Genomic DNA, 114,727 nt, shown 5'->3' with positions numbered 1-114,727 from the left:
AGCGGACCTCACCTCTTTTACTGAGAAGTATTCTCTGCGCCTCAAGGAGATTTTCCCTCACACCGCAGTCAACCCAGTAACCATCGAACGAATAACCGTAGAGACCGCGATCGAGAATTTTCGGAAAAACCTCACGCTCCAGTGACACAAAACCATCCCCGATGCAATCGAGAATCTCTGGTTCAAAAACGTAAATCCCTGCGTTGATGAGATTCGAACATGCCTCACCCGGTTTGGGCTTTTCCTGGAAAAGTTCAATCCTTTTGTCCTTCGATAAGCTAACAACGCCAAAGGCACTTGGATCGTCTACATGCCAGAGGGCGATCGTGCCGATTCCACCTTTCAGGCGGTGTTCCTCGACCATCGATGCGATATCGATCGATGAGATGATGTCGCCATTGCACGCGACAAATGTATCGTCGAGATAGCGACCAACGTTCTTCAAAGCACCACCAGTTCCCAGCGGCTCTCGCTCCTCGACAAGGATAACTTTTTTCCCTGAATTTTTTTTGAAGTAATCTTCCAAAACATCCCTCATATAATTGACAGCAAGAAAAACTGTATCGATCGATTCGGGAAGAGAGTCGATGATATGCGAGATCAACGGCTTATCGAGAAGCGGAATGAGCGGTTTCGGCATCAGATTGGTCAATGGTCTGAGACGTGTACCCATCCCTCCGGCCAGGATTACTGCCTTCATAGTCTGCAAGTAGTTATCATCGGGAGTTGCTGTCTTAACGCTACCATCAAATTTCACAGCGGAGCGATGCTGACGACGTTATTTCCTCTCAATATAACAGTGCCCAAGCGCCGCGTCTGATCGGCCGTGCGCTCTTCGGTGTCTTCGAGAACCATATTCATGTAATCGTCGTATCCCGCGAGTCTCCCTTCCAATATCCTGTTGTCTTTTAACAAGAGCGATATTTTCTTGTTCATCGACTTCTCTAACAGCGCAAGTGGCATTACCATAATATCCCTATATCCAGTCATCGTAGGTAAAGAATTTAAACCTTTCTTTTTGAAAGCTTTGAAATATTCTCTGGACGTACATTTGCGTGCATTCAGAGATTGGCTGAGCTTTTCATGCGTTGATCAAGTCTCATTTGCCTATGAGGAAAATCATTGGTAAACAGGAAAATATCTTGCTTTAATTCATTAAGATATGATTCAGGATGATATCACGATATCAAAAACCCCAACACATGAGAATCAATGGAGATGTTTAAGCAAATTCTACTGGCCAGGCACTGCAGTTTAATATCTTCAACCCAGATGATTATTTCTGTTCAGATTTATTTACCTGGCTCTCCATCCATTTCTTAATATCCTCTTGCGTCGAGCCTGCGATGCCAAAGTATTCGAGGAAACGTCTCGTTGTTCTCAATTCAAGCGTCTGACCTTTCTTTCTCGCCGCAATCAGACCCATAGACCTGAGCGTCCTAACGCTCTCATACACATCTGTACCTAGCATCTTCGCAAGGTCACTCTGTAATAACGGTTGATGATACGCGATCATGGCGGCGACCCTGAGCACGCTATCCGGCAATTCTCGCTCAGCGAACGGTGTCGCATAATCGTGATATTCCTTCCTGAGCTGCATCGAATAACGACTGCGTATCTTGACGATTTCGATCGCCGATTCCCGTTCATCATACTCGGCAATGAGCGTTTTCAGCGCCTTTCGAACTTGTGAAGGATCCAGCTGTGTCGCTGCGACAATTTCGGAGATGCTGATTGGCTTCGAAGAGGAGTAGAGGACTGCTTCAACAACCCTCACAGGATCCACATCACATCACCGCTTCACCATTCGAATACGTGGTTTCTGGCGTTGCTGCATCCTCAATCGCACCGATATCCCACGGCACCCTGGCCTCGACGAAGATTTGGCCATACGGCAGATCATCCTGTGTGAGAGAGATCTTTCCCATTTTTGCAAGGAAGAGAAGTGAAACGAAGACCATGACTCGGTCTTCTTTCGATTCTTCCCAGAGGTCCTCGATGCTGATCACACCAGGACCGCAACGCTGAATCCTTTGCCAGACGATCTCGACGTCCTTTTCGACGTCCTCAGGATGCGTTTTCTCATCGAACTTGATCCCAGCTTTTTTCATCTCCTCCCTAATTGCTGCCCTCCTAAGATTCGCTTCAGCTTCCTTACGCGCCTCATCGAAAGCGTCGAGGAGCTCGACCAATGAGACCGGGCGCGAGCTACCCCGTCTGATAGCTTCTGCAAGTTCGACATGATCCAAGATATCACATTCGAACGGCACCGAATCGGTGGAGTTCGTCAGCATGTCAAGATGATCGAAATCCCAATCGCTGCAGAACAAGTCATAAGCCTCTGCCCTGCGGTGCATCTCGAGGACTTTTTCGCTCTGCAGCCGGAGGATCATCCATGCCATGAACATGAGTTTGCCTGCGACAATGAAATTGATTTCCTCGTCCTGCATCTTTTCAGTGTAAAGCTTCGTGAACTGCACGAGATCAATATCCCAAGGATCGAGATTATTCGAGATAACGAGTTCGAAGACCAATTGTATCGCTCTGTCAAGAGGATTCATCGTGATCGGCTGGGTTTGAGACTCGGCTTGATGCAAAAGCTCAAGGTAATGATCAATTCTTCTTGCGCGATCGCCGTCATCGATAATCGCCTTATGAAAGAGAAGATGATCGAGAATCGATGCTGCGTTTTCACATGTGGTCATGCTACCCCCTCCGCGGTGTTGCCATTCGATTTAGCAGCATCCTCATGGAAGTCCGCTATATCGCCGATGTTTGGTCTCATGATGACCGTACTGATACCTCCCTCTTGCTTTGTGACGCCGATGATGTGATCAGCCTTATTTAACGTGACCTTCCTCAGCGATATTTGTATGAACTGGGCGGTCTTCGACGCACGCTGTATCCTGTGAGCTACTGTGTCTGCATTGACCGCATCGAGAAACATGTCCACCTCATCGAGCAGATAAAATGGCGACGGCTGATATTCCTGAATGGCGAAGATGAATGCGAGTGCGGTTAGACTCTTCTCACCTCCGCTGAGAGCCTCCAGCCTCAGCGTCTTTCCATTCTTTGGCTTCGCCCTGATGATCAGGCCTCCCTGAAAAGGCTCCTCCGGATTTTCAAGAACAAGTTCCGCCTCTCCGCCACCAGACAATTCTGCGTACGTCCTCTTGAAATTCTCATTGACAGCTTCGTAGACCTTGAGAAGACCCATCTTCTTTTTTTCGTTTAGATCTGCCATGAGTTTCAGCAGATCCTTTCTTTGGTCCGCGAGCCTTTGCATTTCCGATTTCAGTTCATCGTACCTTGCCTTCTTCGCATCGTAGTCTTCAATTGCCTTGAGATTGACAGCACCCATCGAGGCAAGTTGCCTCTCGCATGAACTGATCTTTTCCTTTAACGATTCTGATGAAGGTAAGGGATAGACGATTTGGACATTGTATTGTTTGATTTCCTCGTCGATCTCCTTGAGTTTATCCTCCGCGACAGCCAGTTTTGTCGTCAATCCGACGGAGAAATCTTTGATCGTTTCGATCTTCGATTGCAATTTATCTTTCTCTGCCTCGAGATTCGTTTTCTCCTTGAACAGCGCATCTCTCTTCTCTCTCAGCTCGTTGATCTCCTTGCCCATCGACTCTTCGATCTTGAGTAACGCCGTGAGCTCGACCCTGAACCGCTGTTCTTTCTCCGTTGCTTCCTTCGCTTCGCTCGTCAATTTTTCGATTTTTTCTTTCGCCTCTGCCTCCATGGCGTCAAGATCTTCGAGTCTTCTCCTGACCAGATGTAACTTCCCTGAGATCGCTTCTCTCTGGGATTTTAGCTCAGAGACTTCGTTGATAAGTTCGACGACTTCCCCCTGAAGAATCTTAAGCTTTTTCGAAAGATCCATCGGTGCGAGATCGCACATCCTTTTCTTTTCCTGTTCTTTGAGTTCAACAGCCTCGACGATTTCCTTCGTCAGCAGATCTATTTTCTCTGCAATAGATGTAAGGGATTTCTCAACTTCTTCCTTCTCCTTCCTTCTCGTCTCGAGATCGCTCTTGACTTTGAGCAACCTTGCCTTGACCTCTTCTTTTCTTGACTCGAGGGCTTTCAGCCGCACATCGTTTGCGCCACCCGCACTATTCAATTCGCGGATCCTATTTTCGATTTCAATGAGTTCAGCCCTGACCTTTCTTAACTCCTCCCCGACTTTCTCAGCCTCGTCGGTTGCCTTTCTCAACTCTTCACCGATTTCGTCAAGCTTGCTCTTTGAGGCAGACCCGAATTTGAGCTGAGTTCCCTCGATCGTTCCCCCGATCATCGCACCGGAGGCCTCCAGCAGCTCACCCTCGAGCGTCACGAGGCGTACTCCTCCCATGAACTTTCTTGCCTTTTCGAGCGTTTCCATAACAACCGTGTCGCCGAAGACGTACCAGAATGCGGGCCTGTACTTTTCGTCGAATTTCACAAGATCAATCGCGTAACCGAGGGATTCCTTTTCTGCAAGAATCGCCTTACCCCTTGGCTTTCCATCGAGCATCTTGTTGAGCGGTAAAAAGATCGCCCTGCCAAGATTATTCTTTTTCAAATATTCGATCGCCTGTGCGGCCACCTCATCATCGTCAACAACAATTGACTGCATTCTCGCGCCTGCGGCGACATTCAGCGCCGTTTGGTATTTTTCGTCGACCTCAGCGAGCTCTGCAATCGTCCCGTGAATTCCCTTGAGCTCCCTTCGATCACGCGCTTCAAGGATGCTGCGAACCGCGCGTGTGTAGCCCTTCGCGACATTCTCGACAGCTTCCTGCTCAGCTTTCAAATGATTGTATTCTCGAGTAAGACGCTGAATTGCCTGCTCAAGCTCATCCGCCTGACGGCTCAATTTCGACTCGAGATTCTTCTTCGAAAGATACTGCTCCTGGAGCGCTTTGACTTCTTTCATTGAATCTTTATCAGCGCTCCTGAGAGCCCTGATATTCCATTCAGCGTCGTTGATTTCAAACTCGAGGCTCTTTCTCGATTCCTCGAGGAGGGAAATCTCTGATTCAATCCTGCCCTTTTTCTCCTCCAGCCTTTCCCGTTCCATCGAAAGCGCGTGGAGATTCTCCTCTTTTACTTTGATCTCCTCTTCGAGAGAGGAGATCCTCTGCTGCAACGATTGAAGTTCTTCGTCGAACGCGCCAACTCTGTTTTGAATCTCTTCAAGAGCTTGTTTCTTTGACGAGAGTAATTCAGACTTGCTCTGCAACTGCAAATCCAGATTCTTCAACTCGCTTTCCAGTCGTTCGACTTCGGGAGAAAGCTGTTCTCTTTCCTCTTTCTTACTTTGCAGAGATTCTTCAATTTCTTTTGCACTTTCCAGAGCTCTTTCGGCTTGATCGCGCAACCTGGCGATTTGGATCTTCGCAAAGTCGATCTTTTCCTTGAGTTCTTTGAAGCTTTCTCCGCCTTTTTTCGACGCTTCGTCTTCGATTTCTTTTATTCTAAGTTCCATTTCACTGATCTTTTTTGATATTTCGTCCTTTCTCAACTGATGATCGTTGAGTTCCCGATTATATTGTTCGATCTGGTTTTTTATCGAATCGATCTCAGTGAGAACACTTTCTCTCCTCTTGTGCGCGAGCTGCGCTTTTGAAAGACTGAGTGTGTTTTTGATTTCGAGATATTTGAGCGCCGATTCCCTTTCCCCCTTAAGTTGCTCGATCTGCTTTTCAAGCTCATTCATGATGATGGTGATTCTCTCAATATTCTGCTCCGCTTCCTTTCTTTCATTTTCTGCCTTTGCTATTTCTTCATCATACCTGCTGATACCAGAAATATCATCGAGGATCCTTCTTCTCTCAACATTTGACATTTCAACGATCTTCGTCACATCGCCTTGCTGAACAAAGTTGTATCCATCAGCGCTAATTCTTGCGTGCGATAACAGCGATTCAAACTCTGTCAGTGTTGACTTTCGATCATTGACATAGAAATACGAATTGTAACCATCTCCAGCATCTGAGAGTTTGACGAGTCTTGTCAGCTTGACAGTATCAGAATCGATTGGGATGAGCCTGTCTTTGTTGTCAAAAATGAGCGAGACTTTTGTATATGTTGCTGGCTGTTTTGAATTGCCGCCGTTGAAAATGAGATCTGTGAGTTTACCAGCCCGAATCGCCCTTGAACTTTTCGGACCTAGCACAAAAAGAATCGCATCCGAGATATTCGACTTTCCAGATCCATTTGGTCCCGTCACGGCAGTGTACCCTTCAAGGAGGGGGATCGTCATCTTCTTACCGAAAGACTTGAAATTTTCCAGTTCAATTTGCTTCAAGAACATATGATTCCCCCGCTAAGAGGCGACAAAAAGACTCTGCTCGATGAATTAACAAGCACTTTCACATCCCATCCCATTAGTCCGACGGTTGTCGGACAATTTTGTTATTTATTCTTTGATATTTAAATGTTAGGTAAATCTTCTCATATTATGAAAAGGTATTGGCTATTTTTAAGAAAACCACTATGATGCAATAGCAAGCGACAAATTGGTAGGTTTTCTATCACAGACAATGAATATAAAGAGTATCAAACGAAGGATTGATTCTTTGTTTCAAAACGCGATATTCGATATCGCGCAAGGCCCGATTGCAGAAGGCAATTTTAAGGGCTTATTTTTCAGCTTTAATGAAGTCTTCGCATGAAAGCAAATCACCCAGCAGATTCATGATTCCTCATGGCATCATATTTTTTCAAGAGATACGAGTCTGAGATACAGAAGGTCAGATGTCTGGATAATTTATTTTCTGGAACTCGATGAAGCCAACGGCACCTTAGGAAAGATTATTGAAGGGATCTCATTATACTCGGCTTCAATCTCTTAGGAAAAATGCAGGATGGGGTGCGATGAAGAAGAACGAAGAGAGCTGGTACTACACATTCTTGCCATACAACATTGCAGGTGGAAGCACCTCTCCACTTATTCCCCTCTTTGTTACTGAGGGGCTCAAGGGTAGTCTAACTCAGGTGGGCATTGTCAGTGCTATTTCATCGATCGCCTCTGTTCCGGCCAATATTCTCTGGGGAAATTTGTCCGATACAACGAAAAAACGTCGCCCCTTCGTCCTCATCGGATTCGGAGGTATGGCGTTTGCATTGTTCATGATGGCGATTTCCACGACCATTCCGTCATATTATCTCGCCAACTTCTTCTTCGGTCTCCTTGCAAGTGCCGCAGCACCTGTTGGCACTGTCCTCGTTCTTGAATCGTTTGGAAAGCATGAATGGGCAAGAAGACTAGGAGATTTCAGCAAGGTTGGCGGTATCGGATGGGTCGCCGGTCTCATACTAGGTTCTTTATGGCTGGAATTCATGCCAGGGGCAAAAGAATCAGTTTTTTCCTTACGAGCGCTCTTCCTCGTCGCGAGCTTGCTCGCCCTCGCATCGTTATTCCTCGCGTTGAAATGGGTTCCTGAGCCTGAAGAGAAACTCAGAAGAGAACACATCGATAGAAGTATTTCGGAACAGCCAATCATCGTCTTCGAGAAAGTCAGATATTTTCCTCACAGGCTTCTTCATGTTCTGAGAATCAGTACAAAAAATCTCAACATACGAAATTTCCCTTCAAATCTGAGAAAGTATTACATCATGACATTTCTTGCATTCACGGGTTTTCTCACGTTCTATGTGGGTCTTCCAATTTATCTGAGAAACTATGTTGGTATTTCTAACTCAGAGGTTTTCGTCGTTTTTCTCGCAAGTTCGGCGGTCTCAGCAATCACCTACTCGATTGCCGGGAAATGGGTTGCACGTTATGGCGGGAAGAAGATGCAAGCGGCCGCCTTTGCCGGAAGGATCGTGCTTTTTCCGTCTTTCTTCGCTGTCACCTTCCTTCCTCTCACCAAAGAATGGCTAATCATCGCTCTTTGCATCCTTCACGGACTCATCGGTTTTTGCTGGGCAAACCTCAGCGTCGCGGGAAACGCGCTCGTCTCAAACATGTCGTACTCGGAATTTCGAACAGAATCTCTCGGTATCTACAATGCAATCCAAGGTCTTGGATCGATCACGGGATCGTTCATCGGGGGTATCGTAGCTGAGTATTTCGGTTTCTTTGCGACATTCGTCATCGCATCACTTTTCGTGCTGTGTGCTGTCATCATTCTGCTGATCCTCGATGTGGAAAAGGGACCGTCAGAACAAGAAGGTCCCCATGCTACTTATCTATGAATGAGAATGACGAATCATTTCTGTCTGATCGCACCTGCGATTTTTCGTCCGAAAGTAACCGCTTTGGCCTCTTCTCCAGGTGCAAGAGGTCCTTTCATGTTCTCGACGATGAACCATTCCCCTGGAACGGCAATTTTCATTCCAGCACGTTCCATCATTTTCTGAATCTTCTGAGTGCCGCCTTTCGTGGCCTTGTCGAATCTCGTATCAAATGCCACTCCGATCTTTCCGGACGCGCCAGTCTTAATCGCAGATTTCAAAACTTTCTTGATCGTTCCAGTCGCACTTCCAACATGAGTGGGGCTTCCTAAAACCCAAACATCTGCAGATTTGAAGTCATCGATGACGACTGAGTCCGCTTTCTTGCAAGTTACATCGTTAAGGCCCACTTCCTTCATGCCAGCGCATATGGACAAAGCAATCTTTTCTGTATTCCCATACGACGTATCATAAACGACCAGGACTTTCATGATATCACCAATAATCGATCATTGATACCTCCCCTTATACAATTTGCGTATTTTTGGGGTGGAACATCGAAAGGAATCTGAAATCACCATTGGACTTTAAAAGGCGTTCACGGCCGATTCTATAACCAGATGCGTGGCCTACCACCTGAGTTCCTTTAGTGCCAAAAAACACCAAAATCGCGCGATCAAAGAATCATTCTAGCAGATTAAATGAGAATAAAGACAGTGCAGGGAGGAGGATTTGAACCCCCGAACGCCTACGCGACGAGACCCTGAATCTCGCACCGTTGGCCAGGCTTGGTTATCCCTGCAGCCAAATTAAGAAAGAGAGATATCGTCGCGATACTAAAACCTTACCGAATACTCAACCCATGAGTACCTAGGGCTCAAGTTCACGCCGCTTCATTTTGTAATCCGGACATTTCATTTAAACGACCTTATTGAGCATTTGGGATCGATCTTAAATCACCAACGATTCTCTGGCGACAGGCGCTAATTCTATATGAGAATCATGAATAGCCAGATGGGTATCAAAATTGGTAATGAGAAGTGAACGAATAAATATCAACGCTCGATTTTTGTGATTGCGAGAGACATGCTGGAGCGCTGAGGAAATGGAGTTCCCAGAAATGAGGGGATCCAGATGAAATTGGGAAAGATCAGAAAAAGAACGCTGATTTTGACAATCGCGGTCATTTCGGGCTTCTTTCTCGTCCTTTATGCAGTGTCCTCAGCAATTTTAACCCAGAGCTTCGCGCACCTTGAAAGAAGGGAAGTGACCGAGAGTCTTGAGCGACTAGAAAATGTCATTTCTAGAGAGCAATCAAACCTTGAATCGATAGCGATCGACTGGTCGATGTGGAATGACACGTACCGATTCATTCAGGATCGGAACGAGGAATATGTCGCCTCAAACTTGTTGGCTGAGACCTTTGTGTCACTTGACATTAACATTATAGTTTTTCTCAATCTCTCGGGGAGCGCTGTCTACACCAATGTTTATTCCACCGATACTTACGATGATATTCAATTTCCCGAGGACATTATGGCACATCTGGCTCCAGAGGGGTTGATCTTCAGATCAAATCAAGAGGAGAATAGGGTTACTGGCTTTCTCAACTTAGAATCTGGAACGCTTTTGATTGCCGCGTGCCCGATCCTCAAAAGCAATGGGGAAGGACCTCCAATGGGAACTTTATTGATGGGGCGCTGGCTTGACGATGCGATGTTACGCTTCATGGAAAATGCCACATCCCTCACGCTTTCATATCGCACTTCAGAAGAATTGCAAGGGTATCTAGAACTCGGCGAAACGGAGTTTTCTGAATTGAACAGTACAGGTATGACGATTTTGCCGCTGAGCGGAGAAATCGTCGCGGGCTATCTTTCCGTAAAGGACATTTACGGGAACAACGCACTCATATTCAGAGCGGAACTTCCTCGACACATATTCCAACAGGGACAAATCACCCTATTATATATACTCAGCTCCTTTGCCGTTGTCAGCCTAATGCTTGGGATCTTGACGATCGATCTGCTCGAAAGCCGTATTATTTCGAGATTGAATAATTTAGAAAAGGAAGTTGTTGGCATCGCATCATCAAAGAATCCGTCTGGGCGCGTCTCCGTGAATGGTGACGACGAGATTTCCTCGCTTGCGACGAACATCAATCGAATGATCGAATCTCTTGAACACGCACGCGCTTATCTCGAAGAAAGTGAGCAACGATACAGGGCGATTGTTGAACAACAGACTGAAAACATCTGCCGGTTCACACCAGACTTTGTAATCACTTTCGCAAACGACGCATTTTGCAGATATTTGAATAGGAACCGGGAGGCTATTATAGGGGAATCATTTCTTTCGCTCATACCTGATGATTACAAGCAGACCCTGATCACATCTTCCAGATCTCTTTCACCTGATCATCCAACCGTTGCTTATGATCATCCTGTCACTACCCCAAACGGTATAAGATGGATGCGATCGGCACAGACGGGCATTTTTGACCAAAATGGCGTGGTGGTCGAATATCAGCTCGTTGGCAGAGACGTTACGGAGGAGAAGAGAATCGAATCAGAATTGCAGAAATATCGCGAACATCTCGAAGATTTAGTGAGAGAAAGAACAAAAGAACTCGAAATAATCAACAAGGAGCTACAGTCGGAAATTGCTGAAAGGAAAAGAATTGAGAAAGACCTGGTCGAAAGCGAAAAACGTTATCGAAGCGTTGTGGAAGACCAGACTGAGCTCATTGTTCGACATCGACCCGATGGCACGATCGCTTTTGTGAATCCAGCTTTCTGCAAGTTTTTCGGAAAAGAGGAAAGAGAGCTCATCGGAACTCCATTTCTTCAAAGAATCGCTAATAAGGACAGAGAATTGCTTGGAAATTCAATCGGCAAGCTCTCGCCGAGCCTTCCCGTGACTTCGAGTGAAGTCGAAGTTCTCGATCACAGAGGTGAAAGAGCTTGGATACTGTGGACACACAGAGGGATATTCGATGATGATGGCCGTTTGATAGAGATCCAGAGTGTGGGTCTCAATATTACGGATCGGATCAAGTTAATGAACGAGGTCATCAAAATCCAGAAACTGGAGTCGATCGGCATGCTTGCGGGCGGTATCGCCCACGAATTTAACAATCTCTTCACAGCGATCTTGAGCAATATTGCACTGGCAAAATTGAATATGCCAGAGAATACAGTCGCATACCAGAGACTTACAGCGACTGAAAGAAGTATCTGGACAGCCAGAAATCTCACGCAGCAACTACTCACTTTCTCGAAGGGCGGCGAGCCGATCAAGGAGGTCACCGAGGTTAAGGAAATTATCGAAGGCGCACTGAAACTCGTCCCTGTGAACCCAAGTGTCGAATATGATCTCGCCATCGATGATAATGTCAGTCCCGTCGATGTCGATAAAGGCCAGATGATGCAGGTTCTCGCGAACATTATCATGAATGCACATGAAGCGATGCCTGGTGGAGGGAAGATCACGATCACCGCGAGGAACAGCGATTATAATCTAGACAATTCAACATTCGCGATTCAATCTCAATACGTTATCGTATCAGTCGTGGACAGTGGAATCGGCATACCACCAGAGAACTTGTCGCGGATCTTCGATCCCTTCTTCACGACAAAGACACATGGTAAGGGGCTCGGCCTTTCAGTTGCCCACTCCGTTGTCAAAAAGCACGGTGGACACATCGAAGTTGAATCGGAAATCGGCAAAGGCACTGTTTTTCGTATTTATCTCCCAGCAGCAAACAATAAGAAGATTGAAACGAAGACCATGGAGCAAGTTGAAACTCCAGCTTCAACGAAAGCCCTCAGGATTCTATTGATGGATGATGAAGAGGATATTTTAGAAGTCATAAGCGAAATGCTCAAGCAGGCGGGGTACGAGGTCGATTGTAGCAAAGAGGGCAGAGAGACGATTGAAAAGTATAAACGGGCGATAAAAGAGGGGAAACCCTTCGATATCGTCATCATGGATCTTATCGTCAGGGAGGGGATGAGTGGGAAGGAGGCGATGAAGGAGCTCCTCGAGATTGATCCAAATGTGAAGGCGATCGTGTCGAGTGGGTATTCCAACGACCCGGTAATGGCTGAATATGGGCGCTTCGGGTTTTCGGGTGTACTGCCGAAACCCTATTCGATGAAGGAATTGATCGACGCGGTTAACAAGATCACCGCCGAGAAGATGAACAAAGGCAAAGCAACAAACGAGGACGCTTGATTTATAGGAGTTCGTCAAATTCAACATATTGAGATAGATGGCGCTCGACGAATACAAGAAAAAGAGAGATTTCATCATAACCCCAGAGCCAGAGGGAAGCGTTCAAGGGATTGAGGGTGAGTTTGTCGTTCAAGAACATCATGCCTCTCATCTGCATTTCGATTTTCGTCTTTCCCTTGACGGCGTCCTGAAGAGTTGGGCCGTTCCAAAAGGTGTACCTTTGGAAAAAGGCGTCAGGCGTCTCGCCGTCGAGACAGAAGATCATCCGATTGAATATCTTGATTTCGAAGGTGTGATTCCCGAGGGTCAGTATGGTTCTGGGGAAGTGAAGATCTGGGATAGAGGAGAATTTGATCTTATCGAGAGAACCCCTGACAGAATCGTTATTAATATTGAGGGGGCGAAACTGAAAGGGCAATACGCGCTGATCAGATTTAAGGGAAAAGAAAAAGAAGGGAAGAACTGGCTCCTCATCAAGATGGCATAATAACCAAAAACGATCTGATTCGAGATGAAATGTGAACTCATTTTTCGGAAAAATAACTCAAAACAAAATTATCAAGAAAGACCAAGATAAGAGAAAAACAAAGAAAAGAAAAATTACTTGGATTTCTTCATGATTTTCATCCAGCCGCCGCTCTCGTATACGGCAAGTCCTCTCTTCGCGAGCGTCTTTTCAAATTCTTCCCATGAGATGATCTCGAGGCGGGGATTGCTTCCTTTTGTGAATTGGACACCATTTGTTCCCTTGACACGTCCGGGCTTCAATCCTTTCTTCTTTGCAATTTCTTTTGCCTTATCCAGGCTTATTTGTTCCATTACCAATTCTTTTCCCTCCTATGTTTCGTGAGTCAGTTTCGGCCAGTAAATGGCCACATGACTGGTATGTAATGCTTTATGCTCATATATAAAATTTTTCCTATAATGCTCTTTATCCAGTACCTATTCCTTTTAAAAATCTATCTCTCGCCGAATCAAAAATCCAGATATATGGATAATACTGGCAAACAACCTCATTCGTTTTCACGACACTCCTAATAACAAGAATTGCGATTGAAAAGTTTTATTTCCGGCGATTTTCCTTTTCATGGCGATCTGACGTGACATCACTTTTCGGCTCTTCAGGTATCCGCGGGATTGTCAATCATGAAATGACAATCGATTTGGCACGGGCGGTGGGAGCTGCCATCGGCGGTCAGTATCGCAGAGTCGTCATCGGGAAGGATGTTCGAACAAGCGGGGACATGATCGCTTGTGCTCTCTCATCTGGAATCATGTCATGTGGCGGCGATGTTTACGATGTCGGTATGATACCAACGCCTACACTTGCACATGCGACAAAGAATTACGATTGCGGTTTAATGATCACCGCATCTCACAACCCACCAGAATACAACGGAATCAAGATGTGGAATCCAGATGGATCTTCATTCGATGATGATCAGATGGAGGACATCGAAAACGCGGTTAGAGAGCTGAAGTTCAAAAGAGCCGACTGGAGAAGTGTTGGAACGAAGTACACACATGAGGGCGCGGTCGAATCTCACATTGAAATCATTTCAAAACTTGTCGGTCCGATTACGGCAAAAGTTGTCGTTGATTGCGGATGCGGCGCCACCTCTACCATCACACCCCGCCTTCTGAGGGAACTCGGTTGCAGTGTCGTTTCAATCAATTCACACCCGGATGGTTTTTTCCCCGGAAGATCACCCGAACCGACCGAAGATCAATTGGTACGATTGAAAGATATCGTGCTCAGCGAGAATGCCGATATCGGCATCGCTCACGACGGTGATGGCGATCGGGTTGTGATGATCGACGAGAAAGGACGATTCATCGGGGGCGACAAATTGCTTGCTCTCCTGACCGCGATGTTCGGAGAAAAGGAAGTGGTGACGACGATCGATTCCTCGATGGTCATCGACGAATTGGTTGAAGGTAAAGTCGTGAGGACAAGGGTTGGCGATGCGTATGTCTCGAACATGATGAAGCGAACGGGGATCGAGTTTGGCGGAGAACCCTCGGGAACATTCATTTTCGCGAAGAATTCGCTCTGTCCCGACGGGATCTATGCCGCTGCTCTACTGGTTAAAATCGCCTCTGAAAACAGGATTTCTGAGATCGTTGACTCGTTGCCAAACTACCCCTCATTTAGAGGTTCTTTCAATTTCGATCGTACGAGAAGAAAGGAAATCGAAAGAACGCTCGCGCAAGAAATTGAAAAGGTGAAGTGCGATAATCTGTTAACGGTGGATGGATTCAGAGCCGAATTCTCAGATGGTTGGTTCCTCATTCGATTATCTGGAACGGAGCCAAAAATAAGGATTACAGTCGAAGCGCGTACGGAAGAGGCGCTTACAAGGCTCAAGACCATTTCGATGGAAATCGCAAGAAGGTGTATTTCATGAAAGCGCTCATTTTAGCCGCAGGCGAGGGAACAAGACTCAGACCTTTGACATCAAACATTCCGAAACCGCTTCTCCTCGTTGCTGGAAAACCATTTCTCAGTCATTTGATCACCGCTTTGAAAGACGCTGGTATCAAAGAAATCAGTCTTCTGGTCGGCTGGAAGAGCAACAGAATCAAGGAATTTTATCGTGATGGTTCAGAGGAAGGCGTCATTATCGAATATCTTGAACAGAAAGAGAGAATGGGCACAGCGCACGCAATCGGCATCGCTGAGAACATCATGAAAGATTCATTTCTCTGCGTCAACGGCGATATCGTCGTCTCCGCATCGGACCTCAAAGAGATGATCGATATCCATCGCAAATACGGATCGATTGTCATGGGAGCTGTGACGGTCGAGGATCCGTCGAGGTTTGGTGTCATCGAGACATCGGGAGAAAAACTTCTGAGAATTGTTGAAAAGCCAAAGGTTCCAGCGTCGAAGCTTGTCAACGCTGGTGTGTTTATCTTCACGCCGGAAATTTTCGAATGGATCAGGAAGACAAACCGATCGCCGAGGGGGGAGTATGAAATCACCGACAGCCTCAATATGATTGCCGCATCGCATGACGTGATCGTTTACCCTTTGAAAGAAGGTTGGATCGATGTTGGAAGACCATGGGATCTTCTTCGAGCAAACGAGATTCTGATGAGTAAGATCAAAAGACAAATCGAAGGTGTTGTGGAGAATGGTGCGACATTGATCGGCGATGTGGTCGTTGAAAAAGGTGCGAGGGTGAGAAGCGGCTGTTATATCGAGGGGCCTGTGTTCATCTCGAAGGAATGTGACATCGGACCGAACTGTTACATCAGGCCCGCGACTTGTCTCGGCAGGGGCGTTAGGGTCGGGAGCGCTGTGGAAATAAAGAACTCGATTATTATGGCAGAAACACACATCGCACATCACAATTATGTCGGTGACAGCATCATCGGGGAGCGGTGCAATCTCGGTGCGGGGACGAAAGTGGCCAATCTTCGTTTTGACGGAAAGTCGATCAAACTCGCGATGAACGGTGTTTTGATCGATTCGGGTCGAAGAAAACTCGGTGTGATTATGGGAGATGACGTGAAAACTGGCATCAACAGCATGATTGACGCGGGTACGGTGATCTGGGAGTCTTCAGTCATTGGTCCTGGTGCTCTCGCGAAAGGGAGTATCGGTCCACGGAGCAAGGTGTTCTAAATGACTTCGAGTTCTACCTCATTTCCTCTATAATCGTACGCCTTCCAGCTTTTCTCATCAAAGGGCACGCAAGTGATGATATGAATATACCCGAATCGACCAAACAGTGCAAGATCCGCATCGGACGGTTCATTGCTGAATGAAGGATGCGAGTGAACCGTTCCAACAACCGAAAAATCGATTGGAAGCATATGTAATTGGAGAAGACCAGATCGTTCTCCTGAAATCGTTCCGGGCAAAAGCAGAATCTCAGTGATCACACCCTTCTCGGCACGCAGAGCTGCGACGAATTCATTCGGAAAGCTGCTTTTCGCTGCTTCGTTGATCGTTTCGATAACTGCTTCCTCAATCCCCCACACGCGCCTTCGCCGTTCCCCAGTCATAACGAGCCCAGAAGCTTCTCCCGTATCTTCGAATAGAAACCTCGACCAAAGCCAACAAATCTTGCCTTTTTTTCTGAAACAGACAACTCGACGATCTCGTCGCCGCTCATCTCATGCGACTCCTGCCCATCAACGACGCACACACAGGGCTTCGGCCTGACAAGCTTGAGCTTGATGCAACTGGTCGAGGGTACGACAAGCGGTTTCGCTGCAAACTTGAAAGGCGCCATTGGCGCGATGACAAAAGCGTCGACGCGAGGATCGATGATCGGCGCTCCAACGCTCATCGCGTAACAGGTTGAACCTGTCGGCGTTGCGACGATGATGCCATCGGCCCTCACGTCGATGACCAGTTGGTTGTCCACGTAAACTTCAAACTGCCTGATCTTCGCGATGTTCGCCGTGTGCACGACCGTTTCATTCATCGAGTCGTAAAGTCTCTTACCGCCGACGACGGTCTTGAGTTTCAGCCTTTCTTCGATCACGTACTCCCCGTTGAGAATCCTTTTGATGCCATCTTCGACAGCATCAGCGCTGATCTCTGTCAGAAATCCGAGAACACCAGCATTGATCCCAAAAATCGGGGAGTTGTTGCGCTGCAGGGAGCGCAATATCGTCCCGTCGCCACCGACGGTGATGAGTATGTCGACCTTCATATCTTCAATACGATATCCCTCATATCCCAGCTTCTGCGCAATTTCTTTTTCCAAAATAATCTCGTGTCCAGATAATAAATCAATGACTTTTCTGCAAATGCTTACCGCGTCAGGAACGTCAACATTTGCAGTAATTCCAAATTTCACAAAATCACCTCTTTGACCGAGTGATCACCGTAGGCGAGGAAATTACTTCTCGCCGCCAAATCGAATGGCATATCGAGGGGTTCGCCGCTGAGCGTCACGATTTCCCCTCCTGCTTCCCTCAGTATTAATGCACTCGCCGCGATATCGATAACCCGAATCGATTTTTCGTGCACCTCGCAATTCATGTAATAAGCATCGACCTTTCCCTCAGCGACCATGCACATTTCGAGCGAAGCGCAACCAAGGGAACGCGTTTTCGTTGATTTGCGTGCGACATGAAACGTATCGGGATGCGAATACATGCCCACATAAACGAGGAATGTTGACTGCCTTCGATTGAATTTTCTAACCACGATCCTATTCCCATTCAAAAACGCGCCCTTTCCCTTCTCCGCATAATATGTATCACCAGTCACGATATTCTTGACGAGTCCAAATTCAACATCATTGAGAGAAGACTTACCAATCGCGAGTGACACGCTGTAGAGTGGAATTCCCAGAATCGCGTTGTGCGTGCCATCGATAGGATCGATCACGAGGGTCCGCTCGTACCCTCTTTCAATATATCCGATTTCCTCGCTCAACACATTGAATGGAAGTTTCATTTCATCGACACATCTCAGGATTCTTTCTTCAGCAACCCTGTCGACACCGCAAGTCGGGGTACCATCCGCCCCGATTCCCAATTCCTTTCCCTTTTCGAATGTCGACGGAAGCGATGAGATATCAAAGCGGACCTCTCGCGCAATGCTCTCAAGGATTTCGCGCATCGTCCGCAGAGAACGTCATCAAATCCTTATAGCTTTATTGAATCGATCCAAATGATCCAAATATAATTCCAGCTGGAAAATAATATTGTAATCACCGCCGATCAATCAATCGGATGATCGTTTTCGAAAACCATTGATAGGAATTCGCTGGAAAAAGTGAACAATAGAGTGTCAGGTACGTCGCATCATCGATAAAATGCGCTTCAATCCGACCATCTCAACATATTCAAGCATCAGCAACCTCGCTTCTCTTTCTGAAATGCCAACCTCCTTGAGTGTATTGTAAAAAACCCTTCCTGCCTTTTTCCGCATCTTTAAAAATGAAAAATACGAAAGAAAGAGTTTGACGATAAATCGCGGTGAGGATACGACACCCACGATGAAAACTGATTCTCTGCGATCCGCCGCTCGCGTGATTTCTTCAATCTTCATCTCGCAGCTCCTTCTCGATCTGTTCCTTGATCGCCTTTCCGAGATTTTCCTCGCCGCCCGCGCCACGCCCCGTGCGCTTTCCCGCTGCACTTCCGATCAGACTGCTCAGACTGAGATTAGACATATATTCCCTCGTCAATTCGAACGCTTGCTGATCGGTCATCCCCGCGTCTTTGAGCGCTTTGTAGAATGTCGCAACCGCTTTTGCATATTCCCGGCTCTCCTCAGCTCCATAAAGAACCTTCGTCAACTTTTCCAAAAGCTGCGGTACGCTTTCTGAAAGGACTCTGAAGATCTCACGGACCTTTTCTGCATCAAATTCCTCATGTTTTCTTTCATCCATACAACTCAATCTCCTGTTTACCTCGTTATCTAATCATCCCGAAGACAAAGATATTCGCGTTTGCTGTCCCCTTCACATTCAAAACCCTGTCGATTTTTTCGCTGAAACAAGGATTCGAATACTGTATCGATTTGCATTGATCGACGACCTCCTCATCTTTGCTTCTCCTTGTGTATTATCTTGATCACATTATTTTGATAAACCGAGCACGTGTGACCACTTTTTGATCACTTCATCCGAAATTTCATAGCGTTTCTGCCGTCTCTGAGATTTTTCAGTGACATAACCTCTTGAAACCAGAGTTTGAAGTCGACCGCTGACAATCCTTCTCGAAGCCGTTCCCCTTCTCATGCGAAGTTCAGCTGTGATCTGGGAGACATTGAGACCCTGTTTTTCCGCAAGAATCCTCAAAATCTCTTTCGAAATCTCATCTTTGATTTCTGGCAAAATCACGTCAATCGAAATCATTCCGAATTTTCGATAAATGTTGAGCAATTGAAAATACTGAACCACAAGATTTTGAAAATGGGAAAGTCTGTCAACAAGTTCCCGATAAGGCTGAATGATTTCGCTGAGCGTTTCCTCGAGTTGCTTGATCCGCTGCGTAAGCTCTTCGATTTTATCTGATTCGTGATCCTTTGACACCGATGAAATAACCTCATAGCAGAATTTAAGTGCGCCGATATCGTGACGAAAATCATGGAATCCGGCATCGCGATCCGTGAAACAAAATTTGCCGGTGTTTTCAGCGATTCTCAAAGAATTTATACAAGGAATTTGACGCCGGGAATCAGGGTTTACGGCGAACGATTGATCCGCATTAATAACGAGGAATACAGGGAGTGGGTGGCCAGTAGAAGCAAATTGGCTGCCTACCTCAAGCTTGGCGGAACCTTTTTTCCTTTTGAAAGGACAACGAGAGTGCTCTATTTGGGGGCGGCGAGCGGGACGACTGCTTCACACGTGTCAGATATTGTTACTGAGGGAAAAGTGTACTGTGTGGAAATATCTCCCCGCTCCTTCCGCGATTTGCTCTTCGTCTGCTCAAGTCGGAAGAATATGATTCCCCTGCTCGCAGATGCAAGTAAACCAGAAAACTACGTGACTATGATCGATAGGGTAGATATTGTCTATCAAGACATCGCGCAGCGGAAGCAGACCTTAATTTTTGTGAAAAATATGCGAGCATTCAATGCAAAAGCGGGGATGATCGCGATCAAAGCGAGGTCTGAAGATGTCACAAGGAATCCAAAAGAGATCTACAGCGAGTCCATCAGGAAGCTTGAAAGCGAGGGATACGAGGTTGCTGATGTAATCGCCCTCGATCCAATCGAAAAGGATCACGCAATGATCGCGGTGAAGGGAAAATGAGTGTCGTTGTTGCTGTCGCTGTCGAGAATTCAAAATTCCTCATGGTTTATAATCCAAAAAGGAAAGGATGGGAATTTCCAGGCGGAAGAGTGGAAGAGGATGAGGAAGAGGAGGAAGCGTGCGTTCGTGAATTTGTCGAAGAAGTAGGATTCGAGTTCATTCCACGATGCAAAATTCGCACAGAACTGTATTCCATTTTTGTTGGAAAAATCGGCAAGCGCGTTGCCGATGCGGAGATGAGCTGGCGCTTTTTTGACTCTTTGCCAGATGAGCTCTCATTCCCTGCGGAAGAATATGCGGAGGTCTTGAAAAAAGTCAGAAGCCTCAGCGAATCCTGTTCAATGTAGGATGACGGGGCATTGCATGCCGACCGAATCCAAAAATGTATTTGATGATTCTCCGTTGCAGCCCGATAAGACGCAACTGGATAAAAATGATTTCAGTGAATTACAATGCATCATAACCGATCACGAACCAATCAATTCTCACTAAACGCAAAAATCATCAAATTCAGCCTTTTAACAAAGACACACTGTATTTGATTCGGGATTACTTTGAAAAAGAGCAACGGTCAACCTTATATACTATTATACAAATTGGCGACCGCTTCACGTTCGACATGATGGATCGTGCGGAGGATAGAAATGGCTCGAATTCATGCCAGGAGAAGAGGCAGGTCAGGCTCAAAGAGACCGCTCATCACTAAGAATCCCGAGTGGGTTCCGTTGAATAAAGAGGAAATTGAAAAGCTCGTCGTAAAGCTTGGAAGGGATGGGTTGACGAGTGCGAGAATCGGTCTCGTTCTTCGAGACAATTACGCAGTACCGAGCGTCAAACTCGCCACAGGAAAGAGCATCACGCAGATATTGAGAGAGAACGGGCTGAAACCTGAAATTCCAGAAGATCTTGCCGCTTTAATGAGAAAGGCGATCAATGTCGATATGCACCTTCTCGAAAACAAGAAAGATGTTGCGGCGAAAAGAGGCCTCCAACTGATTGAATCGAAAATCAGGAGACTCGTGAAATACTACAAAAGACAGGGCGTCATTCCCGCCGATTGGACGTATTCCCTGAAGACGGCGGAACTCCAGATTGAGTGAGGCGAATGAATGATGCTGAGCCTCTGCCTGCAAGTCTTCTCGATCGCATCAAGGATGCGATTGCAGCGCTAGAAAAGCATCAGGAAATCAGGATTGTTTCGCATTACGATGCCGACGGGATCGCGTCGGCGGGCATCCTCTGCAATGCTGTTTTAAGGAGAGGAAAGAGCTTTCAGGCGAGCATGATCAAGAATCTCGATGCGAAAGCGATCGCACAATTCGCATCGGAAATCGATTCTGGGTGTTTGATTTTGTCCGATATGGGCAGCACCTTTTTGGACGAACTGGAAAGAATTGAAGCAACGGTCATTGTTCTCGATCACCATGCACCTTCTAGAGATTCAAACAAGGTCTTTCACATCAACCCACACCTTTTTGGCCTCGACGGTATGACAGCGGCCTCTGCGAGCGCGGTTTGCCAGCTCTTTGCAACACAAATGGACGCTTCCAACTGGGATCTACTGCCGATCGCGTTTGCCGGCATCGTCGGGGACAGACAACATATCAGGGGGTTGAAAGGGATTAACGAGTACCTTCTTTCCGAAGGTCTCTCAAAGGGCATCGTGGAAGTACATGAAGGCTCGATCATCCCGAACGGTAAAATCAGGGATGCGCTTTTTTACTCGGTCGATCCCTATTTTGCTGGCCTGAGCGCTGATGAAAAGGGTGTGGCTGATTTTCTTGCATCGATCAATATTAATCCCGAGGTACCAGTTGACCAGCTCAGCGAAAGCGAGCGACGAAAAATCGCGTCGCTTCTCGCGCTGAAATTAATGAAACAGGGGTGCACTCTGAGCACGCTTGAAGAAATTTCGCATGAACGATTTTATTTCAAAAAATTGCAGCTCTACGCGTCAGATCTCGCGTCAATGCTCAACGCCTGCGGGCGAACGGATAACGAAGGCATCGGTCTTGGTGTCACTTTAAATGATGAGCAATCGATCAAAGAAGCGACGGCACTCAGAAAAAAATACAAAGAAACTGTTCTCAATTCCCTCAAAAACCTTGAAAAGAAAGGGTTGACAAAACTTTCGAACATCCAGTTTTTCTTCAGCGACAATCCCAATATTTCCGGAACGGTCTGCGGTCTCGCGATGCAGTACCTTGCAGATCGTGACAAGCCGACGATCGCGATTTCGATCGGCGATGGGGAGTCAAGAGTCTCCTCGAGAGCGACTTTCGAGATCCTTGAAAAAGGTGTAGATCTATCGGTTGCGGTGGGGGAAAGTGCCCGTGTTGTCGGGGGCAGCGGCGGGGGACACGCGATCGCGAGCGGGGCGACGATCCCGAAGGGAAGGGAAAATGAGTTTCTCGAGTGTCTCGATAAAATGATCGGGGAACAGAAGAGAAAGAAACTTGGTGCCTAAGATCGCCAGGTCACCTCGACTTCATCCGTTCTAAATCTCTGCCTCACCTGCGTGTCCTTAATATCCATTCGAATGCCTGATTTGTACATGAGAAGGCCGGTCCAGGCGATCATCGCGCCGTTGTCAACACACAACCTGCCCTCTGGCACGAACATCGAAGCGCCTCTTTCCTCTGCCATCTTCGCGACCATCGCCTGCAATCGCTTGTTCTGCACAACTCCCCCACCAAGAAGAACCTCGTTTTTCTCGACATGAGCCATCGCCCTTTCCGTCACCTCGGTCAGCATCGCGAAGCAGGTTTCCTGCACGGAGAAACAGATGTCCTCAACGCTCGCGCCATTCGCGTGAAGATTCAAAGCAGCGGTCAAGATGCCAGAAAAAGCCATGTCCATTCCTTTCACCGAGTAAGGAAGTTCGAGGAGTTTCTTGCCTTCCTTCGCGAGTGCTTCAATTTTCGGCCCAGCGTAATACCCAAGTCCAATCTCGCGCCCGAGCTTATCGAGCATGTTACCTATCCCGATGTCGAGCGTCTCCCCGAAAACCCGATAACGGCCGTTTGCAAAGGCAATGACCTGCGTATTGCCGCCAGAAGCGTAAAGTAAGACTGGATCTTTTGCTTGAGTTTTGATGATGCCGATTTCGAGGTGTGCGATGCAGTGATTGACGCCGATAATTGGGACACTCAGCGAAAGCGATAGAGATCTAGCAGCGGTCGCGACCGTCCGAAGACAAGGCCCAAGACCAGGGCCTTGAGAGAAGCAAACGAGGTCGATGTCTTTTGGGGAGACTCCAGCAACTTCCAGACTTTTTCTTATAACGGCGGCGGCATTTTCTGCGTGATGATTCGCTGCCTCACGAGGATGAATACCGCCTTTTTCGGGTTTGTACATCTTGATTTCATTCGCTAAAATGTTGCCTTTATCATCAACAATCCCGACGCCAAGCGTGTGCGCTGTCCCTTCAAGACCGATCGCTATCATTTGATCACAAGGACTGAGATCATCACGTTCTTAAGATTTCTTCAATTCTTGCTTTAAAGCATTGAGTTTGTTGAGAATCGGGATCGCGCCTTCGATGATCTCATCGTCAACAACAAGAATCGGGACATTCTTGTTCAAAATTTCGAAGTAAGCGGCTTCTGCGAGACCTTCGGCCGATGACGTATCAATGATATTCACGTTCAAATCGCTCGGAATCCTTTCCTTCACGAATTCACATTTCTGGCAACCCGGTTTAGTGAAGAGTAAAATCTCTGGCATTTTGATCGGGCAACCGAAATGTGTTAGCGAATTAATAGCTTACGGATAAAGCGAAAATTCCGTTTCTCATACCGAGCGATCTCGCTCGAGTTTCGCTCGAGGCTTTCATTCTCTGGTGAACTGAAAGAATCATGCTAATTTCAAGTTGCAATTTGAGAGTCGATTTATATCGATCTGATTTAGAAAACTCAGCGTTGCCACAGCGAAAGGAATATAGACAGGAAAGCGTATTTTCGAAGGCCAAAAGGGCTCATGGTCTAGTGGTTATGACGTCGCCTTGACATCCTCATTTGGAGGTCAGAACGGCGAAGTTCCCCGGTTCGAATCCGGGTGAGCCCACTTTCATGTCTGGAATATCATTTTTCTAACTGGATTAATTTATCTTTTCGAGCCCGTTTCGCTCTTTTCATGTCCATCTACTGGAACAGCAGTGCACGAGGTTCATCTTAACAAAATATGGAACACAGAACTTAAGATTAAAAATAAAATTAAGAAAAGAAAAAACTACATAATCTCAAGTCCTTGTAGGGAAATAATGATGAATCACTGGTTTGTAGTTCATGATTTGAAAGCGTATGCACAACATAGCGATTTGATAGGTTGCAGAGTTAAAAGTCATGGTCTGCGAGAACCTCGGTTTAAGCAATTCGCCGAAATTAGGAAGGGGGATAAAATCATTTATTATGCCAGTAAAAACAATGTTGTAGTGGGAATTTTTGAGATCACTTCAGATATAACTCATCTTGAAAGGGATCCCTTTTGGAACGAAATCATGGTTTACTCTATAAAGCCATCAGAAATGCCTCCATCAGGTTACTATCTCAACTTTAAGAAGCTGGTCCTTTCGAAAACCGTGAAATTTGACCTTTTTCCAGACAGCGAGAAATGGTATAATTACCTACAAGGAAAAACTTGCAGAAAGCTCACAGAACACGATTACCAAATAATCAAGGACAACCTTACCAATCCAGAATACCTTATTGGAATAGACAAAGTGAAAGTCGTAGAGACAGAATGGCACAAGAAAAACTAAACCTGAAAGGGAAACGTCAATAGAAGAAGCATCACCACACAACGCAATTGTCGAATCTTTACATATCATCGGTCAAATCTTTGGGTACGAATCACTAAAAAAGCCAACGGTAAATGACCTTAGGCCAACAGATAAACCCTTCAAAGCAAAAGGCAAATCACTCGATCTCGCATGAAAATCTTCGGACTAACATATGTGCCATTCGAAGTCCAAGTGCATGGAAGCATTCCCGACCCAATATACAGGCTTAACTTGGTGCATCAATGGTCCCTCAAAATGGTTGTAGTCGCAGAACAAGAATACCATGACGAAATAATAGAAGCTGCGCAAACATACCCCTTCGCAGGAAAACTCGTCCTCCTAACACCAAAAGAAATTGAAAATGCTTAAGAAGGACTACAAAGGACTACTAAACCTAAGACAAATAATCTTCGCCTAAAACAATTCGCTGCGTTAGATGCCAAAAACCAATAAAAGGAATTGAAAGTCATAACAAAAGTTCTGTTCACACACAACTAGAGAACTTTTCTCCCCCCCCCCCCATCTCTGAGAAGATTACGGAAATAGAGGAGATACCAAAGGAGTGGTGACGGAGCGGGTTTTCTCTTGTCTGCACTTCAAAAGCTTAACCATATATATCGGAATAATCTCATATTCTCTGTGCAGAGGATGCAAAGATAGTTATATAGTTGGATTATGCAAGCAGGGGGAAAAAGGCGATGGACGGGATAAAGTCTCTCGGCGATTTCAAGAGGTGCGTGCAGTTCCTGTTCAATAAGAACGAGGAGGCCCTCGAGGAACACGGCAAGTACCACTGGGCACAGCTTAAAGCCTACCTCATCGAGGTCAACCCGAAGCTCGTTCCGCATATACCCTGTCCGTCCGGTTCTTGGCGGCCGCTGGATGTTTCTGGATGGTACATCAACTCGGCGGCGGACGACCGTAGGACCGACGAGAGCTTCGTCCTAAACAGAACAGGAGAGCGCGTCTGCACGATATTCAGTCTCGCGGAGGCCAGGATCTCTGACTATTCGATCGAAAAGATGGTCGGAGAAACGCACGGCATCGACTACTGCTGGCTGACCCGGAGTCTCATGAAGTACTGGTCCGATAAGGAAAACTGGATGGAAAGAGGAGTCGGCATCAAGTTCGAGGACGGCCTGAGACCAGAGGAGCACAGGAGCTATCTCAGCATGAAAGCGTGGTACGGGGCCCAGGGAATAGACCCCGAGATAGAGGGGGTCCTCCGAACACTCAGGGAAAAGTATGCCATCAACAGCATGAGGTGGCAGAAGATCAGCGGCAACGACGTAGTGATATCGTCGGAGTGGTATTCAAACGGAAAGGTCACCATCAACAGGGCGACGGAAGTAGAGGAGGCCCTGCAGTGCGTCATATACATGGCCCTCGTCTACGAGGACGAACTCCGGGAAGCCACAAAGATAAGGGACAGCGTCTACGCCCCGTTCGAGATCGAATTTACCAGAAGCATCGACGTAGACGGGTTCTCCAATGTAACATCGAAGGGGGTCGGCGAGCTGAAGCTGTGGCTGGTCGAACTCGAGCGCGAAGACGACTACAGGAGGTACTCGGGCGTCGACCTCCACACGTGGGACCGCGTCCTGATGGGTGTTGCCCCCAGTTACGCGCACTTGGTGATCCCGATGGACGGATGCGTGAACGCGGCGCCGAGGATCGCGACTGTCCACGGCGAGGAGAGCGCGGGAAAGACATCGATCTCGATCGACGGGGTAGAAGTATTTGCGTGAAGTCGACGACAGAATCCGTCTTTGGAGGAACACCGTCGCCCTTTTCTACGAGCTCAAGACCATCGGACTCAAGGGACCCTTTAAGAGCGCTGGATACAAGATAGGCGTCATTGAGCCTGTGGCGGATCCAACCGGCGCGGGCGGCGTGCCGGATATCGTCTGCTCGAGCGATTCAAAATGGGCGATAATAGAGGTCACCCTCAACGACAAGCCCAAGAAATGCCAGCTGGATTCCTATCGGGATATGAACCCGAGGCTGTTCCAGCAGTGGCTCGGCGACACCATCGCGGGGAAGCCAAACGTGATATGCAGTCGGCTCGAAAATGACGTCGACGACGGCGGTTACTGCCAGATATTCGTGAGAGACCGCTTCGACTCGAAGAACACGGAGAAGCTCAGCGACACAGAACTGGCGGAGTACCTTAGGAAATTCAATGGAACGGATATAAGCCGATCGCCCGATATTCAAATCCAGTTGATTCCGGAAATGGCATCGAAATCGTACGAATTGAGGAGGGGGCTCGTGAACTTGGTCCTAAAGCTGGCCGAACCGGGATGCAGAGGCAGGACCGCCGATCAGATAGTCACCTCAGGCCTGGAGAGGATTGCTGAAAATGTTTCTGAGACCAGCAAAGGCAAACTTGTTAAGTCCGTAGAACAGCAATTGGTCCAGTTGGTAGAGGGAAAAATGAAGGATTATATGGAGTATGATGACAGCTCGCCTAATATTGTCTTCAGGTTCAAGGAAGGCGTTAACATAGAAAACAAAAATACAAGATCAAAAATAGTAAGACTACTAAAGGAATGGGTAGGCGAGCGTAAGGGTCAAACAGAGCTATCCGACTACGATTCAAATGATGGGGACATGACGGCAACCACTTGAAAGGGTTGCTGGATCACAGCACGTAGGCGACGGGTATTCTGCGTTGACAAAAGAATCCGTTAGAGAAGGATGTGACAACGGAGAAGTCGATTCTTTCTCTTTACTCGATTCTCTTTACTCGATTAAGTACTCGCCTTGAAGCTCGATAGGGTCCGTTGTTGGCTCATGCGAGCCAAAAGAGAATCGTACGAAAATAAGCACCCCAGCAACTTCAACAATAGAAATGAAATCCCTGAGACAAAATCAACATATTTTCTCTATAACCCCCGACTTAATACTCACGGCAATCTGAAACGTTTTACATACTTCTTTAGACCAAACCTTCGAACGGGCAGATCGATTCACGATTCTCGTAATGGACGTCCGATTCGACGCACGAGACGCCTTTTTCTCTAAACCACTCAAGAATCGCGTTGCATAACCATACATTATACCCGTGTGTCAGTAATCTCCCAGCACGAAGCAATCGCAATCATATCCCCTTTTCCCCTACAATTGCAAGGTCTGTCGTTCCATCCTAGAACGTATCTGACGAGAGAGCTTCCTCGCTCAGCTACGAAAACGATTGAATTTTCACTGAGAATGTCTCTCATCAGTCAATCGCGGTTCTGGAATCTACTCGCAGGCATGACCATAGAATCCGCTGCGCTTTCCTTTGCTGACAGTTTTTTTCGGGAACTCGATGATGATCTAAAGATCTTGCTGTGTCGCCTTTCTTCTGGTCATTCCATCGAAACTTGCAGTTTCGATGGTCACTTCCCATTTTCATCCCTATTCTCAATACATTGATTGACGCTGATGTGAGTGATGTCCTCCGCTCGGTCAATGAATTCGAGCTTAAGCTTTCTTTTCGGATCGATGATGTGCTTTGGTTCTCCTAAAATTTCAAATCGGATGAGAGCTGACTTATACCAGTGGATTCCTGGGTTTTCCTTCGCGGGGAATTTTAGGTTTGCGATAAATGTTTCATAGTTCACATCATCGTATCTCATCGGATATCTCGAAAAACCCCTTATTAGATCGGTAATCACACAATTTCCATTCGCAAGCATTTTTTCAATTTTAAGCCATTTTTCATGGGATGCCTCGGCGACCGTCAGACCGAAATAACCGACACCACCGGCTCCAAGACAACTTACTCCCCTCCCAATGAATGCCTTCAATCCGCTGATCGTTTCGAGAGGCTCAGAAGAGAAGACGTCGAATTTGCGAATGAGATCATCCGGTAAAGGCTCCGCGACATTATACCTACGGAACTCGATGTCAAATCCGCGCTCCTTGTTCAATTGAGTAAGATAACTACCGATCCGTTCGTCGATATCCAAAACACAGATTCTCGAAGGCAGATTCGTCAGAGAGAGGGCAATGCTTAGAAGGTCATCATCACCGATAAGAACGAAATCCTTATTGTGGAGATCGTTGTAGTAGTGCATGAGAGCTACCCTTGATATAACATCGATCTCATCCATGTATCCCTGGAAATAGTCAAAAGTTGGCTGAGGTCTGGTTTTCGTGATCTCCTTGAATTCCTCGAGAATTTCTTTTAATCTATCAGTCAATAGAAATTTCTTGCCGAGACATTCCCTGCATTTCACGAGTTTGAATGCTGTAATATGAGGATCGAGAACATTCTTCCCTCTTTCAGTGAGAGCGAATCCTTCCTCATCCGCAGAAATTAACCCAGCATCGTGAAGTCGCCTCAGTCCGCAAATAAATTCCCTTAAATTGAAATCGAAGGCATCAAGCAGCTCCCAAATGGACTTCTTCGATTCCGAAAGAATCTTCAAGATCTGTGCATCCACCTTTTGCATAGGGAACCCTCCTGATGATCTTTTTCTTGACGATCTTGGGTCTGAATTCTTCAATGAGCAAACGAAAAGCTTTCAGGGCTGACTCATCAGGACCGCAGGTAAAAATGTCGAGAGCGATGTAACCATATTCGGGCCATGTATGTACGCTCAGGTGGGACTCACTCAATAGATATACAGCAGAGACGCCATATTCTTCGAATTGATGATAATGAGAGGAAATGCAGTTCAATCCAGATTTAGAAATAACTCTATTCAAGATCGGGCGGATAATCTCGACGCGAGAGATCTTTCGAGGGTCAACGCCGAGCAATTCGGCGATAACGTGAATGCCCATATCGAACACCCCCGTCATCGTCGAATTCTTTCGGAAATGCCCTATTCTAGAAGTGATTAATTGTATAACGGATAGGGCAGTTTTTCGTAAAAACGGAATCCTATATAAGATTTTTGTCGAGTCGGAACTCTACTACTCGTGCCTCGGCTAGAAAGCTTGTCAGTTAACGGCAGAGAGCTCGATATGAATTTTCATTATAGAAGATCAATCAACCAATACCCCTCTTTGAAAACTTTCTCTCCCAATTTATAACGGATAGGAAATCGGAAAAGAGGACCGTCAAAAACGAATGTATGATACTCTCCCATCTCACCACAGGGCGTTATCTTTGTCGTTAATCTGTAAACATTGAGCGTTTCGATTTGATTTAACAAATCCGGGCCAATTACTTTTCCAAGCCATTCCTCATCGAGGAATTTCGAATTCAGGGCAACGACAATCGCTTTGAAACCCTCAGCTAGAAAATCATTAAGAATACGCGCCTGATCGAGATTCCAAAGAGGGAAATATGATCGGACACCAGCTTTCTTGCATACGTTTTCACACCACTGTCTGTTCTGTTCTACATCGATATCGCCGAAAACAATCCCATCAACGCCGAAAGATTTGAGTTCAAAAAGAGCTTCTAGGAATTGCTTCTCGTAGTCATTGCCGACCACTTCTTTCTGGAGAAGCTCGACCCCGATCGACCTTGCCTGCTCTTCAATCAATGACGCCCTCACGCCGTGAAAAGCGACTCTTCCACTTTCTTTCCGACAAGTGTTCAATAAATATTTGATCTCGTATCCAGCGCAAGCCATTTTCCAAAAAGCGAAACAACTATCCTTTCCACCGCTCCACGAACAGGCGAGCATATACGGTGTTAGAAATTGGACAAATAAAGCTCTTTTTCTCACGCCTCCTCAAATGCCACGTTGGGAAATGAAAAAACGAGGGAAGATAAATACAGATTCAAACGCGTTTCAATCTATTCTTCCGTTCACTCTTTGTTCTTTACAAAGTGCGTTCAAACATGCCATTGAAAAGATTCTTGTCCACGCGATAAATCATTATCATAGAGTGTTCTCCCTTAGACTTCCAACGACTAGAAAGTTGACAATACCATGGCACTCACAGGATGTGGCCACGCAGAGAGAATCGCTAGATTTGAGAGATGAAAGACATTTTATTAAACGCTGGATATCAGAAATCCGTAGCGCACCTATTCCGCCGAAATTCTGTGTCACCAGAACCGCAAAACTGCGAGTCACCTCTAAGAGAGACCTGGTAATGATCTCGTGCATCGGGATTTCCCTCTTCAGTCCCGTTATCGGACATATTAAAGGGCGTTCGCACATCTCATCGCATTGTTCTTGAAAAGGCATGTAACTCACTGAGAGAACCGCACTGTTCTCATCCGTTTGCGAGCTGAGAATGTCAGGCAATTTTGGGATCATTTTAGCCATTAGATCTGGATTCGGCATCACCTGATACCCATTCCTGACGAGAAATTCAAAAGCCAATCTTGCAGCAAAATGTCCTTTTACCACGGGAATGACAAAATCTGGAAGCTGGTTGAGATCGATCAAGTCTAAAAGAACACCCGCGGCATCCGCGACAAGGAATTGAATTTTGCCAAGAGAATAAAGATCAAGATCGTGAATTTGATCGAGGACGATGTCCGCTTTTCTCGCAGCAGGGCATTTGAGATCCCGATCGACCACCAATACCGCACCATAAGATTTAGCGATCTCTGCGGCTTTCAATCCAAACGGCCCGCCCCCTGCGCACAGGATGAAGGGCGGATCTGATCTTTTACCGTTCAGTTCGTTGTTGAGAGTCTCTTCAAAATCTCTCATGAATAAACCATTTAATTCTCAGCAGAAATATAGATTTGGTACAGAGGAGATTGCGCTCCTGAAGACAATATTACCTTTTCTCATAATGAAGTTTCCATTGAAAGTTTATCGATCAATTCATTCTGACCCAGTTAGGTATAGATAAAGATTCAAGGCTTCATTCAAGATATTCCACGCAGATTTTTCCTTTTGAAAGCGCAAGATTCTTCGACAACATTCCGGCCTCAAGCCAAGCGGCATTGACGACCGCAGCTGGTGTCAAGCAAGTCGAGCTCATCTTTGCCTTCTTGAAGCACTCCCAGATCCGACTATTTGGCTTATCTGAAATATCTGTCAGTGTCAATTTTCCGAGCAGACCGATGAATTCCTTAACATTGTCGCAATCTGTCTCCGCCTCGATTTCGAAGTCTCCTTCATCATTTTGTGTGACTTTGATAATCGTCGTCTTTCCACACACACTCATGTTGACCTTCACTCTTGACGTCATCAATTTCACCAATCCAAAACTAAGCTAGTCACCTCTCAATATTATGCACATACAGGAATTTTCAAAAAAGTTGAAATAGCCTAGAAGTATTTAATACTGATGACAAATCGAATCCCACAAGAAGAATGGAATCTCTGCGAATATCGAATATGGATGGTTAGATCTGATGGGTAGTTTCAAATGGGTGCTTGTCGAAACGCTGCCATGTATTGCAGACAGCAGGAAAATCAGAGCGATATACAGACTCGAAGGCGATGTCCAATCTCTTTTACCATATCTAGCAAGCGATCGCCCCAGTTCTAATTACAACGAAGGAGCACGTGTTTTGTCCTACAAGTCGGAACAAAGAATCATTTCAATCGATGGGGACGGCAATGTGGGGATTACTCAGCTGACCGATCTGGATGAGGCAGAACGAGTTATCAAAGAAGTTGTCGATTGGATAGAGGATGTGGAAAAGAGGAAAAACGAAATCGACCCAGAAGAATACAAAAAACGAAGGAGGGTCGGGATAGTCGATCTTCTCAGACTTCTGCCGCGGAGCAACTGCGGCAAATGCGGTTTCCCAACTTGTATGGCATTTGCGGTGGAGATTCTCGAGGGTCGAGCACAGATAGAGAGCTGTCAACCGCTATCCCACGAAAGCAACAAATCAGCAAGAGAAAAGATCGATTCTCTGCTAATCCAGGCAGGATTGAAAAGGGATAAGCGATGACGACAGTTGAATTTGTTATGAGAAAACTTTGTTCAGGAATTGAGGAATTTGAGGCGACGCCGAAAGAGAAACTGGAAGTTGATCTCGAAGTCCTCGAATCAAGGCTCAAGAATATAGGGGTTAAGGAAATTACGAACCTGGGATGCTTATTGCTAGTCCTTTTTGAAGATACTGGAACTGTTTGCCACGTTTATTCAAATGGCAAGATCTTAATCAAAGCAAACATGAGGAATGATGCTGAAAAAGCTTGCAAATTGATCTATGAGCTGATCGACAGTCAACGAGCATCATCGTTCCTCGATTAACATTATCATCAATTGAAACCATTGGAGTGTGCGTTGCTGAAAGGATGCGTGTTTTTCTCTGCTGTAGGGTCTCCGTAATTTCTAGGATCAAAAATTGTCGAAAGCTAAAAGAAGTTCAGGAAAAGTGGCAGATCACGATTAGCTCTGGGCGCGCGCTTCGAGCTTTCCCATCGCCTTCCTTAGACCAATGAGTCCCCCAACAACTGAGTGAATCATTGACCAGGGGATGCCCACATACATCTCTTCGTCTCGGAGTTTACCAGCCGACCGGCAGCCATAACATCCGAGTGAGAAATTGACCTTACCTGTTTTCAACGGTAGTGTAGTCGAATCCCCGCAAGAAGCTTGCATGCCTGCGAAGTTCGCGGTGATCCGTGGACCACCCGTCGCGTATAGAAGCGAGTTAGCAATCCACATCGCCTGCTTTGGAAGGCAGGTAATAATAACGACATCAGGGGCCTCGGCGAAAGTTTTAAGGGGTGCGACTAAAGTCCCAGCCGTGCTGCCAGGTTCAAGTTTTGGAACTTCCTCCATGATCCGTGCAGCGATCTTTTCCGATGCGGCAAGACCATGCATATAGGGAACCTTGCCAGATTTCACTTTTTCAGGCAAATCCGCAATTCCGAGCGCAGCCTTCGCCGCAGAGCAAGCGTGCATTTCGCCAGGGAGATAAAGGCTCGCCCCAAGTGACGCCATATGAACGGAAACGCAGTGCCGGAGTGGAATATCGACTTTTCTGAATCCGGGAGGCGGCGATTCCCGTTGTTTCAGTAATTTCACTCCAACAGGCATTTTCTTGAGATCAAGTGCGCTCGCGATCTTTTCCGATATCTCAACGATACCAGGATCGCCTGCGATGATTGTCGCTTGATAGACCACGGCAGGCTTTGATGGAATGGTAATTGCGCCAGCAGGACACTGATCTTCACATACCCCGCAGAGGGAGCAGAGTTCGCTGTTGATTAGGCGGGGTGTCTCGTCGCCCATCTGAAGGGCATTCCCTGGGCATATGTCGATACATTTCCCGCACATTGTACATTTCTTTGAGTCAAAAATGATCTTTTCAGTCATACAAATCACCAATTTTCCGTTGCCTTTTTTACTAATTCTTTAACTTTTTTGACATCTTCCCTCTCACAAGACGGAATCATGTTCTTTTTTATTCCACAATCTTTTGCCAGTTCAATTGAAACGTCTGGTAACCGTCCTTTTTCCTGTAGAATTTGGGTCGCACACTTCATTGCGCAGCCATCGAGGACAACGATATGGCTGGCGTCTTTCAAGCTTTCCATCGCATTCCTGCGGCCGATGGCGAGTGCTGGCAAGCAGAGAAGTTTGTATCTGTTTGGATTTTCATTTACAAGTTCTCTTACAACACAATCAGACAGCGTGCCCGTGTTTGAAGCGCCACTGCAGCTTACCAGAAGAATTTCCTTTTCATTTTTCATGTTGATCACTTATTTCAAATTAATTTGAAATACTTCTTACATTATATATAGATTTGTCGAAACAACTTCGGGCAATGATGAAATAAAACCAACAAAACAAACAATCGATAAAAGAAATACGAGATACTTCCAGTTACTCAAAACAAGATGTTCGCGACAGGATTTATCAGCAAATCATTCTCGTCACAGACTTATGACAATGAATCTGTGCACAGCGCTTTACAGAAAAGGAATGAATTTTAATGCTTTTCAAAAACGGGCCAGCAATCACTCATAATAGGAGAGATCATAGCGCCTGGAGGAATTCAAAATACTAATGAATTTCAAAACCTCCCTGCGCAGATCCCTCCTAGATCGCTCGATCCTCGCTTATCCGTTTGCGATCTGCACCGATCTGCCGCTCTTTCCGACAGCGCGCATGATCGATTATGCCTGTAATAATATTGTCACCTAGATCTGCGTGAGAAAGCATCCGATACACATTTCCGAATTTGAATCGCCTCATTCCGAAATGCGTAACTTGTTGCCTACGCGGCAAGCTGGTACGCGATGATGATTATGATGCAGATCGCCTGAACGATAATCGCCGCGATGGCCCCAGCGCCTTCCATTTCACGACACCTCCCGACGGTGCATCCTGCGCCGTCAACCAATACTATTTCAATTCTATTTGAAATACTTTTCCATTGTTAATTATATCTTCTCATTGTATGAATAAAATCAATTTACAAAAATGTGGCGTACTCTAATCTGGACTATCGAGGAATAATCAATCAGTATTTGAACGAAAAGGGGATCGAATGGATCTTCATTTATTTATCTTCGGTCGATCATCTTCCTTCGCCGAACGAAATCAGTATAAAAGAGATATACTGTAACAATAGTTAATCAAAAAGGTGATCTCGGATGCCGAAGGTCTATTTCGATAACAGTGCGACGACGCGCGTTGACCCGAAAGTCGTCGAGGCGATGCTGCCATTCTTCGATGAAAAATTTGGAAACGCCTCCAGCCTCCATTCTTTCGGACGTGAGGCAGGGGAGGCGATGGAGGAGGCGAGAAGGATCGTCGCCAAGGCGCTCAATGCAACATCAAGGGAGATTATTTTTACTTCGGGGGGCACGGAATCGGATAATCTCGCTATCCAGGGCGTTGCATTCGCAAACAAAGATCGAAGAAATCACATTATAACGAGCGCTATCGAACATCATGCCGTACTTCACACCTGTCAATTCTTGGAAAGTCAGGGATTCAGAGTTACATATTTACCAGTGAGCAGCGAAGGAATCGTTTCCGAAGAAGCAATCAAAGAAGCGATAACCCGCCAAACGATACTCGTATCAATCATGGCGGCCAATAACGAAATCGGCACAATTCAGCCGATTCGAGCAATTGGCGAAATTGCTCATGATTACAAGGCGCTGTTTCACACGGACGCAGTCCAGGCATTTATGAAAATGCCGATCGATGTCGTAAAGGATTCGATCGATCTCCTTTCAATCTCAGCACATAAGATTCACGGTCCAAAAGGCGTCGGGGCTCTTTATGTTCGCAACGGAACAAAGATCAGACCGATCATGTATGGCGGCGGTCATGAAAGGGGTTTGCGTTCATCGACCGAAAACGTTAGTGGAATCGTCGGTTTGGGAAAGGCGGTCGAGATAGGGATGGGAAGCATGATAGAAGATGTCGAAAAGATGAAGGCGATGAGAGAGCGCATCATTGATGGCGTTCTCCTTCGAATTCCAGATTCCTACCTTAACGGTCATCGATACAAACGCCTTTGCAACAACGCTAATTTCAGATTCGACTTTGTTGAGGGAGAGGCCCTCGTTCTCCAACTCGATATGAAAGGGATCGCGACATCGACTGGCTCAGCGTGTTCTACGAAGAACCTTGAGCCGTCGCATGTTCTACTCGCCTGCGGAATCAGACCTGAACAGGCGAGAGGATCGCTTAGAGTCAGTCTCAGCAGGATGAACACATTTGAAGAAGTTGACTACTTCCTCGATGTTATCCCGGAGGTCGTCAGAACGCTGAGAGAGATCTCTCCGATTAAATCATGGTAGGAAAAAGAGTAATTGACAATTGATCAGGAATCCAGTTCAAATCCCCTCAATTCCGCAGCCTTGCATAATCTGATGTCAAAAGAATTGTGGGAAAGTTCATGATTGCCTTGAGGAAAGCCCTCTGAAGAACACTGGCCAGAAGGGGTCCTGTTCTGGGATTCTCAATGGAACTATTTCGCCAGATTTACGCTTCAAAATCCTTCTTTCGGTCGAGTCAACGACTTTCCCGATCACAGATGCATCAATACCAGAACGTTTGAGATTGTCGACGATTTGAGAGGACTTCTCCACCTCCGCAGTGATGATGAGAGATCCCTCGGAAATTGCCTCAACAGGATCAATATCAAAGGCTTCGCAGATCAGTTCCACCTCATTAGGAATTGTAAATAGCGACTCGTCGACCTCCATTCCAACATTGCTCGCCTGCGCAATCTCAAAAAGGCCGCCGATCACGCCGCCCTCTGTCGCGTCGTGCATTGCCGTTACGCCGCCCGTATTCATGGCAATCATCGCATCCCTCACAACGGAGATCTGTCGCATCAATGACTTGGCTTTTTCAATTGTTCTGGCATCGCACCGTCCGGCGAGTTCTTTTTCATAAATAGAAGCAAGAATCCCGACGGCCTCGATCGCCGGTCCCTTGGTCAAAATAATGTCGTTTCCAGGCTTCGCTCCAGCGGCAGTCACGTACCTTCCCCTTTCAGCAATCCCGAAGACCGTAACGCCACCAATGAGAGGTGTGGCGATTCCAGGATAATAACCCGTGTGTCCTCCGACAATAGCAATATCAAGTTCCAGAGCAGCCCGATGTATTGAATCAACGATGATTTCCATATCCGCCTTTTCAGTTCCAGGCGGCACAAGCAGTGTATAACACATGTACCGTGGTTTGACTCCCATCACTGCCACATCACTCGCGCCGATATGGACCGTATACCATCCAAACATCTCAAGCGGTTGAGCAGGAATGGAAAAAATCGGGTCTTCCGCAACTACGAGCACCGTGTTGTTACCCAGGTCGATCACACCCGCGTCAACACCCGCTTTCGGAGGCACGATAATAGTGTCATCAGCCGCACCAAATCTGCCGATGATGATCGATTCGAATTCCTCGGGAGCTATTTTCCCGACTTTTGTTTCTTTTTGGATCATTTCCCTGGTTTCCCTCGAAAATGCAATTGCGATCTCACATGCTTCCCTCGCCACTTCAACTGGATCCCTTCCTATCAGAACAGAAACGGGCTCCTTTCCAACGGCGCCAGTCTCATAAAAGACCTTTGGGATTTTCCCATCCGATGATCGCACCAGTTCTTCAATTTTCCAGGGCATTGATTCACCGTCTTTCAATGATACCTCAACAGGTTCTTTTGACCGATCGATTACTCCAAAGGTCCAACCTTTTCTCTCACAAAAACCTTTGAGCCACTTTGTCAATTCTGGCGTGCTCGCGAAATTGATGCCCGCACGGATGCTGGATTCCCTTTTATTGATTTCCAATATTAATCTTGACATATGATTCGATGCTCCGAACCGTATCGGACCAGCAGCGTGCGGGAAACCATTAACGACCGTAATTCTTCCTTCGACGGCAAGGACATCCCTCGGTGATACTGCATCAGGTGAGGCGAAGATGAGATTCGTTCGAACCTCTGGGATTAAGGATGCAAAGTCTCTGCAATTCTCGATGATTTCAAGAGCAAGCGCCATCTTTCCGTACATCTCGACCTTATCTTCTAGCTTTGTCATCGTATCCCTCTTTTCGTACAGACATAAACAAATTAGGTGTATTAAACTATCGTTAATTTCCTCATTTGTAAACCACTTTCAGCTCTTAAGAGTTGACCGCACAAAAACCTATTTTTCAAGGAGAAAGAGATTCGATTCATGCGATCATCTCTTGACAAAATAGGGAGCATAGGAAGACATGTTCTTTTCTATAGGGCCAGACTTGCCCCTCACCAGATCCGTGCCTCATTAGTCTCAGACAAAAAAACTCCACAGGAGAACTAATAAGGACGAAGTAAGAACTAGTATAGGAGTAAATAGATTCGCGATTGCCGTTATCAGGGAGATTAGGATCGACATCTTGAATCACCGTTCGAAAAGCCTGAGAAAATTCGAAGAGCAGGAGTTTGACTATGTCGTAACGGTATGCAACGATGAAGAAGACATATGTCCGTTTTTCAGCAAAGGAAAAAGATAGATGGCAAAGTTTTGTCGCCACTTCAAAAACGATCGAATGAAATGAAGAGACCATGCGTGCCTTCAGAAACACAAGAGACGAAATTCACGAATGGATTAGAAAGGTATTCGTCTTCCCAACAACAGAAGTCGTCAAGAAATGAAAGAGTTTGATTTTCACAGTTAAATTTGAACTTTCGTCGGCGTCGGAAGTCGATTCGCGACGTGATTCAAAACCAAATCGACTTCTTCCTTTCGCACTGAATTCAGATTGTAAGATTTCTTGATGCCTAGATCTGTGATAACGACGTGCATCCCTGGTTTCAACCCCAGATGTTCGAATGATTTCTTAGCGCAAGCGAGAGGACACCCATCAATGACCACTGACATTTCTGCCGCTCTGGCAGACTCGACAATCCCTCCGACGTGTCCTCCTATCCCAGCGGCGCATGACATCCTCGCTCTTCCTGAGACGGCAAGCAACTTCGCGACCTCATTCGAAATCTGCCCCACATTGGACCCGCCTGAACAAGCATAGACGAGAATCGGACCGCCACCACAAAGACATTCTTCTTGCTTGCCAGCTTCCATTAATTCCCTCCTTTGAGCATCGATTTTATTTCATCGAGGCTAGGGACCCTTCCAACAGCTCTCGCCTCGCCATCAATATAAAGAGCTGGGGTTATCATAATTCCTCGATTCATGATTTCCTCGATGTCCTCCACCTTGACGATCTCTGCCGTTATGCCGAGCTCCTCCACTGCCTGATGCACAAGCTTTTCCAGCCTTTTGCATTTAACACATCCTGTTCCGAGCACTTCAATCTTCAAATTCTTCACCTCCTCTTCGCATACTCTTTCAACAACGCATCGATATATTCTCCCTCCGTGCCTGGTGGAACATAATTATAGATCTTAACACGCCTGAGCAATTGCTTTCCGATTTCCTCGCTGTCCTTCAATCCCAGATTTTCGACTTCCTCGATAATTTCATCGAGCTGGGCGATTCCGACTAGAAAGCCGCCAACATTCAGCTTCCTAACCTTTCTCGCAGCGGATTCCGGACAACACGGTTTCTCCCGGCTCATACTATCCCACCATTGTACCATATATCAAACCAGCAATTGCTGATGTGAAAACGACGGAGATCCAGTAGACAAACGTTTTCTTCGCACCCATGATCCTATAGAGCACAATCAATGACGGCAGGCTTGTCGTCGGACCACTCAACAGAAGGCTTAATGCCGGTCCAGAAGCCATGACTCCTGTCGAATAACCAAAAGTCGTCCCAATAATGGGAACCTCGAGCAACGTTGGCATGTAAAGAATCGCACCGATGATCGATGCGAGCAGGTTTGACCCGATCGAATTATCCCCGAGATACGGTCGGAAGGTTTCCGGTGGAATAAAATAGGCGATGACGCCGACGATGAAAGTACCGGCGATCAATATCGGGAAGATCTTCTTTGTCAAATCCCATGTTTCCATTGCCCAATTTGTCACTTCGTCTCTTTCAAAGTAATAGATGAGAATAACAGCGACGACAACGGTGAGTAGGTAAACGACAGTGAGCTTTGGAATCCATTCAAGTTTCGATGCCCCGATGAGAAGAATCGCGATGAGCAGTATGAAAAAGATTGGGATTACCCATCTTGGTCTTGGATTGGAAGATGCTGCAGCAACGAAAGTTTTTTCTTCTCTGACCAGTGCCTTGTCATGTTCGCTGAAAACCAAAGCCATCATGAGTCCAACGACGATCGACAAACCGATGGCGGATATCGCTCTTGCAGCCCCGAGATCGTAACCCAGGACCTGAGCCGTATAAACGATGGCTAGAATGTTAATTGCTGGGCCTGCAAAAAGGAAAGTCGTTGCCGGACCAATACCGCTTCCCTTCTTGTAAATTCCCGCGAACAGCGGCAATATCGTACAACTACAGACTGCGAGTATTGTGCCTGAGACTGAGGCAACGGTGTACGATTTGATCTTCCTGACACTTGGCCCGAAGTATTTGAGAACTGCTTCTTTCTTAACAAATGCGGCGATAGCTCCGGCAATGAAAAAAGCGGGGATGAGACATGTGAGCGTATGTTGGCTCAGATAGTCCATAATGCTGTCGAAGCCGCTGATGAGTGGATCGATTAAAGGATCTCCCATTGATGTCGCCTATTTCAATATTTTTTGAAGCATTATCAGAACGCGATAAATAAATCTTTTGCCAAAATTAATCACAAAATCCGATACAATGATGAATGTGACCATAACAAACTGAGTAAAGCAAGCGCTTCACCTAACGATAAAAAGGGATTAAATTCGATTGAATCCTGAGAATAAATTGACACGCTCAAAACATGTACCCAAGAAAAACCTTCGAAAATTTCGACCCTTTACATAGGAATGTCAATAGAATAGCAATGATGATTGCAAATGGATACGATTTATCTTGATCTTTGAAGCTTTCATACTCGATATGAGGGGTAGCCTATAGTTTTTATATAACAAAATCCATTTCTAAATTTATTGAAATACCATTTCATTCATGAACAATTGATGCAGACATTCCGAAATAGCAGGCGGTGAGCATAGCATGGCAGAGCAAATATCAAAAAAACTCTCATTCCTCAATCGATATCTGACACTTTGGATTTTCCTCGCGATGTTCATTGGCGTCGGGCTCGGAGCTGTTTTTCCCGCAGTAGCTGACATACTGAATTCGATGAGCATTGGCACCACCTCGATACCCATAGCCATCGGCCTGATTCTGATGATGTACCCACCATTGGCCAAGGTCAAGTATGAAGAGCTTTCGAAGCTCACACGAATGCCTGAATCTAAGATGATGTTCGGCACATCCCTCACATTAAACTACATCGTCGGACCGTTTTTGATGTTCACGCTCGCATGGATCTTTTTGCCCGATCTGCCCGAGTACAGGATTGGCCTCATTCTGACGGGTCTCGCAAGATGCATCGCGATGGTTCTCGTATGGAATCAATTGGCAGAGGGCGATTCCGAATATGCCGCTATATTGGTCGCGCTAAACTCAATCTTCCAGATTCTTACATACTCATTCTACGCCTACTTCATGATTTTCGTGCTTTCTGAGTTTATTGCACCTGGATCTGGTGTCGCCGTCAGCATATCAATATGGGAGGTTGCCCAATCCGTCCTGGTTTATCTGGGAATTCCATTCGTTGCTGGTATTATCACGAGATACGCGCTCCTGCCACGAAAAGGAGCTGATTGGTATGACAATAGATTCATCCCGAGACTCAGTAAGGTTTCATTGCTTGCATTGTTGTTCACGATCGTCGTCATGTTCTCGTTGAAGGGAGAATATATATTGCAACTGCCGATTGATGTGGTGAGAATCGCGATTCCACTGCTGCTTTATTTCACCATTATGTTCCTGCTTTCCTTCCGCCTCTCAATCCGCTTGAAATTCGACTATCCGCATGCCACCGCTCAGAGTTTCACGGCTGCGAGCAACAACTTCGAACTTGCTATCGCTGTCGCAATTGCGATATTTGGCATTGGATCTGGAGTTGCATTTGCCGCTGTCATCGGTCCTCTCGTCGAAGTCCCTGTTCTGATCAGTCTGGTCAATGTTGCATTTTGGTTCAGAAGAAAATACTACGATTCGAATGGAAAGGTAAAAAGCGCTGTGCCTGCCTGAGGTTTTGCTTAATCGGAGATCATCAAGGAAGCACCTTCGTGAATAGCTGCAATGCGGGTACGGTTAACTGACATGATTGTGCATGTCATATTGCTAAGTCGTGAAGACCTTGATGGTAGGGCAACAGTTCGCTAACCTCCGATCAGAGGAAATTCGTCAGATAACCAAAATAGGACGATCAAAAAGGGATTGATTGGACAGATAAGCTTCTAAGACAATGAAATTGCAAAATAACTCTGAAAAAGAGCAGAAAGAATTACGCTCAAACGGCGAATATGTGGCCCTTTTTCCGTCATAAACGCGAAAATTCGAAAAAGAATATATGCTAGCAATCCGTAATAACTTAACGGCATTAGGAGGAGCCGGACGTGGTGGTTATCGACGAAATGAATCGAAAGATCATTAAACTTCTTGCCACCGAGGGCAAAATGACATATAATGAGATCGCGTCGAAACTGCGCCGGTCTCCGTCAACGATTCGAGACAGGATAAGGAGATTAGAAGATGATGGCGCCATTCTGGGTTACGTGGCGATCGTCAACACTGAGCAAACAGGCATGAAAGCCGATGCAATCATTTTCGCAAATCTCGCAAAGAATGTTGTTGCTGACGATTTGAAGAAATTGAGGGAAATTCCAGGTGTGATGGAGGTCCTCAATGTTTCCGGCGAAAGAAGCATCATGATCAGACTCCACGCACCGGATAATAGGACCCTCGAAGATATCATAACAAAGAAAATTGTACCGATTGGCCTGGTCGATCTGAAAGTTCAGATCGTCCTCGAATCTGTGATGAGATTTCCCGGTCTCTAAACTGAAGATTTTTCAGATGAGCGTCGGGTCGTAATGACCGTGGAACGGTCGATGCGTATGTGGTACAATCTTTGTGTAACTTTCCCAATCCCTTGGCACTTCCGCGCCGAACGCAGCCTCATATTCCGTTGCAAGCGTTTCCAATTGCATCATATCATTTTCTGTTATTCCTTTAAAAGTCGCTCCTGATCCCAATTGATGAGGATTCACCCTACCTCTAATGAAAATAGTTCCACCATGCATCCCCGCACCTATATTAGTTCCAGAGACTACTCGCTCATCCATACCAATACCAAAAACCAAAATCGTACCGCCAGCCATGTATTCTCCAAGATAATCTTTAACGCTTCCCCCGACAACAATTGCAGGTTTCATACCAGCAAACTCCTTCATGTGAATTCCCGTTCGATAACCAGAATTCCCCTTGATCAGGATAATACCGCTCCTTGCAGCAAGTCCAGTCACATCACCTGCATTACCGTGCACGATGATTTTACCCGAGTTCATCGTATTTCCCGTCAAATCCTGGGCATTGCCAAAAACTTCAATTGTTGCCCCGTCGAGAAACGCCCCGAGATTATTGCCAGGGGTCCCGTGTACCTCGATCTTGACATCGGGATCTGATAGAGCAGCGCCGATATATCTCTGCCCGAGAGCGCCTTCAATCACGATATGCTTATAGCCAGCGTTAATGCATTTCTTTATCGCGAGATTGAGAATCTTGTAATCAAGCGGATGACCAAGGCGATCGCGCTTGTCCGCCCGAATCGTAGCTGTCTTGACGACACCATGAGTTTCGAAACTGAAATCGATATGATGGTCAACAAATCCATTGATGCTGAATTTTCCGTCTGAATTCATTTCAACCCCACCCTTCGCCGACGTGTTTGACTCCCATGATTTCGGCAATCTTTGGATTTGGCCCGATGTACCTCAATCTGTCCCTATTACCAACCAAGCTTTCAACAGCATCAATACCCATCGCTCCCAGCACCTCCTTAAGTTCCTCATTCCATGCGGTGAAAAGCCTCGAAATTCTCGCAGATGCGATTTCTGGATCGAGCCTCGCAGTGAGCTCTGGTTTTTGCGTTGCGATTCCCCAAGCACACAAGCCTCGATGACATTGCTGGCAAACCCTGCACCCCATTGCGACCAGCGCAGCGGTGCATACCATAGCCACGTCTGCTCCCAGTGCCAGAATCTTGATCATATCGGCAGAGGACCTTATGCTCCCACCAGCGCAGAGTGTGATCTTATTCCTTAACCCCTCCTCTGTGAGACGCTTGTCGACGACAGCAACAGCTACTTCGATCGGAAGACCAGCATGATCTCTTATGACACGCGGGGCCGAACCAGTCCCTCCTCGAAATCCATCGATCGTGATGAAATCGGCTCCTGCTCTCACAATGCCTGACGCGATTGCAGCAACATTATGCACTGCTGCAATCTTGACGCCAACGGGAATTCTGTAGTCCGTGGCCTCCTTCAAAGCGCAGATCAGCTGCTGCAGATCTTCGATGCTATAGATGTCGTGATGTGGATATGGCGAAAGTGCATCCGTACCCGTCGGTATCATTCTCGTCCGCGAGATAAGATCAGTGACCTTCTCACCAGGGAGATGACCGCCATGCCCCGGTTTTGCACCTTGCCCTATTTTGATTTCAACGGCGGCAACCTTTTTCAAATAATCAGGCGTGACGCCGAATCTCCCGCTTGCCACTTCGCTATTGATGTGATCCGCATAAGCATAGAAATCTGAATGAAGGCCGCCCTCGCCAGAACCAGCAATGATATTGAGGTCGCATGCCGCTTTGAAAAGGGCCTTTTGCGCTGGATAACTAACCGCACCTAGGCTGATGTGGCCAATCATGATTGGCATGTCCATCATGATGACGGGGCCAATATCCTCGTTCTTCAGTAAACCTTTCTTTTCTGAATTTGTTAGCCTCCCTCCCCTCCTGCCGAGAAATGTCACGGTTTCGATCGGTTCTCTCAGCGGATCGATCGATGGGTTTGTCACCTGTGCCGCATCAAGCAACAGTTCATCAAAGATCGTTGGGTATTCGAGATCCGTGCCGCATGATGACAACAGAACTCCTCCAGTATTTGCTTGGGAGATGATACTTCGCCTTATTCTCTCTGTAAAGTTCGAATGGGGCGGGAAATGATATGGAAGAAGACGAATTTCTATAGCGCCAGCTGGACAGGTCGCAGTGCAGCGACCGCATGCGACACACCCTCGAACTGGTCGCACTTTGCCGTCACGAAACTCCAGGGCTTGGTAACTGCACTCCCGAACGCATCTTTTGCAGCCCTTGCAGAGTTCGTAATCGATGACAGGCCTGTATCTGTCCGGCAATTCTTGAACGATTCTTTCCTGCGAAAAATTGATCAAATCACTCATTCCACTCCCCCCAGAAAGGTGATTCCAGTCCATCTCTGATGATTCCATTGCGGACCTGAGCAATAGCTGGACTTCCAGCATTTGGCGTCCACGTCTCCGCATTTGGCTCGATAGCCCTGATTGCACATTCCTCGCTTGCTGCGAAAAACATCCCCTCATCCGATGATCGGCCGACAATCAAGGGCCTGAGCTTCTTTCTATCCGCAAGGGCGATCATGGTGATCTCTGGCTCTCTCCTTCCTACCAGGATGCTGAATGGGCCGTTAAGAAATGCTTCCTTGTAAGTGATCCTTATCAGTGTTGCTAGTTTTCGGTTTTGCGGATCGAGTTGTTCAATCTCGTGATAGTACCAGGGCGCCATCGCGAATGCGGCAAGATTGATTGGCAGACCATGTTTTCTCACAAGAATATCCCAAAGATACGCAACCACCTCCGTATCAGTCAACAATGTGCAACTGTAACCTTCCATTTCTACGAACTTCCTGTTGACGCCATAAGAGGTGATTTCGCCATTGTGGCAGACGGCCCAATCGAGGATACTTATTGGATGAGCACCACCCCACCAGCCAGGAGAATTTGTTGGAAATCTTGAGTGTGAGATCCACATCTTCCCCCTGTATCTCTGGATATCGTAGAAATCAGCGATTTCAAAGGAATATCCATTCCCCTTAAAGACGGCCATGTCCTTTCCGCTTGAAATGCAAAAGGCCCCTTCTACATGTTGGTTAACATGCATGACAAGTCGAACGACATAGTCTTCTTCTGAAAGCCTCTGATTCCCTCTCCATTCTCTCCGTTCAATAGGTCTAAAGAAAAACCTCCACACGAGAGGAAAAGGCGGTTTCAGTGTCGTCGATTTCTTTGTAAAGACCTTTTCATCCTTTGTAACGTTTCCGTGATCCTTGAGAAACTCCTCAACAGAATTCTTGACGTCCTCATCGTCAAAGAAAAATTGAAGGCAAAATTCATCACGACGCTCTGGGAACAACCCATAACAGGCATAGCCCGCGCCGAGACCGTTCTCACGCTCACTCATCGTTGTCAGCATGGTAGCAATCTTCTCTCCTGATATGAGATCTCCATCGAGTGATAGGCAACCGGCTATACCACAACCTCCCAATTGATAGCCCGTTCCCTTGCGTATTGATGCTGGCTCGATCGGCATTTCCCTGTTCTTATTATGACTCGAAACGCCTCTTGAAAGAGGAAGAGATGATTTCAGAAATAGCTTCTCTTCATCCAAATCAAATCACCTTGCTAATAATTCTCACCAACTATTTACGAGCTGCGATGTGTTCAATCGTCTGTGAGGAGCTGGGAACATTATCGTAGAGAAAACAGAGTGTAAACATTGAGAGGGAATTCGTCAATTCGTGGAATGTATCAACACTCAATGGGAACATCATTTGGATCTCACTAAACTGACGTGAGACCAATTAGTTATTGATTGTTATTCATCCGAATCGTACAAGAATTGATTTATACGAATTTCGAACCTCATCGAATAGTTAGAGTCGGAATTCGCTATAATTGTTCACGATCAAAATTTCCATTTTCAATTGAGATGCGAATTTTTATAATGAGATGAAAAGCTATACTCCGATCAAACTGAAAATGCCTCAGAGGGAAATTGAAAAAGACAGAAAATCATGAAAACCTGTAGATGAGATTGCAACAGATGATCGATATGAGTCCGAAAATATATCCAATTGACCTTGCAATCATGCCACAGCTTCCAGATCTTGAAAAAATCAAGCAAATCAGAGAAAAACTAGGACTTTCCCAAAGAGAGCTCGCTTCGCGCGCCGGGGTCAGCCAATCCCTTATCGCTAAAATCGAGAAAGGGGCCATCGATCCGTCGTACGGAAACGTGAAAAAGATATTCCAGGCATTTGAAGAAGTATTAAAGAAGGGAATCGTCGATGCGGAAAAGACAGGGATTCACCTGACCGTGGGAGATCTCGCAACTCGTGGCGTCGTTTCAATATCGCCTGATGACACGATTGCTGAAGCCATCGAGAGAATGGTGAAGGGCAGATTCACGCAACTTCCGGTTGTCGTTGGAGATCGCGTCGTTGGAAGCATCACAGACGACATCATCAGAAATTATACGATTGAACAAACGAGGAATAAAGAAAAGAGTTATGAAGAGGTGATGAAGACACCTGTCTCTGAAATCATGGAAGCGCCTTTTCCAATCCTCAGCGAGGATACGCCGATAGAGCTGGCATCTCTTCATCTGCAAAGGCAGGAGGCGATCCTCGTCTCGAGGAAAGGTGTCGTTATTGGAATCTTAACGAGCGCGGACTTTCTGAATATCGGACTTAAAAGGTGATTTTTTCGAATCGTTCAATGACGATTGATGGCAAACTTTGATATTGTTGACTCCGTTGTTTGAATTCAAAATGAAAAAAAGAACGCTGGAGATGGTGTTGCAGCAAATACGCCCCCTCACTCAGCCGAAGCCTTTTCTAGAACAGTATTCGACTCCGGCCACGATAGCCGCTGATGTTCTCTTCACGGCTTATGCAAATAACGACATCAAGGATAAAATCGTGGTGGATTTGGGATGCGGAAATGGGATCTTTGCTATTGGCGCGTCGCTTCTGGGCTCTGCAATGTCTATCGGCGTTGATGCGGATCCTCTCGCGATAAAAGAGGCGATGGTCAATGCTGCTACCCTAGGGACAAATGTGGAATTTGTCCTCGCGAAAATACCTCAATTCTCCGCAAGGGCGGACGTTGTCATTCAGAATCCGCCATTTGGTTCTCAGAGACGCGGAGCGGATCGACCGTTTCTCGAAACAGCGATGTCAATCGCCAGTGTTGTCTACACGATGCATCATGCTGAGACTATCGATTTTGTGATGAACTTTGTAAAGAGCAGTGGATGGGAGATTACCCTTCAAAAAAGATATAAATTCGTAATTCCGCATATGTTTGAATTTCACAAAAAGATGAAAAAGGACTTCGATATTTTGCTCCTTTGTATTCGAAGATCGGGTGAAGGGAAATGAAGAGACGAAGATGTGTTCTGCCAGGAGATGAAGTGGCAGTCGTTGAGGAATTTATCCCTGGCGAGGGGACTTATGAGATAGATGGTAAGATCTATTCCGCATACTGCGGTGATCTCGAGCTTGATTATGAAGAAAAAATCGCCAAGGTTTCGGCGAGGAATCCGCCAGTCACACTCAAAGTTGGCGATGTTGTTTACGCCGAAGTGACGGATGTAAGGAACAGCATGGCGATCTGTGAAGTGATCGCCGTTGAGGGAAAAGAGCGTGACATCAGTGGTGACACAAGCGCGACAATTCATATCTCGAAGGTTTCGTCAGGATATACGCAGGACGTCGGAAAGGAATTGAGGCCAAGCGATATAGTCAGGGCAAAGGTCATTCAGGTGAAACCATCCCTTCAGCTTTCAACGGTCGGTCATCATTTTGGCGTTATTCTTGCGCTCTGCAAAAAATGCCGTGCCCCTCTCAAGAAAAGAAATAGAACATTGTACTGCGAACGCTGCGAGAGAACTGACGTAAGAAAGCTTGCGGATGATTACGGGGAAGTCAAATTCTGATTTTTTTGATGTCTTTGCATCGTCGGAAATTTTGAATTGAAAAATTCGATCAACGAAAAGAATTTGAAGGGATAGGCAAAAGGATATATCCCCCATCGATGTTAAACAAAAGCAGGGAGAACGAATGACGAAGACCACAGAAGACCTGGTCCGTGAAATAAACGAGCTCAGAAATGAACTGAGGCAAATGAGAGAGATCGTTAATATGCTCTTTAGCATAGTCGTTGAATCAGAAGACGACGATGTTGAGGAGTATCTAGATTACCCCATGTTCGGGGGGATTGACCAGAATAGATTGAATAACTAAACCTTTTTGAAAACCTTTTTTGATCGAACAACGCATTTCATGTAGTCGCGAGATTTCACTAGTTTGAACCGTTTAGCGAAGTCGATTTAGGCAGACTGGTCAAAAGAGAGAATGATGAGGAAAGTGGTTATGAAAGCAATTTGCTTGATCTCAGGTGGAATCGATTCGCCCGTTGCATCGTTTCTCATCGGAAAGAGGGGATTTGATGTCACCCTTTTACACATGGATCATCAGCCATTCAGTGATCGAAGAGCGATCGAAAAAATCCGCGATATCGCCCGCATATTAACCCATTTGTTAGAAAAGAATGTGAAAGTTTTCATCGCACCACACGGAAAGAATCAGGCGATTATTGCGGATCGCTGCGACGCCGGGTATCGATGCGTGTTGTGCAAGATGCTCATGCTGCGAGTTGCTAATGGCTTAGGACAACGATTGAACGCTGATGCAATTGTGACCGGCGAATCCCTTGGGCAGGTCGCATCGCAGACCTTGCACAATATCAGGGTGGAGCAACACGGCATTTCTCTGCCTGTTCTCAGACCTCTCATCGGGCTCGATAAGCTCGAGATTGAAAATATCGCGAAGAGTATTGGAACCTACGAAATTTCAACAAGGCTGGCCCCATCATGCTCTTTCGTGCCGAAGGGACCGGTCACACGAGCAAGCCTCAAAAGAGCGCTACAGGAGGCACAGAAAGCTGATCTTGAGGAAATTGCACGTCAAGCGATCTCTGAAATCAGGGAACTTGAATTTTAGAACATGATGACTATTCATTGAAATCTTCTGAGATTGAAAAAGACTTTAGAGGATCGAACACTTCTTGCGCGCTACCTCATCGACACCGCAGAGCATCGACTTGGTCACCTTCGTGATATACCTTGCCTGGACGATCGAGACGAAAAGGGTGTTGTCTCCGATTTTGATTCTAAGGTCAGTGTCTTTTGGAGGCTTCACATCAACTGGAAGGATCACTGGCCCATAGCATGTTGTTGAAACTCTGTAATCCCTTTTGTGCTTCTTGATGAAGTCGATGACTTCCTGTTCAACTTCGATTTCATTCATTCCCGCGGTGAAATTGCAATAATCCTATTTAACAGTGCCTTGCTCTTTCACAATGAACAAGATCTGGATGATTTTCAAAGGGCGGAGATATGACCAAAGAAAAGAAGTTATTAGGAAATGTGCAATTGATTCTCTGTGAAATACGTCGTTGATACCTCTGCGTTCTTCGCAATGCAGGATCTTCCGCATGATGCCGAAATCCTTGTTCCTCCAGGAGTGTTATCCGAACTGAAAAAGTACCAGGACAAGCGCACAGATTATTGGGAATTCAAAATCAAGTTAACTCATCCATCCGCCGAATCCTTGGAGGCAGTCAAGATTGCCGCTCAAAAAACTGGGGATACGCACAGGTTATCCGAGACTGACCTTGAGGTTCTGGCGCTTGCATATGACCTCAATGCGACAATCTTGACAGAGGATTATTCGATTCAAAATGTGGCGAGGTCGATGGGCATCGATTACATCAACATCGTTACGAGGGGGATCAAAGAAATTTTTTCATGGGAGATGAAATGCATCGGTTGCGGAAGAGTCTTTGATAAGAAGATTAAGGAATGCCCTGTATGTGGAAGCCCCCTCAAATGCAGGCGCTCCAGAAAGAAAAAGTAGTCTCGAGTGCTGTCTTATCCTTGTGGCGCTCTCGGAGTCTTTGCTACCTAAGATCAGTCCGATAATTTGCTTTCAGCCATTTAGAATGTCTTCGCTCCCCCAGACGAACAAAAAAGAGGTCTCCCTTGGCGGTTGATTGAGCATACTGTACGGCCCAATAATATGGAACATTCTCATTAGTTGGCGACTTATGAAACGCACGCAAGATGATGACCACAAAAAGAATGGTGTCGTCAATCTCAAGAACTATGGGAACAGGCGCCTGCATCTGATGATATTGGCCATTCGCCTTTTGCCAAGTATCCTCATCGCAAGTTCAAGCCTTCTCTGACTTCCCCAGCAGAGATCCGCAAGGATCTTTGTCCGGAGCGCGGTCCTAAGCGGTCTTTCGACTTGTTTGCGACATGCTTCGCCATATCGAGCCATGGATTCGCCCGATCTGACGCAGGAGGCTGCCACTTCGCCAGCGATTTTCCCACAGATCAACGCAATCGGAATCCCGCCACCGTTGACAGCCATCACATGACCAGCTGCATCACCGACGATAAGACCTTTATCGTTGTAATTTGGATTCAGCGGACCGCCCATTGGCACGTACTTTCCAGTCGGTTTTCCAGCATTAATTTGTTTCCACTTGACAAATTCTTCGAAGTACTCTCCAACAGTTTTCCACGCAAATCTAGGCGATATGCCGACGCCGATATTGGCCCCACCGCGCTTCGGTAGAATCCAGGCATATCCTCCTGGTGCGATATTGCCAAAATACATCTCCGCAACGGGCTCGAAGTCACCGATCGCTTGAGCTGTCACTGCGGGATATAATTCCTTATTCCTCGGAAGACCAAGGCTTGTGGCGACACGAGACCGCGGTCCGTCAGCTCCGATCACGAGTTTCGCTTGTACCTCACATTGATTCGTCATTACCCTGTCCCCGTTAATCGAAATAAAGGCACACCCTGTCAAGACTTTCGCTCCAGCTTTAAGTGCCTTTGAGGCTAAATATCGATCAAATCGATCGCGATATGTTGTGAATCCATCGAAGTCGAATTCGTAGATACGCAATTTTGGCGAATAGATTCTCAATCGGTGAGTTTCCAAAGAAATTAACTCTCTCGGAATATCGAAGAGTGTGTCGATGTCCAGGGCATCCGGAAATATCCTTTTCACCTCATCAATAGATGGGAGAAATTCACCACATGCGAAAGGGATACCTATTTCCTTCTTGCGTTCAATGAGCAGAACGTCGGCACCGCGAAGAGCCGCATATTCAGCCGCTGTTGAGCCTGCCGGTCCTGCACCCACAACCAGGATATCAGTCGATATCTTCTCCGTCATCGGCGATCCCCGACTTTAATACGATCGCAGAATCGGGTTTGTCGTTCTCCAATGTATCGATCAAAGACATTACCCGCCTCTCCCCAAATTCTTTCACGATTCTCTCTCAACAACGGTTCTGGCGAGGGACTTGAGTGCTTCTTCATAGACCGACGGCTTGAGAATCGATAGTGAATCGATCGCTTTGTTTGAGAACTCAAGCGCCTTCTCTTTCGAAAGTTGAATAGCATCCGATTCCATCAGAATTTTTAAAGCTTCTTCGATCTCCCAGCGGCGCTTCTTCTTCTTTTCAAAAAGCTCGGATAACCTCTTTCCCTTGTGACCATCTTCCATTGCCAAAATAATCGGCAACGTCGGCGTCCCGTCCGAAAAATCCATTCCCTTCGGTTTGCCCAGGATATCTTCTTTGCCGATGATATCGAGGACATCATCCATAATTTGAAAAGCCATCCCGAGGTTGAGCCCGTAAGATCCGAGGGCCTCGATCATCTTTGGCGATCCGCCTCCGAGGAACGCGCCTACCTTTGCACTTGCCTCGATCGGCTTTGCCGTTTTTCCTTCAATGATTTTGAGGTAAGTATCGATCGATGTCGATGAGTCATTGATGTGCCCGACTTGGAGGATCTCTCCTTCCGCCATGCACGCACAGGAGTCCGCGATAATCTCGACCACTTCCTTGCTGAAAGAACCACCCGCACGAAAGCCTTTAACAAAGAGGAAGTCGCCGGCCACCAGCGCGAGCTGCACGCCATATTTCTTAAAGGCCGAGACTTTGCCTCGCCTTATCGTCCCTCCATCATTAATGTCGTCGTGAATCAGGGTCGCGCTGTGAATGAGTTCAAACGCCGCAGCGATTCCAATTACATTGGAGACTTCTGTTCCTCCCACCGCCTTATAACAGAGGATTGAAACACCCGGGCGTATTCTTTTCCCGCCTGCGCCGATCACGTGCATTGAAATTTCTGTCAATAGCTGCTGCTGGGAGTGCACACTTCTCCTGATCTCCTCTTCCACCATGTTTAATTCTTTTCTGATTGGAAGATCCCAGCTCATCAATATCGAGATGCCTAATGACGATAATGTACTTATTAATTGTCTCGATTCTTTGCGCTTCCTCAACTCGCCATGCCAGACGATTTTTTACAATGATTGACAAATGAGTGCGATAAAAAATCTAATAAAAAATTTAGAATGGAGACAAAAAGCCGCACAGAAAAAGTTTAAGTGGGGCAATCTCCAATCATTTCGATCACATGCAAGTCAAGGCAAAAGTCAAGGATTATGTCGACCGCAATCCTCCTGTCGTCGACTACGGCGCAACGCTAGAAGATGTTGTAAAATTGATGGTGCAGCGGCATCAAACAGGTGTCGTTGTGAAAGAAGAAGATGTCGTCCTCGGCGTTATTACCTCGACTGATGTCACTAGGGTCATCGTGCAAGGTCGTGACCCTTCGACCGTCAAGGTGAGGGAATTTATGACCGCCTGCACCCTCGTCGGACAAAATCCTTGCATCCAGATTCATGAAGATGGATATGTAATCGACGCGTTGCGACTCATGTTGATCGGCGGGGTGAGCAGAGTACTCGTGATCGATTCAAGCGGTGAGTTTGTCGGCACAATCTCATTTCTAGACGCGCTCAAAGCATACGAAGATGAAATGTCAAAAAGAAAAAAGTAAGGGTCGATATTTCACATCCCTGAAAAGAACGCCCGTGCCGCTTCTCTGCAGAGATCGAGGACCGGTGATGGGAAGATGCCGATGACGATCGTCGCGACAACCGTGATGGCAATCGCGAGGAGCATCGAATTTGGAACTCTGATTGGATCTTCTGGACCCGATTCGACGTACATGTACTTGATCACTCGAACATAATAGTAAAGCGAGATCGCGCTGTTGATCACACCAAACACCGCGAGCCACAGAACCCAGCTCTGCTCGGGAACGATTGCTGCATCGACTGCGCTCGAGAATAGCCAGAATTTACTCGCGAATCCAGCAAGCGGTGGAATGCCTGCTAGCGAAAGAAGCAAAACACTCATCGAGAAAGCAAGGAACGGCGAGCGTTTGCCGAGCCCCTTATAGTCCGCCAGACTTTCTCCGAGCGTGACAGTTGACAACGCAGCCACGATGATGAAGGCGCCTCCCTTCATGAAAGCGTGCGTGATGATATGAAAGATGCCGCCTGCTAGCGCGTACTCAGTGCCGATCGGAAGGACGATGAGAATGTAGCCTGCTTGAGCAATACTTGAGTATGCGAGCATTCGCTTGATACTCGTCTGCGAGATAGCAACGAGATTGCCAATCGTCATCGTGAGGACGGCGATGACTGCAACGACGACATCCCAATCAGCTTTGACAGCGATAAGGCCTATAAGGAATATTTTGAAGAGTGCAACGAAACCCATTTTCTTTGAACTTGAGGCGAGGAGCGAAGTGATCGTCGTGGGTGCGCCTTCGTAAACATCAGGTGCCCACATGTGAAATGGAATGATGGCAACCTTGAATCCGAATCCGGCTATGAGAAGACCAATGGCCAGCAGAATCATCGGATCCATACCGCTGAGTGTGGCGAGTGCTGTGCCGATGTCTGCGAACATCGTGCTACCAGTGATTCCATAGATGAGAGAGATGCCATATAGGGAGATCGCCGAAGAAAGTGCGCCGATGATGAAATACTTCGTTGCTGCTTCAATTCCTCTCTTATCAGCCTTTCTAAATCCAACAAGTGCATATGATGAAAGGCTTGCAAGCTCCAGTCCGACAAACAGGGTGATGAGATCGAGAGATGAAGCGACAATCATCATGCCGAGGGTTGCGAGTAAGATGAGCGAATAATACTCGGCCAAGTGCCTTTCGCCCTGAACGTATCGAATGGAGGCGATAGTCACATACAATGCAACCGTAAGAAAAACCAGTTTGAACGCAACGGCGAAAGCATCGAGTCTCAGCAATCCTCCCGCAAAAACCATCGACTGAGAACCTTCAATGTAAAAAATGAGAAGAGGAATCATCGCTGCGATGATGCCGATGAGCGAAGCGATGCTGAGCGCTTTCTCCGACCTCGTGAGATAATAGATTGCTGGTAACCCGACTGCAAATAGCAATATAATGATTTCTGAATAAACTGGTGAGAGATTGATCAATCAACCCACCCCCAGAATCGCAGAAATAATGTTTGCCGATGGCGTGATGTAATCCATGACAACACCTGGAAACATACCGAAGAAGATGATCAAAATCGCCAGAATCGCAAGCGGCGCTGCCTCGTACCAGTTGACATCGTGCACGTGTGATGTGTCGATTTTGTCGGTTAGCGGGCCGAACATTGTGCGTTGCAATGCCCATAGGTAATATCCAGCCGTGATCGCAACGCTCGCGATCGGCAAGAACAGTATCCACGCGTACGCGTCGAATGTCGCGACGAACACGGAGAATTCGGCAACAAATCCAATCATTCCGGGCAAACCAAGCGACGCGAGGAAACCGATCGTCATGAAGGTTGCTGCGACAGGCATTTTCGGCGCTAAGCCACCGAGGAGCGGTATTTCCCTCGTTCCGACCTTATGCTGAATGACGCCGCACATCATGAAGAGAACAGCCGTGATGAGACCGTGCGCGAACATCTGCAGCACCGCTGCCGCGATGCCCAATTGAGATCCGGTCGAAATGCCGAGGAGCACAATGCCCATGTGACTGATCGACGAGAAAGCGACCATTTTCTTTAGGTCCTTCTGCGCTAGGCAGACCAAGGATCCGTAGAGGATTGAAAGGATTGCGATTGCGAGCATCAAGGGCATTAGTGCGTTAGCGCCGTCGGGAACCGTCGGCAATGCGATTCTGATGAGACCGTAAGACCCCATTTTAAGCAGGAGCCCGGCAAGCAGAACGCTTCCCGCTGTTGGCGCTTCGACATGGGCGTCCGGAAGCCACGTGTGAAATGGTACAACTGGCATCTTGACGCCGAATGCGAAGAAGAGCGCCGCAAACGCACCAACCTGGAAGAGGTAATTGAAATTGCCACTGACGCTTGCGATATCTACGATGCTGAACGTCGCATACCCGAGGATCGGTTTCGCTTCGAAGTACAGAGCCATGATGGTGATCAACATCGCAAGGCTCGCAACGTGCGTGTAGATGAAGAATTTGATCGAAGCGTAAGCGCGCCGAGGTCCTCCCCAAATCGCTATAAGGAAATACATCGGGATCAGGACGACTTCCCAGAAGACATAAAAGAGGAAATAGTCAAGGGCCGTAAATACCCCGAGGACACCGACCTCGAGGACGAGCATCAACCCCATGTACTCCTTTGTTCGGTGTTCGACATCCCAGGAAAACAGGATCGCAAGGAAACAGAGGAGCGCTGTCAGGAAAACCATTGGAACACTGATGCCATCGACACCCAAGTGATAAGCGATTCCGTAGCTTTCAATCCAGGTGTACTTTTCAATGAATTGATAGCCAGTAGCCCCTATATGAAAATCAAGCAGGAGGAATATCGATAGGGCGAGTGGGATCGCGGAAAAGACCAAAGCGATACTCGCAGCAGCCTTCCTCGTATTGCCAAGTGCAAATACCAGAATCGAACCAATCAGAGGAATAAGGATGAGGAGCGAAAGTATCGGCACATTCTCTAGCATCATCTCAGACCTCCAATGAGATAAAGAAGAACAATAATGACCGAAATCGCCGCGATAATGATCGTCGCGTAGAGTTGCACGTATCCTGTCTGGATCTTCCTGATATAGTGGCCTGCCCTCGTTAGAAGGAAGGCAACGCCGTTAACAATGCCATCGATGACGTATCTGTCAAACGCGTCGACAACAATCGCAAACCCATACACGACTTTCTCAGCGAATGCGTTATAGCCGACAGCAAATCCGTAACGATTGAGGAGGATGTTGTATAAAGTTCTTCGAGCTTTTGTGGAAACAAAAATCTCTGGAGAGATTGTCCTTTTGTAGTAAGTTGCGTAAGCCATTCCGACCCCGCAAAGTGCGACTGCAATCGACAGGTAGGTGAGAGGATCGGTGAATGTCACCGCTAGAATTTCACTGGCTGTAAGGGCATGAGGTTCCTCAAAGAAGATTTGGGACCCAAATCCTCCGCCAACGAACAGAACAAGGAATGAGCCGGCAGCAAGAAGCGCCAGGAGGATTAATGGGATGGTCATAATCTTCGGCGATTCATGTGCATGACTACTCGCTTCGCCTTCTTCCCCTGCGAACGTCATGAACCAGAGGCGGAACATATAAAAGGCGGTCATGAAGGCTGTCGCGATACCGAGGATGTAAAGTAAAGCGAAGACCCAATTTAGCTCACATGCTTCGAAAACCGTTGCAAGCACCTCATCCTTGCTCCAAAAGCCGCTGAACGGAGGTATGCCCGAGATGGAGAGAGCTCCAATGAGCATCGTGAATGATGTGATCTTCATTTTCTTGCCAAGACCTCCCATCAGCCGCATGTCCTCTGTATTGACAGCGTGAATAACGCTACCGGCGCACAGGAAGAGAAGCGCCTTAAAGAATGCGTGGTTCATCAAGTGGAACATAGAAGCGGTGTAGCCCTCTGCACCATGCATATAATAGAAAAGGTACCCGCCGGCGCCGAGCGCGAGCATCATGTAACCGAGCTGGCTGATTGTTGAATAGGCAAGAACACGTTTGATATTGGGATTATTGAGCGCCATCGTGGCTGCCATAAACGCAGTGACCCCACCGATGATCGCCACGACCATCAATGTATCTGGAGTTTGGACAAACAAGGGAAACGATCGCGCCACAAGATAAACACCCGCCTTGACCATTGTTGCCGCATGAATAAGAGCAGAGACGGTCGTTGGACCTTCCATTGCGTCTGGCAACCAGTCATGAAGCGGGAACTGCGCACTCTTCCCGATCGCCCCACCGAAAATCATGAATGTGCCTATCGTCAGAAGGCCAAGGTCGCTACCTGAGACCTCCATCTCAAAAAGCTCGCGGAAATTCAGGGTCTTGAATGTCGTGAAGAGAATGATCAGACCCACCATGAACATGATGTCGCCCACTCTTGTCACAATGAATGCCTTCTTTGCGGCCGAGGCTGCTGATGGCTTGTGATACCAGAACCCGATCAGCAGATAAGAGCAGAGACCGACGAGCTCCCAGAAGATGAACAACTCGAGATAATTATTCGCGAGGACGAGACCGAGCATGACCCCGACGAAAAGCGATATCTCAGTGTAATACCGCCTCTTCCTCCCGCCCTCTTCACCCATGTATGCGATCGAATAAATGATAACGAGTGTCGAGACAAGCGAGACGACGACGAGCATGAGGGCTGTCAGCTGATCGATGTAAATACCGACTTCGAAGGAATAGGTATCCGATAAAATGAGCCAGCTCCTCGATTGTTCAAAGACTCCATCAATAACCCCATCCGCGGCATCGAAAGAGCCGTCGAGAACCTGAGCGACCACAAACGCTGTGATGATGAGGGATATCGCAGAGCCAGCGATTGCAACATAACCACCGCCTTCCTTTAATCTACTGCCAATCAAACCGATAATCAGACCGGCAATCAAGGGAAAGATCGGGATGAGCCATGCAAATTCGATTGCCTGCAATCTCACCACCTCAGCAGATTGATTTCGTCGAGATTGATCGTGTCTCTTGCCTTTGAAAGTGCCAGGAGAATTGCTAGCCCAACGGCAACTTCAGCTGCCGCGACCGCGATCGAGAACAGTGCAAAAATCTGGCCTTTAACATCGTTGTAAAAAGATGAGAACGCAACAAAATTAATATTTGCGGCATTCAGCATCAGCTCGATCGACATTAAGACAACGATCGCGTTGCGCTTTGTCAGCACTCCGTACGCGCCGATGACGAATAAAATCGCCGCCAGCGCAAGGAAGTACTCGAGTGGTATCATTTGCTTTCCTCCTTCGCCAGGAATACCCCGCCGATCATTGCCACGAACATGAGGATTCCAATGATCAGGAATGTGATTCCATAATCCTCGAAGAGAGCGATCCCGATTTGATGCATGCCGATCTCAGTGATCTCTCCTGATCTCCATGACGAAAGCGATAAGGATGATACAATGATGATGAGGAATATGGCGACTGAAATGATAGCAAACACTCTCTGTCGATTCATATGCGCTCACCTCCAGTGAGCCTTCTTTTTGTTAGCATGATACCGAATAGCATAAGTACGGACACCGCCCCGACATAAATCAGAATCTGAATGATTGCAACATATTCCGCGCTCAAGAAAAAGAAGATAATCGCAACACCGATGAAGGTCAGTGCAAGATACATGACGCTGTGCACGATTTCTTTTGAAGCGATCACGAAAACTGCTGCAGCGACTGTGATTATAGCGAAGATCAAAAAGAAAAGCAAATCCCATTCCATCACAGAGCCTCCTTCATCACGAGCGCATCCCGCGGACAGTTCTCAACGCACTGTTCGCAGCTGACGCATTTGTCATAATCGAATTTCGGCCGCTTAATCGGCTTACCTTTGTCACTGACACCGGCCTGGATCATCTCAATCGCTCCTGCCGGGCAGACTTTTGCGCATCGAGAACAGCCAATACACTTCTTATCGTCGAGCTCCGGTTTATCCTTTGACTCAGGTTTCCTTTCTGCGGGAGCGGCGACCACCCCTCTCTTGAGCTCAGAAGGCGTTACCTCGACAAGATGGACCTCGTATCCGGGTTTGTATTCATACTGAAGTTTATAGGGATCGAAAATCAGATCTTCGCGGGTAAAAGCGGCGAGTTCATACTCAGGTGTCACGATCATCGCATTCTTAGGACAATACTCAGCGCAGTAGCCGCACATCATGCATCTTCCTAGATTAACCTTGGGTCGCTTAACCTTGGCCTGATCTTTATACTCGACTTCCACGAGTTCAATGCATTTCGTCGGGCAAATTCTCATGCAAATGCCACAACCAATGCATCGATCCATGATGAGGCCTGGGCGCCCCCTGTAATTATCGGGCAGAACAAGCTTTTCCCAAGGATACAGCACCGTGTTCGGGCGATGAATCGTTGCCCTGATCGTTTCTTTGAGGGTGGCGTACATGGGCTTGAGAATGTACCCAGTCACACCAATATTCTTCTTCTTTGGTTTCCTCTCAGACAATCACAACCACCCCATTGATTTGATGATGACCGCGATGACAATGTTGACCATCGAAAGCGGGATGAGCCGCTTCCATCCGATGTTGAGGATCTGGTCGATTCTTACTCTTGTCAGGGAGCCACGAATCCATATGAAAACGAAGAAGACGATGAAAACCTTGATCAAAAACCAGATTTCTGGCGGAAGGAACGGCCCGCTCCAACCTCCAAGGAACAAAAGAACCGCAACGGCCGCACCCGCGTATCCTCTGATGTACTCAGCGAGCATAATGAGACCGAATCGCATACCACCATATTCAGTCCACCAGCCTTCAACGAGCTCAGCTTCAGCCTCAGGCAGATCGAACGGAATTCTCTCGACTTCCGCAACGATCGTGATGAGAAAAACGATGAACCCAATAAACTGGGGAATCACAAACCAGATCGATTCCTGCTGTGCCCGCACGATTTCCCCTAGATTAAGGCTCCCAGTCAAGATCACAACACCAACGAGCGAGAGAAGCAATGGAACCTCATAGCTGATCAGCTGGGCAGCTGATCGCATGCCACCAATCAATGAATACTTGTTATTGGATGCCCATCCACCAATCAATATCGCGAAGGGCGTGATGCTGAAAACAGCGAAAATAAAAATTAGGCCGCCATCGAGATCGCAGATGAAAAAGCGATCACTCATCGGAATTAATCCAATAAGAAGAACAGACGACCCAATGATGATGACAGGTGCCCAGTTATATCCCTTTTTATCCGCTTTCTCTGGAATGATGATTTCCTTGAGAAAAGTCTTGAGACCATCAGCAATATTCTGGAAATAACCAGCAGGACCAACAACCATCGCTCCGCGCCGATCCATGAGCCTTCCGAGTGTTTTCCTCTCCTGCCATATCATTGTGATCGCGATCAAAAATCCAACGATGAAAACGATAAGCGCCTCGCCAAAGATCGTGAGGAATTGAATGACACCTGGACTTTCAATCCACCCGGCAAATCCATGAAATCCGAGCCAGTCTACGAAATAACTGATGATTCCGACGAGCCATCTGACAATTCCTTCGGTGAAACCGTAGAGATCCATCCACTCACCTGTCCGTCTCTCCTAGGCACATGTCAACAGATCCCATGATCGCAGGAACATCCGCAACCTTGTAACCTTTCAGCATGATAGGAACAGCAGAAACTGTAACGAATATCGGACTCCTCACCTTCAATCTGAACGGCCTGTCGGTTCCATCGCCGATCACGTACATGAGACCCTCACCTCTCGGATCCTCAACCCTCGCGAAGGCGGTTCGCTTAGGCGCGTTTCTCGGCACTTTGACGCGCACAGGCCCATCTGGCATCTTCTTAAATGCTTCCCTAATAATGTGGCAACTCATTCTCATCTCATCCATGCGAACCCTGTATCTCGCATAGCAATCGCAATCTGGATGGGTGCAGATGTCCCAATCCAACTCGTCATAAACCGAATAAGGATCATGTTTCCGGATATCGATCTTAACGCCACTTCCTCTGAGCGTTGGCCCAGTTACACCGAGGTTGATCGCATCCGCCGGCTTCAGATATCCGATATCCTGTGTTCTCATGAGGAAAATGTCACTCCCATCATAGATCTGCTCGTACTCATCGAGCTTCTTCTCAAAATAATCTAGAGTTCTGAGGCAATCCCTTTCAAAATTCGGCGGTAAATCATTTCTGACACCACCAATTCGCATGTAATTATAAGTCATCCGCGCGCCGCTGACGCTCTGCAAAAGATCGAGAAAGAGTTCCCTCTCTCTCATCGCGTACACGAACCCCGTTAAAAGCCCGAGATCGGTGCCGTAGGCAGCAAGCCACATGAGATGGCTCGCGATCCTCTGCAGTTCCAATACGATAACACGAATGTATTCTGCCCTTTCTGGTACCTCGACGTCCATCAGCTCCTCAATCGTCAAACAATAGAGGTGGCTCCAGGACATTGATGCACCGTAACAGAGTCTATCAGAAAGAGGAATGATCTGAGGATACATTCGATTTTCCACAAGCTTTTCCCACCCACGGTGCAGATAGCCTACGACGGGCTCAGCATCGACGATGGTTTCACCATCGACTTTGACCCTCAGGTTCCAGAGCCCGTGGGTCATTGGATGTTGCGGCCCCATGTTAATCCACATTTCAGCCATCTCACTGCCTCCCCAATTTGAAGTCCTTCCTGAATGGGAAGAACTGGGTATCCTCTGGCAAAAAGATTCTTTCAAGCCGTGGATGGTTCTTGAAGCGGATGCCAAACATATCGTAGGTCTCCCGCTCGTGCCAGTTCGCTCCGCCCCAGAGAGGTGAAATCGAGTCTATTTCAGGATCGTCGCGAGGAATATCGACAGTGATTTCGAGAACGCAACGGTTCTCATAAGATGAAAGATGATAAACAACCTGAAAACGATCAATTCTATCAACACCAGTAACGCAGGAAACATGATCGAACTTCAATTGATTCTTGAGGAATTCGCACAATTTGTAAATGATAGCCCTGTCAGCCCTCGCGAAAATCCTTCTCGGAGCGACGCCTCCAATCGTGACGCCTTCTGGAAAGGCTTTTCGCACGGCATCGACAATTGCCTCCTCTGTCAACCCTGACGTCTCTTGACCGCCAGTCGTATTCACGGTTTCACCTCAATCTTCCAGGAATCTGCCTTTCGTTGATGCCCTTATCTTATCTTGCAATTTTAGGAAACCGTCGAGAAGAGCTTCAGGTCTCGGCGGGCAACCAGGAATATAGATGTCGACAGGAATGAACGTATCAACACCCTGTACGACTGTATGCGAATCATACCAGGGACCGCCGGAGATCGCACATTCACCCATAGCGATAACCCATTTGGGTTCCGGCATCTGTTCATACAAGCGCCTCAGATCGGGTCGAAGTTTTGTCGTCACCCAGCCATTCACCAACAAAACATCGCACTGTCTTGGAGATGATCTATAGACAATGCCGAAGCGTTCCGCGTCCCATCTCGGAGCGGAGGAGGCTGCCATTTCCAGAGCACAGCATGCGATACCGAAGTGCAGAGGGAAAATCGAGTTCCTCAGGGACCAGCTCCAGATAGGTGTTGTAATCTTGTCAACAGCTCTTTTCACCCCTGTCGCTCGCATGAGATCGTCGAATAGCTCGGAAGACCATTTGACGAACTCCCTCACACTCATTGCTATTGCATTAGGTGCCAGACTCAGATCCAAATGATCTCCTCCTTCTTCAGCGCATATGCAAGGCCAGTAAGTAATATAATTACAAAGATTGCCATGTAAATTTTAGCAAGGTCTGAAAGACCAGAAAATGCAAGGGCCCACACCATCAAGAAAACGGTAATCACATCAAAGATGACAAATATAATCCCGAAAATATAATATTGGAAATGAAATTGAATTTGAGCTTCGCCGATCGGCACTTCCCCACACTCATATGTGAGTGCCTTCTGGGCTGTTTTTCTCGTAGGTCTAAAGAACCTGGAGACATAGAAGGCGAGTACAGGGAAAAGTATTGTAACCATTGCGAAAACCGCAACAGGTAGATACTTTTCGAGCAACATCGGAGGCACAATATACTGCCTTTATTTAAATTTTCCATGTAATTACTTTCGGCAGAAAGCGAAATGTGAGTAGGCCAGCAATCTTTGAGTTAGGAAATGGATTGTGAAAATTAACCGAATTAGGACCTATTTTTTCTTTGATCTATCATTGTCAACAAAAAAATTTTGACTTGCGAATAATATTTGCTATGAAGAATCTCATGAAAGTATTTTCCACCGTCGTGGAACTTTAATCAGAAACGGTTTCCTACGCCTAAAGGTTTAAGGATTGTGAATCTGTAATGAGAGTTGGTGATCTGTTGGGAAAAAAGATCGCAATTCTTGTCGAAAATGATTACGAGGACCTCGAACTTTGGTATCCAATCCTGCGACTCAAAGAAGCGGGCCATGTGCCGATCGTGATCGGCACCGGCAGTAGTGAGGTGTATCGCAGTAAACACGGCTACGAGATTAAACCAGATATTCAAATTTCAGAAGCAGACCCACAGAGATTTGACGGTGTCGTCATCCCAGGCGGATGGGCCCCCGATAAACTGAGAAGGTATCCCCAGATCAATGGTTTTGTAAGGGAAATCTTCGAAGCAGGAAAGCTCGTGGCGGCGATTTGCCATGGAGGTTCAGTTCTCATCTCTGCGGGAATTTTGAAAGGCAAGAAAGTGACAGGAGTTATCGCGATCAAAGATGATCTGATCAACGCGGGTGCGCGATTCAAAGATGAAGAAGTCGTGATAGATGGAAATCTCGTTACCTCGCGAAAACCATCAGATCTTCCTGCGTTCATGAGGGAGATACTGAAGATCCTTGGTGATTGAATGATCTCATATGTCACTTTTGTCAATGAGAGTCCATTCCAAAGGATCTTCTCGCCTGTTTCACATTCGTGCAAGCAAGTTTCACTAACTTATTTAAGCACCTCCGACATGTTGGGTTTCCTTATAAGAGACACAATTGATAAAATCGATTTGCGTGTCACGATTTGAAACGAAACGGTGAACATCGATATTGAGGTGGATCGATGAAAAAGATTGGGTTCATTGGTGCGGGAAATATGGCCGAGGCCTTAATGAAAGGGATCATCTCGGTCGGTTTTGCGAAGAAGGAGGAGATCATAGCGAGCGAAATTATCCCTGAAAGAAGAGAGTATATCTCCAAATCAATAGGCATTCAGACGACGGATAACAATGTTGAAGTTGCGAAGGTATCGGAAATCGTTGTTCTCGCTGTCAAGCCTAATGTTATTGGCTTGGTTCTTCAGGAATTGAAACCTTATCTCACGGCGGAAAAACTGATCATCTCAATCGCCGCGGGCATTCGTATCAATTTCATCGAGTCGAGACTGAACCCCGGCGTCAGAGTCGTTAGAGTCATGCCCAATCACGCTTGCCTTGTCGGCGCATCGGCCTCTGGTTACGCGCTTGGAAAGTATGCGAAAAAAGAGGACAAGGAAATCGTTCAGAAGATCCTCGAGTCCGTTGGTATTGCATTCTGCCTCGACGAGAAACTCATTGACGCAGTAACTGGATTGAGCGGAAGTGGACCTGCATTTGTATACCTGATCATCGAGGCGCTTGCGGATGGCGGTGTGAGAGCGGGGCTTCCGAGAGATGTTGCACTCGCACTTGCTGCCCAGACAGTTTACGGCTCCGCAAAGGCAGTCCTCATGACAAAAAAGCACCCCGGAGAGCTCAAAGACCAGGTTGCGTCACCTGCTGGTACGACGATTGAAGGATTGGCGATATTGGAGGCTGCTGGCGTCAGAGGAGCGCTGATCGAGGCGGTATACGCTGCTACATTGAGGTCAATGGAACTCGGCGAAAAACAGTAGACAAGAAGGATCGACGTGAATTGTCGATAGCGAAGGCCTCGCTAAATCCTTTTCTTTCTCAGAAAACCGATGAGCGCCCGAGGAATACTCTTGAAAACTCCCTTTGTATCCCACTCCAAGTCTCTTTTCTTGCAGATCGTCGACTCCATGAGTTTATCCGCCTTCTCTTTGATTATTTGAAGCCGATGAGTTCTTTCCTCGGGATCATTTATTGATATTGCCAAATCGATTTCTTCCACCATCGCTTTTGCGAGGCGACTACGCGTTGACAGAAGCTCATAGTCATCCGCTGACATTAAACCCTCTTCAAATCTCACTTTGTTAAGACGGTCCGCCGCGTCATACGAAGTTCCAACAATCTCATCTCTTGTCATCCATTTTGTTTCATACGAGAGAACGTGCTTCCAGCTAGGATTCGACAGTCTTGAGCGATGCTCTTCAAGCGTCCTTGCAAAAACCCTGTAACCGTATGTCTCAGGGTCTTCGAATGCACAGCTACCCGGATCGAGGAAAGGAGCGAGTGGCGAAATGTAGAAAAACAATTTCTCTTTGTGATCGAGCTTCTTATACAGGTGACGCGCATAATCTGATGTTTCGATTGCGGATTCGACGGTCTGTTGAGGAAGACCAATCATGAAAAACATGTCGAACCGAGTGCATCCATGACTTAAAGCATCTTCAACCGTAGACTCAATAGACGTATTGTCGAATTTTCTTCCGAGTGCGAACCTGACATCCTCATCATGGGAATCTGGCGAGAATTGAACCGAATACTGTTCGACAGCCTCTGACGCCATGCGAAAGAATTCCTTATCAGCAGGTGTAAAAATCTCAAGGATTAGGTGATTCTCAACACCGAGCTTTTTTACCTCATCGAAAAATCTCCTCGCATAATCCTTTCCTCCCTGACGGAGATCACCAACAACAAAAATCGGAGAGTCGAAATGACAACCGATATTGTACACATCGGTCGCAAGTTTTTCTGGTGTCCTGAACGCTGGTCTTGTTCTGCCGAGGAATGTTCTCATCGCAGTGCATGATCCGCCGCATACAGCGCAGTTCATCGTGCAGCCCCTCACCGAAAAAACAGCAGTCAGAGGATATCTGTCCCAATCCCTGAATGGCTTGAAACCCTCAAGATCGCGATACTTGATCACGGATTTGATCATCCAGCCGTAATCGACGCCAAGAAAATCGATATCCTCGGGAACGAAAGCTAGCGGATTCTCGAAGACTCTCCCATCTTTTTTCCAGGTCAGATTAGGGACATTGGTGAAATCGTCATCTTTCTCAACAGCTTCCATGAGCGATGCAACGGGTATTTCAGTCGAGTCACCACGCAGGACCAGGTCAACCTGAGGATAATTGATCAGCTCTCTGTGAAAATAGGTTGATGAGAAACCGCCGAAAAGGGTCTTGGAATCTGGATGATATTTTTTGATGAGTTTCGCGACTTCCAGAGAGCCGTGTGCATGTGGTAGCCAGTGAAGATCTATACCGTATACGGTCGATGACAAGTTTTTGATGAACGACTCAACGTTGAAATTCCTATCACCAAGCATCAAAGAAGCGAGATTGACAATCCTTACCCTGTATCCCTCCTGATGCAGATGAGCGGCGATCGTGACAAATCCAAAAGGATACATTTCGAAGACCGGTGTCGATGGAATAAGATCGCTGATTGGGCCATAGAAGATCGTCTCCTTTCTAAAGTCATAAACGCTTGGCGCATGAATGAGAATGAGATCTTCTTTCACCAGGTGATGCCCTCCTCTTAGTCGCTTGCCCGAGCGAGGAAGGAATACATAAAATCTTCACTTACCGAATCGTCTCTGTCTAAGCTGATAAGACCTGATCGCTCTCAAGAAATCAATTTTTCTAAATCCAGGCCAGTACACATCTGTGAAATAAAGTTCAGAATAAGCAAGCTGCCAGAGCAGAAAATTTGAGACTCTCTCCTCACCAGATGTACGTAAAATGAGATCGGGATCTGGAAAATCGGCGGTGTAGAGGAAGTTCGAAAAGACCTTTTCATCGATTTCTTCCACGCTCAGCTCTCCCCGTTTGACTTTCTCGGCGATCTGCTTGATAGCCTGTATGATCTCCTGCCTGCTACCATAAGCGACAGCAATATTGTAGAAATACTGATCGTAATCAGCAGTGCGCTGTTCTGCATATTCGATCGCCTTCCTCACCCGCTCGGGAAGAAGCTCACGCTGTCCAAGAACTCTGACTTTAATCTTGTGTTTGTGAATTCTTTCATCATCGCCGAGCTTGAGAAAGTTTTCTTCAAAAAGATTCATAAGGTAATCCACTTCGTCCTTATCCCTCTGCAAATTCTCAGTGGAAAAGGCATAAACAGTGAGGATCCTGATACCGAGTTCGAGGCACCACTCCATTACTTCTTCCAGCTTGTCCTTTCCTTTGATATGACCTTCATTTGGATGGAGACCGAATTCCCTCGCAAATCGTCTGTTACCATCCATGATGATCGCGACGTGGCGTGGAATCTCGTGTTCAAGCACCTCTTTTAGCAATTTCTTTTCGTACGCCTGGTACGCCGTGTTAGAAATGAGTTTCGATATTTCTTCTCTGATTGCCATGCCCCCTGAGGGATAATCTTCGGTGAGGACGATCTTTGGTTATTCTGATTAAATTGGCAGGATATTTAAATTATTTCTCAATCGGGTTTCTTCTCAAAGTCCTCTGGTAATGACGCGGAAATAATACCGAGATCGAAACAACCGATGCCAGCCACAGCACCGATCGACCCCCGCTTCCCAGTGATTTCAACGAGGCGAACGCCATTTTTCTCGGCAACCTCCCTCGCACGGTCGACTGTCAGAATGTGCTTTTTTGCCTCAAGTCCATATCTCACAAGCTCATCTGGAATTTTCAACCCACGGAAAACAGCGAGAGTGGTGTTCTTTGAATAGGTATTCTCCTTGACATAATTGATGACATATTCAGTCAGTTTATCTGCGTTTTTTTCCTCGACGGCAAAAGAAACGCCGACTGAAACGCAGTTCGTTGTCTTATCAGGCACGTTCGGATTCAGCTGAATGATTTTGTGCTCGAGAAAATGACCAATTCGAGAGGAATTCGCCATCTTCAGCATCATCGCCCAGGATGCCCCTTTCTCCTTTGTATCAGTGTCATCGACGGCGTAGATCATCCGGATCATTTTTGGCGTTGTGATCGTAACTTCAATCCTGTGTGCCCCACCGACCTTTATGTCATCAGGGTATTCCGTTTCGATCGTTCCTGATGCCTGCGGCAGACACGCTCCGACGCCTATACTCGCTCCTGCAAGCCCGACCCAGGTTGTTTTCACTTTGTCTCCTTCGACCTTGAGCGCCTTGAGCCCCTGTCCCCCCAGATCTTTTGATGCCGGCCCAAATTTCACTTCACGCTCCCCAATAACTGCATCCATAATAAGAGTTGTACCTTCAACTCGGACATCTGTGATCACTCCGCCAGCTCTTTTCCTGTTGACCGCATCCCATTCGACTGGCCCTTTGGCAATGCACTCGTCGATGATCCTCGCGATCCCGTTTTCTTCATCAACCATTGTGATGAACTTCCTGCAAAATAGATTCCCGAAACGCTCCCTAACTTCTTCTGGCTTAAGCACCTTTGACATCAACGGCGCCCCCAGGTCTCCGTCGAGTTAAATCGGTGCATCCTCATTCCGATAGTTATCCCTTTCGTGAAGTTCGCTGATGTATCTACAAGGCAGATCTGAGAGATCTAGGACTCTATACTGGTTCGTTATTTCATCTTGGTACAGCAGAAACCGTCCCTTGACGCCGAGAACTTTGCCCATGTGAACGCCTGAGGGTTGAATTGGTTCCAGCGGCGAATCGAGATAATGTTCAATTGGATAACGATCGAGGAAAAGAATCTCGCTGTCGATCACCTGTAACTCCTTGGAAAGTCGGTCTCTGATGGAAATCAGCAATTCTTCAATCTCAGCTCTCCGCGGAGGTCTCATGAAACATTTTGAATTCACCTCGGACCCTGTCAGTTGTGGTAAGTGGAGAATCTTGGCGATTCTTTTTTCAAAATTACGCGCTTCCAGACGACCATCGCATTTTATGAGTTGTAAAATGGCATCAGCGCCCTGTTCAATCCCGCGAGTCCTTAGCCTCGACTGGCCAGTCATTCCGATCTTGATTATATCGTGGATAACTGCAGCGTATACGACATGATGTTTGCTGCAAAAATCGCAGGAACAGAGCTCACCGTTGCATTTCGGCTCGAAAATGCACTCTTGATGCGGGATCCAAGATGAAGCGCAATAAGAGCATTGGCTAAAACGTGTCACTCGCGCAGAAGTGGGACAGGGAACATACTCCGATCCCCTAAAGTGACCGACGCAGTATTTTTCATAGCTCGAGGAGAAGGCAAGTTCATTGAGTTCAATTTCTTCTACTTTCTTTTCTCCAAGATCATAAAGCTGGAGATAGGGGACGAAATCATCCCAGTAAAAAGATAGCACGTGATGAGTGTGAAAAGAGTCGTAAGATCGTGAGAGAAGTTTGTCCGCCCTGATGAACATCAATAGAATATTACTGACCAAAGAGCTAATTGTATTTATCGAAAATTTTTGCGAACGAGGGTCAGACGAATTCGATTATTCTTTCGCTTCTTCCGTTGCTTCAGCACGCTTCAAATAGCAGGCTGGTACTTCTTCCACCAAGAAAACCGTTTTCCCCGCCCTCTGTATTACGATCCCATCCTCAACCGCTTTTTTCGCATCGACTTCGAGTATAACAGGCGATTCGGTTCTCACAGAGCCAGCAACGACCGCGTCCTTGTATGTTCTTGACAAATGAACAAGTTTTCGATCCGACGGCTTCAACCCTGTCTCCAAAATTATGTCGGCCTCTTCTGGTGTCGTTGGATAATAAAGTTTGTCAGGTGTATTATCCGTTGGTAGTTTCAAATCGAGCTCAATCGTATGACCGTATGTTGCGCGGATCATGTCATTGCTGACCTCGTAACGACCTTTTGGATCTGTTTCTATAATCGCAATAATGTGATACGGGCGAATCCAGTGATATCTTCTTTGATGCGTCCTCAGCGCATTGACAAAATCCTTGAGACTGACAAATCCTTGAGGGTCCATTTTGAGTCCAAACTTTTCCGGAAAATGACGGAGAACGCCTGCCATCGTTCTTCCGATCTGATCCAACTCCTTTTCATTCATCAGGAATCGACCCTTATCACCGCAAATCGGGCAGGCTTCGCCCCTGAAGTAACCGTGAGATTTGCATTCCCTTAGCATTTCGGATGATGAATCCGATATGATCGTTTAAGTTTTTTCCTATGAAAGGAAAAAATGAAACGTCGATTCACGCCAGAGATGTGAGGCAATTCGCATCAGAATGATCAATTGATTTTCTCGATTTCAAAAACAGTAATCATGATTTCACCAGGTTTTATCAGACTTCTTGAAACGGTGCCAAGAATTCTGACACGATCCCCGATTTTGATTTCATCGAGAGGGGAGAAAAGAGCCATTGCAGTTACACTGCTGCCGCCATCCGAAATCAGATATCTTGGTCTCGAAAGCCAGAGTAAACTTCGACGCTCGATCGACCCTTCAGTGGTGATCGCGTTTCCAACGTCGGACGGCGAGAGCTCGCGAATCTTTTTCTTAATCGCCTTTCCTCGATATTCTTCTGCCAGTTTTTGAAATGCCGAGCGATTCATTTTTCCCATCATCAGGGGAATCGCGTAAAGAATGATGACCATGAAAAGACCGAGAAAAAGAATTGTCAGGTCCTGGGTCACGATAAAGACCCAGAGGACCAGTGCCGCCCAAAAGGCGACAACAACGCGTGCCAATTTCGATACGCTTGTCATTTATTTCATTTCCTCTTTCCTCGCTTGAGCGCCAGGAACCTCGGATGTGCAGACTGTTGGCAGTTCACTTCGGAAGGCATAGAAGTACACAACGCCAACGAAAAGGAATCCACCGATAATGTTGCCGATCGTCGCCGGTATCAAATTCCAGATAAGGAAATCGCTGACCGTAATTCCGCCGTAATGCGCTAGCAGTGTGTTCGCCGGCAGCGAATACTCGGGATGCATCGCAAGCGCCATCATGCCAGCAGGAATGAAATACATGTTGGCAACGCAGTGCTCAAATCCGCTCGCAACGAAAGCCATGATCGGGAACCATATCCCGAAGAATTTGCCAATCATCTCCTTCGATGATAAAGCGAGCAGAATTGCGACATTGACGAGGAGATTGCATGCGATCGCATTCATGAATACCGATGTCATTCCCATCAGTCCACCAGCAGCTTTGTAGGTGAGCGTTTTCGCCGCGGCGATGTTGATCGCGTTAACGCCAAATGCATTGAGGTAGAAGCCGCTGTCGGAAACGGCGTTGCCGGAAACGGCAGAAATGTCACCAGTCTGCAGTGGCCCCACCGCCATGAGGAATGCCCAAAACAACGATCCAATGAAGTTGCCTATATAAACGAAGGTCCATACATAAAAAACCCGCTTCCATGTGACAAGTTTCATCATCGCTGCCATCGGCACAAGCATGGCATCGCCGGTGAAGAGCTCCATACCCGTCAATACAATGGCGATGAGACCCACAGGGAAGACAGCGCCGGCGACTAGTTTTCCAATTCCCGCACCTAGATAATTCGCAACGCCAGTTGAGCAAACAGTGGCGAGAGCAGCACCGACGGCGATATAAAGACCAGCCATAAATCCGCGAAGAAGCAGATTACCAGGCGAAAGCTTCGATTTGTACACGCCAGCCTTACCTGCTAGATCTACAATATCACATGGTCTGTTTGTCGTCGATATCCCCTCCCGATCGACCCACTTACTTTCGGGCCAACGCCTTCTCTGCGGACAAAACGGTGTTTTTCATCAACATGACGATCGTCATCGGGCCTACGCCGCCAGGCACCGGTGTAATGGCTGATGCCTTTTGCTTCACTGCCTCAAAATCGACGTCACCCACTAATTTATACCCTTTCTTTGAACTTGGATCTTCAACCCTGTTGACACCGACATCGATGACGACGGCCCCCTCTTTAACCATATCCGCCTTGATGAACTCTGGGACACCCATAGCCGCAATGAGGATATCTCCCATCCTCGTCACCGAAGGAAGATCCTTTGTCTTCGAGTGACAAACTGTCACGGTTGCATTCGCGCCCTTCTTCTTCTGCATCAGTATCGCGGCAACAGGTTTCCCAACGATATTGCTTCTTCCAACGACCACAACATGTTTCCCCTCAGGACTATTTCCACTCCTTATCAAAAGTTCCTGAATTCCATGAGGCGTACATGGTAGGAATCCGGGATCGCCGATCAGCATTCGTCCAACATTGACAGGGTGAAACCCGTCGACATCCTTCTCGGGATCGATGCGGTTGAGAACCTTTGTCTCATTGATATGATCGGGAAGGGGCAACTGGACAAGGATTCCATGAATCTTCGGATTTGCGTTCAAATCGTCGATGAGTTTGAGGAGTGCTTCCTCAGGATAATTGGCAGGAAGCCTGATCGTCTCAGAATAAAGTCCGAGCTCTTCACATGCCTTTCCCTTCATTCTCACGTAGACCTGAGAAGCTGGATCCTCTCCCACGAGAATAACAGCAAGCCCAGGAGTGACACCTTTTGACTTAAGGTCAGCGATTTTCGCCTTCAGTTCCTCGCGGATCTGTGCGGCGATTTCATTACCATCAATCAGCCGGGCAACCATCGTCACCACCTTGTTCTGTGCCATAACGGTGGCAGCTTATTTAATTCTTTGTTGGCATGAAAAGGGTTCACTGGAGAATGATGCCGAAGAGCTGATGTCCCGATTGATAATTCTTCGTTTTGTTTCAGGAATTGTTTTATATTTTCTTCGGTATTTCCCTCTAAATTCAAGACTTAAATAAATGCGATCAGGAGGAAGTTTTACATGAAAAGTGATTTGGAAATAGCCCAAGAGGCAACTTTAGAGCCGATTCTCGACATTGCAGCAAAGATCGACCTTACTCCAGATGATTTGGAATTGTATGGCAAGTACGTAGCGAAGGTTCACCTGGACGTGCGGGAGAAATTCGCTGACAGGCCGCAAGGAATGTACATAGATGTTACAGCAATAACACCTACTCCATTAGGAGAGGGGAAAACCACAACAACAATCGGACTGGTGCAGGCCCTTGGATCTGAGCTCAAGAAGAAGGCCGTTGCATGTATTCGGCAACCGAGCATGGGGCCGACCTTTAACATTAAGGGGGGCGCAGCTGGGGGAGGTTACAGCCAGATTGTTCCGATGGAAAACTTCAACCTCCACCTCACCGGCGACATCCACGCAATCTCGGTTGCACATAACCTCATTGCCGCAGCGATTGACAGCAGGATGTACCATGAGAGCGTGTTGACGGATGAACAATTACAGAAGCGCGGACTCGAGCGAATCGATATTGATCCCGAGACGATCATGTGGAACCGCGTTGTCGATGTCTGCGACCGAAGCCTTAGAGAAATTCAGATCGGTCTCAACGATGCGAAGAAGGAAGATGGTACGCCGAGTCCTGTTTTTCCGAGGAAGACAGGTTACGACATCAGCGTCGCAAGCGAGCTGATGGCAATACTTGCATTAACGACTGGACTAAAGGATATGAGGGAACGGATAGGACGTGTTGTCGTTGCAATGGATAAGAAGGGGCGGCCAGTCACGCTTGAAAGACTTAAGGTCGCTGGTGCGGCGACTGTTCTCCTCAAAGATGCGCTCATGCCGAACCTTATGCAGACGCTGGAAGGGCAGCCAGCATTCGTTCATGCTGGTCCATTCGCAAACATCGCTCACGGCAACAGCAGCATCGTCGCTGACCAGATCGCCCTTAAGTGTGCAGATTATGTCGTCACTGAGAGCGGATTTGGTGCTGACATTGGGATGGAGAAATTCTTCGACATCAAATGCAGGTACAGCGGGTTGATTCCGAATTGCGTTGTGATCGTTGCAACGGTAAGAGCCCTTAAAATGCACGGAGGTGGCCCGAAGGTCAAGCCCGGCCTACCGCTCGACAAAGCGTACACGACAGAGGATCTCGATCTGCTAGAGAAGGGACTCGGAAACCTTGGCGTCCACATCAAAAATGCCAAGCTGTTTGGAATTCCCGTCGTTGTGGCCATTAACGCATTCGAGACAGACACCGATGCAGAGATTGAACTTATCCGCAAGTACGCGATCCAGGCAGGAGCGGAGGACGCGGCGAAGTGCACACACTGGGCAGAAGGCGGAAAAGGAGCAAGAAAATTGGCCGAATTGGTCGTCGAGGCTTGCAAGAAGCCATCGAAATTCAGGTTCCTCTACCCGCTCGAGTGGTCGATCAAGGAAAAGATCGAGTGCATCGCCAAGAACATCTATGGGGCCGATGGAGTTACATACACACCACTCGCTGAGAAACAGATCAAGGCGTTCGAAGACGCGGGTTACGGAAAGCTTCCGATCTGCATGGCGAAGACACACTTGAGCTTGAGCCATGATCCCGATCTGAAGGGCGTGCCAAAGGGATTCGTCTTGCCGATCAGGGAGGTCAGGGCGAGTGTCGGTGCTGGCTTCATTTATCCGCTCGTAGGGAAGATGAGCACAATGCCTGGCCTAGCGAGCAGACCTGCATTCATGGATATTGATATCGACGAAAAGGGCAAAGTCAAAGGTCTCTTCTGAAAAAATCAATAATTGTGTCCGGCACGGCTGGACCTACCCCTTCCTTTTTTTAAAAAAAAGATGAATAAGAATTCAAGAATCTGTTCAGAATCTATTATTCATCTCGATATTAATGAAAATCCTAAATTCAGACGGCCTTCGTGAGCTTTGAAGACACGAGAGAGCCTATCACTGCCAAATCTTCCGTTGGGAAAATTGACGCTGCAATCCTATCAAACAGAATATTTGCCGAACTGGGTATTTCCTCATCACCTTCCCAGACAACAACAATGACTGGAAGTTTGGCAAATACATCAACCCTCACGCTCGCGCTCCCCATATCGATTTTCTTTGCGCCAATTCTCTCGGCAGCAGTGAAAAGCGTCTCTGGCTTCCTGCCAAATTTCATTATAAGCGGATCGATCGCCCTTGACTTGAAGGCAGCATAGTAGAAATCTCCTCCAGGTATTTCTCTGAAAGTGATCATCTCTCCTGTCGGATAAAGATCAGAACATCCACATAAATAATGAAGAATTAGAATTGAGTGAAACGGTTCGAGTGGTTGTTGATCCTGTTTGATAATTTTCCTGTGCAGATCAACGGTACACTCCTTCGTAAAAAATCGAACGGTAATGACGCTATCGAAAATTCTGCTAAGTGAGAATTCAGCCAATTCGACTGGGTTTCTTTTAAGAAGGTTGTTCCACGCTCTTTGAAGTGCCTCTTCATAAGTGATTTTCTCGAGACATGGATAATCCCGTTTCATCTTGATCAATCGCCCGCTTTCCCAAGAAGATACTCCTCAACTGTGCAGAACTCGATACCAAGATCGATTGCTGTCTTTAATATAGAACGAAGCCAAGAAACGTTTTCTGCAATTTTTTCCTCAGGCAACAATCCGGAATCATAGCTTTCGATGAGATGCCAGCTGTGGGTCGCCAGAATGAAGAGCCCGGCTGAAAACCGGGAGATGAAATGCTCGTAATCAGACACTTTCCTCTGTCCTTCATGCAACGGCCAGAGATAGGAGACGATCTTCTTTCCCGCACGATCGACGCCTGAGGCGATCGGTGCCTCTATCAAAGCGCCATAAATTCGATACGGATAAATCTCGCCGCGATCAAGACGTTTGATGATCGATGAATCGTACATGAATCCTTTCTGCGCGAGCGCTGCTAGGATTCTGTTATCGATATGCAGGTATGGTGCGCGGAAACCCACTGGCTTTCTGTTGAACACTTCCTTGATTGTCGCCACGCTATCGTCCAAAATCGAGCTTACTTGTTCATCCGACAGTTTAATCCCACTCTGTTCACCTGTGAGATCCTCGTGTCTATATCCATGACACGCGATTTCGTGGGGCTTCAAAAGTTCCTTGATATTCATCCTCTCGGCGATCTTCTTGGCGGTCTCGGCCTCAATAAAAAAGGTTCCTTTTATTCCCAGATCATTGAGCACCGATACGATTAACTTGAGTCCTTTCGCAGCCGATTCGAATCTTGGAGCTTTATCGCCATCTCTGGCCCGTGAGATGCCCTCGATTCTTCCATGCTCTGGAAGATTAACATCCCGGTCAACATCGATCGTGATCGTCGCGCAGCCCATAGTCATGATATGGTAAAGCAAGAAATAATTGTTATCTCGATTTTTAAAATTCACTATTTCCAATAGATTCTATTCATTATTCGAGCTTAAAAGGCATCCAATGAATTTCAGTCAAATCACTTTCGCGTGGTAATTCGAGAAGTTCGACTTGCCAAACGATTTTCACTCGAAAAGGACAACTTTCCGAAGAAGGTTGTGAATAATTTCATAGATCAAATCAAAATAATGTTCGTTCCGTTTTCAAACACCATCAACTTTTTTTCTTTGATCTTCTGGATGTCGATACTCTTTTCTTTCCTGGTTTCCACATTTCTCAATTTATATATACTTTTCATGAAATCTCGGAACACAGTGATCTTCATGGTCACATTCCAGACCTCAAACAATTGTATTGTAAGTGGCTATATGCTAGCGAGTTCATGTCATTGTGATTCTTTGTCGATGGAGGAGTACGGGGTGAGAATTTGGTTCAAGCGCTTGTAATAGGCGGGGGAACGGCGGGCATCGCATCTGCAATCAGTCTCGCGCAACGTGGTATTTTTGTCACGATCGTCGAAAAGGATTCGAGTATTGGTGGAAGGGTCTCGGAACTCTGCTGTAAGGGCGAGATCCAGTGCGTTAAATGTGACGTCTGCCTTTCTCTTGATCGGTTGTACGAAGTTGCTCAGTCAAAATACATTCGCGTTTTCACCAATTCAGAGGTTATAAAGGTAAGCGGGAAACCCGGCTCATACAGGGTTACCGTAATCAGAAAACCGCAACTTGTCAGAGAAGATGCATGCACTGCATGTGGGAAATGTGGGAGCGTATGTCCAGTTGAAGGCAGCGCGATCAAACCCCGATTCAACAGAAGCGTTCCAATGACATACTGGATCGATGAAGAAAAATGTATAAGAATGAAAGGAGAATCGTGTGAAAAGTGCTCGGAAATTTGTCCAACTGGCGCAATCGATTTCAAGGCGAAAGCGTCAAGAAAATACCTCAACGTCGCTGCGATCATCGTTGCAAACGGCTTCGAACCATTCGAAGCATCTAAAGACCGGAGACTCAGATACGGCCAGATAAAGGATGTGCTCACTTCACTCGAAATAGAGAAAATGCTGAGTGATTCTGGCAAACTGATCGCACCCTCCACTGGCGTTATTTGCAAGAAAATCGGAATTATCCAGTGCGTTGGTTCGCGCGATGAGAGAATGGGGGTCGCTTATTGCTCCAAAGTCTGCTGCAAGTATTCACTCAAAATTGCTCAACTTATAAAATTGAAATATCCTGAGACGGAGATCTCATTCTTCTTCATGGACTGGAGGCCATACGATTCGGTCGACAATGAGCTCCTCGAGTGGACGAGGAAGAATCAAGGTGTTAAGATTGTGAGGTCTAGACCAGCTGAGATAATAGAATCCGAAAATGGAAAACCGGTGGTGAGATATGTGACACTTGCGGAGAACAAGATCGAGGAGGAAGAATTCGACCTCGTAATGCTTTCCATCGGAATTATGCCACCCTCTGACGCCCAGAAGCTCTCAACGATCCTTGGGATCGAAGTGTCGCCATCGGGATTTATATCTTCCGAAGATGCACATAAGGGGATTTTCGCTGCTGGCTGCTGTACAGGACCAAAGGACATTGAAGAGAGCTTCATGGAAGGTATCGCTGCTGCTAACCGTGTTGCAGCCTTCATCGGGGGATCGAAATGAGTGGAAAGGTCTCATTTGGCAAAGGAGACGAGATGGTCACGCTCGTCACCGCGACACGATCTTCGAGACCTCATCGTGATTTTCGGGTCAAAGACCAGATCGAAGTGGATGACAAGATCATAGTATTCCTCTGTCGGTGCGGTGGCGCGATCAGCGAAAAGATCGATGTTGATTCAATCGCAAAAGAAATTTCCGGCCAGGATGATAAGACGGTCGCGTATGCGCTTGATTTTGCGTGCTCATCGAAGGGGAAAGAAGAAATCAAGAGAATTTTAAAAGAATGTGGAGCGGGAAGGTTTGTCATCGGGGGATGTTCTCCGAAAACACACGAGTTGATTTTCCGGGATCTTGCAATTGAAGTTGGCATCAATCCATTTATGTTTGAGATCGCCAACATCAGGGAGCAGTGTGCCTTCGTTCATCGAAAGGAAGATGCGTTGCCGAAAGCGAAGGCGCTTGTGACCGCAGCGATTGCAAAATGCAGACTTCTTATCCCATCACCATACGACAGAATACCAGTTGCCAATCAAAGAGTCCTCGTCATTGGAAATGGCATCACTGCCATTGAAGCAGCCACAAAGATCGTAGAAGAAGGCATAGAGGTGACAATTGTCAACCCGGAAACTGCATTTAATCTCGAGAAATCTGGGATGATCTGTGACGGAGATCTCATCGAGAGCATGCAAGCACGATTGCAACGACTCAAATCGAATCCTTTCGTGAAGATTTTCACGAATGTGGAGATCGTCGATTTTTCTGGGCATGCTGGTCGATTCCGTGCACTCGTTTCGATCGGAACCGAGGAAATTGACATCGAATGCGGCGCTGTCGTTCTGGCTGTGGACTCCATCCCAGAGGAGAATTCGGATGCGATTTTCAAAGAAAAGGGAATGATTCCGCTGTCACTTCTAGAAAAGAGCGAGACGGCAAAGACTGATAATCAGCGCAGAATTGTGATCCTCTTAACACGGAACGAGAACTCTAGCTTTTGTAGGATCAACAGAGATACAGACGTCTTCGAAATGGCAATCCGCATTAGGCAGCTCAATCCGAAATCAGAAATCACCATCATCTGCAGAGATGTGCGCACCTATGGATTGCATGAACTCACCTTCAAGAGGGCTCAGGAACAAAATATCAGAGTGATCCGGACTGAAACGGAAGTGCGAGTCGAGAAGAATGAAGGACTCGATGTTCTCGTTGATGATGCCAGTTCTGGTTTGACGCTAAGAATTCCGGCTGATATTGTGGTCGGCGACGTTCCCAAAATACCAGTTGGAACTACAGCGATTGCTCGCGTTCTGAGAATTCCACTGACAGGAGATGGTTTTTTCAGGAAAACACAGGTCAAGCTGAAACCAGCTGCAACCATCCGGGAAGGTATTTTTCTCTGCGGTAGCGCTACCGAGTACGCCCCTGCCTTAGAATTTTTGCTTGACGCCCATACCGCTGCGTCGCGTGCCGCAGCGCTTGTCAAATCCAATTATATTGAAATTGGCGGGGCAGTCGCCGAAGTTAACCCTGAAAAATGTTCCGCCTGCCTGACCTGCGTGAGAAGTTGCCCATATGAAGCCCCGTTCATCGGGGAAGCTGGCAAAGCCGAAATTGAACTGGAAAAATGCCGAGGTTGTGGGATTTGTGTTGGCATTTGCCCAAGCAGGGCGATCGAGATGTATTTCTATTCTGATGCTCAACTGACCGCACAAGTCAGATCCGTCATCAGGGGGTTCTGAAATGAGCGTGCGAATGAGGATCGTCGGATTCTGTTGCAATTACTGTGGATACGCATCAGCCGATCTCGCTGGATTGAATCATATGGAATACTCACCTGATGTGATGATCATCAGATTACCGTGCTCTGGGAGGGTCGATGTGCTGCACATTCTCAGAGCTTTCAGAGAAGGTGCGGACGCAGTTTTCGTCGCTGGATGCCTTGAGGGGAACTGCAATTATGAATATGGAAATATAGAGGCAAAGAAGAGAGTCGAATACACAAAAAGAATTCTATCGGAAATCGGAATCGGGGGAGAAAGAGTCGAAATGTTCAATGTTGCTTCAAACATGGCATGGAAATTCAAAGAGATTGTTGATGAGATGGTCTCGAGGGTTGAAAAAATCGGCCCAAGTCCGTTGAAGAAGGTGACCGCATGATTATCGCTGAACAGAAACCCCTGAAAGAGATCATCAAGAATTTAGAAGGCCATAGGAAAATACTCGTCGCTGGCTGTAGATCCTGCGTCGCGATCTGCCTTGCCGGTGGAGAGAAAGAAGTTGGCATCATTGCGGAATCGCTGAGACTCTATTCTGACATGCACGATCATCTTTGGGAAGTTGATGAAATTACCGTAGAGCGGCAATGTGAAAAGGAATGGGTCAAGGAGATCAAGAAAATCGTTGAGGGGAAGGATGCCATCTTATCGATGGCATGCGGGGTTGGCGCTCAAGTGATGCAGGAGATTTACCCAGATATCAGGGTGGTTCCGGGTCTTAACACTTCGAACATGGGTGCTCCCGAGGAACAAGGGATATGGCGCGAAAAATGTGCAGGATGCGGAGACTGTGTGCTTCATTTAACTGGTGGCATCTGTCCTATTGCGAGATGTTCAAAGAGTCTCCTCAACGGGCCGTGCGGTGGATCACAAAATGGCCGGTGCGAGGTCAATCCAGAGACGACACCATGTGCCTGGGATCAGATTTATCACAGTTTGAAAAGACTCGGAAAGCTGGAACTGATGGAGCAGATCATTCCGCCGAAGAACTGGATTACGAGTCACAGTGGTGGGCCGCGAAGAATCGTTAAACAGGAGGCGATTCTGACAGCTGAAGAGAAGGCGGCAAAGGGGGGCCTGGAATGAAGGCAGGAAGCAATCTCGAGAAGGTTCTTGAGGCTGGACACTTCGCGGTGACGGTGGAAATCGGTCCTCCGAAATCTGCAAATCCCGAGAGTGTGAGACATCACGCTCGCATGCTCAAGGGCTATGCGGATGCATTCAATCTGACAGATAATCAGACGGCGATCGTGCGTCTTTCGAGCCTTGCATCAGCCGTGATATGCCTTCAGGAAGGGGTCGAACCAGTCATGCAGATGACCTGCCGTGACAGAAATAGAATCGCGTTGCAGTCTGATCTCCTCGGCGCTTCTGCGCTTGGAATCAAGAATGTATTGTGCTTGACGGGCGATCATCAGACCTTTGGCAACGAGAAAGGGGCGAAAAACGTGTATGACATTGATTCAATCCAAGAACTCTTGATTTTCAAGAAGATGCGGGACGAAAAGAAAATCTGCGGAGGAGAGGAGCTCGAAGAAGCTCCGAAAGTCTTTCTCGGCGCTGCCGAAAACCCGTTTGCCGATCCATTCGAATTCAGAGTTACAAGGCTCGCCAAGAAAGTCAATGCTGGTGCTGATTTCATCCAAACGCAGGCTATCTACGACATGGAGCGGTTCGAGAAATGGATGGAAGGAGTCAGGGAAAGGGGACTGGACAAGAAAGTGCATATTCTCGCGGGCGTCATCCCCCTCAAATCGGTAGGTGCGGCAAGATATATGAAAAATAAGGTCTCAGGGATGATCGTTCCCGATAGCATCATCGATCGAATGAGAAAGGCGAAGGACCCCAAAGCCGAAGGTGTCAAGATTTGCATCGAACAAATCGAGTATCTGAAAACGGTTAAGGGGGTTCACGGCGTCCATATTATGGCAATCGCTTGGGAAGAGATCGTACCTGAAATCGTCAAGCAGGCTGGGCTATATCCACGACCTTCGGTCTAATCGAAAAATTAGAATCTTCTCTGAGTTAGAAGTCAGAGAAAATTTAATACCCTTCAGCGGAGCAAACTTCTACTTCTTAATTCCAGACATAATTCGGGAACAAGCAGCCACTCAGGCGCTACCAACTTCTAGAGTCTTTTGTTGAGTGATAACAGCCGCTGGTTCCCACTATCTGCAAATTTCTTTACGGGGTGAACCCCCTGACCGTTTGATTGATGCAATTACTCAAGCCCTGAGGAAGTCGTCACAATACAGCCGCTGATTCAATAGAATTTCCCCTGCTTTAACGATCTTCATGAGTTCCTCGTCCAAAGGATCGCATATCGCCGCAGTCAAACCGGCGCCCATAAGCATGGCGAGGTAGGTTCTGTTCAGGAGGCTACGCTCCTTTGTCAGGTTTGAAACATTACTCAGACCAACAACAGTCCGCGGTGGAGGCTCATTTAATGTCTGGAAAATTCGAATTGCTTCGATGACCTTCTTACACTGATCCTGTGCTGCGCCGACTGGCAAAATGAGCGGATCGAGGTATATTTTCTCAGGCATGATATCATATTCCATCGCGGTGGTCATCATGAGCATCGCCATCTCAGCGCGCGATTGCGCATCGTTGGGAATTCCTCGCTCATCGAGTGTGAGACAGATGATCTCCGCATCGTATTCCTTACACAGAGGGAAGAATTTCTCCATACGCTTGCGCTCCGCCGTAGTCGAGTTCATAATCGGCTTGTTCTTGCAAACCTTTAGACCTGCTTCCATCGTCTTCGGGCCAGGCGTGTCGATACTGAGCGGCACATCGACAACCTCTTGAACGGTTTTCACGAGCCATTCCATGATGGCTGGTGCGTCTTCCCTTCCAGGTCCCGTATTGATGTCAAGAATGTGTGCACCATGCTTGACCTGCGATAACGCGAGATCTTGAATGTAGCTCGCATCGCGACGATCAATCGCCTTTGCCACAGATGCAAAAAGTCCGTTAATCTTCTCACCGATGATGATCATAGTACTGCCCGATGAGAAAACTGCTGCTTACGATTTAAATTCTTTTGAAAATTCGAAAAATCATTGAATAGTAAATTCCGAAGTATTACCTTCTTGTTTGTTGATAATAAAAAATCTCGATATCATTCGGCAGGGCTTACGATTGTATTTATCATCACGTATGTCATATACTCCCGGCATTTGATGAGAACGAAATGCCTGAAACTATGCCGGAGGAGATCATTTGATGAGAGTTGAGAGAGCACTGATCAGCGTTTCAAATAAAAGTGGAATCGTGGAATTTGCGAGAGGACTCAAGGAATTCGACGTCGAAATCATTTCGACTGGCGGCACCGCTCGTCTTTTGAAAGAGAACGGTATCAATGTGATCGAAATCTCTGAAGTGACGGGGTTCCCCGAAATGCTTGACGGGAGAGTCAAAACACTTCATCCTTTCATCCACGCGGGTATTCTCGCACGAAGGGATGAGCCAGAACACATGAAACAGCTCGAAGAAAAGGGGATCAAGAAGATTGACATGGTTGTTGTTAACCTCTATCCATTTAAGGAGACTGTTCTAAAACCTGGGTCAACAATCGACGAGATCGTTGAGAATATCGATATTGGCGGCCCAAGCATGATCAGAGCTGCAGCGAAGAATTTTGATTCCGTAGCCGTTGTCACGAATCCGAGAAGGTACGGTTATATTCTTGAGGAAATGCGGAAAACGGATGGTGCGATAAGCAAGGAAACTCTCAGGGCCCTGATGGTCGAGGCGTTCAGAACGACCGCTGTTTACGATGCGATGATTTCAAATTATTTCGGACGCGAATTCGGGCAGGAAGTATTCCCAGACACTCTCGTGCTCGGATTTGAGAAAGCCCTCGATCTTCGTTACGGCGAGAATCCGAATCAATCCGCCGCTTTCTATGTCGATCCATTTGCGACTGGTGTCTGCATTTCGCGGGCTGAAAAGCTCCATGGAAAAGAGCTCTCGTATAACAACATTCTTGATCTCGAAGCGGCGCTAGACATTTTGAGAGATTTCGACAGGCCGACGGTAGCGGTCTTGAAGCACACAAACCCATGCGGGATCGCGAGCGCAGATAACATTCACGACGCGTTCGTGACCGCGTACAATGTAGATCCCGTGGCGGCGTTCGGTTGTGTCATCGGCATCAACAGAGAAGTCGACGAGGCGACAGCGGAGGAAATCAGTAAACATTTTGTCGAGGCGGTGATCGCGCCGTCATATACGCCAGGAGCGCTTTCGATTTTAGAAAAGAAGAAGAACATACGGATCCTAAGAACGAATGCACCAATCACCCCTGATGAGAGACCAGAATTGAGAATGAAGAAAGTTAAAGGCGGATTGCTCGCCCAAACTTATGACTACGTCAAGCTTAAGCCCGAGGACCTCAAGGTTGTGACGAAGAGAAAGCCCACAGAATTTGAAATCAAGTCAATGCTGTTTGCATGGAAAGTCGTCAAGCATGTTTGGTCGAATGCCATTGTCCTTGCGAAGGATGAAAGGGTTGTCGGTATTGGCGCTGGTCAGATGAGCAGGGTTGATTCATCGATGATTGCTGCCTTCAAGGCAAAGGAAGAAGCAAAGGGGAGCGTTATGGCATCTGATGCTTTCTTCCCATTCCGGGATGGTGTAGATGAGGCGGCGAAAGCCGGTGTCACCGCCATCATCCAGCCTGGCGGATCTGTCAGAGATGACGAAGTCATTAAGGCAGCAGATGAACACGGAATGGCAATGGTCTTCACAGGAATCAGAGTTTTCCGGCATTAGAGACAAATTAATTTCCTCGTGCGCACTACTCTTTCATCAGAGGTAGGATGAGCAACGCAAAGATCGCGGCGATTCTGTATGAGATTGCCGATTTACTTGAACTCAAAGGCGTCGAATTCAAACCTCGTGCTTATAGGAGGGCGGCAAGAAGCATTGAAACGCTTGGAAAGGACATTACAGACTATTACAAAGAAAACAAGCTCGAGGAAATACCCGGCGTCGGGAAGGCAATTGCGAAGAAAATCAGGGAGATCATCGAGACAGGGGAACTCAATTATCTCAAACAGCTAAGAGAGGAACTCCCAGCAGGATTGCTTCAATTAATGGAAATACCAGAGATAGGTCCGAAAACTGCGATGCGATTGTATAAAGAATTGAAAATCACAGATCTCCACGAGCTGAAGAAGGCCGCTGAGGAACATCGGATACGGAGGTTGAAAGGATTTGGTGAAAAATCTGAAGAAAATATCCTGAAAGGGATAAGAATCATCGAGCAGCGCAGCGGTCGCATGCTGCTCGGCTATGCGTATTATTATGGTAAGAAAATCGAACAATACATCGCTTCAGTCACGAAACTAAGGACAGTAAGCGTTGCGGGAAGCCTCAGACGGATGAAAGAAACGATCGGTGATATCGACATCCTTGTTGGAAGCGACAATCCCTCAATGGTTATGGATGTTTTCGTTTCGAACCCAGAAGTCGAAGAGGTTCTTGCAAGGGGTGATACGAGGGGTAGCGTCAGGTTAAAGGATGGCGTTCAGGTTGATATCAGGGTCGTCAGCACCGATAGTTACGGAGCTGCTCTGCAATATTTCACTGGGTCCAAAGAGCATAATATTGAGCTGAGAAGGCTAGCAATTGAAAAGGGATACAAAATTAACGAGTACGGCGTTTTCATGAAAGACACGGGCGAAAAAATCGCCGGTAAGACCGAGGAGGAGGTTTACGGCATTCTCGGACTCGATTACATTCCACCGGAATTGAGGGAAAACAGGGGCGAAATCCAGGCGGCTGCGAATCATCAGCTACCGCATCTCATCGAAATAAATCACATCCGTGGCGATTTTCACGTTCACACAAATCTGAGTGATGGGAGCGCATCGATTGAAGAGATCGCTGAAGAATGTAAGCGGCGTGGCTATGAATACGTTGCGATCACGGATCACTCCGAAACGCTCAAAGTGGCCGGCGGACTGAGTGAGGAGGATCTCGTTAAGAGTATTGAAACAGCGAGAAAGATCAATGAGAAAATCGATGGATTCCGCGTCCTTACTGGGGCAGAAGTGGAAATTTTGGGCGACGGAAGACTTGATTACCCAGATTCGATCCTGAGGGATCTCGACATTGTCGTTGCTGCCGTCCACTCTGGTTTTAGGATGAGCAGGAAGGAAATGACGGAAAGAATCATCAGTGCGATGGCGAACGATCATGTGACAATTCTGGCCCATCCGACGGGGCGTGTCATAGAGCAACGCGATCCATATGAAGTTGATCTGGAAAGGATCATCGACGAGGCGAGAGGGAAAGGAGTATGGCTCGAGATCAATGCCCTGCCTGAGCGACTTGATCTCAATGACGTGAATGCAAAATGGGCGAAGGAGAGTGGCGTCATGATGGCAATCGGTACTGATGCGCACAGCCTTGATCAACTTAATTATATGATTTTCGGCGTAGCGACCGCCAAGAGAGGATGGCTTGAGAGGGGGAATGTAGCTAACACACTCACTCTCAACGATCTAGAAAGAGCTCTTGGAATTTAGCAAGGGAATTGTCTGGACATATTCCAAACAATTTTTCTTTCAGAGCGTCGGTCGTGTGAGCACATGAATTGATTGTCGCAACGATGAATAAGACTAAATACTGGCTTGGATCATCGATCCACTGATGGACATCGAGAAAATCGCGGAATTGATTAGAAGTATGAAAATTCGCGGTGCTGGTGAGATCGCAAGAACAGCCGCACAAGCCTTGAGGGACCTCGCCATTTCTTATAACGGGAATGATGTTGAACAGTTCCGATCACTTATTCAAAAAGGAAAAGAAACATTGTTGTCAACGAGGCCGACCGCAGTTTCTCTTTGGAATGCTGTTCACGCTGTTGTGAAAAATATGAAGAACTTTGATTCCGTCGACGAGTTGAAATCGCTGATTGTAAAAAATGCCGATAACTTCATTACAAAATCAAAGGAAGCCGTCAGGATAATAGGCGAGATTGGAGCGAGGAGAATTAATTCGGGCGATTGTATTCTCACACACTGCAACAGCAAGGCGGCCCTGAGCGTCATCAAGACCGCATATGCACAGGGGAAGAAAGTGGAGGTGATCGCTACTGAATCAAGGCCGTGGAGGCAGGGATTATTGACTGTCAGAGAACTTGCTGAACACCAAATTCCCACAACGCTCATCATCGACAGCGCGGTGAGATGGGCAATGAAGAAGGTTGATCTCGTGATTGTCGGCGCGGACACGGTTGCTTCAAATGGTGCTGTGATCAACAAGATTGGCACATCCCAGATTGCATTGATTGCCGAGGAAGCGAGAGTACCCTTCGTTGTCTGCGCTGAGACATACAAGTTTTCTCCGCGCACGCTGTTGGGTGAACTCGTTGAGATCGAAGAAAGGGATGCCGGCGAAATTGTCAATCGGGACGAAATCCCTGAGAATGTCAAAGTACTCAATCCAGTCTTCGATGCAACCCCTCCAGAATACATCGACTCAATCGTCACCGAGATCGGACTGATCTCACCCTATGCTGCATATGAGATCATCGTCAGGGAGCTGGGAGAGGAATTCATGTTCGAGAAGGGTGGTGAGTGTAATGGAATATTCTGAGAAGTATTTGCATCTTGGAGAGAGCGTTGATCCGGACAGCCACGTCATCTGCGTTTACAAGGTCAAGACAGATCTACCGATAAAGACTGCAGCTGTAGCCATTGCAACTGAACAATCAACGGGGACTTGGACTTCGATCAGCACACTGAAAGATGACGTTTTCCAGAGGTTGAGTGGAAAAGTCATCGATATCAAGGGAAGACTTGTAACAATCGCATTCCCAGTCGAGGATTTCAGTCTCGATATCGGAGGTGTGCCACAGATATTGAGTGTCATTGCTGGAAATCTCTTTGGATTGGGGGCGCTCAGGGGAGTCCGCCTTGAAGATGTCCAATTTCCAGCCACAATGGTCAAGGAATTCAAAGGTCCAAAATTTGGTGTAGAAGGGATGAGGAAGATACTAAAAAGACCTGAAAAACCGCTGGTAGGAACGATTGTCAAACCGAAAATAGGGCTGTCACCCAAAGAAATGGCCATGTATGTTTATGAGGCCGGCATGGGCGGGCTCACAAACAGCAAAGATGATGAGACACTTGTCAATCAAAAATTCTGCCCGCTCGAAGATCGCGTCGTCGCGATCGCAGAAGCACTTGATAGAGTTAAGAGCGAGAGTGGTCACGTGATGATCCATGCCATAAATATCTCAACGCGAGGCGACAAGATTGTTGAGGTTGCCGAGAGAGCACAGGAACTCGGAGCGAGCGAGATTATGATCGATGTTCTGACCTGCGGGTTTGCCGCTATCCAGGCAGTTGCTGAGGATCCGTCAATTAAAGTGCCGATTCATGTTCATCGAACGATGCATGCTGCGATTACAAGAAACAGGGATCATGGAATCGCGATGAAACCTCTGGCAAGACTCGTCAGGATGTGCGGTGGCGACGCGCTGCACATCGGGACATTTGGCGTTGGCAAGATGAAAGGATCTCCGAAGGAAGATCTCGAGTCGCAGACGGCTTGCACCGAGGAGTTTTTTGGATTGAAGAACCTTATCTCTGTTTGCTCAGGTGGCGTCTATCCTGCCCTTGTGCCAGAACTCATGAGAATCGCAGGCAACGATATACAAATCCAGGCAGGAGGCGGTGTCGCCGGTCATCCACGCGGCGTGAGAGCGGGAGCGATGGCAATGGTTCAGGCCGTTGATGCCGCCTTTCATGGCATTCCGCTCGAAGAATATGCTATTGACCATTTGGAACTGAGAGAAGCACTTGAGAGGTGGTGGAAAAAATGAAACTCAAGGTGAAGTACATCGATATGGACACTGGCGAATACACTGCGGTACTCCACGATGAAGATTGCATGGAACTGGGTGTAAGAGAGCAGGACCGCGTCAAGATCACGCACGAGCGAACGACGATCACCGCGATCGTACAGACGACTGATTCGGTTGTGAATCCCGGAGAAATCGGGATTCTTGGAAGGACGTTTAAAACTCTCGGGGCAGAGATTGGGGAAGAAGTTGAGATCATTGGGACGGGTAAGCCTGATTCAATCGAATATATCAGGAAAAAAATGGACGGGATGGAGCTGTCCACCGAAGAAATCAAGACACTCGTAAGCGACATCGCATCTCGAAACCTTTCGAGTATTGAACTCGCGGCGTACGTGACAGCGCTGCACATCAACGGGATGAACCTGAGGGAGACTGCGGACCTGACACTCGCGATGGTCGAGACGGGCGATAAGATCGAATTTGACAGATCGCCAGTTTTCGATTTTCACAGCGTTGGCGGGGTGCCAGGAAATAAGGTGACGCTCCTTGTCGTTCCGATTGTTGCTGCGGCTGGGCTCCTTATTCCGAAGACTTCCTCAAGGGCGATCAGCAGTGCTGCTGGCACTGCTGATATCGTCGAAGTCTTTGCGCCGGTTGAGTTCACCGCCTCCGAGCTGAAGCGGATTGCGGAGAAAGTTGGTGGCACCATGGCTTGGGGCGGGTCCGTCAACCTCGCACCCGCGGACGATCTTATTATCCGTGTCGAATATCCGTTAGGAATCGACCCGCATGCACAGCTTCTGGCGTCAATCATGTCGAAGAAGAAAGCGGTGGGAGCGGACTATGTCGTTATCGATATCCCGACCGGAGAGGGGACGAAGGTGAGAGATATCGACGAAGCGAAGGCCTATGCGCGCGATTTTATCGATTTGGGCGAGCGACTGGGGATGAAGGTTGAGTGCGCGATTACTTATGGTGCACAGCCGGTCGGAAGGGCGATAGGGCCTGCATTGGAGGCGAGAGAGGCGATCGCTATCCTCGAGGGTTCCAAGCTTCCAGGTAGCGTTGTTGAGAAGTCATGCGAACTCGCGGGGATGCTCCTTGAGATGGGCGGACTCATGAGAGGTGTTGATAAGGCGCGGGAAATCCTCGAGTCAGGGAAAGCCCTTGCCAAGTTCAAAGAAATTGTTGAGGCACAGGGTGGCAACCCCGATATCAGATCAGACGACATACCGATTGGAAAATTCAAGTTCGAAGTTCAGGCAAAGAAATCAGGTTATGTTGCCGGGATCAAGAACAAGGAGATCGTTAGAATCGCGAGGACGGCAGGTGCTCCGAAGGATAAGGGCGCTGGCATTATTCTGAATAAGAAAAGGGGACATAAAGTCGATGCCGGAGAGGCGCTCTTCACGATCTATGCGGAAAACGAGGCGAAACTTGAGCGGGCAGTAGGCCTGGCAAGGCGACTCGAGCCGGTGTCAATTGAGGGGATGGTCATTGCACGAGTCCCGTCATTCTCAAGGGTCAGTGGCTGAGCTTTCTCGATTGCACTTCGACTGCCTCTGAGAGCGTCATTTCCCCCTTCGCCACCGCTTGTGCCAGATCCGTGGAGATCGTCACCCTACCCTGACTGTGGATGCGGGAAAGTCTTTGAATGTCCCTGATTTCACCAGTCGTCGGAGTCACTTCAGGCATCTCGAGCAGTGTTTTTCCAGATGAAAGAGCTATGGCAACCGCTGCATCGACATCAGGCGATTCCGTTCTTTTCGTCGTATTGCTTTCGTCGACAACCTGAATTTCGTCGACTTTCTGCCATATTGCACGGATGACACGATTGCGGTTTGTCTTATCGCCGTGTCCAATCCTAACAAGGGAGCGAGAATGAGGATAACATGCCATAACATGATCGAGAATTTCCGCGACCTGCTCAGGATATTGCACGGTTCCAGCAAAAATCAACTTACGATCGCCCAGTACTGCGATGCCTGGGCGACTCCCTGGGTCGATCCCTATGATGAGTGTTTCGAAGTCCTCGCCACCCTTGAGTTTTCCTAGGGCAATATCAATCGCAACCCCAGGGTCATCGTTGGCAACCACCGCAGGGAATGAGATTTTCTTGCTTTCCGCCTCGGTCGTTATGATCACGCCAACTGCAGAGGGAATTATATCGGTGAAGCCGAGCGATACAAAAGGTTCTCCACGCTCTTTCAGCTGCAACACCAGCTGATGAAAAAATCTGAAATCCTCGGTCATTATTCCGATGATCTTCATTCCATTTCTATCAGAAGGCGACATTAATCTTAATTCTTGCTCTCCCTGTTGTTCGCAACTCTGTTTAAACGGGATGGAAGTCTTCTACCTAGGAGGATATAGCCGATCGCGCTGATCACTCCGAAGGATGAGATAAACCCCCACATCAGGACTGGTGATTTCGAGAGCAAATCGATCGATACGCCTCCAATGAAAGGACCGAGCGACCATCCAAAAGATGTAAAGAGTCCGAAAAATCCCATGTAGAGACCCCTTTCGTTCTCTGGCGACATGTTCGCAACAAGATTCATAGATGATGGCGAAGTGATAATTTCTCCCAAAGTAATAATCACCATGCAGAATGCGAGAAAGAGGAATCCGAAGGCAAATCCGACAAGGAAATATCCGATCGAATAAACGAGCGCACCAGTGGCGATTACCGTCGACATGTTGAATCGTGAAATGTACCTCGCGATGGGAAGTTGAGCAAAAACGACGATCAGACCGTTGATTGTATAAAGATAACCAATTTCAATTACTGAAACTTTGACTTCGGATGTGGAGAAAACAGAGAACGTCGAGGACATTTGCGCGACGACAATCCAAAGGATGAGCGAAAAGACACAAAAAACGAAGAAACGGTGGTCATTCCTCAATTTCAGCAAGTCTTTGAAGCTGAAGCGCTCGTTGGAATCGCCTGGTTTCATCGATTCCTCGACTTTGAAGTAAATGAGAAGCGCGACCGTGGCGCTCGTGGCGGCGGTCAAAAGAAAAAGCGATGAGTACGAGAACGCGGCAAGAAAACCACCGATCAGAGGACCAAGAGCCCACCCGATGTTGACTCCGATCCTCAGCAATCCGTAGGCTTCCAATCGTTTCGCTGGTTCAACAATGTCTGCGACCATTGCGTTTGAGGCGGGTTCAAACAAAGATCCGAGGAAATTGCTGATGACAACGAAAGCACCGATCAACAAGAAACTGGCATCGGTAGCAACGGCGAAGCTGATCATAATGAAGATTGCGGCCCTCGCGCCGATCGATAAATCCATCACGCTTTTTCGGCCTAGCCTATCGGCTACCTCTCCACCTACTAGCTGTCCGATAGCACCAATGGCCGAGGAAATGAGAAAGATCAGGCCGACAATCGACATTGGGACACCGAGTTTTTCGTGAAGGTAGATCGCAAGAAATGGCATGACGATTGAGAAACCAGCCGCAGCGATCGTCCGGCCGATGAAAAGAATCCATACCCTTTCATCATAACCTCTAAAACTTGCCATACGAAATGCCTTCGACCATTTCAGGAGCGAACTCAAGGATGAAGCACAATTGGCTAGTTAAGAATTTCCGAAAAGAATTTATGTATCTGAATCGGGAAATTGAATCAGGAGCTTTTCCTAAACCTGCTGAAACGTCCCTTCGGTTCGTTTTCCAATTCTGCAAACTTTTTCAGCAGATTCTTTTGTTCTTCTGTCAGCTTCTGGGGTACTTCGATTTTGACCCGCACGAACTGATCCCCTTTGCCAGAGCCGTCGAATTTTTCAATTCCGCTTCCCCGCAATCTGAATACCGTGCCGCCCTGCGTACCAGGCGGTATCTTTAACTTCGCTTTACCCCACAGAGTCGGAACTTCGATCTCCGCACCGAGTGCTGCTTGAGGGAACGAAATTGGCCAATCAATCCAAATATCCGCACCATTACGTTTGAAGAGCTCGTCTTCCTTAACATGCACAACGACGAATAGATCACCCGGTGGTCCTCCCTCTGCATCAGCTTCTCCAGCACCCGGTATGCGAAGACGCGTGCCGTCCTCAATGCCTTTTGGAATCGTGATGTTGATTCTCGAAGTCTTGTATGTAATGCCCTCCCCATGACATTTCGGACACGGCTCGACTACGATCTTGCCAGTTCCTCTACACCGCGGGCACGTGGTAATTGAAATGAACTGGCTATAGCCTCTGCGCTCGACTGTACTTTTCTGCCCCTTCCCATCGCAGGCCGGGCAGGTAGAAATCTTACCATCCTTCGCGCCGGTGCCACCACAATCATCGCATTTCACCGAATGAGGAATTGCAAGCTCCTTTGTTACACCACTCGCAGCTTCCTGAAGCGTGATTTCGATGTCGTAGCGCAGAGACTGTCCCCTTCGTGGTCCCTCTCTCGCTCTCCGATATGCATCTCCACGCCCGAAAAGAATGTCAAAGATGCTATCACCGAATCCCAGGTCTCCAAATGTGAAATCGCCAAACCCGAAGTTGCCGAGATCGGAGAATATATCACGCAGATCGGACATGTGACTGAAGTCTCTCCAGGTAAACTGTCCGTCTCTGAACTGTCCGCTAACACCTGCGTGCCCATACATGTCATAGAGTTTCCTTTTTTCCTCGTCAACGAGAACCTCATACGCTTCCGAAATTTCCTTGAATTTCTCCTCTGCCGTCTTCCTGTCGAGTTGTGACACATCTGGATGATACTGTCGCGCTAACCTTCGGTAAGCCTTCTTGATCTCATCGACTGTGGCGTCCCTGCTGACGCCCAATATTTCGTAATAATCGCGCTTTGTCATAACCTGGAATTCTGAGCTTCAATGATCACTTATCATCGACGATTCTGTAGTCAGCGTCGACAAAGCCTTCACCATCACCTTTCCCGTCGCCCTTTCCGCCGCCTCCGCTGTCCTTTCTCTGACCTCCCTCTTCTTTCTGATGAGAGGCGCTTTGGTAGATTCGTGAAGACATCTGGAAGACCTCCTTCATCAGCGCATCTGTCTTCGCTTTGATCGTCGCTGTTTCGCCACCAGACATCGCTGCTTTCAATTCCTCAATCGCCTTTTCAATTTTCTCTTTCTCTTCCTTAGTCACCTTCTCCCCAAGTTCCTGGAGCGTCTTGTTCGCATTGTAAATCATCGCGTCAGCCTGGTTGATCGCCTCGACCTTCTCCCTCTGTTTCTTATCCTGCTCAGCGAACTTTTGAGCTTCAGCAATCATTCTTTCGATTTCTTCTTTTGAAAGCTTTGTGCTTGCCGTAATCGTGATGCTCTGTTGTTTGCCAGTTCCGAGATCTTTTGCGGAAACATGTAATATCCCGTTCGCATCGATGTCGAATGTGACCTCGATCTGCGGAACACCTCTGGGAGCTGGCGGAATACCAGTGAGGTGGAATCTTCCTAGCGAGGTGTTGTCCTTCGCCATTTCCCTTTCGCCCTGCACAACATGAATCTCAACACTTGTCTGATTGTCGGCCGCCGTTGTGAATATTTGACTCTTCCTTGTCGGGATTGTCGTGTTGCGTTCGATCAGTTTCGTGGTGATCCCGCCGAGCGTTTCGATGCCAAGCGAAAGTGGCGTCACGTCGAGGAGCAAGACGTCCTTGATCTCTCCGGCCAGAACGGCACCCTGAATCGCCGCTCCCATAGCTACGCATTCCATTGGATCAATTCCACGCTGAATCTTCTTACCGACGACCCTTTCAACGAGCCTCTGAACGATCGGCATCCGTGTCGGGCCACCGACAAGGATGACCGAGTCGATGTCCTCCGGTTTCAAATGAGCGTCGTCCATCGCTGTGATCATCGGACCCTTGCACCTTTCGACGATCGGCGTGACGAGTTCCTCGAGTTTCGCCCTCGTGATCGTCATCGCTAGGTGCTTTGGCCCAGATGCGTCCGCTGTGATGAATGGAAGGTTGATGTCTGTGGACATCGTCGTCGAAAGCTCAATCTTAGCTTTCTCGCACGCTTCTCTCACCCTCCACATCGCCATTTTATCCTGCGTCAGATCAATGCCCGTGTCTTTCTTGAAATTCTCCACAACGTACCTGATAAGTGCTTCATCCATATCGGTTCCGCCAAGCTGAGTATCACCGCTCGTCGAAAGAACCTCGAAAACGCCCTCGCTGAATTCCATGATTGTCACATCGAGCGTACCGCCGCCAAGATCGAAAACCATGATCTTTTGAGACTTTCCTGCTTTATCAATCCCATACGCGAGCGCGGCTGCCGTGGGCTCGTTAATGATTCTCACGACTTCGAGTCCTGCGATCTCACCAGCGTCTTTAGTCGCCTGCCTCTGATTGTCGTTAAAATATGCGGGAACCGTGATGACTGCCTTCTTCACCTCTTCTCCAAGATAGGCTTCCGCATCCCGCTTGATCTTTTGAAGAATAAACGCCGATATCTGCTGAGGCGTGTACTCCTTCCCAAAAACTCTGACTTTGTAATCCGTTCCCATTTTTCTTTTGATCGCCGCGATCGTGCCTTCGGGATTCGTAATGGCCTGCCGTCTAGCGGGTTCTCCTACTAACAACTGGCCATCTTTAGTAAAGGCGACATATGAAGGGAAAGCTTTTCCTCCGAGGCTCGTTCCTTCAGCGCTCGGAATAATCGTTGGTCTTCCACCTTCCATCACGGCTGCTGCCGAGTTACTCGTTCCGAGATCAATTCCGATTATCTTTGGCATTATCATCACCTCCTGATTTTTCCTTTGCCACTTTCACCTTGGAATGTCTGATGACCTTAGATCCGAGGAGATACCCCTTTTGATACACCTCAAGTATCTTTCCATCCTCTCCCTCCTCGATAGCGATTGCCTCATGATATTCTGGATCGAATTTGCCATCTGAGGGTATCTCCTTCAGACCATAGGAATGAAGCAATGACATTAAATTATTGTAAATGTGATTCAAACCAGTTCTGAGTTCCTCAGGCTGACAATTTGCGCTCAGAGCCCTTTCAAGGTCATCAACTGTAGATAATAGATCGCAGATAAGATTCTCATTGGCGCATCGGATGATCTCCTCTCTTTCTTTCACAACGCGCTTCTTGTGATTGTCGAAGTCAGCCTGGATACGCTTTGCCAGATCCAGATATTCTTTAGCTAGATTTGTTTGTTTATCCAGCTCTTTTCTCAATTCTTCCATCTGCTTGCGAAGGTTTTCGATTTCACCGAGTAGGCGCTGCACGTCCTCCTGGCTTTTCGTTTCCCCAGTTGCCTCCTGCGTTTCGGTATTCATGCCCTTTTCGTCAACCATAGCAGCACCTCGCGCCAATAATAATGAAAAAATGTCAAAAAAATTGTTTGAGGAGGGAGCGCAGAAAGATTTGTGCTCCCCAGAATTTGATCAGTCTTCTTCAGGCTTCAGGCTAGCCTCAGTCGGTCCGCCCGGCTGTCCCGGTCCAGGCTTAGTCCCGCCCTTTGCCGCGATGACGTCATCGATCCTCAGGATCATGACCGCAGCATCGGTCGCAGAGTTGATCGCCTGCCTACCAACGCGGATCGGCTCAAGGACATTCTCCTTGAGCATATCGGTGACTTTGCCTGTGAAGACATTGATACCTGCTGTCTTCTCACCGGACTTGTGAGCCTTCCTGAGGTCGATCAATACATCGATGGGATCGAGACCCGCATTCTCAGCGAGTGCCGTCGGGACAACCTCAAGGGCGCTCGCAAAGGCGTCGATCGCGATCTGTTCTCTTCCACCGACTGATGCGGCGTATTCCCTCAGCTTCATCGCAAGCTCGACAGCTGTGGATCCACCACCAGTGATCATCTTGCCGTCTTCAATCGCGACCGCGACAACGCTCATCGCGTCCTCAAGCGAGCGTTCGATTTCGTCAACAACGTGCTCCGTACCGCCACGGATCAAGATTGATACGGACTTCGGATTCTTGCAGCCTGTAACGAAGGTCATCTCGTCCTCCTGATATTTCCTCATTTCAACGAGATCTGCATGACCGAGATCTTTGCTGCTGAGTTCACTGAGCTTGCTGACGATTGTCGCACCAGTCGCCTTCGCCAACTTCTCCATATCTGATTTCTTGACACGCCTGAGAGCGAAGATCTTCTCCTTCGCAAGGAAGTGCTGAGCTAGATCATCAATTCCCTTCTGGCAGAACAGGACATTCGCACCCGAATTCTTGACCTGTTCAACCATCTTCCTCAGCATGTTCTCCTCTTCGGCAAGGAACGCCTGAAGTTGCGAAGGATCCCGAATCTCGATCTTCGCATCGATTTCAGTCTTCTTGATCTCAAGAGCAGCGTCAACGAGTGCGATCTTCGCCTTCTCGACCCTCTTCGGCATCGCAGGGTGAACTGGCTCCTTGTCAAGAATAACTCCTTTGACCAGCTGAGTATCCTCCATCGCACCGCCCTGCTTCTTGACGACCTGTATGTTGTCGAGATCAACAGTCCACTTACCGTCAACCTTCTCTGCGATAGAAGTCACGGCCTCAACGGCAAGGTCTGCCATGTGTGCACGCACTCCGCTGACTGCTTTACTCATCATCGCGGTCATCGCGATTTTCTTCAGCGTTTCCTTATCATCGATGGAGACTGGCATCGCAATGGCATCGAGGTATTCCATCGCTTTCTGCGCCGCAAGCCTGTAGCCACCGCTGATAATGGTTGGGTGAACATTCGCATCGATAAGGTCAACTGCCTTCTTTAGCAATTCTCCAGCGAGAACGACTGCGGTTGTGGTTCCATCCCCGCATTCCTCATCCTGAGTTTTTGCAACCTCGACCAGCATCTTTGCCGCGGGGTGTTCTACATCGATTTCCTTCAGAATTGTCACACCATCGTTGGTGATAACCACGTCGCCCATACTGTCGACCAACATCTTATCCATGCCGCGCGGACCGAGGGTGCTCCGCACAGCATCGGCAATCGCTCTCGCTGCCATGATATTGTTATACTGTGCGTCCTTTCCCCTGTCACGCTTCGTGCCTTCTTTAAGGATAAGAATCGGTGTTGTTCCCATTCCCATACTTGATACCTCCTCTAAATACAAATTTCAACTTCAGCACGAAGTTGGTACGATTGAAATGTTTGTTCTTCTATATAAGAGTAACTATTACTATCCCCAGAATTCTGACTCTGGCAATAATTCAATAACAACAGTTGATATCCGCAACAAATGCGATTCTCTTTCCACTCAATGAACTCAAGGTTCTCAATCAATACACAATCAAGGTGATGTTAAATTCAGAAATAGTAAATCTTCTTGATTTCGTATTCTTGTTACCGAATTTTCCGAATTTCCTCCGTGGAATTCACCTGAGTGACAGCGACAGGCAAAAATATATTACGCATATTGTCGTAAGAGGCGGACGTACGCATTATGAAAGCTTGCAGCATTTGCCAAATGGTTGAAGGATACATCGCACCTGGCGGCTCAAAATTAGTTGTAGAAGAAAATGGAGTTTGCAATGTCTGCAAGACTGAACTCAAGAAGCTCGAAGAGATTTACAAGAAAGATTTTGAAAACAGAACAGGCCAGGTTGTGACGAAAACGATTCCGTGGCCTGCCTTCAAAGAATTCAGCTGGCCTCCGCACTCTGCAGTCCTGGTGTCAGGTTGGGAATTGAGGAGCAAAGAATTCGCTGTCGGGATTACTGATTCGGCTATTGTTGGTGGAAGAAGATCGATGGCTAGCTTTGAGGAGGAGGCGGCTGCACAAATGAGGGAACTCGCAGAGGCTATCGAGAAAGCAAAAAGTTACGAGGAACGATTCCTTTTGCGTAGGGAATACGATCTGAGAAGGAAAAAACTCGATCTCATTGAAAAGACAATGAAGGCAGGCGATCGTCCATTGTTCATCCTGCCCCTTGCCACCATTAGAAACCTCCGTTATGATCGAAAAGACAGCTGGCTTGTTGTTGATTTTGAAAAGGTTGAGATCAAGAGTGGACTCTTCGGTTCCAAAAAGGAAAAAGTCGAAAAGCACAGATGGGTTATCTCCGCACTCTACGAAGACGCAATCGTTCTTTTGAAGGAAAGAACTGGCATGAACCAGTAGCCACGACATCATCGAATTCATTTCGCATTCGTAATGAGCATCGATCAAGAATGAATGAAATATAAATGTCATCTTTCAGTGTTATCAATCTAACTGACACTTACTGAGATTTATATTACTTAAAAATCTCATACTACCCTTGAAATCCATTGATATATGAATCGCAGGAGAAATGCCAAGAGGTGAAAGATGGAAGAACTAATGACATGCCTGGCTCTCGTTTTCAAGAGAAAGGGGAAGAGCGTTCTGTCGGAGAAAGAATTGGTTTTCTCCGTGTCGATGGATTATCGCTGGTTCACACCAAAGGAAGCACAAAGGCTTTTGGAAATTGGTTTAAAAAGCGGATTACTCACGAGAACCGATGGTCTCATCAAACCAACTTTTGATTACAAGAAAGTCGAGATTCCAATCAATTTCAAACCGAGCAAAAGAGTGTTGGAAGAAGTGAAAGAAGAGCCCTCATTATTTTCAAGAATTCTCAATCGCATTACAACTGCTGGCATACCAAGAAGGGAAGCCGTTGCAAGAATCAACAAGATTCAAGAAAGGCTCGGTGTTGACGTCGAGGTGGCGGCCCTCGCATACGCGAAAGACGTCGAGGTCAACATCGATGATTTAATCGATGAGGTATGGAAGGAAGTCGCTGAAAGATAAAATGCCCTCTGATTCACTCTTTTTTCAATTTAATGATGTCTCCCAACGTTAATCCCTTGGCTGTCGATGATTTCGTTTCAGTCTTTATGATAGGGACCTTCTCCATCAGCTTGATCCCCAATTCTTTTTCCAGTTTCTTGACTAGTGCGTCATCTGGGCGCATATCCCCACGCTCGATCTTGTTGATGACGCTGACCTTTTCATTGATTTTCGCAGCAAGCGTCTCCTGCTTCCAGTCCCTCACCATCCGAGCTTCCCGAATGATTCTCGGGTAATCGGGTACCAATTCCAGAGTTGTTTCCTCAGATTCATAGACGTCTTTCGGTTTCATTCTTTTCTCCCTGATTTCGAGACGCTTCGTGATGACTGTTTGGGGTGTCGATTCCTTCTTGCCCGATTTGCGCACCTCTCCGAATTTTGCGCAATCTCTGCAAACGTTCAGAGTCGTCCCCTCGATGAAAATGCGTGTCGTACGCTCGGTCTCTTTACCGCAGAGTTCGCAGAGCATAGATATCAATTTTCACTATATTCACAAAGAGATTTATATCTCACGTGAAAGTCTTCAAGCTGAAATCACGCGTCGAACGTCATTTTCGTATGACCGAAGAAGTGAGAGATTCTAACTTGCCATATCATCGATGACCATTTTATCACCGTTGCCTGATTCGCACATAATAGACCTATTTGCATGTGATCTGCGCTTTGCCATTTTTCCAATACAATAATCGTCCCGCATTGATCAGCAGAGAGCTGATTCCTTTGAGATTATGTCATTTTCGATTGTTTATAGAGGATTATAATGACTTGTTAATTCGGCTGGATTGTGCGATCTCCATTGCCATTCGAAGCGATTTGATGCGAAAGAATCAAATAGCTCACTTTATTTAATAAAGCAGGAACAAGGTGGCCTATTTGAGAGACCAACAAACTGATATGTTGATCGCCGAAATGAAGGAGAAAATCGAGCTACTGGAGCGCCGCAATAGTGAGCTATTGGAAGAAGCTCGCAGACTGGAAGGAGAGAAAAGATACATTGAAAGCGAGTTGTTCAGACTCCAAAAGGAAATCAAGAGAATGCGAACTGAAATGGAAAGACTCAAATCACCTCCCCTCATCATTGGCATCATCAAAGATGTTCTTTCTGACGGCAGGGTCGTCGTCAAAAGCTCGACAGGGCCAGATTTCATCGTGAGTACATCGGAATACGTGCCTGTCCAAGATCTCGTGGTCGGCGCGCGCGTTGCATTGAACAAACAGACATTAGCCGTTATGGGCGTTCTACCGCCATCACTCGATCCAATCGTTGTAGGTGCTGAGATCATCGAAAAACCAAATATCACATACGATGAGATCGGCGGATTAGATGAACAGATTAGGGAAGTGAGAGAGGCTGTGGAAGATCCTCTTTTGAGACCAGAATTGTATAAGAAAGTCGGCATCGAACCGCCGAAGGGAGTTTTACTCGTCGGCCCACCTGGGACAGGCAAGACTCTTCTGGCCAAAGCGGTCGCACATCAAACCAAAGCAACCTTTATCAGACTCGTTGGTTCAGAGCTTGTCCAGAAATATATCGGGGAAGGGGCAAGGCTGGTCAGAGAATTGTTCGAGCTCGCGCGGGAAAAGGCACCGAGCATCGTCTTCATCGATGAACTCGATTCTATCGGCGCTAAGAGGCTTGAGGTTGCTACCTCTGGCGATAGAGAAGTGCAGAGAACACTGATGCAGTTATTAGCAGAACTCGATGGTTTCAATCCAATCGGCGATGTCAAGATCATCGGGGCGACGAACAGGCCAGACATTCTCGATGAAGCGCTTCTGAGACCTGGTCGTTTCGATCGGATCATCACGATTCCGATGCCTAACTACGAAGCGAGAGTTGAAATCTTTAAGATTCACACAAAGAGAATGAATCTCGACAAGAGCGTTAACCTCGCCCAGATAGCGGCGAAATGTGAGTCCGCAACGGGTGCTGATATCAAAGCGATATGCACTGAGGCGGGCATGTTTGCGATACGAGATAATCGCGATTACGTCACGATGATCGACTTCGAGAGGGCAGTCGCAAAAGTCATGGAAACAGAAGAAACGAAGTGCATCGAATCGGGCGTCATGTTCGCCTGAAACCCTTGTCTTATTTCTTGTCTTGCTCCAACTCAACATCTATTTCGATAACGAATGGTCCGATGTAGTTACATCGTTTGCAGTGATATTTATATCCAGTCAACAAACCCGCTTCGTAATATAGATCTGAAGAGCCGCACTGCGGACACACAAGAATTTTTTTGATTTTCTTATTCATTCAATTCCACCATTCTCCTCAAAAGCCAGATAATTGTTGAGTATGACAGGCATGATCATTATTATCGAATCATTATCGATTGTCATAATCAATTTTTGTATTCACGACATGAAAGTTAAGTATGAGCGACAAAATCGCTTACTCGATGCATGCGTTAGAGGCTTCCAGAATCATCATGGATGAATACTGCGTCAAGATCTTATCCGCGACGCTTGATGAGCCCAGAACTGCGATTGATTTGAGCAGGCAGATGAACATTCCAATCGCGGCATGTTACCGAAGAATACGAATGCTGCAAAAAAATGGACTGTTGAGATGTAAAGAAAAAAAGTTGACCGTTGAGGGCAAATACATTGCGGCTTACGAATCCCTTCTCAAGAGAGCACACATCCTTTATGAAAACGGTAGAGTGAGGGCGCGGCTGGAGATGGTGTCAGGCGAACAAGAAGAACTCGTTCTTGAGTGCAAGTGATTTTTTCGTCCTCAATCCTTTGTCAGATCTTCTCCGCCGGCAAAGTACTGTTGGATTGCATTATAGATATCTTCCATTCCATATGGCAACTCCGCCGATACCGGCGTGAGCTCTCTGTACATACCGATATTTTCAAGGGCTTTAAAAAGTTCCAGACTTAGCAAGCTCTGTGTCATCCCATGCGCTTCCCCGAGTGCATTGTTCAGCGCGTAAGGATCTCTCGACCAGTTCATGATTGTCTCGAGTTCCTCGTCGGTGAGGGTATCAATTTTTGAAAGAACGTTTAAAATTGGGATTGCAAACCTGAAATGCGTTATCGCGCAGAGCATCAGATCCGACACGAAGCCAGATGGAGTTTTTGCGAGCTGCGGATCTGAGAGAAAGACAAGGAACGAATCTTCCCTCCCGAACTCATCAACGACGACTGTACTTGACTGCCTAAATGCGAATAATTCCATCTGACCAGGGGTATCGATGAGCACATAATTCGTTTTGAACTCCTCGACTGTCGAAACGACTTCCTTGATGTTGAGTGCGATTAGATCGGCACAAACAATCTGTGCACCATTGGGCCCCAATCCGTATTCATTCATGATTTCATTGAGACGAATCCAATCCCGTATATCAACATCTGGTATGTAGGGGATCGCTTCTGCACCTGGATCAAGATTTACAACGATAGAGTCAAGCCCCTGAAGTTCTAGCCAATCGTGAAAAGCATACGTCAATGTACTTTTTCCGCTACCAGCCGTTCCGATAAAGTAAATGTTTCGCATCTCGGCCACCGTAGAAAGCGGGCCCGGAGGGATGTTCGGATTCAATAAGAATCTTTCGAACCCTCGACCCATCGGTTAAGAGCCGATTGCTCTACCTAGCTGAGCTACGGGCCCCGAGCGGGCATATATGGTTGGCCTAAATAAAGATATCGTAAAGATCATGATGAAAAAAAAGTTCTAAGATAATCGCTGGTAAACCGAAAGAAATCGACATACAAACGGAAGTTTCTCGTGTGAATGTTGATTTAAGAAGATCACAAGCAGATCCTTGCCATTTTATCAAAAGAAAACGCTTAAGACAATTGTGGCCAATTGGCAACTCATGCCTGATCTGCGCGTTCGTGACGTGATGACGACGACAGTCGTCACAATAAAAGGTGATGCGACCCTGCACGATGCCACTGTAAGTTTTGCGATCAACGGGATTTCTGGAGCCCCAGTTGTCGATAACGAGGGGGGGCTTATCGGTGTTTTAAGCGAGACCGATATTCTTGCGTTCGTGAAAAGGCTTCAAGAAGAAATTCGCCGAAAGCACCCGTCCGTCTCTTTTTTATCTGTTCCCTTTGAAGATATTTTGAAAGATGAAAAGTTAGCCAAAATTTATAACGAAATTTCCAGCAAAAAGGTTTCAGAAATCATGACGAAGGAGGTCGTTACCGTAACGCCTGACACAGAAATCATGGAGGCGATTGACATCATGATGAGAAAAGATGTCAACAGAATGCCAGTTGTCGAACACGGAAAGATCGTTGGCATCGTGACAAAAGGGGACATCATCTGGGCACTCTACAAGGATAAATTCTCAAAGGCGTAATTTCATTACTTTTTTCAAGCACATGAATATGAGAACCGCCACTTTTTTCTAAGGACAACACATATCGCCAATGGGGTGCGCTCTACGGGAAACTCCGATATCGAGGTTCACGTCCTTGCAAGTGGTAGCGATGCCAATTGCACCGTTGTTGTTGCGCAAGACACAGCATTGATGATCGATGCGGGCCTCAGCACAAGGCAAACAGAAAAATTTCTCGCAACCTCTGGCATCGATATGTCACAGATCGATGCTATCCTCCTGACTCACGAGCATGTCGATCATTCAAGACACGCCTCAGCGATTTCGAGAAAACATAACATTCCAATCGCAGGAAATCTTCACACACTGGCCGCTTCAAATCTTGAAGGGAAAGAGCGTCTCATCGTTTTCGAAGACGCGATGCCTTTCTCGATCGGTTCTGTTCACATCGAAGCGTTGCCAACTTCTCACCATGCGGCTGATCCGGTTGCCTTCCGCATTTCCACCGATAGCAAGAAATTGGTGATTGCAACAGATCTCGGAAAAGTCACTTCCCCCATCCTTTCTGCATTAAGGGATGCTGATTTCGTGATGCTCGAATCAAATCACGATGTCCATATGCTCCTTTCGGGACCATACCCGCAGTTTCTCAAGCGGTCGATTATGAGCGAAAAGGGACATCTATCGAACGAGGGTTGCGCACGCGCCCTCAGAATCGCGCGTAATCCGCATCGTAAAATTTTCCTCGCCCATCTCAGTCGTATCAACAACACACCAGAAATCGCCAGGAGCACCGTTGCCGAGGCACTTGGATGCGATCCTGAACTGATTGGCTGCATCGAAAAACCCGGAGATGTCAAGAGCTTGCGTGTTGATTAACTCATGAATCGCGGTTTTATCTCAACCGCCTTGCCTTTAGCAAGAAGAACCTTTGCGATTGAAACGGGCAAAATAACGACATCCTCTTTTCTCAGGCAGTAATTTCTTGACGGACCGGCAAATGTCGGGAGGTCTTCCAGTATCCTCAGGATTATTCGATTCTGCTGAAACACGGACGTGCTGGATATCGATTTGCCAGAATCCGCACTGGACTCAAGCCCACTGATTTTTGATACGCCCTCGGAACCCACCTCAACAATAGCTTCAAAAGTCTTCGCCTCTGCAGATTCCGATTGTTTCATCAAAGATTCGTCGGGGATTTTCCTTGCGGCGATATCTTCCTTCTTTATCTGATCATCTGATAGATGAACTGTGGCGGAGACTTCCTGCGAGGCTGTCGCCATTCCGCCCCTGAGATGTCTTTCAATCCCGATGAGAGTGGAGCGATATTCGGTAATCAGTGCATATATGCGTTCGTAAAATTCGCGCTCCTCTGGTGTCAATCGCTCCAGATCGACTTTCGAGCCACTAGCGGCCCGCAACGCTGTTAATATAATCTTTTCTATACGAAAATCAAAGATCTGGATCGCCTTTTCGCATACCTTCTTCAGCTGATTGCGAAGGATCGTCGCTTTCGCTGAGAATTGATCGATCGCCATCTCTTTTTCGCCTTCTTTTCTGATCCTGTCCACGAGGTCTCTTAATGCTGGATAGAAATCTCTTCTGATCTCCGTCACATTCTTGGTTCTTTGTTCTCTGCGATAGACCTCTGTGACCTCGTGAAAATTCAAAGGCTCAGAAGGCGGAGACATCAAAAACAAATTCGAGAGAGAGTATTTGATTGTTGTCTAATACAGCAGATAAATTGACCTGGTAATAATCATGGATATGATTTCGCATTGTGTCAATGACTTATCACCAATTTCCATTACATTCTTAAGATCCGGCGAGCTTTATGTCAAGCGGTTCAAGTCGCCGATCAGGATCGTATCCCATGCGAATTCCCCATCGCCTCATGAAGTTGAGAATCGCGAAAAGTCCCATACGCGCGATTGGATAGAATGTCACCAGCCTCATATCGGCTCCACCGTTTGGAATGAATGAAGATATTTCCCTAACGAGATGCTTCCATGAATGATAAATCAAGAGATACCCTTCTTCTGTCATCTGCTCCTCGATATCGAAAGCCTTCCCCTCCTTCAAGGAACCCGCAGGCACGAAGGAAAGAGGCGTGACCGTAAAGTGCGCTTTGCTACCGATGCGATCCCGGAGAGTCGTCTCCATCGTGACGATAAGGCGTGCCGTTTCCAACAGGTCCTCCTTCGTTTCGCCTGGCAGACCGATAATTGCCGTATAAGCAGGGAACCAATAATTTTCATTAAGAATCTGTGTCCCCTTCACAATGAGTTCTGGCCATTCCGAAGGACTGAATGGTTTTGCCTTGCTCTCCATGTACTTTCCGATCAGGGAGGGAGATGCCGTTTCGAGACCCATCTGAATTCCAACCCATTTAGAAGGGCCAGCTCTAACCACCTGAGAAATCCTCCGTATCATTGAAGGATCCGCGACCACTGGTGCAATTGTACCGTGAGTCGGATTTGAAAATTTGACGCCTGGAATGGACATCACCTTTTCGAAAAGACGGACGACCTCGTCGCTGTTTGGATGGAATTCCTTTCGATCTTCCAATTTATAGAGAAAAATGTCATCACTATGAAGCCATGCGGTTGTCAGTCCAGCGGTGAGATTGGTCTCAATCTCTTTACGCAGCACATCATCTGGTATGTGCCTAATTCGACGGAGATTTGGATCGCAATATCTGCAATTCCTTCCGCAACCTCTCATGACCTCGACCATTCCCTTGTAAGTCGGTCCGATGATTGGCGGAATCTCTTCAGGGGATGGAAATCGATTGACTCTGATCACCTCGCTTGCATTTCCCATTTCAATTCCCCTGATGATTTCTCCAGCGACTGCATCGACCTCTCCCAGAACGACATGATCAATACCCATCGCCTTCCAGTCGCCAGAGGCAACAAGCTGCCACGCTCCCGGCCCTCCTACAACGATCTTAAAGGAATAATTCTTCGCATTCCTGAAAGATACGAGCCTTTCGATCAATTCAGAGAATTTCTTTTTCGTGTAGGCTGTCAGGCGTCCTCCGTTCGTGAACATCATTGAGACAGGTCCCAGGCCCAATGGATCCATCGCAGAAACACCGACGACACGCGTTTCCCGATTGATGAATTGCGTCGCAAAACGGGCGTGAACAACAACCGTTTCAGGATAGCCTCCATTTACAAGCGCAGCTTCGATCTTTCGCAAGGAGTAGGGAGCGATCGAAAGAAGACCGTTATTGTGGGGGAGCTGCGTATCGAGTAAACGATACACTGGACTCGGAATCTTTTCGACAGGAGCACATCCGAAGAAGTCCAGAAGCGGGATGTTACGATAGGTACTTGTCAGCGTTTCATCGCAAGTTAGCACAATTTTTGGTGTCATATCCTCTCCTCCATTTTTTGAAGTGCTTTATCGAGATCGTGTCGCAAGCGATATCTTACAAAATCTCTCGTCCATTCGTCTTTTAAATCACGAATTTTTTCGATATAAAATAAGAGAAAGTCCGAGAGATGGTGAATGGGATTATCTAGCACCTTCTGTTCAATGGACTTCAAGTCCTCAATAACGTGGTGTAATTCCTCGCCCAGGCGGAATAATTTTCGCTGCTTATGTTTTGGATCATTTTCGACCTTCACGTATCCTTTAGCAGTGAGCACCTTCAATTCCCTTAGAAGTGTGACCCGGGATACCTTCAGTTTCATTCTTTTTACCAATTGGTTGAAAGAGATCCCGTCCAAATGATTCGAAATTTCATCGATGATCTCTGCTTGAACAAGGGCGAGCATCAATCGGTAGATTTGAATAACTAGTATATTAGTATATCAGTTTCAGAGAATTTAACCGATCCGTCGCCTATTTGAAAAATCAAAAATAAGAGGGCGAGCGCAAATATTTTCTAATGGATGGATCATGAGAAAATTGTGCGGACTCAGGCCGTCGCCAAGGAGACACCGGAAGGTGTGGTGATCGAATTGATCGTCTCACCTGGTGCAAAAAGTTCAAAGATTGAGGGGTTGGATCGATGGCGAAATCGTCTTGTGGTCAGAGTGACTTCTCCCCCTGAACGCGGAAAAGCGAATGAAGAGCTGCAGACTCTTTTGTCTGATTTCTTCGAATCAGATGTTGAAATTGTGAAGGGATATGGAAGCCGGTTGAAGACCGTTCTCGTAAGACGCGATTTTCAGAGCGTCGAGTCAAGATTGAAGGGTTTAAATGAGAAATCCAGTTGAAATGCTCGAGGAGCTTATATCGATTCTAGAAGATTTGAGAGAGAGGCCAGACGATGCAGTGATCCTTGTTGAGGGGCAGAAAGACAAGGACGCGCTCATCGAGCTCGGCGTAGGAGGAGAGGTCTGGCAGATCAAAGGCGGTAACTCGATTTTTAATATCGCGGAAGAGCTTGCACACAACGGAAAATCTGCGATTATACTCACAGATTGGGATAGGAAGGGAGGGCAACTTTGCAGAGCATTGCGCATCGCATTAACTGCTAATGGTGTGCCCTTCGACGATTCGATCAGGATGAGGTTGGTACAAATTGCAAAGAAGGAAGTCAAGGACATCGAGGGGCTTCCGACGTTTTATCTGAAGCTTATGGCAGAAACGCGAAGATGATGAATTTCGGCACGATCAAATGATATTGAGATCCGCCACAAAGATGATCAGTACAAGCGTCACTTTGAGTTGTTCTCTTGTCTAGCTTCCTGCCATAAGAGACAAATCGTTCTATGATTTCGAATATAGCAATAGGGGGTTAGTAAAATTTCTAAAAAAATGCTGGTTAAGGAGAATTAGTTTCCTGGAGAAATGTCATTGATATCTCACAGTATTTTTCTCCACATTTTGGCGACTTGATTCAATGCCGATCTCTTTGACTTTGAAATCTAGAGATGCCTGATTTCAATTCATTTTGATCTTCTCGAGGTCATATGGATCGATCGTAAATCAATCACTTGTATTTCCGCTCAGCTCAATCGACCGAATACTTCTTGATGATATCCTCTCTCAACTCGACACCGAGACCCGGATCATTCGGGATCTTTACTCTACCATGATTGTCAATTTCCAACGGCGATTTCAGTAAACTGTGATACAGTGCGTAATCAGTCATATCCAGTTCGAGAAGGTCGCAATTCGGTGTGCATGCGATGAGCTGGATTGTTGCGGCAAGCCCCACACCAGTTGTGTAATTGTGAGGAGAGCAAATTACTTCGAACGCTTCAGCCATCGCGCAAATCTTCTTCGTCTCTGTGATTCCGCCGCATCTCATAATATCTGGCATGGCAAAATCAACAGCGTTCTTCAGAAATAACTCCTTGAAACCCCACTTCGTATACTCATTCTCTCCAGTCGCAATCGGGATGTCGAGCTTTTGTTTCAGCCATGCATAACCATCAACATCGTATGGCGAAAGAGGCTCTTCGTACCAGTAAACGCCATACTTTTCGAGCATCCTTCCTACTTTTAGCGCCTCGACACGGCCATACCCGCAGTTCATATCAACCATCAACTGTGCGTCGCCGATCGCCTCGGTGATCGCCTTCACACGCTTTTCATCCTCCTGGAGACCGTTGCCGAGGTGTGTCTTGATCAAGGGGAATCCTTTTTTGGCATAGCGCTTCGCCGTCGCCGCCATTTTCTCGGGCGTATCCCAGAACAAATCACTCGCGTAAGCCTGTATCTTGCCTCCACCTCTTGCATCCCCGCCTAACAATTTGTAGACTGGGACACCGTAGTACTTGCCCGCAATATCCCAAAGGGCCATGTCGACTCCGCTCGCAGCGGCGACACCCTGTCCCTTCTGATCCCAATAGACCGTCGTCATCAGCATCTTTCGCCACAGTTTCTCGATGTCTAGCGGATCCTGACCGATGAGCCAGGGTTTGAACTTTCTCTCGACGATTGTCCGCGTGATATAGTATTCTGGTCCATATCCTTCTCCTACTCCCTGAATGCCTTCATCCGTGTCGATCACGACGAGGGCAGTCCCCCTGAAGGTGATTGATCTTCCGCGCGAACAACCGTTTGGAGGAACATTTTGCCCAATAGTGATCACCCTCACATCCGTAATTTTCAGAATCACCCCTCCTCTGCAGCAATATTCTCTCAATCGAAGATAATTTTTCCGATAAAATAAGTTGTTAGAAAGCGCGATGTTTTTGGAGTAAATGGAAAAAAAGGAGTGGCCACTCATGAAAATCCAGAGTATTGGTTGATTTGCCAGAAATATTAAAAACACACAAACAGGAAATGACAAAATTCGCTTGACAAACGGAGACCAAAATGCAAATCAAGGAATAGCTACGGCTTATATTATATCATCAAATATTTGTTGAGAGAGAGGATTTGAGATCGTTTTATAGGTGGAAATCTGAAGCTTTTAAACGCTACATCACAATTATCTAATGATGACAACAGCGTTTCCGGCCATGACAAGAGAAGAATCCATCGCAGATATTCGGTCGATAGATTTGGCCAGACGCGGCCGATTCTATGTGTTCGAAGGGATCGATGGTTCTGGAAAAACGACGATTTCATCGAATGTTTATCGTTTGCTCCGTGCCGAAACATCAAGAGAAGTCATTTTGACCGCCGAGCCAACAGATACGTGGTTAGGTGATGCCATAAGGCGTGCGTGCGCGGAAAATCTCGGTCCTTTCGTTGAAGCGTTGCTATTTGTCGCCGACAGGTCCGCGCACACTGAGAATATCCAGAAATGGATCGATTCAGGAAAAGTCGTCCTCTCTGACCGCTATTATGCGTCCACCTTGGCCTATCAAGGCGCTTCTTTGATTCCGCTCATCGGCAACCGTGCCCTCGATTGGCTCAGACTTATCAACGAACCAGTTATCAGGAAACCCGATCTCACCTTCTTCCTTCAGATTCCGCCAGAAATCGGCATTAAGAGGTTGAAAGAACGGTCTGAAAAAACGAAATTTGAACGTCTGGAATTTTTGAGAGAGGTCGACAGACTTTACAAAATGATTGCGAAAGACGATGATTCCTTCGTTCTAATCGACGCAACGAAATCGATTGATGCGATTGTCAGCGAAATCGTGCATCTTATCAAAAAGAATCTTTAAGTCTCACGTCCTAATGGTGTCGTCATGCACCCTTCTGAGAGTATTTGGGGCACGAAAAGCAAATCTCTGGCTGGAAAGAAAATCATATTGGGTATTACGGGCAGCATTGCGGCTGTCGAGTCGCTTGAACTTGCAAGGGAACTTATCAGACACGGGGCGCAAGTCCGTGCAGTGATGACGCCTGAATCACTGAAGATCATTACATCCCACACTATGGAATTTGCTACAGGTCAACCAGTTATTACTGATATCGGAGGGCAGGTCGAACATGTGTCACTGCTCGGCGACTTTCCCGATAGAGCGGACATGCTTCTGATCGCCCCCTGCACTGCGAACACGATCTCAAAAATTGCCGCTGGCATCGATGACACCCCTGTAACGACAATGGCTACGACCGCGATCGGGTCTGGTGTTCCGATTATGATCGCCCCTGCGATGCACATTTCGATGTACCAACATCCGATCATCCAGAAAAACATCAAGGCGCTCGCTGAGCTGGGAATCGAATTCATCGAACCATACATCGATGGGAAAAAGGCAAAACTGGCGAGCGTCGAGGAAATCACGGAGAGGGTGATCAGAAGGCTCGGACCGAGAGATTTTCTCGGCAAACGGATTCTGATTATTGGCGGTTCATCTGCAGAGCCGATCGACGATATGAGGATTATTACGAACCGGGGAACAGGGGAGACGGCCGTCCAGCTTGCATTGGCGGCCTTCGAAAGATCTGCGGACGTCGAACTCTGGATGGGCCGTTCCAGCGTGCCGATGCCGGAATTTATCAGGACAAAGAGATTTGAGACTGTTGGCGACCTATTGGAAATGGTCAGAGAAATCGATCAGGATATCGTTCTCGTACCCGCCGCTTTGTCAGATTATACGATTGAAAAAACTGAGGGGAAAATTCCTTCGGACAAGGAGGAACTTGTCCTTCACCTCAGGCGAGCACCAAAGGTTCTTGAATCGATCAGGAAAAAGAAATGTGTGCTCTTTGGGTTCAAGGCCGAGTCTGGCGTGACGGCCGACGAGCTTGCTGCGAAGGCAAGATCACGAATGATTGAGTTCGGACTCGACGGAATTGTCGCAAATGATCTGGGGGAAGTATCAAGTGGAATGACGAAGGTCACGATCATGACCAAAAAGGGCAAGACATGCACGGTTGCAGGGTCAAAGAAGGAAGTTGCACATCGAATCCTGGATGAAATCCTGAGGTACATCGCATGAAGGCAATTGCGTTTTGTCCAGGACACATCACTGGCTTCTTTCAAATCTGCGAACACGAGGAGATCCTTCGCACTGGCTCAAGAGGAGCGGGGATGTGCATTTCCCTTGGAGCCTCAAGCACTGTGAAGATGGAGAGGGGGACTGGGCGAATTGAAATCAAGATCAATGGGCAGAGAAGCGATGCGCCTGTTACAAAGCAGGCGCTCGCGAAGTTGATTTTCGATAGGGAATTTGATGTATCTGTTGAGACAACTCTCGACCTCCCCATAGGGCAAGGATTTGGAATGAGCGCTGCCGGAACTCTGTCCGCTTCGCTCGCTGTCGCCACTCTACTAGATTTACCGTTCCAGAGAGCTCTTGAGGTTGCCCATGAGGCGGAGGTCATTCACAGGACAGGGTTGGGCGATGTTTCCGCCCTCTCCAGAGGTGGTGTGACTTTCAGGAGAGTGGAAGGATTGCCGCCGTACGGAATCGTTGACCGGGTCGCCGCGGACGCGGAAATTATACTAGGCGTCGTTGGCCCGCCGATTCCAACATCGAGAGTGCTCCGTGACGTTGAAATCAGGGAGAGAATCAATGCGATCGGAAAGGAATGTGTCGAGAACTTCTCTAGGAGTCCATCTTTGGCCAACTTATTTAGAATCTCCAGGGAATTTGCATTACGTTCTGGGATTATGACAGATTATGTCAGAAAGGCCCTTGATGCCATTGATGGGTTCGGACCAGCCAGCATGGTCATGCTGGGAAACTCGATCTTTGCTGCTGGCGATGTAGACGAGATTGAGAAACTTCTAAAAAAATTTGGAAAAACCTATCGTGTTAAGATCGATTGGATTGGACCCCGCGTGATTGCTGAAGAATGAATACGTGATCTTTTGTGGTAATTGAACGATCTGAGGTGCACCCCAAGAAAGATTTTTTATTCATAAAGTGTGAACAGTTGATCGTTCTCCCCGACATCAAAGAGGCCGAGGCGCGCACCGCAATCCAACCATCCATGAGCGTAACTGACACACGCGAAACTATTGACCAAATCACCTTGATTTCTAAAATTAAGCGCGTCCTCATAGTAAGATTTCGCCATCAGAAGAAAATCTTCTGCCAATTTTCGACCAAACGATCTCGCTGGTACCGCAATCCTGATTGTCTCGAGAGCACGTTTTGTAATTTCCAAATATCTAATTAGATGATCTTCCGAAATCGCGTTTCTCTGCATCTCATACCCTCTTCGAAGGTACGATTTCGACGCTCTCACCGCCGTGCTTACTCTCCCTCGGTCTCACTTCAACCAGAAGTGGCATCTGAATATTTCCGCCGACAACAAGCGCGACACCGATTGGTAACCTCTGGATTTCATCCGCAAGGCCAGCTGTCAATCCCTCCACAGACGCGGCAATCGCCTTCAGATCGTTTGGATTGGTTACCTTGAGAATCATCTGCGTGTTGCACTGGCTCAACACATTCTTGTCTACTTTGGCCGCGCGCTGACTGATGATGGTGAGGCCGAGGCCGAATTTCCTTCCCTCGGAGGCGATCGTTCTGAAGATCTTGCTCGAAGCTGCAAGCCCCTGTTGCGGGCAGTAGTTGTGAGCCTCCTCCACAACGAGCATCATCGGCGGTATTTTGCCGACCTTCCGTAATTCGAACAACGCGGTCGCAATCCTATTGACAACAAGTTCCTGGATATCTGGTGGCGTACCTTTGAGGTTAATGATCGTCGTCTTTCCCTTTACGACGATTTCATCGATCCTCGTACCTTTGGCAGCAA

Annotated in this window: 122 protein-coding genes, 3 tRNA genes and 1 pseudogene (2 of these 126 only partly in view); 51 read left to right on the top strand and 75 right to left on the bottom strand. The window is 47.2% G+C overall.

Annotated features, from left to right (window positions below; all coding sequences use genetic code 11):
- From H5T41_07750 to smc, 5 genes are all read right to left on the bottom strand, one after another.
- Positions 1-673, bottom strand: partial view of an NDP-sugar synthase gene (locus H5T41_07750; GenBank protein ID MBC7108662.1) — the 5' portion only. It extends 257 nt beyond the left edge of the window; 673 of the gene's 930 nt are visible here — the first part of the coding sequence; it begins with the start codon at positions 671-673; its stop codon lies beyond the left edge, outside the window.
- 80 nt (positions 674-753) lie between these two features.
- Positions 754-969, bottom strand: a complete 216-nt coding sequence (locus H5T41_07745; GenBank protein MBC7108661.1) for an RNA-binding protein — start codon at positions 967-969, stop codon at positions 754-756.
- Positions 970-1,276: 307 nt separating this feature from the next.
- Positions 1,277-1,786, bottom strand: coding sequence for an SMC-Scp complex subunit ScpB (gene scpB, locus H5T41_07740; protein ID MBC7108660.1), 510 nt, complete (start codon positions 1,784-1,786; stop codon positions 1,277-1,279).
- 1 nt (position 1,787) lies between these two features.
- Positions 1,788-2,705 (bottom strand): segregation/condensation protein A, encoded by a 918-nt coding sequence (locus H5T41_07735; GenBank protein MBC7108659.1) that lies wholly within the window; start codon positions 2,703-2,705, stop codon positions 1,788-1,790.
- Positions 2,702-6,307: a chromosome segregation protein SMC gene (gene smc / locus H5T41_07730; protein ID MBC7108658.1), complete on the bottom strand. Its 3,606-nt coding sequence runs from the start codon at positions 6,305-6,307 to the stop codon at positions 2,702-2,704. Before smc ends, H5T41_07735 begins: the two co-directional genes overlap by 4 nt.
- A gap of 563 nt (positions 6,308-6,870) precedes the next feature.
- On the opposite strand from smc, the gene H5T41_07725 reads away from it, so the two are divergent.
- On the top strand, positions 6,871-8,193 hold the full coding sequence (locus H5T41_07725) for an MFS transporter (GenBank protein MBC7108657.1): 1,323 nt from the start codon (positions 6,871-6,873) through the stop codon (positions 8,191-8,193).
- A gap of 14 nt (positions 8,194-8,207) precedes the next feature.
- Here H5T41_07725 and H5T41_07720 read toward each other — a convergent pair whose 3' ends face one another.
- Both H5T41_07720 and H5T41_07715 read right to left on the bottom strand, forming a co-directional pair.
- Complete coding sequence (locus H5T41_07720) at positions 8,208-8,663, bottom strand: flavodoxin domain-containing protein (protein ID MBC7108656.1); 456 nt, start codon at positions 8,661-8,663, stop codon at positions 8,208-8,210.
- Positions 8,664-8,889: 226 nt separating this feature from the next.
- Positions 8,890-8,974, bottom strand: a tRNA-Leu gene (locus tag H5T41_07715).
- A gap of 332 nt (positions 8,975-9,306) precedes the next feature.
- On the opposite strand from H5T41_07715, the gene H5T41_07710 reads away from it, so the two are divergent.
- Complete coding sequence (locus H5T41_07710; GenBank protein ID MBC7108655.1) at positions 9,307-12,408, top strand: PAS domain S-box protein; 3,102 nt, start codon at positions 9,307-9,309, stop codon at positions 12,406-12,408.
- Between the two features lie 37 nt (positions 12,409-12,445).
- A complete protein-coding gene (locus H5T41_07705) occupies positions 12,446-12,895 on the top strand; it encodes a 3'-phosphoesterase (protein ID MBC7108654.1) in 450 nt (149 codons plus the stop codon).
- 113 nt (positions 12,896-13,008) lie between these two features.
- Here the strand turns inward: H5T41_07705 and H5T41_07700 are convergent, their stop codons facing one another.
- A complete protein-coding gene (locus H5T41_07700) occupies positions 13,009-13,227 on the bottom strand; it encodes a hypothetical protein (protein ID MBC7108653.1) in 219 nt (72 codons plus the stop codon).
- 332 nt (positions 13,228-13,559) lie between these two features.
- On the opposite strand from H5T41_07700, the gene glmM reads away from it, so the two are divergent.
- Together glmM and H5T41_07690 are read left to right on the top strand one after the other, a co-directional pair.
- On the top strand, positions 13,560-14,816 hold the full coding sequence (gene glmM / locus H5T41_07695) for a phosphoglucosamine mutase (GenBank protein MBC7108652.1): 1,257 nt from the start codon (positions 13,560-13,562) through the stop codon (positions 14,814-14,816).
- On the top strand, positions 14,813-16,039 hold the full coding sequence (locus tag H5T41_07690) for an NTP transferase domain-containing protein (protein MBC7108651.1): 1,227 nt from the start codon (positions 14,813-14,815) through the stop codon (positions 16,037-16,039). Before glmM ends, H5T41_07690 begins: the two co-directional genes overlap by 4 nt.
- Here H5T41_07690 and H5T41_07685 read toward each other — a convergent pair.
- From H5T41_07685 to H5T41_07660, 6 genes are all read right to left on the bottom strand, one after another.
- Positions 16,036-16,422 (bottom strand): Mov34/MPN/PAD-1 family protein, encoded by a 387-nt coding sequence (locus H5T41_07685; protein ID MBC7108650.1) that lies wholly within the window; start codon positions 16,420-16,422, stop codon positions 16,036-16,038. The genes H5T41_07690 and H5T41_07685 overlap by 4 nt on opposite strands.
- On the bottom strand, positions 16,419-17,225 hold the full coding sequence (locus H5T41_07680) for an NAD(+) kinase (protein MBC7108649.1): 807 nt from the start codon (positions 17,223-17,225) through the stop codon (positions 16,419-16,421). The genes H5T41_07685 and H5T41_07680 overlap by 4 nt, the downstream gene beginning before the upstream one ends.
- Positions 17,222-17,995, bottom strand: a complete 774-nt coding sequence (locus H5T41_07675) for an inositol monophosphatase (GenBank protein ID MBC7108648.1) — start codon at positions 17,993-17,995, stop codon at positions 17,222-17,224. Before H5T41_07675 ends, H5T41_07680 begins: the two co-directional genes overlap by 4 nt.
- Positions 17,996-18,166: 171 nt before the next feature.
- A complete protein-coding gene (locus H5T41_07670; protein MBC7108647.1) occupies positions 18,167-18,427 on the bottom strand; it encodes a hypothetical protein in 261 nt (86 codons plus the stop codon).
- A complete protein-coding gene (locus tag H5T41_07665; protein ID MBC7108646.1) occupies positions 18,417-18,770 on the bottom strand; it encodes a hypothetical protein in 354 nt (117 codons plus the stop codon). Before H5T41_07665 ends, H5T41_07670 begins: the two co-directional genes overlap by 11 nt.
- A gap of 189 nt (positions 18,771-18,959) precedes the next feature.
- Positions 18,960-19,415 (bottom strand): winged helix-turn-helix transcriptional regulator, encoded by a 456-nt coding sequence (locus tag H5T41_07660; GenBank protein ID MBC7108645.1) that lies wholly within the window; start codon positions 19,413-19,415, stop codon positions 18,960-18,962.
- Between the two features lie 54 nt (positions 19,416-19,469).
- Here H5T41_07660 and H5T41_07655 point away from each other — a divergent pair, with 54 nt between their 5' ends.
- The 4 genes from H5T41_07655 to H5T41_07640 all read left to right on the top strand — a co-directional run bounded on the left by H5T41_07655 (position 19,470) and on the right by H5T41_07640 (position 22,608).
- Positions 19,470-20,141: a fibrillarin-like rRNA/tRNA 2'-O-methyltransferase gene (locus H5T41_07655; GenBank protein ID MBC7108644.1), complete on the top strand. Its 672-nt coding sequence runs from the start codon at positions 19,470-19,472 to the stop codon at positions 20,139-20,141.
- Positions 20,138-20,488 (top strand): NUDIX domain-containing protein, encoded by a 351-nt coding sequence (locus H5T41_07650; GenBank protein ID MBC7108643.1) that lies wholly within the window; start codon positions 20,138-20,140, stop codon positions 20,486-20,488. Before H5T41_07655 ends, H5T41_07650 begins: the two co-directional genes overlap by 4 nt.
- Positions 20,489-20,785: 297 nt before the next feature.
- A complete protein-coding gene (locus tag H5T41_07645) occupies positions 20,786-21,241 on the top strand; it encodes a 30S ribosomal protein S15 (protein MBC7108642.1) in 456 nt (151 codons plus the stop codon).
- A gap of 5 nt (positions 21,242-21,246) precedes the next feature.
- Complete coding sequence (locus tag H5T41_07640; GenBank protein MBC7108641.1) at positions 21,247-22,608, top strand: DHH family phosphoesterase; 1,362 nt, start codon at positions 21,247-21,249, stop codon at positions 22,606-22,608.
- On the opposite strand, the gene H5T41_07635 is transcribed toward H5T41_07640, so the two are convergent.
- Both H5T41_07635 and H5T41_07630 read right to left on the bottom strand, forming a co-directional pair.
- Positions 22,605-23,588 carry a bifunctional N(6)-L-threonylcarbamoyladenine synthase/serine/threonine protein kinase gene (locus H5T41_07635; protein MBC7108640.1) on the bottom strand — a complete coding sequence of 328 codons (984 nt, stop codon included), beginning with the start codon at positions 23,586-23,588 and terminating at the stop codon, positions 22,605-22,607. The genes H5T41_07640 and H5T41_07635 overlap by 4 nt on opposite strands.
- A gap of 30 nt (positions 23,589-23,618) precedes the next feature.
- Positions 23,619-23,867, bottom strand: a complete 249-nt coding sequence (locus tag H5T41_07630) for a hypothetical protein (GenBank protein MBC7108639.1) — start codon at positions 23,865-23,867, stop codon at positions 23,619-23,621.
- A gap of 246 nt (positions 23,868-24,113) precedes the next feature.
- Here H5T41_07630 and H5T41_07625 point away from each other — a divergent pair.
- From H5T41_07625 to H5T41_07605, 5 genes are all read left to right on the top strand, one after another.
- Positions 24,114-24,206 (top strand) — tRNA-Val (locus tag H5T41_07625).
- A 91-nt stretch (positions 24,207-24,297) separates the two neighbouring features.
- Entirely contained in the window at positions 24,298-24,900 is a 603-nt protein-coding gene (locus H5T41_07620) for an EVE domain-containing protein (protein MBC7108638.1), read from the top strand.
- 171 nt (positions 24,901-25,071) lie between these two features.
- Complete coding sequence (locus H5T41_07615; GenBank protein ID MBC7108637.1) at positions 25,072-25,290, top strand: hypothetical protein; 219 nt, start codon at positions 25,072-25,074, stop codon at positions 25,288-25,290.
- A 329-nt stretch (positions 25,291-25,619) separates the two neighbouring features.
- On the top strand, positions 25,620-26,669 hold the full coding sequence (locus H5T41_07610) for a hypothetical protein (protein ID MBC7108636.1): 1,050 nt from the start codon (positions 25,620-25,622) through the stop codon (positions 26,667-26,669).
- Positions 26,662-27,552 carry a hypothetical protein gene (locus H5T41_07605; GenBank protein ID MBC7108635.1) on the top strand — a complete coding sequence of 297 codons (891 nt, stop codon included), beginning with the start codon at positions 26,662-26,664 and terminating at the stop codon, positions 27,550-27,552. The genes H5T41_07610 and H5T41_07605 overlap by 8 nt, the downstream gene beginning before the upstream one ends.
- A 310-nt stretch (positions 27,553-27,862) precedes the next feature.
- On the opposite strand, the gene H5T41_07600 is transcribed toward H5T41_07605, so the two are convergent.
- The 6 genes from H5T41_07600 to H5T41_07575 form a co-directional block, all read right to left on the bottom strand.
- Positions 27,863-28,024 (bottom strand): hypothetical protein, encoded by a 162-nt coding sequence (locus tag H5T41_07600; GenBank protein ID MBC7108634.1) that lies wholly within the window; start codon positions 28,022-28,024, stop codon positions 27,863-27,865.
- Positions 28,025-28,304: 280 nt separating this feature from the next.
- Positions 28,305-29,363, bottom strand: coding sequence for a bis-aminopropyl spermidine synthase family protein (locus tag H5T41_07595; protein MBC7108633.1), 1,059 nt, complete (start codon positions 29,361-29,363; stop codon positions 28,305-28,307).
- Positions 29,293-29,697, bottom strand: a complete 405-nt coding sequence (speD, locus tag H5T41_07590) for an adenosylmethionine decarboxylase (protein MBC7108632.1) — start codon at positions 29,695-29,697, stop codon at positions 29,293-29,295. Before speD ends, H5T41_07595 begins: the two co-directional genes overlap by 71 nt.
- A 194-nt stretch (positions 29,698-29,891) precedes the next feature.
- Complete coding sequence (locus tag H5T41_07585; GenBank protein MBC7108631.1) at positions 29,892-30,551, bottom strand: diphthine--ammonia ligase; 660 nt, start codon at positions 30,549-30,551, stop codon at positions 29,892-29,894.
- A gap of 198 nt (positions 30,552-30,749) precedes the next feature.
- Complete coding sequence (locus H5T41_07580; protein ID MBC7108630.1) at positions 30,750-31,535, bottom strand: hypothetical protein; 786 nt, start codon at positions 31,533-31,535, stop codon at positions 30,750-30,752.
- 157 nt (positions 31,536-31,692) lie between these two features.
- Positions 31,693-32,022, bottom strand: coding sequence for a hypothetical protein (locus H5T41_07575; protein ID MBC7108629.1), 330 nt, complete (start codon positions 32,020-32,022; stop codon positions 31,693-31,695).
- 166 nt (positions 32,023-32,188) lie between these two features.
- Here H5T41_07575 and H5T41_07570 point away from each other — a divergent pair, with 166 nt between their 5' ends.
- Entirely contained in the window at positions 32,189-32,737 is a 549-nt protein-coding gene (locus H5T41_07570) for a hypothetical protein (protein MBC7108628.1), read from the top strand.
- Positions 32,734-33,042: a hypothetical protein gene (locus tag H5T41_07565; GenBank protein MBC7108627.1), complete on the top strand. Its 309-nt coding sequence runs from the start codon at positions 32,734-32,736 to the stop codon at positions 33,040-33,042. Before H5T41_07570 ends, H5T41_07565 begins: the two co-directional genes overlap by 4 nt.
- A gap of 138 nt (positions 33,043-33,180) precedes the next feature.
- Here H5T41_07565 and H5T41_07560 read toward each other — a convergent pair whose 3' ends face one another.
- Positions 33,181-34,113 (bottom strand): DUF169 domain-containing protein, encoded by a 933-nt coding sequence (locus H5T41_07560; protein MBC7108626.1) that lies wholly within the window; start codon positions 34,111-34,113, stop codon positions 33,181-33,183.
- A 5-nt stretch (positions 34,114-34,118) separates the two neighbouring features.
- The gene (locus H5T41_07555) at positions 34,119-34,490 is read right to left on the bottom strand and encodes a putative zinc-binding protein (protein ID MBC7108625.1); all 372 of its coding nucleotides are present in this window, start codon (positions 34,488-34,490) and stop codon (positions 34,119-34,121) included.
- A 906-nt stretch (positions 34,491-35,396) separates the two neighbouring features.
- On the opposite strand from H5T41_07555, the gene nifS reads away from it, so the two are divergent.
- On the top strand, positions 35,397-36,557 hold the full coding sequence (gene nifS, locus H5T41_07550) for a cysteine desulfurase NifS (protein MBC7108624.1): 1,161 nt from the start codon (positions 35,397-35,399) through the stop codon (positions 36,555-36,557).
- Between the two features lie 96 nt (positions 36,558-36,653).
- Here nifS and H5T41_07545 read toward each other — a convergent pair whose 3' ends face one another.
- Positions 36,654-37,709: an AIR synthase gene (locus H5T41_07545; protein ID MBC7108623.1), complete on the bottom strand. Its 1,056-nt coding sequence runs from the start codon at positions 37,707-37,709 to the stop codon at positions 36,654-36,656.
- A 9-nt stretch (positions 37,710-37,718) separates the two neighbouring features.
- Positions 37,719-38,303, bottom strand: a pseudogene (locus tag H5T41_07540) (phosphomethylpyrimidine kinase).
- Between the two features lie 286 nt (positions 38,304-38,589).
- Here H5T41_07540 and H5T41_07535 point away from each other — a divergent pair.
- Positions 38,590-38,760: a hypothetical protein gene (locus H5T41_07535; GenBank protein MBC7108622.1), complete on the top strand. Its 171-nt coding sequence runs from the start codon at positions 38,590-38,592 to the stop codon at positions 38,758-38,760.
- Positions 38,761-38,921: 161 nt separating this feature from the next.
- On the opposite strand, the gene H5T41_07530 is transcribed toward H5T41_07535, so the two are convergent.
- Genes H5T41_07530 through H5T41_07515 form a run of 4 tightly spaced genes read right to left on the bottom strand, consistent with a single transcriptional unit; the run spans position 38,922 to position 40,894 of the window.
- Complete coding sequence (locus H5T41_07530) at positions 38,922-39,329, bottom strand: putative zinc-binding protein (protein MBC7108621.1); 408 nt, start codon at positions 39,327-39,329, stop codon at positions 38,922-38,924.
- Positions 39,329-39,568 carry a TM0996/MTH895 family glutaredoxin-like protein gene (locus tag H5T41_07525; GenBank protein ID MBC7108620.1) on the bottom strand — a complete coding sequence of 80 codons (240 nt, stop codon included), beginning with the start codon at positions 39,566-39,568 and terminating at the stop codon, positions 39,329-39,331. The genes H5T41_07530 and H5T41_07525 overlap by 1 nt, the downstream gene beginning before the upstream one ends.
- Before the next feature lie 5 nt (positions 39,569-39,573).
- Positions 39,574-39,825 carry a hypothetical protein gene (locus H5T41_07520; GenBank protein ID MBC7108619.1) on the bottom strand — a complete coding sequence of 84 codons (252 nt, stop codon included), beginning with the start codon at positions 39,823-39,825 and terminating at the stop codon, positions 39,574-39,576.
- Between the two features lies 1 nt (position 39,826).
- Positions 39,827-40,894 carry a permease gene (locus tag H5T41_07515; protein MBC7108618.1) on the bottom strand — a complete coding sequence of 356 codons (1,068 nt, stop codon included), beginning with the start codon at positions 40,892-40,894 and terminating at the stop codon, positions 39,827-39,829.
- A gap of 430 nt (positions 40,895-41,324) precedes the next feature.
- On the opposite strand from H5T41_07515, the gene arsB reads away from it, so the two are divergent.
- Together arsB and H5T41_07505 are read left to right on the top strand one after the other, a co-directional pair.
- Positions 41,325-42,413: an ACR3 family arsenite efflux transporter gene (gene arsB / locus H5T41_07510; GenBank protein ID MBC7108617.1), complete on the top strand. Its 1,089-nt coding sequence runs from the start codon at positions 41,325-41,327 to the stop codon at positions 42,411-42,413.
- Between the two features lie 368 nt (positions 42,414-42,781).
- A complete protein-coding gene (locus H5T41_07505) occupies positions 42,782-43,225 on the top strand; it encodes an Lrp/AsnC family transcriptional regulator (protein MBC7108616.1) in 444 nt (147 codons plus the stop codon).
- Positions 43,226-43,237: 12 nt separating this feature from the next.
- On the opposite strand, the gene H5T41_07500 is transcribed toward H5T41_07505, so the two are convergent.
- Genes H5T41_07500 through H5T41_07490 form a run of 3 tightly spaced genes read right to left on the bottom strand, consistent with a single transcriptional unit; the run spans position 43,238 to position 46,794 of the window.
- Positions 43,238-44,086, bottom strand: a complete 849-nt coding sequence (locus H5T41_07500; protein ID MBC7108615.1) for a hypothetical protein — start codon at positions 44,084-44,086, stop codon at positions 43,238-43,240.
- Position 44,087: 1 nt separating this feature from the next.
- On the bottom strand, positions 44,088-45,629 hold the full coding sequence (locus H5T41_07495; GenBank protein ID MBC7108614.1) for a 4Fe-4S binding protein: 1,542 nt from the start codon (positions 45,627-45,629) through the stop codon (positions 44,088-44,090).
- Positions 45,622-46,794, bottom strand: coding sequence for a glutamine amidotransferase family protein (locus H5T41_07490; GenBank protein ID MBC7108613.1), 1,173 nt, complete (start codon positions 46,792-46,794; stop codon positions 45,622-45,624). Before H5T41_07490 ends, H5T41_07495 begins: the two co-directional genes overlap by 8 nt.
- Positions 46,795-47,316: 522 nt before the next feature.
- Between H5T41_07490 and H5T41_07485 the strand changes: the two genes are divergently transcribed.
- The 5 genes from H5T41_07485 (at position 47,317) to H5T41_07465 (ending at position 50,269) form a co-directional block, all read left to right on the top strand.
- Positions 47,317-47,964 (top strand): CBS domain-containing protein, encoded by a 648-nt coding sequence (locus tag H5T41_07485; GenBank protein ID MBC7108612.1) that lies wholly within the window; start codon positions 47,317-47,319, stop codon positions 47,962-47,964.
- Positions 47,965-48,034: 70 nt separating this feature from the next.
- Positions 48,035-48,646 carry a 50S ribosomal protein L11 methyltransferase gene (locus tag H5T41_07480; GenBank protein ID MBC7108611.1) on the top strand — a complete coding sequence of 204 codons (612 nt, stop codon included), beginning with the start codon at positions 48,035-48,037 and terminating at the stop codon, positions 48,644-48,646.
- Between the two features lie 17 nt (positions 48,647-48,663).
- On the top strand, positions 48,664-49,203 hold the full coding sequence (locus H5T41_07475; protein MBC7108610.1) for an exosome complex RNA-binding protein Csl4: 540 nt from the start codon (positions 48,664-48,666) through the stop codon (positions 49,201-49,203).
- Positions 49,204-49,327: 124 nt separating this feature from the next.
- A complete protein-coding gene (locus H5T41_07470; protein ID MBC7108609.1) occupies positions 49,328-49,510 on the top strand; it encodes a hypothetical protein in 183 nt (60 codons plus the stop codon).
- Between the two features lie 129 nt (positions 49,511-49,639).
- Entirely contained in the window at positions 49,640-50,269 is a 630-nt protein-coding gene (locus H5T41_07465; protein MBC7108608.1) for a 7-cyano-7-deazaguanine synthase, read from the top strand.
- A 45-nt stretch (positions 50,270-50,314) separates the two neighbouring features.
- Here H5T41_07465 and H5T41_07460 read toward each other — a convergent pair whose 3' ends face one another.
- Positions 50,315-50,575, bottom strand: coding sequence for a hypothetical protein (locus tag H5T41_07460; protein MBC7108607.1), 261 nt, complete (start codon positions 50,573-50,575; stop codon positions 50,315-50,317).
- A 135-nt stretch (positions 50,576-50,710) separates the two neighbouring features.
- Between H5T41_07460 and H5T41_07455 the strand changes: the two genes are divergently transcribed.
- Positions 50,711-51,184: a nucleic acid-binding protein gene (locus tag H5T41_07455; protein MBC7108606.1), complete on the top strand. Its 474-nt coding sequence runs from the start codon at positions 50,711-50,713 to the stop codon at positions 51,182-51,184.
- Positions 51,185-51,430: 246 nt separating this feature from the next.
- Here the strand turns inward: H5T41_07455 and H5T41_07450 are convergent, their stop codons facing one another.
- Positions 51,431-52,519, bottom strand: a complete 1,089-nt coding sequence (locus H5T41_07450; GenBank protein MBC7108605.1) for an NAD(P)/FAD-dependent oxidoreductase — start codon at positions 52,517-52,519, stop codon at positions 51,431-51,433.
- A gap of 93 nt (positions 52,520-52,612) precedes the next feature.
- Positions 52,613-53,572: a polyprenyl synthetase family protein gene (locus tag H5T41_07445; protein MBC7108604.1), complete on the bottom strand. Its 960-nt coding sequence runs from the start codon at positions 53,570-53,572 to the stop codon at positions 52,613-52,615.
- A gap of 200 nt (positions 53,573-53,772) precedes the next feature.
- Between H5T41_07445 and H5T41_07440 the strand changes: the two genes are divergently transcribed.
- Complete coding sequence (locus tag H5T41_07440; GenBank protein MBC7108603.1) at positions 53,773-54,198, top strand: CBS domain-containing protein; 426 nt, start codon at positions 53,773-53,775, stop codon at positions 54,196-54,198.
- An 11-nt stretch (positions 54,199-54,209) separates the two neighbouring features.
- Here the strand turns inward: H5T41_07440 and H5T41_07435 are convergent, their stop codons facing one another.
- From H5T41_07435 to ndhC, 12 genes are all read right to left on the bottom strand, one after another.
- On the bottom strand, positions 54,210-55,664 hold the full coding sequence (locus tag H5T41_07435) for an NADH-quinone oxidoreductase subunit N (protein MBC7108602.1): 1,455 nt from the start codon (positions 55,662-55,664) through the stop codon (positions 54,210-54,212).
- Positions 55,665-57,158 (bottom strand): NADH-quinone oxidoreductase subunit M, encoded by a 1,494-nt coding sequence (locus H5T41_07430; GenBank protein MBC7108601.1) that lies wholly within the window; start codon positions 57,156-57,158, stop codon positions 55,665-55,667. It abuts the gene before it with no gap.
- Positions 57,158-59,122, bottom strand: coding sequence for an NADH-quinone oxidoreductase subunit L (gene nuoL, locus H5T41_07425; protein ID MBC7108600.1), 1,965 nt, complete (start codon positions 59,120-59,122; stop codon positions 57,158-57,160). The genes H5T41_07430 and nuoL overlap by 1 nt, the downstream gene beginning before the upstream one ends.
- A 2-nt stretch (positions 59,123-59,124) precedes the next feature.
- Positions 59,125-59,424: an NADH-quinone oxidoreductase subunit NuoK gene (gene nuoK / locus H5T41_07420; GenBank protein ID MBC7108599.1), complete on the bottom strand. Its 300-nt coding sequence runs from the start codon at positions 59,422-59,424 to the stop codon at positions 59,125-59,127.
- The gene (locus H5T41_07415; GenBank protein MBC7108598.1) at positions 59,424-59,654 is read right to left on the bottom strand and encodes an NADH-quinone oxidoreductase subunit J; all 231 of its coding nucleotides are present in this window, start codon (positions 59,652-59,654) and stop codon (positions 59,424-59,426) included. Before H5T41_07415 ends, nuoK begins: the two co-directional genes overlap by 1 nt.
- On the bottom strand, positions 59,651-59,914 hold the full coding sequence (locus H5T41_07410; protein ID MBC7108597.1) for an NADH-quinone oxidoreductase subunit J: 264 nt from the start codon (positions 59,912-59,914) through the stop codon (positions 59,651-59,653). The genes H5T41_07415 and H5T41_07410 overlap by 4 nt, the downstream gene beginning before the upstream one ends.
- On the bottom strand, positions 59,914-60,651 hold the full coding sequence (locus H5T41_07405; GenBank protein ID MBC7108596.1) for a 4Fe-4S binding protein: 738 nt from the start codon (positions 60,649-60,651) through the stop codon (positions 59,914-59,916). The genes H5T41_07410 and H5T41_07405 overlap by 1 nt, the downstream gene beginning before the upstream one ends.
- On the bottom strand, positions 60,652-61,725 hold the full coding sequence (nuoH, locus tag H5T41_07400) for an NADH-quinone oxidoreductase subunit NuoH (protein MBC7108595.1): 1,074 nt from the start codon (positions 61,723-61,725) through the stop codon (positions 60,652-60,654).
- Positions 61,726-61,729: 4 nt separating this feature from the next.
- Positions 61,730-62,812: an NADH-quinone oxidoreductase subunit D gene (locus H5T41_07395; protein MBC7108594.1), complete on the bottom strand. Its 1,083-nt coding sequence runs from the start codon at positions 62,810-62,812 to the stop codon at positions 61,730-61,732.
- Between the two features lies 1 nt (position 62,813).
- Positions 62,814-63,257 carry an NADH-quinone oxidoreductase subunit C gene (locus H5T41_07390; GenBank protein MBC7108593.1) on the bottom strand — a complete coding sequence of 148 codons (444 nt, stop codon included), beginning with the start codon at positions 63,255-63,257 and terminating at the stop codon, positions 62,814-62,816.
- Positions 63,258-63,299: 42 nt separating this feature from the next.
- Entirely contained in the window at positions 63,300-63,779 is a 480-nt protein-coding gene (locus tag H5T41_07385) for an NADH-quinone oxidoreductase subunit B (protein ID MBC7108592.1), read from the bottom strand.
- 74 nt (positions 63,780-63,853) lie between these two features.
- Positions 63,854-64,213 carry an NADH-quinone oxidoreductase subunit A gene (gene ndhC / locus H5T41_07380; GenBank protein MBC7108591.1) on the bottom strand — a complete coding sequence of 120 codons (360 nt, stop codon included), beginning with the start codon at positions 64,211-64,213 and terminating at the stop codon, positions 63,854-63,856.
- Between the two features lie 281 nt (positions 64,214-64,494).
- Between ndhC and H5T41_07375 the strand changes: the two genes are divergently transcribed.
- Together H5T41_07375 and proC are read left to right on the top strand one after the other, a co-directional pair.
- Complete coding sequence (locus H5T41_07375; GenBank protein ID MBC7108590.1) at positions 64,495-65,025, top strand: type 1 glutamine amidotransferase; 531 nt, start codon at positions 64,495-64,497, stop codon at positions 65,023-65,025.
- A 203-nt stretch (positions 65,026-65,228) separates the two neighbouring features.
- Positions 65,229-66,038, top strand: coding sequence for a pyrroline-5-carboxylate reductase (gene proC / locus H5T41_07370; protein ID MBC7108589.1), 810 nt, complete (start codon positions 65,229-65,231; stop codon positions 66,036-66,038).
- Between the two features lie 41 nt (positions 66,039-66,079).
- Here the strand turns inward: proC and H5T41_07365 are convergent, their stop codons facing one another.
- The 8 genes from H5T41_07365 to folD form a co-directional block, all read right to left on the bottom strand.
- A complete protein-coding gene (locus H5T41_07365; protein ID MBC7108588.1) occupies positions 66,080-67,780 on the bottom strand; it encodes a TIGR04190 family B12-binding domain/radical SAM domain protein in 1,701 nt (566 codons plus the stop codon).
- Positions 67,781-67,852: 72 nt separating this feature from the next.
- On the bottom strand, positions 67,853-68,641 hold the full coding sequence (gene uppS / locus H5T41_07360) for a di-trans,poly-cis-decaprenylcistransferase (protein ID MBC7108587.1): 789 nt from the start codon (positions 68,639-68,641) through the stop codon (positions 67,853-67,855).
- A 77-nt stretch (positions 68,642-68,718) separates the two neighbouring features.
- The gene (locus H5T41_07355) at positions 68,719-69,681 is read right to left on the bottom strand and encodes a DUF1743 domain-containing protein (GenBank protein ID MBC7108586.1); all 963 of its coding nucleotides are present in this window, start codon (positions 69,679-69,681) and stop codon (positions 68,719-68,721) included.
- A gap of 27 nt (positions 69,682-69,708) precedes the next feature.
- Positions 69,709-70,599 (bottom strand): DUF2797 domain-containing protein, encoded by an 891-nt coding sequence (locus tag H5T41_07350; protein ID MBC7108585.1) that lies wholly within the window; start codon positions 70,597-70,599, stop codon positions 69,709-69,711.
- A 75-nt stretch (positions 70,600-70,674) separates the two neighbouring features.
- Positions 70,675-71,250, bottom strand: a complete 576-nt coding sequence (locus tag H5T41_07345; protein ID MBC7108584.1) for an RNA 2'-phosphotransferase — start codon at positions 71,248-71,250, stop codon at positions 70,675-70,677.
- 182 nt (positions 71,251-71,432) lie between these two features.
- Positions 71,433-71,891 carry a hypothetical protein gene (locus tag H5T41_07340; protein ID MBC7108583.1) on the bottom strand — a complete coding sequence of 153 codons (459 nt, stop codon included), beginning with the start codon at positions 71,889-71,891 and terminating at the stop codon, positions 71,433-71,435.
- Positions 71,892-71,909: 18 nt separating this feature from the next.
- A complete protein-coding gene (locus H5T41_07335; protein MBC7108582.1) occupies positions 71,910-72,845 on the bottom strand; it encodes a formate/nitrite transporter family protein in 936 nt (311 codons plus the stop codon).
- A gap of 46 nt (positions 72,846-72,891) precedes the next feature.
- A complete protein-coding gene (gene folD / locus H5T41_07330; GenBank protein MBC7108581.1) occupies positions 72,892-73,779 on the bottom strand; it encodes a bifunctional methylenetetrahydrofolate dehydrogenase/methenyltetrahydrofolate cyclohydrolase FolD in 888 nt (295 codons plus the stop codon).
- A gap of 204 nt (positions 73,780-73,983) precedes the next feature.
- Between folD and H5T41_07325 the strand changes: the two genes are divergently transcribed.
- Positions 73,984-75,741 (top strand): formate--tetrahydrofolate ligase, encoded by a 1,758-nt coding sequence (locus H5T41_07325; protein MBC7108580.1) that lies wholly within the window; start codon positions 73,984-73,986, stop codon positions 75,739-75,741.
- A gap of 127 nt (positions 75,742-75,868) precedes the next feature.
- On the opposite strand, the gene H5T41_07320 is transcribed toward H5T41_07325, so the two are convergent.
- Both H5T41_07320 and H5T41_07315 read right to left on the bottom strand, forming a co-directional pair.
- Complete coding sequence (locus H5T41_07320) at positions 75,869-76,486, bottom strand: DUF3786 domain-containing protein (GenBank protein MBC7108579.1); 618 nt, start codon at positions 76,484-76,486, stop codon at positions 75,869-75,871.
- Positions 76,487-76,491: 5 nt separating this feature from the next.
- The gene (locus H5T41_07315; GenBank protein MBC7108578.1) at positions 76,492-77,331 is read right to left on the bottom strand and encodes a polysaccharide deacetylase family protein; all 840 of its coding nucleotides are present in this window, start codon (positions 77,329-77,331) and stop codon (positions 76,492-76,494) included.
- A gap of 458 nt (positions 77,332-77,789) precedes the next feature.
- On the opposite strand from H5T41_07315, the gene H5T41_07310 reads away from it, so the two are divergent.
- The 5 genes from H5T41_07310 to H5T41_07290 are packed head-to-tail and all read left to right on the top strand — an operon-like array spanning position 77,790 to position 82,791.
- On the top strand, positions 77,790-79,022 hold the full coding sequence (locus tag H5T41_07310) for a CoB--CoM heterodisulfide reductase iron-sulfur subunit A family protein (GenBank protein MBC7108577.1): 1,233 nt from the start codon (positions 77,790-77,792) through the stop codon (positions 79,020-79,022).
- Positions 79,019-80,755, top strand: coding sequence for a CoB--CoM heterodisulfide reductase iron-sulfur subunit A family protein (locus H5T41_07305; GenBank protein MBC7108576.1), 1,737 nt, complete (start codon positions 79,019-79,021; stop codon positions 80,753-80,755). Before H5T41_07310 ends, H5T41_07305 begins: the two co-directional genes overlap by 4 nt.
- A gap of 1 nt (position 80,756) precedes the next feature.
- A complete protein-coding gene (locus tag H5T41_07300; GenBank protein ID MBC7108575.1) occupies positions 80,757-81,173 on the top strand; it encodes a hydrogenase iron-sulfur subunit in 417 nt (138 codons plus the stop codon).
- A complete protein-coding gene (locus H5T41_07295; protein MBC7108574.1) occupies positions 81,170-81,877 on the top strand; it encodes a methylenetetrahydrofolate reductase C-terminal domain-containing protein in 708 nt (235 codons plus the stop codon). The genes H5T41_07300 and H5T41_07295 overlap by 4 nt, the downstream gene beginning before the upstream one ends.
- A complete protein-coding gene (locus H5T41_07290; protein MBC7108573.1) occupies positions 81,874-82,791 on the top strand; it encodes a methylenetetrahydrofolate reductase in 918 nt (305 codons plus the stop codon). Before H5T41_07295 ends, H5T41_07290 begins: the two co-directional genes overlap by 4 nt.
- Positions 82,792-83,016: 225 nt before the next feature.
- Here H5T41_07290 and H5T41_07285 read toward each other — a convergent pair whose 3' ends face one another.
- Complete coding sequence (locus tag H5T41_07285) at positions 83,017-83,793, bottom strand: dihydropteroate synthase (GenBank protein MBC7108572.1); 777 nt, start codon at positions 83,791-83,793, stop codon at positions 83,017-83,019.
- Between the two features lie 226 nt (positions 83,794-84,019).
- Here H5T41_07285 and purH point away from each other — a divergent pair, with 226 nt between their 5' ends.
- The 5 genes from purH to H5T41_07260 all read left to right on the top strand — a co-directional run bounded on the left by purH (position 84,020) and on the right by H5T41_07260 (position 91,150).
- Complete coding sequence (gene purH / locus H5T41_07280) at positions 84,020-85,570, top strand: bifunctional phosphoribosylaminoimidazolecarboxamide formyltransferase/IMP cyclohydrolase (GenBank protein MBC7108571.1); 1,551 nt, start codon at positions 84,020-84,022, stop codon at positions 85,568-85,570.
- A 47-nt stretch (positions 85,571-85,617) separates the two neighbouring features.
- Positions 85,618-87,330, top strand: a complete 1,713-nt coding sequence (polX, locus tag H5T41_07275; protein ID MBC7108570.1) for a DNA polymerase/3'-5' exonuclease PolX — start codon at positions 85,618-85,620, stop codon at positions 87,328-87,330.
- 124 nt (positions 87,331-87,454) lie between these two features.
- Positions 87,455-88,402, top strand: a complete 948-nt coding sequence (locus H5T41_07270) for a ribose 1,5-bisphosphate isomerase (protein ID MBC7108569.1) — start codon at positions 87,455-87,457, stop codon at positions 88,400-88,402.
- Complete coding sequence (locus H5T41_07265) at positions 88,389-89,633, top strand: ribulose 1,5-bisphosphate carboxylase large subunit (GenBank protein MBC7108568.1); 1,245 nt, start codon at positions 88,389-88,391, stop codon at positions 89,631-89,633. The genes H5T41_07270 and H5T41_07265 overlap by 14 nt, the downstream gene beginning before the upstream one ends.
- On the top strand, positions 89,630-91,150 hold the full coding sequence (locus tag H5T41_07260) for an AMP phosphorylase (protein ID MBC7108567.1): 1,521 nt from the start codon (positions 89,630-89,632) through the stop codon (positions 91,148-91,150). Before H5T41_07265 ends, H5T41_07260 begins: the two co-directional genes overlap by 4 nt.
- Here the strand turns inward: H5T41_07260 and H5T41_07255 are convergent.
- The 6 genes from H5T41_07255 to H5T41_07230 form a co-directional block, all read right to left on the bottom strand.
- Positions 91,140-91,886 (bottom strand): hypothetical protein, encoded by a 747-nt coding sequence (locus tag H5T41_07255; protein ID MBC7108566.1) that lies wholly within the window; start codon positions 91,884-91,886, stop codon positions 91,140-91,142. The genes H5T41_07260 and H5T41_07255 overlap by 11 nt on opposite strands.
- A gap of 29 nt (positions 91,887-91,915) precedes the next feature.
- A complete protein-coding gene (locus H5T41_07250) occupies positions 91,916-93,145 on the bottom strand; it encodes an MFS transporter (GenBank protein ID MBC7108565.1) in 1,230 nt (409 codons plus the stop codon).
- Positions 93,146-93,249: 104 nt separating this feature from the next.
- Complete coding sequence (dnaJ, locus tag H5T41_07245; protein MBC7108564.1) at positions 93,250-94,431, bottom strand: molecular chaperone DnaJ; 1,182 nt, start codon at positions 94,429-94,431, stop codon at positions 93,250-93,252.
- 25 nt (positions 94,432-94,456) lie between these two features.
- The gene (dnaK, locus tag H5T41_07240) at positions 94,457-96,322 is read right to left on the bottom strand and encodes a molecular chaperone DnaK (protein MBC7108563.1); all 1,866 of its coding nucleotides are present in this window, start codon (positions 96,320-96,322) and stop codon (positions 94,457-94,459) included.
- Entirely contained in the window at positions 96,300-96,893 is a 594-nt protein-coding gene (locus tag H5T41_07235; GenBank protein ID MBC7108562.1) for a nucleotide exchange factor GrpE, read from the bottom strand. The genes dnaK and H5T41_07235 overlap by 23 nt, the downstream gene beginning before the upstream one ends.
- Before the next feature lie 90 nt (positions 96,894-96,983).
- Positions 96,984-98,621, bottom strand: coding sequence for a TCP-1/cpn60 chaperonin family protein (locus H5T41_07230; GenBank protein MBC7108561.1), 1,638 nt, complete (start codon positions 98,619-98,621; stop codon positions 96,984-96,986).
- A 360-nt stretch (positions 98,622-98,981) separates the two neighbouring features.
- On the opposite strand from H5T41_07230, the gene H5T41_07225 reads away from it, so the two are divergent.
- Both H5T41_07225 and H5T41_07220 read left to right on the top strand, forming a co-directional pair.
- Positions 98,982-99,659: a hypothetical protein gene (locus tag H5T41_07225; protein ID MBC7108560.1), complete on the top strand. Its 678-nt coding sequence runs from the start codon at positions 98,982-98,984 to the stop codon at positions 99,657-99,659.
- 189 nt (positions 99,660-99,848) lie between these two features.
- The gene (locus tag H5T41_07220) at positions 99,849-100,313 is read left to right on the top strand and encodes a DUF2240 family protein (protein ID MBC7108559.1); all 465 of its coding nucleotides are present in this window, start codon (positions 99,849-99,851) and stop codon (positions 100,311-100,313) included.
- A gap of 13 nt (positions 100,314-100,326) precedes the next feature.
- Here H5T41_07220 and H5T41_07215 read toward each other — a convergent pair whose 3' ends face one another.
- Complete coding sequence (locus tag H5T41_07215) at positions 100,327-100,821, bottom strand: TIGR00270 family protein (GenBank protein MBC7108558.1); 495 nt, start codon at positions 100,819-100,821, stop codon at positions 100,327-100,329.
- Positions 100,822-101,246: 425 nt separating this feature from the next.
- On the opposite strand from H5T41_07215, the gene H5T41_07210 reads away from it, so the two are divergent.
- Positions 101,247-102,434 (top strand): proteasome-activating nucleotidase, encoded by a 1,188-nt coding sequence (locus H5T41_07210; protein MBC7108557.1) that lies wholly within the window; start codon positions 101,247-101,249, stop codon positions 102,432-102,434.
- Between the two features lie 10 nt (positions 102,435-102,444).
- On the opposite strand, the gene H5T41_07205 is transcribed toward H5T41_07210, so the two are convergent.
- Positions 102,445-102,612 carry a TFIIB-type zinc ribbon-containing protein gene (locus tag H5T41_07205; GenBank protein ID MBC7108556.1) on the bottom strand — a complete coding sequence of 56 codons (168 nt, stop codon included), beginning with the start codon at positions 102,610-102,612 and terminating at the stop codon, positions 102,445-102,447.
- Between the two features lie 121 nt (positions 102,613-102,733).
- Here H5T41_07205 and H5T41_07200 point away from each other — a divergent pair, with 121 nt between their 5' ends.
- Positions 102,734-103,084: a helix-turn-helix transcriptional regulator gene (locus H5T41_07200; protein ID MBC7108555.1), complete on the top strand. Its 351-nt coding sequence runs from the start codon at positions 102,734-102,736 to the stop codon at positions 103,082-103,084.
- An 11-nt stretch (positions 103,085-103,095) separates the two neighbouring features.
- Here H5T41_07200 and H5T41_07195 read toward each other — a convergent pair whose 3' ends face one another.
- Positions 103,096-103,860: an ATP/GTP-binding protein gene (locus H5T41_07195; GenBank protein MBC7108554.1), complete on the bottom strand. Its 765-nt coding sequence runs from the start codon at positions 103,858-103,860 to the stop codon at positions 103,096-103,098.
- 18 nt (positions 103,861-103,878) lie between these two features.
- Positions 103,879-103,974 (bottom strand) — tRNA-Lys (locus tag H5T41_07190).
- 208 nt (positions 103,975-104,182) lie between these two features.
- Between H5T41_07190 and H5T41_07185 the strand changes: the two genes are divergently transcribed.
- Positions 104,183-104,674, top strand: coding sequence for a CBS domain-containing protein (locus H5T41_07185; GenBank protein ID MBC7108553.1), 492 nt, complete (start codon positions 104,183-104,185; stop codon positions 104,672-104,674).
- 75 nt (positions 104,675-104,749) lie between these two features.
- Positions 104,750-105,532: an MBL fold metallo-hydrolase gene (locus H5T41_07180; protein MBC7108552.1), complete on the top strand. Its 783-nt coding sequence runs from the start codon at positions 104,750-104,752 to the stop codon at positions 105,530-105,532.
- Here H5T41_07180 and H5T41_07175 read toward each other — a convergent pair.
- From H5T41_07175 to H5T41_07165, 3 genes are all read right to left on the bottom strand, one after another.
- Positions 105,529-106,344 (bottom strand): DNA replication complex GINS family protein, encoded by an 816-nt coding sequence (locus tag H5T41_07175; GenBank protein ID MBC7108551.1) that lies wholly within the window; start codon positions 106,342-106,344, stop codon positions 105,529-105,531. The two genes, H5T41_07180 and H5T41_07175, sit on opposite strands and share 4 nt — an antisense overlap.
- Positions 106,345-106,468: 124 nt before the next feature.
- Positions 106,469-108,034 (bottom strand): B12-binding domain-containing radical SAM protein, encoded by a 1,566-nt coding sequence (locus tag H5T41_07170; protein MBC7108550.1) that lies wholly within the window; start codon positions 108,032-108,034, stop codon positions 106,469-106,471.
- On the bottom strand, positions 108,031-108,441 hold the full coding sequence (locus tag H5T41_07165; protein ID MBC7108549.1) for a MarR family transcriptional regulator: 411 nt from the start codon (positions 108,439-108,441) through the stop codon (positions 108,031-108,033). Before H5T41_07165 ends, H5T41_07170 begins: the two co-directional genes overlap by 4 nt.
- 114 nt (positions 108,442-108,555) lie before the next feature.
- Here H5T41_07165 and H5T41_07160 point away from each other — a divergent pair, with 114 nt between their 5' ends.
- Both H5T41_07160 and H5T41_07155 read left to right on the top strand, forming a co-directional pair.
- The gene (locus H5T41_07160; protein ID MBC7108548.1) at positions 108,556-108,882 is read left to right on the top strand and encodes a YggU family protein; all 327 of its coding nucleotides are present in this window, start codon (positions 108,556-108,558) and stop codon (positions 108,880-108,882) included.
- Positions 108,866-109,267 (top strand): Toprim subdomain protein, encoded by a 402-nt coding sequence (locus H5T41_07155; protein MBC7108547.1) that lies wholly within the window; start codon positions 108,866-108,868, stop codon positions 109,265-109,267. Before H5T41_07160 ends, H5T41_07155 begins: the two co-directional genes overlap by 17 nt.
- 355 nt (positions 109,268-109,622) lie before the next feature.
- Here the strand turns inward: H5T41_07155 and H5T41_07150 are convergent, their stop codons facing one another.
- Positions 109,623-110,735 (bottom strand): mandelate racemase/muconate lactonizing enzyme family protein, encoded by a 1,113-nt coding sequence (locus H5T41_07150; protein MBC7108546.1) that lies wholly within the window; start codon positions 110,733-110,735, stop codon positions 109,623-109,625.
- A 325-nt stretch (positions 110,736-111,060) separates the two neighbouring features.
- On the opposite strand from H5T41_07150, the gene tmk reads away from it, so the two are divergent.
- The 3 genes from tmk to H5T41_07135 are packed head-to-tail and all read left to right on the top strand — an operon-like array spanning position 111,061 to position 113,822.
- Positions 111,061-111,735, top strand: a complete 675-nt coding sequence (gene tmk / locus H5T41_07145; GenBank protein ID MBC7108545.1) for a dTMP kinase — start codon at positions 111,061-111,063, stop codon at positions 111,733-111,735.
- A gap of 24 nt (positions 111,736-111,759) precedes the next feature.
- On the top strand, positions 111,760-112,959 hold the full coding sequence (coaBC, locus tag H5T41_07140) for a bifunctional phosphopantothenoylcysteine decarboxylase/phosphopantothenate--cysteine ligase CoaBC (protein ID MBC7108544.1): 1,200 nt from the start codon (positions 111,760-111,762) through the stop codon (positions 112,957-112,959).
- Positions 112,956-113,822: a hypothetical protein gene (locus H5T41_07135; GenBank protein MBC7108543.1), complete on the top strand. Its 867-nt coding sequence runs from the start codon at positions 112,956-112,958 to the stop codon at positions 113,820-113,822. The genes coaBC and H5T41_07135 overlap by 4 nt, the downstream gene beginning before the upstream one ends.
- A gap of 56 nt (positions 113,823-113,878) precedes the next feature.
- On the opposite strand, the gene H5T41_07130 is transcribed toward H5T41_07135, so the two are convergent.
- Both H5T41_07130 and H5T41_07125 read right to left on the bottom strand, forming a co-directional pair.
- Positions 113,879-114,175, bottom strand: a complete 297-nt coding sequence (locus H5T41_07130) for a DUF357 domain-containing protein (GenBank protein ID MBC7108542.1) — start codon at positions 114,173-114,175, stop codon at positions 113,879-113,881.
- A gap of 1 nt (position 114,176) precedes the next feature.
- Positions 114,177-114,727, bottom strand: the 3' portion of a protein-coding gene (locus H5T41_07125) for an ATP-binding protein (protein MBC7108541.1). 976 nt of this gene lie beyond the right edge of the window; the window shows 551 of its 1,527 coding nt (coding positions 977-1,527); its start codon lies off the right edge, out of view; the stop codon is at positions 114,177-114,179.

The organism is Methanomassiliicoccales archaeon (assembly GCA_014361295.1).
Classification (GTDB): Archaea; Thermoplasmatota; Thermoplasmata; order Methanomassiliicoccales; family JACIVX01; genus JACIVX01.
The sequence above is the reverse complement of the archived record's forward strand: the minus strand, read 5'-3'. Positions and strand labels throughout refer to the sequence as shown.

Bases quoted from the DNA above. Each gene is read 5' to 3' on its own strand.
- H5T41_07205 (MBC7108556.1), bottom strand. From the start codon at position 102,612: ATGAATAAGAAAATCAAAAAAATTCTTGTGTGTCCGCAGTGCGGCTCT.
- H5T41_07320 (MBC7108579.1), bottom strand. From the start codon at position 76,486: ATGAAACGGGATTATCCATGTCTCGAGAAAATCACTTATGAAGAGGCA.
- H5T41_07200 (MBC7108555.1), top strand. From the start codon at position 102,734: ATGAGCGACAAAATCGCTTACTCGATGCATGCGTTAGAGGCTTCCAGA.
- H5T41_07585 (MBC7108631.1), bottom strand. From the start codon at position 30,551: ATGCTCGCCTGTTCGTGGAGCGGTGGAAAGGATAGTTGTTTCGCTTTT.
- H5T41_07430 (MBC7108601.1), bottom strand. From the start codon at position 57,158: ATGCTAGAGAATGTGCCGATACTTTCGCTCCTCATCCTTATTCCTCTG.
- polX (MBC7108570.1), top strand. From the start codon at position 85,618: ATGAGCAACGCAAAGATCGCGGCGATTCTGTATGAGATTGCCGATTTA.
- H5T41_07650 (MBC7108643.1), top strand. From the start codon at position 20,138: ATGAGTGTCGTTGTTGCTGTCGCTGTCGAGAATTCAAAATTCCTCATG.
- H5T41_07225 (MBC7108560.1), top strand. From the start codon at position 98,982: ATGAAAGCTTGCAGCATTTGCCAAATGGTTGAAGGATACATCGCACCT.
- speD (MBC7108632.1), bottom strand. From the start codon at position 29,697: ATGGGCATTCACGTTATCGCCGAATTGCTCGGCGTTGACCCTCGAAAG.
- H5T41_07175 (MBC7108551.1), bottom strand. From the start codon at position 106,344: ATGTCTCCGCCTTCTGAGCCTTTGAATTTTCACGAGGTCACAGAGGTC.
- H5T41_07315 (MBC7108578.1), bottom strand. From the start codon at position 77,331: ATGACTATGGGCTGCGCGACGATCACGATCGATGTTGACCGGGATGTT.
- H5T41_07690 (MBC7108651.1), top strand. From the start codon at position 14,813: ATGAAAGCGCTCATTTTAGCCGCAGGCGAGGGAACAAGACTCAGACCT.
- H5T41_07220 (MBC7108559.1), top strand. From the start codon at position 99,849: ATGGAAGAACTAATGACATGCCTGGCTCTCGTTTTCAAGAGAAAGGGG.
- H5T41_07260 (MBC7108567.1), top strand. From the start codon at position 89,630: ATGAAACTCAAGGTGAAGTACATCGATATGGACACTGGCGAATACACT.
- H5T41_07155 (MBC7108547.1), top strand. From the start codon at position 108,866: ATGAGAAATCCAGTTGAAATGCTCGAGGAGCTTATATCGATTCTAGAA.
- H5T41_07255 (MBC7108566.1), bottom strand. From the start codon at position 91,886: ATGAAGATCATCGGAATAATGACCGAGGATTTCAGATTTTTTCATCAG.
- H5T41_07250 (MBC7108565.1), bottom strand. From the start codon at position 93,145: ATGGCAAGTTTTAGAGGTTATGATGAAAGGGTATGGATTCTTTTCATC.
- proC (MBC7108589.1), top strand. From the start codon at position 65,229: ATGAAAAAGATTGGGTTCATTGGTGCGGGAAATATGGCCGAGGCCTTA.
- nifS (MBC7108624.1), top strand. From the start codon at position 35,397: ATGCCGAAGGTCTATTTCGATAACAGTGCGACGACGCGCGTTGACCCG.
- H5T41_07160 (MBC7108548.1), top strand. From the start codon at position 108,556: ATGGATCATGAGAAAATTGTGCGGACTCAGGCCGTCGCCAAGGAGACA.
- H5T41_07305 (MBC7108576.1), top strand. From the start codon at position 79,019: ATGAGTGGAAAGGTCTCATTTGGCAAAGGAGACGAGATGGTCACGCTC.
- H5T41_07655 (MBC7108644.1), top strand. From the start codon at position 19,470: ATGGAATCCGGCATCGCGATCCGTGAAACAAAATTTGCCGGTGTTTTC.
- H5T41_07290 (MBC7108573.1), top strand. From the start codon at position 81,874: ATGAAGGCAGGAAGCAATCTCGAGAAGGTTCTTGAGGCTGGACACTTC.
- H5T41_07415 (MBC7108598.1), bottom strand. From the start codon at position 59,654: ATGAATCGACAGAGAGTGTTTGCTATCATTTCAGTCGCCATATTCCTC.
- H5T41_07670 (MBC7108647.1), bottom strand. From the start codon at position 18,427: ATGAAGATTGAAGAAATCACGCGAGCGGCGGATCGCAGAGAATCAGTT.
- H5T41_07570 (MBC7108628.1), top strand. From the start codon at position 32,189: ATGGGTAGTTTCAAATGGGTGCTTGTCGAAACGCTGCCATGTATTGCA.
- H5T41_07520 (MBC7108619.1), bottom strand. From the start codon at position 39,825: ATGAGCCGGGAGAAACCGTGTTGTCCGGAATCCGCTGCGAGAAAGGTT.
- H5T41_07285 (MBC7108572.1), bottom strand. From the start codon at position 83,793: ATGATCATCATCGGTGAGAAGATTAACGGACTTTTTGCATCTGTGGCA.
- H5T41_07560 (MBC7108626.1), bottom strand. From the start codon at position 34,113: ATGACTGAAAAGATCATTTTTGACTCAAAGAAATGTACAATGTGCGGG.
- H5T41_07580 (MBC7108630.1), bottom strand. From the start codon at position 31,535: ATGAGAGATTTTGAAGAGACTCTCAACAACGAACTGAACGGTAAAAGA.
- H5T41_07170 (MBC7108550.1), bottom strand. From the start codon at position 108,034: ATGACACCAAAAATTGTGCTAACTTGCGATGAAACGCTGACAAGTACC.
- H5T41_07630 (MBC7108639.1), bottom strand. From the start codon at position 23,867: ATGCCAGAGATTTTACTCTTCACTAAACCGGGTTGCCAGAAATGTGAA.
- H5T41_07500 (MBC7108615.1), bottom strand. From the start codon at position 44,086: ATGAATTCAGACGGAAAATTCAGCATCAATGGATTTGTTGACCATCAT.
- H5T41_07350 (MBC7108585.1), bottom strand. From the start codon at position 70,599: ATGTTCATCAGGGCGGACAAACTTCTCTCACGATCTTACGACTCTTTT.
- H5T41_07710 (MBC7108655.1), top strand. From the start codon at position 9,307: ATGAAATTGGGAAAGATCAGAAAAAGAACGCTGATTTTGACAATCGCG.
- ndhC (MBC7108591.1), bottom strand. From the start codon at position 64,213: ATGTTGCTCGAAAAGTATCTACCTGTTGCGGTTTTCGCAATGGTTACA.
- H5T41_07470 (MBC7108609.1), top strand. From the start codon at position 49,328: ATGACGAAGACCACAGAAGACCTGGTCCGTGAAATAAACGAGCTCAGA.
- H5T41_07745 (MBC7108661.1), bottom strand. From the start codon at position 969: ATGGTAATGCCACTTGCGCTGTTAGAGAAGTCGATGAACAAGAAAATA.
- dnaJ (MBC7108564.1), bottom strand. From the start codon at position 94,431: ATGACAAAGCGCGATTATTACGAAATATTGGGCGTCAGCAGGGACGCC.
- H5T41_07235 (MBC7108562.1), bottom strand. From the start codon at position 96,893: ATGGTTGACGAAAAGGGCATGAATACCGAAACGCAGGAGGCAACTGGG.
- H5T41_07440 (MBC7108603.1), top strand. From the start codon at position 53,773: ATGCAAGTCAAGGCAAAAGTCAAGGATTATGTCGACCGCAATCCTCCT.
- H5T41_07410 (MBC7108597.1), bottom strand. From the start codon at position 59,914: ATGGAATGGGATTTGCTTTTCTTTTTGATCTTCGCTATAATCACAGTC.
- H5T41_07295 (MBC7108574.1), top strand. From the start codon at position 81,170: ATGATTATCGCTGAACAGAAACCCCTGAAAGAGATCATCAAGAATTTA.
- H5T41_07735 (MBC7108659.1), bottom strand. From the start codon at position 2,705: ATGACCACATGTGAAAACGCAGCATCGATTCTCGATCATCTTCTCTTT.
- H5T41_07635 (MBC7108640.1), bottom strand. From the start codon at position 23,588: ATGATAGCGATCGGTCTTGAAGGGACAGCGCACACGCTTGGCGTCGGG.
- purH (MBC7108571.1), top strand. From the start codon at position 84,020: ATGAGAGTTGAGAGAGCACTGATCAGCGTTTCAAATAAAAGTGGAATC.
- H5T41_07495 (MBC7108614.1), bottom strand. From the start codon at position 45,629: ATGAGTGATTTGATCAATTTTTCGCAGGAAAGAATCGTTCAAGAATTG.
- H5T41_07265 (MBC7108568.1), top strand. From the start codon at position 88,389: ATGGAATATTCTGAGAAGTATTTGCATCTTGGAGAGAGCGTTGATCCG.
- smc (MBC7108658.1), bottom strand. From the start codon at position 6,307: ATGTTCTTGAAGCAAATTGAACTGGAAAATTTCAAGTCTTTCGGTAAG.
- H5T41_07720 (MBC7108656.1), bottom strand. From the start codon at position 8,663: ATGAAAGTCCTGGTCGTTTATGATACGTCGTATGGGAATACAGAAAAG.
- H5T41_07345 (MBC7108584.1), bottom strand. From the start codon at position 71,250: ATGAATGAAAAGGAGTTGGATCAGATCGGAAGAACGATGGCAGGCGTT.
- uppS (MBC7108587.1), bottom strand. From the start codon at position 68,641: ATGGCAATCAGAGAAGAAATATCGAAACTCATTTCTAACACGGCGTAC.
- H5T41_07210 (MBC7108557.1), top strand. From the start codon at position 101,247: ATGTTGATCGCCGAAATGAAGGAGAAAATCGAGCTACTGGAGCGCCGC.
- H5T41_07515 (MBC7108618.1), bottom strand. From the start codon at position 40,894: ATGGGAGATCCTTTAATCGATCCACTCATCAGCGGCTTCGACAGCATT.
- nuoH (MBC7108595.1), bottom strand. From the start codon at position 61,725: ATGGATCTCTACGGTTTCACCGAAGGAATTGTCAGATGGCTCGTCGGA.
- H5T41_07610 (MBC7108636.1), top strand. From the start codon at position 25,620: ATGGACGGGATAAAGTCTCTCGGCGATTTCAAGAGGTGCGTGCAGTTC.
- H5T41_07725 (MBC7108657.1), top strand. From the start codon at position 6,871: ATGAAGAAGAACGAAGAGAGCTGGTACTACACATTCTTGCCATACAAC.
- H5T41_07215 (MBC7108558.1), bottom strand. From the start codon at position 100,821: ATGCTCTGCGAACTCTGCGGTAAAGAGACCGAGCGTACGACACGCATT.
- H5T41_07445 (MBC7108604.1), bottom strand. From the start codon at position 53,572: ATGAGCTGGGATCTTCCAATCAGAAAAGAATTAAACATGGTGGAAGAG.
- H5T41_07615 (MBC7108637.1), top strand. From the start codon at position 25,072: ATGAAAATCTTCGGACTAACATATGTGCCATTCGAAGTCCAAGTGCAT.
- H5T41_07385 (MBC7108592.1), bottom strand. From the start codon at position 63,779: ATGCGAGCGACAGGGGTGAAAAGAGCTGTTGACAAGATTACAACACCT.
- H5T41_07545 (MBC7108623.1), bottom strand. From the start codon at position 37,709: ATGATCCAAAAAGAAACAAAAGTCGGGAAAATAGCTCCCGAGGAATTC.
- H5T41_07530 (MBC7108621.1), bottom strand. From the start codon at position 39,329: ATGGAAGCTGGCAAGCAAGAAGAATGTCTTTGTGGTGGCGGTCCGATT.
- H5T41_07135 (MBC7108543.1), top strand. From the start codon at position 112,956: ATGAAGGCAATTGCGTTTTGTCCAGGACACATCACTGGCTTCTTTCAA.
- H5T41_07685 (MBC7108650.1), bottom strand. From the start codon at position 16,422: ATGACTGGGGAACGGCGAAGGCGCGTGTGGGGGATTGAGGAAGCAGTT.
- H5T41_07700 (MBC7108653.1), bottom strand. From the start codon at position 13,227: ATGGAACAAATAAGCCTGGATAAGGCAAAAGAAATTGCAAAGAAGAAA.
- H5T41_07450 (MBC7108605.1), bottom strand. From the start codon at position 52,519: ATGACGGAGAAGATATCGACTGATATCCTGGTTGTGGGTGCAGGACCG.
- H5T41_07705 (MBC7108654.1), top strand. From the start codon at position 12,446: ATGGCGCTCGACGAATACAAGAAAAAGAGAGATTTCATCATAACCCCA.
- H5T41_07270 (MBC7108569.1), top strand. From the start codon at position 87,455: ATGGACATCGAGAAAATCGCGGAATTGATTAGAAGTATGAAAATTCGC.
- H5T41_07185 (MBC7108553.1), top strand. From the start codon at position 104,183: ATGCCTGATCTGCGCGTTCGTGACGTGATGACGACGACAGTCGTCACA.
- H5T41_07595 (MBC7108633.1), bottom strand. From the start codon at position 29,363: ATGCAAAAGGTGGATGCACAGATCTTGAAGATTCTTTCGGAATCGAAG.
- H5T41_07480 (MBC7108611.1), top strand. From the start codon at position 48,035: ATGAAAAAAAGAACGCTGGAGATGGTGTTGCAGCAAATACGCCCCCTC.
- H5T41_07645 (MBC7108642.1), top strand. From the start codon at position 20,786: ATGGCTCGAATTCATGCCAGGAGAAGAGGCAGGTCAGGCTCAAAGAGA.
- H5T41_07230 (MBC7108561.1), bottom strand. From the start codon at position 98,621: ATGGGAACAACACCGATTCTTATCCTTAAAGAAGGCACGAAGCGTGAC.
- H5T41_07460 (MBC7108607.1), bottom strand. From the start codon at position 50,575: ATGAATGAAATCGAAGTTGAACAGGAAGTCATCGACTTCATCAAGAAG.
- tmk (MBC7108545.1), top strand. From the start codon at position 111,061: ATGACAACAGCGTTTCCGGCCATGACAAGAGAAGAATCCATCGCAGAT.
- H5T41_07465 (MBC7108608.1), top strand. From the start codon at position 49,640: ATGAAAGCAATTTGCTTGATCTCAGGTGGAATCGATTCGCCCGTTGCA.
- H5T41_07325 (MBC7108580.1), top strand. From the start codon at position 73,984: ATGAAAAGTGATTTGGAAATAGCCCAAGAGGCAACTTTAGAGCCGATT.
- H5T41_07565 (MBC7108627.1), top strand. From the start codon at position 32,734: ATGACGACAGTTGAATTTGTTATGAGAAAACTTTGTTCAGGAATTGAG.
- H5T41_07375 (MBC7108590.1), top strand. From the start codon at position 64,495: ATGAGAGTTGGTGATCTGTTGGGAAAAAAGATCGCAATTCTTGTCGAA.
- H5T41_07675 (MBC7108648.1), bottom strand. From the start codon at position 17,995: ATGCGCGAAATCCTTGAGAGCATTGCGCGAGAGGTCCGCTTTGATATC.
- H5T41_07395 (MBC7108594.1), bottom strand. From the start codon at position 62,812: ATGGCTGAAATGTGGATTAACATGGGGCCGCAACATCCAATGACCCAC.
- H5T41_07640 (MBC7108641.1), top strand. From the start codon at position 21,247: ATGAATGATGCTGAGCCTCTGCCTGCAAGTCTTCTCGATCGCATCAAG.
- H5T41_07490 (MBC7108613.1), bottom strand. From the start codon at position 46,794: ATGCCGATCGAGCCAGCATCAATACGCAAGGGAACGGGCTATCAATTG.
- H5T41_07195 (MBC7108554.1), bottom strand. From the start codon at position 103,860: ATGCGAAACATTTACTTTATCGGAACGGCTGGTAGCGGAAAAAGTACA.
- glmM (MBC7108652.1), top strand. From the start codon at position 13,560: ATGACAATCGATTTGGCACGGGCGGTGGGAGCTGCCATCGGCGGTCAG.
- arsB (MBC7108617.1), top strand. From the start codon at position 41,325: ATGGCAGAGCAAATATCAAAAAAACTCTCATTCCTCAATCGATATCTG.
- H5T41_07130 (MBC7108542.1), bottom strand. From the start codon at position 114,175: ATGCAGAGAAACGCGATTTCGGAAGATCATCTAATTAGATATTTGGAA.
- H5T41_07300 (MBC7108575.1), top strand. From the start codon at position 80,757: ATGAGCGTGCGAATGAGGATCGTCGGATTCTGTTGCAATTACTGTGGA.
- H5T41_07665 (MBC7108646.1), bottom strand. From the start codon at position 18,770: ATGGATGAAAGAAAACATGAGGAATTTGATGCAGAAAAGGTCCGTGAG.
- H5T41_07485 (MBC7108612.1), top strand. From the start codon at position 47,317: ATGAGTCCGAAAATATATCCAATTGACCTTGCAATCATGCCACAGCTT.
- H5T41_07575 (MBC7108629.1), bottom strand. From the start codon at position 32,022: ATGACGTCAAGAGTGAAGGTCAACATGAGTGTGTGTGGAAAGACGACG.
- folD (MBC7108581.1), bottom strand. From the start codon at position 73,779: ATGGTTGCCCGGCTGATTGATGGTAATGAAATCGCCGCACAGATCCGC.
- H5T41_07355 (MBC7108586.1), bottom strand. From the start codon at position 69,681: ATGTCAAAGGTGCTTAAGCCAGAAGAAGTTAGGGAGCGTTTCGGGAAT.
- coaBC (MBC7108544.1), top strand. From the start codon at position 111,760: ATGCACCCTTCTGAGAGTATTTGGGGCACGAAAAGCAAATCTCTGGCT.
- dnaK (MBC7108563.1), bottom strand. From the start codon at position 96,322: ATGCCAAAGATAATCGGAATTGATCTCGGAACGAGTAACTCGGCAGCA.
- H5T41_07555 (MBC7108625.1), bottom strand. From the start codon at position 34,490: ATGAAAAATGAAAAGGAAATTCTTCTGGTAAGCTGCAGTGGCGCTTCA.